This window comes from Streptomyces sp. L2 (genome assembly GCF_004124325.1).
Classification (GTDB): Bacteria; Actinomycetota; Actinomycetes; order Streptomycetales; family Streptomycetaceae; genus Streptomyces.
The window spans coordinates 5,358,497-5,473,839 of the sequence record NZ_QBDT01000001.1; the positions used below are offsets into that span (position 1 = coordinate 5,358,497).

95 protein-coding genes, 2 tRNA genes and 3 pseudogenes (2 of these 100 running past the window's edge) are annotated in these 115,343 nt (G+C 71.2%); 71 read left to right on the top strand and 29 right to left on the bottom strand.

Annotated elements, in window-relative coordinates; all coding sequences use genetic code 11:
• On the top strand, positions 1–479 hold the 3' portion of the coding sequence (gene clpX, locus DBP14_RS23940) for an ATP-dependent Clp protease ATP-binding subunit ClpX (protein ID WP_129309186.1). Its footprint begins 808 nt before the window's first position; 479 of the gene's 1,287 nt are visible here — the last part of the coding sequence; the start codon falls outside the window, past its left edge; it ends in the stop codon at positions 477–479.
• A 424-nt stretch (positions 480–903) separates the two neighbouring features.
• Here clpX and DBP14_RS23945 read toward each other — a convergent pair whose 3' ends face one another.
• Both DBP14_RS23945 and DBP14_RS23950 read right to left on the bottom strand, forming a co-directional pair.
• Positions 904–1,734, bottom strand: a complete 831-nt coding sequence (locus DBP14_RS23945) for a hypothetical protein (protein ID WP_129309187.1) — start codon at positions 1,732–1,734, stop codon at positions 904–906.
• Between the two features lie 231 nt (positions 1,735–1,965).
• Complete coding sequence (locus DBP14_RS23950) at positions 1,966–2,907, bottom strand: hypothetical protein (protein ID WP_129309188.1); 942 nt, start codon at positions 2,905–2,907, stop codon at positions 1,966–1,968.
• Positions 2,908–3,696: 789 nt separating this feature from the next.
• Between DBP14_RS23950 and DBP14_RS36195 the strand changes: the two genes are divergently transcribed.
• The 13 genes from DBP14_RS36195 (at position 3,697) to DBP14_RS36200 (ending at position 21,611) form a co-directional block, all read left to right on the top strand.
• A complete protein-coding gene (locus DBP14_RS36195; protein ID WP_164992394.1) occupies positions 3,697–5,031 on the top strand; it encodes an RNA-guided endonuclease TnpB family protein in 1,335 nt (444 codons plus the stop codon).
• A 133-nt stretch (positions 5,032–5,164) separates the two neighbouring features.
• Positions 5,165–7,816 (top strand): valine--tRNA ligase, encoded by a 2,652-nt coding sequence (locus tag DBP14_RS23965; protein ID WP_129309190.1) that lies wholly within the window; start codon positions 5,165–5,167, stop codon positions 7,814–7,816.
• A 426-nt stretch (positions 7,817–8,242) separates the two neighbouring features.
• Entirely contained in the window at positions 8,243–9,700 is a 1,458-nt protein-coding gene (locus DBP14_RS23970) for a folylpolyglutamate synthase/dihydrofolate synthase family protein (protein WP_129312062.1), read from the top strand.
• Positions 9,701–9,707: 7 nt separating this feature from the next.
• A complete protein-coding gene (locus tag DBP14_RS23975; protein WP_129309191.1) occupies positions 9,708–10,070 on the top strand; it encodes a DUF4233 domain-containing protein in 363 nt (120 codons plus the stop codon).
• Positions 10,071–10,132: 62 nt separating this feature from the next.
• Positions 10,133–10,546 (top strand): nucleoside-diphosphate kinase, encoded by a 414-nt coding sequence (gene ndk / locus DBP14_RS23980; RefSeq protein WP_129309192.1) that lies wholly within the window; start codon positions 10,133–10,135, stop codon positions 10,544–10,546.
• Positions 10,547–10,757: 211 nt separating this feature from the next.
• Positions 10,758–11,777, top strand: coding sequence for a rod shape-determining protein (locus DBP14_RS23985; RefSeq protein ID WP_031158632.1), 1,020 nt, complete (start codon positions 10,758–10,760; stop codon positions 11,775–11,777).
• A 168-nt stretch (positions 11,778–11,945) separates the two neighbouring features.
• Positions 11,946–12,893, top strand: a complete 948-nt coding sequence (gene mreC / locus DBP14_RS23990) for a rod shape-determining protein MreC (protein WP_129309193.1) — start codon at positions 11,946–11,948, stop codon at positions 12,891–12,893.
• 13 nt (positions 12,894–12,906) lie between these two features.
• Positions 12,907–13,584 carry a rod shape-determining protein MreD gene (mreD, locus tag DBP14_RS23995; protein WP_129309194.1) on the top strand — a complete coding sequence of 226 codons (678 nt, stop codon included), beginning with the start codon at positions 12,907–12,909 and terminating at the stop codon, positions 13,582–13,584.
• Between the two features lie 196 nt (positions 13,585–13,780).
• Positions 13,781–16,039 carry a penicillin-binding protein 2 gene (gene mrdA / locus DBP14_RS24000; RefSeq protein WP_129309195.1) on the top strand — a complete coding sequence of 753 codons (2,259 nt, stop codon included), beginning with the start codon at positions 13,781–13,783 and terminating at the stop codon, positions 16,037–16,039.
• Positions 16,036–17,235, top strand: coding sequence for a rod shape-determining protein RodA (gene rodA / locus DBP14_RS24005; RefSeq protein ID WP_129309196.1), 1,200 nt, complete (start codon positions 16,036–16,038; stop codon positions 17,233–17,235). Before mrdA ends, rodA begins: the two co-directional genes overlap by 4 nt.
• Before the next feature lie 185 nt (positions 17,236–17,420).
• Complete coding sequence (locus DBP14_RS24010) at positions 17,421–18,944, top strand: CYTH and CHAD domain-containing protein (RefSeq protein ID WP_129309197.1); 1,524 nt, start codon at positions 17,421–17,423, stop codon at positions 18,942–18,944.
• Between the two features lie 91 nt (positions 18,945–19,035).
• Positions 19,036–20,994, top strand: coding sequence for a TIGR03960 family B12-binding radical SAM protein (locus DBP14_RS24015; RefSeq protein ID WP_129309198.1), 1,959 nt, complete (start codon positions 19,036–19,038; stop codon positions 20,992–20,994).
• Between the two features lie 476 nt (positions 20,995–21,470).
• Positions 21,471–21,611: a hypothetical protein gene (locus DBP14_RS36200; protein WP_241741019.1), complete on the top strand. Its 141-nt coding sequence runs from the start codon at positions 21,471–21,473 to the stop codon at positions 21,609–21,611.
• A 39-nt stretch (positions 21,612–21,650) separates the two neighbouring features.
• On the opposite strand, the gene DBP14_RS24025 is transcribed toward DBP14_RS36200, so the two are convergent.
• On the bottom strand, positions 21,651–23,213 hold the full coding sequence (locus DBP14_RS24025) for a recombinase family protein (protein ID WP_129312063.1): 1,563 nt from the start codon (positions 23,211–23,213) through the stop codon (positions 21,651–21,653).
• A 235-nt stretch (positions 23,214–23,448) separates the two neighbouring features.
• On the opposite strand from DBP14_RS24025, the gene DBP14_RS24030 reads away from it, so the two are divergent.
• The 9 genes from DBP14_RS24030 (at position 23,449) to DBP14_RS24070 (ending at position 36,709) form a co-directional block, all read left to right on the top strand.
• Entirely contained in the window at positions 23,449–25,080 is a 1,632-nt protein-coding gene (locus DBP14_RS24030) for a serine hydrolase (protein WP_129309199.1), read from the top strand.
• Between the two features lie 89 nt (positions 25,081–25,169).
• Positions 25,170–26,771, top strand: a complete 1,602-nt coding sequence (gene dacB / locus DBP14_RS24035) for a D-alanyl-D-alanine carboxypeptidase/D-alanyl-D-alanine-endopeptidase (RefSeq protein ID WP_129309200.1) — start codon at positions 25,170–25,172, stop codon at positions 26,769–26,771.
• Between the two features lie 73 nt (positions 26,772–26,844).
• Complete coding sequence (locus DBP14_RS24040) at positions 26,845–27,711, top strand: hypothetical protein (RefSeq protein WP_129309201.1); 867 nt, start codon at positions 26,845–26,847, stop codon at positions 27,709–27,711.
• Positions 27,712–27,757: 46 nt separating this feature from the next.
• On the top strand, positions 27,758–28,552 hold the full coding sequence (locus DBP14_RS24045; protein ID WP_129309202.1) for a TIGR03936 family radical SAM-associated protein: 795 nt from the start codon (positions 27,758–27,760) through the stop codon (positions 28,550–28,552).
• 262 nt (positions 28,553–28,814) lie between these two features.
• Positions 28,815–33,185, top strand: coding sequence for an Rne/Rng family ribonuclease (locus DBP14_RS24050; RefSeq protein ID WP_129309203.1), 4,371 nt, complete (start codon positions 28,815–28,817; stop codon positions 33,183–33,185).
• Between the two features lie 381 nt (positions 33,186–33,566).
• Positions 33,567–33,887 (top strand): 50S ribosomal protein L21, encoded by a 321-nt coding sequence (gene rplU, locus DBP14_RS24055; RefSeq protein ID WP_006132815.1) that lies wholly within the window; start codon positions 33,567–33,569, stop codon positions 33,885–33,887.
• A gap of 14 nt (positions 33,888–33,901) precedes the next feature.
• Entirely contained in the window at positions 33,902–34,156 is a 255-nt protein-coding gene (gene rpmA, locus DBP14_RS24060; RefSeq protein WP_023550764.1) for a 50S ribosomal protein L27, read from the top strand.
• 121 nt (positions 34,157–34,277) lie between these two features.
• On the top strand, positions 34,278–35,723 hold the full coding sequence (gene obgE, locus DBP14_RS24065) for a GTPase ObgE (RefSeq protein ID WP_129309204.1): 1,446 nt from the start codon (positions 34,278–34,280) through the stop codon (positions 35,721–35,723).
• Positions 35,724–35,893: 170 nt separating this feature from the next.
• Complete coding sequence (locus DBP14_RS24070; RefSeq protein ID WP_129309205.1) at positions 35,894–36,709, top strand: acyltransferase; 816 nt, start codon at positions 35,894–35,896, stop codon at positions 36,707–36,709.
• A 93-nt stretch (positions 36,710–36,802) separates the two neighbouring features.
• Here the strand turns inward: DBP14_RS24070 and DBP14_RS24075 are convergent, their stop codons facing one another.
• Genes DBP14_RS24075 through DBP14_RS24085 form a run of 3 tightly spaced genes read right to left on the bottom strand, consistent with a single transcriptional unit; the run spans position 36,803 to position 40,182 of the window.
• The gene (locus tag DBP14_RS24075) at positions 36,803–37,876 is read right to left on the bottom strand and encodes an NAD-dependent epimerase/dehydratase family protein (RefSeq protein WP_241741020.1); all 1,074 of its coding nucleotides are present in this window, start codon (positions 37,874–37,876) and stop codon (positions 36,803–36,805) included.
• Complete coding sequence (locus tag DBP14_RS24080) at positions 37,873–38,589, bottom strand: IspD/TarI family cytidylyltransferase (protein WP_129309206.1); 717 nt, start codon at positions 38,587–38,589, stop codon at positions 37,873–37,875. Before DBP14_RS24080 ends, DBP14_RS24075 begins: the two co-directional genes overlap by 4 nt.
• Positions 38,590–38,592: 3 nt before the next feature.
• Positions 38,593–40,182 carry a CDP-glycerol glycerophosphotransferase family protein gene (locus tag DBP14_RS24085; RefSeq protein WP_241741021.1) on the bottom strand — a complete coding sequence of 530 codons (1,590 nt, stop codon included), beginning with the start codon at positions 40,180–40,182 and terminating at the stop codon, positions 38,593–38,595.
• Positions 40,183–41,014: 832 nt separating this feature from the next.
• Between DBP14_RS24085 and proB the strand changes: the two genes are divergently transcribed.
• The 5 genes from proB to DBP14_RS24110 all read left to right on the top strand — a co-directional run bounded on the left by proB (position 41,015) and on the right by DBP14_RS24110 (position 46,120).
• On the top strand, positions 41,015–42,196 hold the full coding sequence (proB, locus tag DBP14_RS24090; protein ID WP_129312065.1) for a glutamate 5-kinase: 1,182 nt from the start codon (positions 41,015–41,017) through the stop codon (positions 42,194–42,196).
• A gap of 200 nt (positions 42,197–42,396) precedes the next feature.
• Positions 42,397–42,822 carry a hypothetical protein gene (locus tag DBP14_RS24095; protein ID WP_129309208.1) on the top strand — a complete coding sequence of 142 codons (426 nt, stop codon included), beginning with the start codon at positions 42,397–42,399 and terminating at the stop codon, positions 42,820–42,822.
• A gap of 158 nt (positions 42,823–42,980) precedes the next feature.
• Complete coding sequence (locus DBP14_RS24100) at positions 42,981–44,267, top strand: glutamate-5-semialdehyde dehydrogenase (protein WP_129309209.1); 1,287 nt, start codon at positions 42,981–42,983, stop codon at positions 44,265–44,267.
• A 123-nt stretch (positions 44,268–44,390) separates the two neighbouring features.
• Positions 44,391–44,960, top strand: a complete 570-nt coding sequence (locus tag DBP14_RS24105) for a hypothetical protein (RefSeq protein WP_129309210.1) — start codon at positions 44,391–44,393, stop codon at positions 44,958–44,960.
• Between the two features lie 89 nt (positions 44,961–45,049).
• On the top strand, positions 45,050–46,120 hold the full coding sequence (locus DBP14_RS24110) for a hypothetical protein (protein ID WP_129309211.1): 1,071 nt from the start codon (positions 45,050–45,052) through the stop codon (positions 46,118–46,120).
• 102 nt (positions 46,121–46,222) lie between these two features.
• On the opposite strand, the gene DBP14_RS24115 is transcribed toward DBP14_RS24110, so the two are convergent.
• On the bottom strand, positions 46,223–47,329 hold the full coding sequence (locus DBP14_RS24115; RefSeq protein ID WP_129309212.1) for a M48 family metallopeptidase: 1,107 nt from the start codon (positions 47,327–47,329) through the stop codon (positions 46,223–46,225).
• 104 nt (positions 47,330–47,433) lie between these two features.
• On the opposite strand from DBP14_RS24115, the gene DBP14_RS24120 reads away from it, so the two are divergent.
• The 10 genes from DBP14_RS24120 (at position 47,434) to DBP14_RS24160 (ending at position 53,110) form a co-directional block, all read left to right on the top strand.
• On the top strand, positions 47,434–47,598 hold the full coding sequence (locus DBP14_RS24120) for a hypothetical protein (protein WP_129309213.1): 165 nt from the start codon (positions 47,434–47,436) through the stop codon (positions 47,596–47,598).
• A gap of 226 nt (positions 47,599–47,824) precedes the next feature.
• The gene (locus DBP14_RS36205) at positions 47,825–47,989 is read left to right on the top strand and encodes a hypothetical protein (protein WP_164992395.1); all 165 of its coding nucleotides are present in this window, start codon (positions 47,825–47,827) and stop codon (positions 47,987–47,989) included.
• Positions 47,990–48,045: 56 nt separating this feature from the next.
• Positions 48,046–48,837 carry a nicotinate-nucleotide adenylyltransferase gene (gene nadD, locus DBP14_RS24125; protein ID WP_206739336.1) on the top strand — a complete coding sequence of 264 codons (792 nt, stop codon included), beginning with the start codon at positions 48,046–48,048 and terminating at the stop codon, positions 48,835–48,837.
• A 16-nt stretch (positions 48,838–48,853) separates the two neighbouring features.
• Positions 48,854–50,599, top strand: coding sequence for an LCP family protein (locus DBP14_RS24130; RefSeq protein ID WP_129309214.1), 1,746 nt, complete (start codon positions 48,854–48,856; stop codon positions 50,597–50,599).
• 154 nt (positions 50,600–50,753) lie between these two features.
• On the top strand, positions 50,754–51,200 hold the full coding sequence (gene rsfS / locus DBP14_RS24135) for a ribosome silencing factor (RefSeq protein WP_129309215.1): 447 nt from the start codon (positions 50,754–50,756) through the stop codon (positions 51,198–51,200).
• Positions 51,197–51,865: a histidine phosphatase family protein gene (locus DBP14_RS24140; protein ID WP_129309216.1), complete on the top strand. Its 669-nt coding sequence runs from the start codon at positions 51,197–51,199 to the stop codon at positions 51,863–51,865. Before rsfS ends, DBP14_RS24140 begins: the two co-directional genes overlap by 4 nt.
• Positions 51,866–52,021: 156 nt before the next feature.
• Positions 52,022–52,094 (top strand) — tRNA-Ala (locus tag DBP14_RS24145).
• 361 nt (positions 52,095–52,455) lie between these two features.
• Positions 52,456–52,629 (top strand): hypothetical protein, encoded by a 174-nt coding sequence (locus tag DBP14_RS36210; RefSeq protein WP_164992396.1) that lies wholly within the window; start codon positions 52,456–52,458, stop codon positions 52,627–52,629.
• A 3-nt stretch (positions 52,630–52,632) separates the two neighbouring features.
• Positions 52,633–52,866 (top strand): hypothetical protein, encoded by a 234-nt coding sequence (locus tag DBP14_RS24155; RefSeq protein ID WP_003976229.1) that lies wholly within the window; start codon positions 52,633–52,635, stop codon positions 52,864–52,866.
• Positions 52,867–53,037: 171 nt separating this feature from the next.
• Positions 53,038–53,110: transfer RNA gene (locus DBP14_RS24160), tRNA-Ala, on the top strand.
• Positions 53,111–53,249: 139 nt separating this feature from the next.
• Here the strand turns inward: DBP14_RS24160 and DBP14_RS24165 are convergent.
• Both DBP14_RS24165 and DBP14_RS24170 read right to left on the bottom strand, forming a co-directional pair.
• Positions 53,250–54,860, bottom strand: coding sequence for an NADH-quinone oxidoreductase subunit NuoF family protein (locus DBP14_RS24165; protein WP_129309217.1), 1,611 nt, complete (start codon positions 54,858–54,860; stop codon positions 53,250–53,252).
• Positions 54,857–56,149 carry a cytochrome b/b6 domain-containing protein gene (locus DBP14_RS24170; protein ID WP_241741022.1) on the bottom strand — a complete coding sequence of 431 codons (1,293 nt, stop codon included), beginning with the start codon at positions 56,147–56,149 and terminating at the stop codon, positions 54,857–54,859. The genes DBP14_RS24165 and DBP14_RS24170 overlap by 4 nt, the downstream gene beginning before the upstream one ends.
• A gap of 404 nt (positions 56,150–56,553) precedes the next feature.
• On the opposite strand from DBP14_RS24170, the gene leuS reads away from it, so the two are divergent.
• The 8 genes from leuS to holA all read left to right on the top strand — a co-directional run bounded on the left by leuS (position 56,554) and on the right by holA (position 67,980).
• A complete protein-coding gene (gene leuS / locus DBP14_RS24175; protein WP_129309219.1) occupies positions 56,554–59,436 on the top strand; it encodes a leucine--tRNA ligase in 2,883 nt (960 codons plus the stop codon).
• 119 nt (positions 59,437–59,555) lie between these two features.
• Positions 59,556–60,320, top strand: a complete 765-nt coding sequence (locus DBP14_RS24180) for a hypothetical protein (RefSeq protein WP_129309220.1) — start codon at positions 59,556–59,558, stop codon at positions 60,318–60,320.
• Positions 60,321–60,410: 90 nt separating this feature from the next.
• Entirely contained in the window at positions 60,411–61,256 is an 846-nt protein-coding gene (locus DBP14_RS24185) for a DegV family protein (protein WP_129309221.1), read from the top strand.
• A gap of 130 nt (positions 61,257–61,386) precedes the next feature.
• A complete protein-coding gene (locus tag DBP14_RS24190) occupies positions 61,387–62,472 on the top strand; it encodes a ComEA family DNA-binding protein (protein WP_129309222.1) in 1,086 nt (361 codons plus the stop codon).
• Positions 62,473–63,314: 842 nt separating this feature from the next.
• Positions 63,315–65,837 (top strand): ComEC/Rec2 family competence protein, encoded by a 2,523-nt coding sequence (locus tag DBP14_RS24200; RefSeq protein WP_129312067.1) that lies wholly within the window; start codon positions 63,315–63,317, stop codon positions 65,835–65,837.
• A 27-nt stretch (positions 65,838–65,864) separates the two neighbouring features.
• Positions 65,865–66,683, top strand: coding sequence for an arylamine N-acetyltransferase (locus tag DBP14_RS24205; RefSeq protein ID WP_129309223.1), 819 nt, complete (start codon positions 65,865–65,867; stop codon positions 66,681–66,683).
• A 10-nt stretch (positions 66,684–66,693) separates the two neighbouring features.
• The gene (locus DBP14_RS24210) at positions 66,694–66,939 is read left to right on the top strand and encodes a hypothetical protein (protein ID WP_129309224.1); all 246 of its coding nucleotides are present in this window, start codon (positions 66,694–66,696) and stop codon (positions 66,937–66,939) included.
• A gap of 51 nt (positions 66,940–66,990) precedes the next feature.
• Positions 66,991–67,980 (top strand): DNA polymerase III subunit delta, encoded by a 990-nt coding sequence (gene holA / locus DBP14_RS24215; RefSeq protein WP_206739337.1) that lies wholly within the window; start codon positions 66,991–66,993, stop codon positions 67,978–67,980.
• 374 nt (positions 67,981–68,354) lie between these two features.
• Here the strand turns inward: holA and rpsT are convergent, their stop codons facing one another.
• Complete coding sequence (gene rpsT, locus DBP14_RS24220) at positions 68,355–68,621, bottom strand: 30S ribosomal protein S20 (RefSeq protein WP_129309226.1); 267 nt, start codon at positions 68,619–68,621, stop codon at positions 68,355–68,357.
• Between the two features lie 235 nt (positions 68,622–68,856).
• Between rpsT and lepA the strand changes: the two genes are divergently transcribed.
• The 4 genes from lepA to hemW all read left to right on the top strand — a co-directional run bounded on the left by lepA (position 68,857) and on the right by hemW (position 76,340).
• Positions 68,857–70,731 carry a translation elongation factor 4 gene (lepA, locus tag DBP14_RS24225; RefSeq protein ID WP_129309227.1) on the top strand — a complete coding sequence of 625 codons (1,875 nt, stop codon included), beginning with the start codon at positions 68,857–68,859 and terminating at the stop codon, positions 70,729–70,731.
• A gap of 306 nt (positions 70,732–71,037) precedes the next feature.
• Positions 71,038–72,912 carry an AMP-dependent synthetase/ligase gene (locus DBP14_RS24230; protein WP_164992398.1) on the top strand — a complete coding sequence of 625 codons (1,875 nt, stop codon included), beginning with the start codon at positions 71,038–71,040 and terminating at the stop codon, positions 72,910–72,912.
• Positions 72,913–73,140: 228 nt separating this feature from the next.
• Entirely contained in the window at positions 73,141–74,952 is a 1,812-nt protein-coding gene (locus tag DBP14_RS24235) for a SpoIIE family protein phosphatase (protein WP_206739468.1), read from the top strand.
• A gap of 155 nt (positions 74,953–75,107) precedes the next feature.
• Positions 75,108–76,340, top strand: a complete 1,233-nt coding sequence (hemW, locus tag DBP14_RS24240; protein WP_129309229.1) for a radical SAM family heme chaperone HemW — start codon at positions 75,108–75,110, stop codon at positions 76,338–76,340.
• A gap of 24 nt (positions 76,341–76,364) precedes the next feature.
• Here hemW and DBP14_RS24245 read toward each other — a convergent pair whose 3' ends face one another.
• Together DBP14_RS24245 and DBP14_RS24250 are read right to left on the bottom strand one after the other, a co-directional pair.
• Positions 76,365–77,174 carry a DUF3097 domain-containing protein gene (locus DBP14_RS24245; RefSeq protein WP_129309230.1) on the bottom strand — a complete coding sequence of 270 codons (810 nt, stop codon included), beginning with the start codon at positions 77,172–77,174 and terminating at the stop codon, positions 76,365–76,367.
• A 67-nt stretch (positions 77,175–77,241) separates the two neighbouring features.
• Positions 77,242–77,964, bottom strand: a complete 723-nt coding sequence (locus DBP14_RS24250) for an MBL fold metallo-hydrolase (RefSeq protein ID WP_129309231.1) — start codon at positions 77,962–77,964, stop codon at positions 77,242–77,244.
• Positions 77,965–78,125: 161 nt separating this feature from the next.
• Between DBP14_RS24250 and hrcA the strand changes: the two genes are divergently transcribed.
• The 5 genes from hrcA (at position 78,126) to DBP14_RS24275 (ending at position 82,660) form a co-directional block, all read left to right on the top strand.
• The gene (gene hrcA / locus DBP14_RS24255; protein ID WP_129309232.1) at positions 78,126–79,142 is read left to right on the top strand and encodes a heat-inducible transcriptional repressor HrcA; all 1,017 of its coding nucleotides are present in this window, start codon (positions 78,126–78,128) and stop codon (positions 79,140–79,142) included.
• Positions 79,143–80,279 (top strand): molecular chaperone DnaJ, encoded by a 1,137-nt coding sequence (dnaJ, locus tag DBP14_RS24260; protein ID WP_129309233.1) that lies wholly within the window; start codon positions 79,143–79,145, stop codon positions 80,277–80,279.
• A gap of 147 nt (positions 80,280–80,426) precedes the next feature.
• Positions 80,427–81,497, top strand: coding sequence for a nitronate monooxygenase (locus tag DBP14_RS24265; RefSeq protein WP_129309234.1), 1,071 nt, complete (start codon positions 80,427–80,429; stop codon positions 81,495–81,497).
• Positions 81,494–82,237, top strand: a complete 744-nt coding sequence (locus DBP14_RS24270) for a 16S rRNA (uracil(1498)-N(3))-methyltransferase (RefSeq protein ID WP_129309235.1) — start codon at positions 81,494–81,496, stop codon at positions 82,235–82,237. The genes DBP14_RS24265 and DBP14_RS24270 overlap by 4 nt, the downstream gene beginning before the upstream one ends.
• A gap of 30 nt (positions 82,238–82,267) precedes the next feature.
• Positions 82,268–82,660: a VOC family protein gene (locus tag DBP14_RS24275; RefSeq protein ID WP_129309236.1), complete on the top strand. Its 393-nt coding sequence runs from the start codon at positions 82,268–82,270 to the stop codon at positions 82,658–82,660.
• Here DBP14_RS24275 and DBP14_RS24280 read toward each other — a convergent pair.
• A complete protein-coding gene (locus tag DBP14_RS24280) occupies positions 82,602–82,979 on the bottom strand; it encodes a hypothetical protein (RefSeq protein ID WP_129309237.1) in 378 nt (125 codons plus the stop codon). The two genes, DBP14_RS24275 and DBP14_RS24280, sit on opposite strands and share 59 nt — an antisense overlap.
• Before the next feature lie 137 nt (positions 82,980–83,116).
• Between DBP14_RS24280 and DBP14_RS24285 the strand changes: the two genes are divergently transcribed.
• The 5 genes from DBP14_RS24285 (at position 83,117) to DBP14_RS24305 (ending at position 89,294) form a co-directional block, all read left to right on the top strand.
• Positions 83,117–83,629: a hypothetical protein gene (locus DBP14_RS24285; RefSeq protein WP_164992399.1), complete on the top strand. Its 513-nt coding sequence runs from the start codon at positions 83,117–83,119 to the stop codon at positions 83,627–83,629.
• Positions 83,630–83,675: 46 nt separating this feature from the next.
• Entirely contained in the window at positions 83,676–86,885 is a 3,210-nt protein-coding gene (locus DBP14_RS24290; RefSeq protein WP_206739338.1) for a S41 family peptidase, read from the top strand.
• 118 nt (positions 86,886–87,003) lie between these two features.
• Positions 87,004–87,357 (top strand): histidine triad nucleotide-binding protein, encoded by a 354-nt coding sequence (locus DBP14_RS24295; protein ID WP_129309240.1) that lies wholly within the window; start codon positions 87,004–87,006, stop codon positions 87,355–87,357.
• 6 nt (positions 87,358–87,363) lie between these two features.
• A complete protein-coding gene (locus DBP14_RS24300) occupies positions 87,364–88,269 on the top strand; it encodes a ribonuclease Z (protein WP_129309241.1) in 906 nt (301 codons plus the stop codon).
• Between the two features lie 20 nt (positions 88,270–88,289).
• Positions 88,290–89,294 (top strand): adenosine deaminase, encoded by a 1,005-nt coding sequence (locus DBP14_RS24305; RefSeq protein WP_164992400.1) that lies wholly within the window; start codon positions 88,290–88,292, stop codon positions 89,292–89,294.
• Here the strand turns inward: DBP14_RS24305 and DBP14_RS24310 are convergent.
• Complete coding sequence (locus DBP14_RS24310; RefSeq protein WP_129309243.1) at positions 89,246–90,523, bottom strand: MFS transporter; 1,278 nt, start codon at positions 90,521–90,523, stop codon at positions 89,246–89,248. The genes DBP14_RS24305 and DBP14_RS24310 overlap by 49 nt on opposite strands.
• 370 nt (positions 90,524–90,893) lie before the next feature.
• Between DBP14_RS24310 and DBP14_RS24315 the strand changes: the two genes are divergently transcribed.
• From DBP14_RS24315 to DBP14_RS24325, 3 genes are all read left to right on the top strand, one after another.
• Entirely contained in the window at positions 90,894–91,790 is an 897-nt protein-coding gene (locus tag DBP14_RS24315) for a 5-dehydro-4-deoxyglucarate dehydratase (RefSeq protein WP_241741280.1), read from the top strand.
• A complete protein-coding gene (locus DBP14_RS24320) occupies positions 91,787–93,079 on the top strand; it encodes a glucarate dehydratase family protein (protein WP_129309245.1) in 1,293 nt (430 codons plus the stop codon). Before DBP14_RS24315 ends, DBP14_RS24320 begins: the two co-directional genes overlap by 4 nt.
• 66 nt (positions 93,080–93,145) lie before the next feature.
• Positions 93,146–94,291 (top strand): PfkB family carbohydrate kinase, encoded by a 1,146-nt coding sequence (locus tag DBP14_RS24325; protein WP_129309246.1) that lies wholly within the window; start codon positions 93,146–93,148, stop codon positions 94,289–94,291.
• Between the two features lie 111 nt (positions 94,292–94,402).
• Here DBP14_RS24325 and DBP14_RS24330 read toward each other — a convergent pair whose 3' ends face one another.
• The gene (locus DBP14_RS24330) at positions 94,403–94,756 is read right to left on the bottom strand and encodes a cytidine deaminase (protein ID WP_129309247.1); all 354 of its coding nucleotides are present in this window, start codon (positions 94,754–94,756) and stop codon (positions 94,403–94,405) included.
• A gap of 28 nt (positions 94,757–94,784) precedes the next feature.
• Positions 94,785–95,660: a helix-turn-helix transcriptional regulator gene (locus tag DBP14_RS24335; RefSeq protein WP_277752730.1), complete on the bottom strand. Its 876-nt coding sequence runs from the start codon at positions 95,658–95,660 to the stop codon at positions 94,785–94,787.
• 90 nt (positions 95,661–95,750) lie between these two features.
• Here DBP14_RS24335 and DBP14_RS24340 point away from each other — a divergent pair, with 90 nt between their 5' ends.
• A complete protein-coding gene (locus DBP14_RS24340; protein ID WP_129309248.1) occupies positions 95,751–97,208 on the top strand; it encodes an MFS transporter in 1,458 nt (485 codons plus the stop codon).
• Between the two features lie 18 nt (positions 97,209–97,226).
• Here DBP14_RS24340 and DBP14_RS24345 read toward each other — a convergent pair whose 3' ends face one another.
• The 6 genes and pseudogenes from DBP14_RS24345 to DBP14_RS24365 all read right to left on the bottom strand — a co-directional run.
• The gene (locus tag DBP14_RS24345; protein ID WP_129309249.1) at positions 97,227–98,246 is read right to left on the bottom strand and encodes a S66 peptidase family protein; all 1,020 of its coding nucleotides are present in this window, start codon (positions 98,244–98,246) and stop codon (positions 97,227–97,229) included.
• Between the two features lie 106 nt (positions 98,247–98,352).
• Positions 98,353–98,712, bottom strand: a complete 360-nt coding sequence (locus DBP14_RS24350) for an MmcQ/YjbR family DNA-binding protein (RefSeq protein WP_129309250.1) — start codon at positions 98,710–98,712, stop codon at positions 98,353–98,355.
• Positions 98,709–100,016: a hemolysin family protein gene (locus DBP14_RS24355; RefSeq protein WP_129309251.1), complete on the bottom strand. Its 1,308-nt coding sequence runs from the start codon at positions 100,014–100,016 to the stop codon at positions 98,709–98,711. The genes DBP14_RS24350 and DBP14_RS24355 overlap by 4 nt, the downstream gene beginning before the upstream one ends.
• A 9-nt stretch (positions 100,017–100,025) precedes the next feature.
• The gene (gene ybeY / locus DBP14_RS24360) at positions 100,026–100,523 is read right to left on the bottom strand and encodes an rRNA maturation RNase YbeY (protein WP_129309252.1); all 498 of its coding nucleotides are present in this window, start codon (positions 100,521–100,523) and stop codon (positions 100,026–100,028) included.
• A gap of 12 nt (positions 100,524–100,535) precedes the next feature.
• On the bottom strand, positions 100,536–101,153 hold the full coding sequence (locus tag DBP14_RS37470) for a PhoH family protein (RefSeq protein WP_347239684.1): 618 nt from the start codon (positions 101,151–101,153) through the stop codon (positions 100,536–100,538).
• A pseudogene (locus DBP14_RS24365) lies at positions 101,148–102,686 on the bottom strand (PhoH family protein); the annotation flags it as partial. The pseudogene DBP14_RS24365 and the gene DBP14_RS37470, both read right to left, overlap by 6 nt.
• A gap of 454 nt (positions 102,687–103,140) precedes the next feature.
• Here DBP14_RS24365 and DBP14_RS24370 point away from each other — a divergent pair.
• The 3 genes from DBP14_RS24370 to DBP14_RS24380 all read left to right on the top strand — a co-directional run bounded on the left by DBP14_RS24370 (position 103,141) and on the right by DBP14_RS24380 (position 106,274).
• Positions 103,141–103,617, top strand: coding sequence for a hypothetical protein (locus DBP14_RS24370; RefSeq protein WP_129309254.1), 477 nt, complete (start codon positions 103,141–103,143; stop codon positions 103,615–103,617).
• Between the two features lie 190 nt (positions 103,618–103,807).
• Entirely contained in the window at positions 103,808–105,136 is a 1,329-nt protein-coding gene (locus DBP14_RS24375; protein ID WP_129309255.1) for a beta-xylosidase, read from the top strand.
• A 112-nt stretch (positions 105,137–105,248) separates the two neighbouring features.
• Entirely contained in the window at positions 105,249–106,274 is a 1,026-nt protein-coding gene (locus DBP14_RS24380) for a DUF916 domain-containing protein (RefSeq protein WP_129309256.1), read from the top strand.
• Here DBP14_RS24380 and DBP14_RS24385 read toward each other — a convergent pair.
• Entirely contained in the window at positions 106,168–106,506 is a 339-nt protein-coding gene (locus DBP14_RS24385) for a P-II family nitrogen regulator (RefSeq protein ID WP_129309257.1), read from the bottom strand. The genes DBP14_RS24380 and DBP14_RS24385 overlap by 107 nt on opposite strands.
• Positions 106,503–107,816 (bottom strand): ammonium transporter, encoded by a 1,314-nt coding sequence (locus tag DBP14_RS24390; RefSeq protein ID WP_129309258.1) that lies wholly within the window; start codon positions 107,814–107,816, stop codon positions 106,503–106,505. Before DBP14_RS24390 ends, DBP14_RS24385 begins: the two co-directional genes overlap by 4 nt.
• Before the next feature lie 352 nt (positions 107,817–108,168).
• Here DBP14_RS24390 and era point away from each other — a divergent pair, with 352 nt between their 5' ends.
• Entirely contained in the window at positions 108,169–109,122 is a 954-nt protein-coding gene (gene era / locus DBP14_RS24400; protein WP_129309259.1) for a GTPase Era, read from the top strand.
• A gap of 40 nt (positions 109,123–109,162) precedes the next feature.
• Here the strand turns inward: era and DBP14_RS24405 are convergent.
• Positions 109,163–109,758 (bottom strand): annotated as a pseudogene (locus tag DBP14_RS24405) (transcriptional regulator); the annotation flags it as partial.
• Positions 109,759–109,763: 5 nt separating this feature from the next.
• On the opposite strand from DBP14_RS24405, the pseudogene DBP14_RS24410 reads away from it, so the two are divergent.
• Positions 109,764–109,988: pseudogene (locus DBP14_RS24410) on the top strand (NAD(P)-dependent oxidoreductase); the annotation flags it as partial.
• A 9-nt stretch (positions 109,989–109,997) separates the two neighbouring features.
• Here the strand turns inward: DBP14_RS24410 and DBP14_RS24415 are convergent.
• A complete protein-coding gene (locus DBP14_RS24415) occupies positions 109,998–111,251 on the bottom strand; it encodes an MFS transporter (protein ID WP_129309260.1) in 1,254 nt (417 codons plus the stop codon).
• Positions 111,248–112,564, bottom strand: a complete 1,317-nt coding sequence (locus tag DBP14_RS24420; protein WP_129309261.1) for a GH1 family beta-glucosidase — start codon at positions 112,562–112,564, stop codon at positions 111,248–111,250. The genes DBP14_RS24415 and DBP14_RS24420 overlap by 4 nt, the downstream gene beginning before the upstream one ends.
• A gap of 86 nt (positions 112,565–112,650) precedes the next feature.
• Between DBP14_RS24420 and DBP14_RS24425 the strand changes: the two genes are divergently transcribed.
• Positions 112,651–113,196, top strand: a complete 546-nt coding sequence (locus tag DBP14_RS24425) for a GNAT family protein (RefSeq protein WP_129309262.1) — start codon at positions 112,651–112,653, stop codon at positions 113,194–113,196.
• Positions 113,197–113,298: 102 nt separating this feature from the next.
• Here DBP14_RS24425 and DBP14_RS36995 read toward each other — a convergent pair whose 3' ends face one another.
• Both DBP14_RS36995 and DBP14_RS24435 read right to left on the bottom strand, forming a co-directional pair.
• Positions 113,299–113,565, bottom strand: a complete 267-nt coding sequence (locus tag DBP14_RS36995) for a protealysin inhibitor emfourin (protein ID WP_129309263.1) — start codon at positions 113,563–113,565, stop codon at positions 113,299–113,301.
• 20 nt (positions 113,566–113,585) lie between these two features.
• On the bottom strand, positions 113,586–114,656 hold the full coding sequence (locus tag DBP14_RS24435; RefSeq protein WP_129312070.1) for a M4 family metallopeptidase: 1,071 nt from the start codon (positions 114,654–114,656) through the stop codon (positions 113,586–113,588).
• A 360-nt stretch (positions 114,657–115,016) separates the two neighbouring features.
• Here DBP14_RS24435 and leuA point away from each other — a divergent pair, with 360 nt between their 5' ends.
• Positions 115,017–115,343: the beginning of a 2-isopropylmalate synthase gene (gene leuA / locus DBP14_RS24445; RefSeq protein WP_129309264.1), read on the top strand. 1,395 nt of this gene lie beyond the right edge of the window; only the first 327 of its 1,722 coding nucleotides appear in the window; its start codon is at positions 115,017–115,019; its stop codon lies off the right edge, out of view.

The window sequence follows — 115,343 nt, forward strand, 5'->3', positions numbered from 1 at the left end:
TCGGCTTCGGCGCGACGATCCTGTCCAAGCGCGAGCGGGAGGACAAGGACGTCTTCGAGGACGTCATGCCGGAGGACCTGGTCAAGTTCGGCATGATCCCCGAGTTCATCGGCCGCCTCCCGGTGATCACCTCGGTCCACAACCTCGACCGCGAAGCGCTCCTCCAGATCCTCGTCGAGCCCCGCAACGCCCTGGTCAAGCAGTACCAGCGCCTCTTCGAACTCGACGGCGTGGAACTGGACTTCGAACGCGAGGCCCTCGAAGCCATCGCCGACCAGGCCATCCTCCGCCAGACCGGCGCCCGCGGCCTGCGCGCCATCATGGAAGAGGTCCTGATGTCGGTCATGTACGAGGTCCCGTCCCGCAAGGACGTCGCCCGAGTCGTCATCACAGCCGACGTCGTCCACTCCAACGTCAACCCCACCCTGATCCCCCGCGACGCCCGGGGGCGGGGGACTGGGGAGCAGAAGACGGCGTAGACAGGGCATGGGAGCGTCCGGATATTCGACTCGCCTGCGGGTGACTGCCCGATGCTTGTCGCTGTACCTCTCCTGCTTGGTAGCGAAAGGAATCCCAGGGGGCGTCGATCCTAAAAGGCCCCGCAATGACGGGATGCTGACCCTTGGGGCGGGCTTGTAAAGGGCCGCCGTTCATGGCAAAGGCTCGGCCGGGAAAACCTAGCCGAGCCTTTGCTTGTATCAGTCGCTGCCAGCGTGCCCTCATATGTTGCGACAACTACTGGAAACTGCCTGTATCGGGAACATGCAGATGATCTGAGAAGACGCGGGCCACTGAGCTGCTGCCGTACAACGGGGCCGGGCAGCTACAGAATGAGCGTTCGTGACCAGGAGAGCAGCAGTGAGCGCCGACCATAACGTGGCCTACTCTGCTGGTGACCCATTCTTACCTACCCCAAGTGACGATGTCGCTGCCGTCACCGTGGCCGTAGATGTGGATCCAGGGATAGCGGTGAAGGGATCCGATGTCGAGGTGAGTCGGGTCGTACTTGAAGTCGCCCCTGCGCCAGGTCTGCAGGCCGCCGTGCTTGTTCTTGTGATATGTGTAGAATTCTGGTCCCTTGGAACCGCTGCGGTCCAGGCCCTCCCAGGACCAACCGAGCAGGCCGGCCCAGTCGTACACCTTGTGGTGCATGGTGGGTGACCCGTCGTGGCTGACGATACTGCTGCCTCGCGTGCAGAAGTGTTCTGACTCCTGGAAGTACGCATACCGTCTACCGTCAGCCGCGCGGAGGCTGTACGTGGCGCCGGGGTTCCAGCAGTAGGTTTTGCTGGCAGCGGCGGGGATGACGGCGGTCCTGGTCTCCGGGGCGGCCGGCTTGCTGTAGGCGGAGTCGACGATGGTGGTCGTCGTGGTCTGAGTGACAGACGTGGCGGAGGGAGTGACGGCCATCTTGGTGACAGTCTCGCTGACGGGATATCCGGCCCAGTAGCCGGATGTCAGCAGGTCGTTGATCTTCTTGGCCGACTCTCCATTATTACGGGCGGCGGCGAGGAAAGTCTTGGTCTCGTCGTAGGTGCGTGCCTCCTGGGGAGTGACAGGCGTGGGCTGGCCGGCGCGGAGCTGCCTCTCATAGGCCTGCTGGCGGGTCTCGTGCTGATGAATCCCCCGCTTGTTGTTCTGCTGATCGGCGCTGGCTGATGCTCCTGTGGTCAGCCCTACGACGGCGAAGGTGGCCAGTGATATCCCAGCCAGAGTGCGTATAGACGTACGCATGTTGAAGGTTCTCCCGTGGTCAGTGGGTGTGGCGTGCCAGGGATGAACCTAAGCCTGCTCCCGGTGCTTGCCCAGGGACTTGAGCAAGATCAGAGGCACGGAGCTGTGCGGCTGAGCCCCCGTCAAGCGGCGGGCCTGCTAGGAGGCTTGAGGCAAATCTACCGAAGGCGCTGAACGGAACGAGAAGTGGCCGCCCAGCGAAGGGCCGGGCGGCCACTCGCAGAACGCAGGCTACGCCGTGACACGCACGTCGTTGCGGAGCTTGGCGGCCAGGGCGGCGGCGTCGTCGAGCGAAGCGGCCTTGCCAACGGCGACGGACGCGACGTCGTACGAGATCACATACACGAGCGTGCTGTGGTCGCCCCAGATGCAGAACGGCATCTTTGTGGTCTTGCCGGATGATGTGGACTCCACGTACTGGCACTTCATGATGCCGTTTGAGAAGCCTGGCGGCTTGACCTCCTGCGGGCTTCCCACCAGCTTGCCATCGGAGGGGGAGTCCTTCGCGGAGCTCTCCTTCGACTTGGCGAACATTGCGTCGACAGCCTTTTCCGGGTCGTCGATCGTGCCGTACACACCGGCGAACATAAGGTTCTTCGCCGTAAGGCCTGATCCCGACGTGTAGGCGGCGCTGACGTCCTTGGGGCTCTTGACCCCCCAGGACTCCGCGTCCTTGACGTCGTCCTCGGTCATTGTGTCGGTCTCGCCGTTACCGCTCTTCTTATACTCTCCGCTGAGAACGGTCGCCTTCGCCACCAGTTTGTGCGCGCCGTCGTCCGTGATACCCCCGCTGGTGCTGCCACTCCTGCCCATCGCGAAGGCCACGCCCACACCGATCGCCACCACGACGGCCACGGCACCGATGATCAGGCCCGTCTTCTTACCACCGCCGCCGCTCGACATGGGCGGCTGCGAGGACACATAGGGTTGCTGACCGTATGGGCCTTGACCGTAAGGCTGCTGCTGTCCGTACGGGTTGGGCTGCTGCGGGACGCCCTGCGAGGCCTGGCCAGGGTAGCCGTATCCGGACTGAGGCGACGGGGCCTGCTGAGGGTAGCCATAGCCGGGCTGTGGGGTCTGCGGCGGCTGCTGGCCGTAGGGGCCGGGCTGGCCGTACGGTCCGGGTTGCTGGGGCTGCTGCCCGCCGTACGGGCCCGGCTGGTTGTAGCTCATTACTGGGTTCCCCTCCAGTTGCTCATGTGTTCCGAACATCTTGACGGAAGGGGAGCGAGGGCGGGGCGTCCGGGGGGGGGGATTGATGCCTAGTTATTGACAGGCTGTTCCAGATGTCAGACAAGCCGACTTGGCCCGGTTGGTTACTGCGAGTTGACGGACGCTGCATAGTACTGATTTGCCCAGATATATCCTCTGATGCCGTGTGACTGTCGTATCGCACGACTAGATGCTCCTCTAAGTCGTCTGGCCAGGTTTGCGACGGACACATGGACCGGGTATGTCACGGTGACCTGGACAAGATCGGGGCCCCCAATGAACTCTTCGATCTCCAGGTGGAGTTCTTGCGCGACTGAGCACATAGCACCCTCGGCGAGATCATGCATGTCGGATGTAAGGATCGGCTGGTGGAGCCTCGTCGTGAACGCCATGAAAGTGCGGAGGTTGTGCGACTGGGGAGGCGGACCTCCCTGCGGCGTGCCGAGGTCCGAGCGGCGCTTCCCTGCGGTTCCCTTCGAGGGGTGGGCCGCTCTCCAGGTGTCCAACTGTACTGGCGTCCACATGGGAGTCCGGCCGACGTGGACGGGCTCCGGAAACCCGTTTCCCTTCCTCGAGTTGAGGACGTACACGGCTTCCCGCGATATGCCGAGCCTCGCTGCGGCCTCTGCGGGTGTGAGTCGATCGTCTGTCATGGATTTCACGGTACGACAGACAAGTTCAACCTGTCTGTCGTACCGTGGGTGCGTCGGAGACCAAAAGTGAGGCCAGTTGGGCGGGTTGCGGGTGCGGATGACGGGGAAGAAGGTCGGGCGTCCAGGTGGGCAGGTCAAGGCTCCGGCTAATGCCGGTCGCAAGTACCGTCTGCATCCCACGCCACAACAGGCCGAGAAGCTCGGTAACTGGGGGCATACCTGTCGCGCCGTATGGAACGTTGCTCTGGAACAACGGCTCTACGTCTACGAGCAGCGGCGCAAGACCCTGCGCGCTGATGAACAGTGCCGCTACCTGACTCAGGCTCGTCACGACCTCGGCTGGATTGCTGCCCTTCCCTCCCAGGTACCCCAACAGGTACTCAGGCATCTGGACCAGGCGTATCAGAACTTCTGGAACCCGGAGCATCCAGCAGCATTTCCTCGCTTCAAGAAGCGCACGTCGCGCTTGGCGATCCCCTTCCCCGGACAGGCTGTCCGCGTGACCAAGCTGAACCGTAAATGGGCTTCTGTGCGCGTCCCGAAGCTTGGAGAGGTCAAGTTCCGGCTCACCCGCCCCCTTGGCGGTCGTATCAAGAACGCGGTGATCCGAAGGGATGCGACTGGACGTTGGTACATCAGTTTCGGCGTCCATAGTGGAACGGTCGCAATGCTGCCGAACAAGCAGCCGGCTGTGGGCGTTGATTTCGGTGTGAAGCAGGCGGCGTTTCTCTCGGATGAAACAGAGCCTCGGCTCATGGCGGAGTCGCTGACCAAAGGCGAGCAGCGGAGGCTAGTGGGGCTGGAACGGCGCAGAGAAAGGCAGATCCGGGAAGCCAAGAGGCACCGAAGGGGCAAGTACAGCAACCGACTGCGACGCACGCTCCGTGCCATCGCGGAGCTGAAGGCGCGGCAAGCCCGCCGCCGACTGGACTTCACGCACAAGCTCACCACGGACCTGGCCAAGAGCCACGGCTTGGTCGCCATTGAGGATCTTCGTGTGAAGCAGATGACGCGCAGCGCCAGGGGCACGCAGTGCGAGCCCGGCGCACAGGTCTCTCAGAAGGCCGGCCTGAACCGGGCGATTCTCGACAATTCTCCAGGTGAGCGGCGACGACAGCTTGCCTATAAGTGCCCGGCCTACGGATCCGAACTGGTTCTAGTGCCACCGGCCAGGACGTCGCAGACCTGCGGTGCCTGCAATCTCTGGAACCCCGCATCGCGGATCAACCGGGATACTTTCGTCTGCACAGGATGCGGGCACACGGATGACGCGGACCACAACGCCTCCGTCGTCATCCTCACTCGGGCCTGCCCCGATCGGATGGGCAAGACTTCTGCCGCAGGGCACTGCGGTGCACAGCACGCATCGACAGGCCGAGCCCGGCCTGCCATGCCCCGTACGGGTATACGGGGCGCACGCGTGAACCCCTGAACCCCTCGTCCGCTGTGGCTCGGCCATGCTCGGATATCGAGGGCTACAAGGAATCCCTGCAGGTCACTGCCGGGAGGATGCCAAAGAACAAACGCGTTTCGGGACCCTTCCATGACACCTCTAAACTGACCCCGTGACCGAGAACGCATCGCAGCAGCCACCCGCGCCCGACACCGAACTGCCGACCCAGTACGCGCCGGCCGACGTAGAGGGGCCGCTGTACGAGCGCTGGGTAGAGCGGGGCTACTTCGCCGCCGATGCCAAGAGTGACAAGCCGGCGTACACCATCGTCATCCCGCCGCCCAACGTCACCGGCTCGCTCCACCTGGGCCACGCCTTCCAGCACACCCTCATGGACGCCCTCACCCGCCGCAAGCGCATGCAGGGTTACGAGGCGCTGTGGCTGCCGGGCATGGACCACGCCGGCATCGCCACCCAGAACAAGGTCGAGCAGCAGCTCGCCGAGGAGGGCAAGTCCCGCCACGACCTGGGCCGCGAGGAGTTCGTCGAGCGCGTCTGGCGGTGGAAGGAGGAGTACGGCGGCAAGATCCTCGGCCAGATGCGGCGCCTCGGCGACGGCGTCGACTGGGACCGCGAGCGGTTCACCATGGACGAGGGCCTGTCCAAGGCCGTCCTCACCATCTTCAAGAAGCTCTACGACGACGAGCTGATCTACCGCGCCGAGCGCATCATCAACTGGTGCCCCCGCTGCCTGACGGCCATCTCGGACATCGAGGTGGAGTACCAGGAGGACGCGGGCGAACTGGTCTCCATCCGGTACGGCGAGGGCGAGGACTCCCTGGTCGTCGCCACCACTCGCGCCGAGACGATGCTCGGTGACACGGCCGTCGCGGTCCACCCCGAGGACGAGCGCTACCGGCACCTCGTCGGCAGGCGCATCAAGCTGCCGCTGACCGACCGGACCATCCCGGTCGTCGCCGACGAGCACGTCGACCCCGAGTTCGGCACGGGCGCCGTCAAGGTCACCCCGGCTCACGACCCGAACGACTTCGCCATCGGCCAGCGCCACGACCTGCCCGCCCTCACGATCATGGACGAGCACGGCGTCATCACGGTCCACGGCCCCTTCCTCGGCCTGGACCGCTTCGAGGCCCGCTCGGCCGTCGTCGGCGCGCTCAAGGAACAGGGCCGCATCGTCGCCGAGAAGCGCCCGTACATGCACTCCGTGGGGCACTGCTCCCGCTGCAAGACCACGGTCGAGCCGCGCCTGTCGATGCAGTGGTGGGTCAAGGTCGGCCCGCTCGCCCAGGCCGCCGGCGACGCCGTTCGCGACGGCCGGGTGCAGATCCACCCCGCGGACCTGTCGAAGCGCTACTTCGACTGGGTCGACAACATGCACGACTGGTGCATCTCGCGCCAGCTGTGGTGGGGCCACCGCATCCCGATCTGGTACGGCCCCGACGGCGAGGTCGTCTGCGTCGGCCCCGACGACGAGCCGCCGACCGGAGAGGGCTGGACCCAGGACTCCGACGTCCTCGACACCTGGTTCTCCTCCGGCCTGTGGCCGTTCTCCACGCTCGGCTGGCCCGAGCAGACCGAGGACCTGCGGAAGTTCTACCCGACCGACGTCCTGCTCACCGGCCACGACATCATCTTCTTCTGGGTCGCCCGAATGATGATGTTCGGCCTGTACGCGATGGACGGCAAGGTGCCCTTCCACACCATCGCGCTCACCGGCCTGGTCCGGGACGAGTTCGGCAAGAAGATGTCGAAGTCCAACCCGAACGCCGTCGACCCCCTGACCTGGATGGACCGCTACGGCTCCGACGCCGTCCGCTTCACCCTGGCCCGCGGCGCCAACCCCGGCACGGACGTGCCGATCGGCGAGGACTGGGTCCAGGCGTCCCGCAACTTCGCCAACAAGATCTGGAACGCGACGCGTTTCGCGCTGATGAACGGCGCGACGGTCGAGGGCCCGCTGCCCGCCCCGGAGCAGATGTCGGCCACCGACCGGTGGATCCTCTCCCGGCTCAACAAGACGGTCGCCGAAGTCGACGGGTTCTACGAGGACTTCCAGTTCGCCAAACTGTCCGACGCCCTCTACCACTTCGCGTGGGACGAGGTCTTCGACTGGTACGTCGAACTGTCGAAGACTGTGTTCCAGGCGGGCGGCGAGCCGGCGAAGGTCTCGCAGCGCGTCCTCGGCGAGGTCCTGGACGTGACGCTCAAGCTGCTGCACCCGGTCGTCCCGTTCGTGACCGACACCCTGTGGACCACCCTCACCGGCGGCGAGTCCGTCGTCGTCGCCGAGTGGCCGAAGGCTGTGTCCGTTCCTGGTGCTGACGCACCGGGCGGCTTCCGGGACGCGGCGGCCGAGCAGGAGATCTCCACGCTCCAGTCCGTCATCACCGAGGTCCGCCGGTTCCGCGCCGACCAGGGGCTGCAGCCGGGGCAGCGGGTGCCGGCCCGCCTGAAGCTGGACGGTACGGCGCTGTCGCCGCACGAGGCGGCCATCCGCCAGCTGCTGCGCCTCCAGCCGGAGGGTGACTCCTTCACGGCGACGGCGACCCTGCCGGTCTCCGGTGCCGAGGTCGCGCTGGACCTGTCCGGCACGATCGACGTGGCCGCCGAGCGCAAGCGGCTCGCGAAGGACCTGGCTGCCGCCGAGAAGGAGAAGGCCCAGGCCACGGGCAAGCTGGGCAACGAGGCGTTCCTGGCGAAGGCCCCGGAGAACGTGGTGGACAAGATCCGCACGCGCCTGGCCAAGGCCGAGGAGGACATCGCCCGCATCACCGCCCAGCTGGCCAAGCTGCCGCCGGCGTAGCGGCACGCCCCACAGGCCCCCGGAGCCCTCAAGGCCCCGGGGGCCTACGCGCACCCGGGCGCCGGACCAGGCGCCCCCGCTCAAAAGTCTCCCCCGCGCCCACCCGTGCCGCCCCAAGCGGCACGCATGCCCGCGGCTACGAAGGAACCGCGTCAACGCAGGGCGCCGTACCAGCCGACGGGACTGCACCCACTAAGGGGCGCGGGGCTGTGTCGATATGCGGCTCCGCCGCGTGGGCGCGACCAGCCACCACGCACCCGCACTCACCCACCACCCAAGGCACCCCCACCCAAAGGCACCCCCACCTTTGTCACCGCACGTCCGTAGACTGGCCCCGTGAGTGACACCCCCGGTACCGACCAGCCCGGCCCCTTCGACGGCCCCGACGGAGTCGACCGCCCCGACGGAGTCGACCCTTTCGACGAGATCGTCGAGGCGGAGACCACCCGCGACCCCGACCTCGCCGTCATCGAGGCCGGCAGCCGCACCCTCCGTACCCAGGGCGGCGCGCCGCAGGCCGATGTGCCGGCCCGCCCCGAGGACCCCGAGGTCGACAGGGCGCTGCGCGAGGTCGAGGCGGAGCTGGCCGGCCGCTGGGGCGAGACCAAGCTGGAGCCCTCCGTCAGCCGCATCGCCGCGCTGATGGACGTACTGGGCGAGCCGCAGCGGTCGTACCCCTCGATCCACATCACCGGGACGAACGGCAAGACCTCCACCGCCCGCATGATCGAGGCCCTGCTCGGCGCCTTCGAGCTGCGCACCGGCCGGTACACCAGCCCGCACGTGCAGTCGATCACCGAGCGGATCAGCCTGGACGGCGCGCCGGTCTCCGCCGAGCGGTTCGTCGAGACGTACCAGGACATCAGGCCGTACGTCGAGATGGTCGACGCGCAGCAGGAGTACCGGCTGTCGTTCTTCGAGGTGCTGACCGGCATGGCGTACGCCGCGTTCGCGGACGCGCCCGTCGACGTGGCCGTCGTCGAGGTCGGCATGGGCGGCTCCTGGGACGCGACGAACGTCATCGACGGTGACGTAGCCGTCATCACGCCCATCGGCCTGGACCACACCGACCGGCTCGGCGGGACCACCGGGGAGATCGCCGGCGAGAAGTCCGGCATCATCAAGCAGGACGCCACGGTGATCATGGCGCAGCAGCCGGTGGACGCGGCGCAGGTGCTGCTGAAGAAGGCCGTCGAGGTGGACGCCACGGTCGCCCGGGAGGGGCTGGAGTTCGGGGTGGTGGCCCGGCAGGTCGCCGTCGGCGGGCAGATGCTCACCCTGCGCGGCCTGGGCGGCGAGTACCACGAGGTGTACCTCCCGCTGCACGGCGCCCACCAGGCGCACAACGCGGCCGTCGCCCTCGCCGCCGTGGAGGCGTTCTTCGGGGTGGGCGCGCAGCGCGCCGAGCCGCTCGCCGTCGACACGGTCCGCAAGGCGTTCGCGTCCGTGTCCTCGCCGGGTCGCCTGGAGGTCGTACGGCGCTCCCCGACCGTCGTGCTGGACGCCGCGCACAACCCGGCCGGCGCCGAGGCGGCGGCCGAGGCCGTACGGGAGGCGTTCGACTTCAGCCGGCTGATCGGGGTGGTCGGCGCGAGCGGCGACAAGAACGTGCGGGGGCTGCTGGAGGCCTTCGAACCGCTCTTCACGGAGGTCGTCGTCACCCAGAACTCCAGCCACCGCGCCATGGACGCGGACGAGCTGGCCGCGATCGCCGTCGAGGTGTTCGGCGAGGAGCGGGTCCAGGTCGAGCCGCGGCTGCCCGACGCCCTGGAGGCCGCGATCACGCTGGCCGAGGAGGAGGGCGAGTTCACCGGTGGCGGCGTGCTGGTCACCGGCTCCGTCATCACGGTCGGCGAGGCCCGGCTGCTGCTCGGAAAGGGCTGAGAACGACATGCGTACGCTCTGCGCGTCGACCCTGATCGGCGAGTTCTTCATCATCGGGTTCGCCGGCCTCGTCGCCATGAAGGACCCCGACCTGTCCACGTCGACGGTGTGGCTGGTCAGCGGCATCGCGATGGTGCTGTGCGTGCTGCTGTGCGGCATGGTGACCCGGCCGGGCGGCGTCGCCCTCGGCTGGGCGCTGCAGCTCGCCCTGATCGCGTCCGGCGTCTTCGTCCCGACGATGTATTTCATGGGCGTGGTCTTCGCGGCGCTGTGGTGGGCATCGGTGCACTTCGGGAGGAAGGTGGACGAGGCGAAGGCGAGATTCGCGGCGGCCGCGGAATCCTCCTCCGCTTCCGCTGACGCTGCGTGACAATCGGGGCCCGTGACCTTGTAACCTCGTCCCACCGCACGTCAGTCGTAAGGAGTCACCCCGTGAGCCAGCGCACCCTCGTCCTCCTCAAGCCCGACGCCGTCCGTCGCGGCCTGACCGGCGAGATCATCAGCCGCATCGAGCGCAAGGCCGGCTGGCAGATCACCGCGCTGGAACTGCGCACCCTGGACCAGGACACGCTGGAGCAGCACTACGGTGAGCACAAGGGCAAGCCGTTCTACGAGCCGCTCGTGGAGTTCATGGCCTCCGGCCCGGTCGTGGCCATGATCGTCGAGGGTGAGCGGGTCGTCGAGGGGCTGCGCGCCCTGGCCGGCCCCACCGACCCGATCGCCGCCGCGCCCGGCTCCATCCGGGGCGACTACGGCGTCATCGTCCGCGAGAACCTGATCCACGCCTCCGACTCCGAGGAGTCCGCCGAGCGCGAGGTCAAGATCTTCTTCCCGGGTCGCGCGTAACAGCGACGATCGAGGGAACGAGCGCCCCCGAACGCCCGTCTCCACAAGCGCGGGGACACATCATCTGCTGACAATGGCGGAGACCCTCCCGCAGTGTTCGTGAAAGCGCGTCTACCATGGAAGCCTTCACGTCACAGCACCCACTTCGCCGTACCTGAAACGCCCTCAAAAGCTACCGGGGAAGGCCAGACGAATCCTGATGGGGAACTCAATGTCGTTCATCGGCCGTGACATGGCTGTCGACCTCGGGACCGCCAACACGCTGGTGTACGTCAGGGGTCGCGGGATCGTACTCAACGAACCGTCCGTCGTCGCGATCAACACCAACACCGGTGGCATCCTCGCGGTCGGTGCCGAAGCGAAGAAGATGATCGGCCGCACGCCGGGCAACATCGTCGCCGTGCGTCCGCTGAAGGACGGCGTGATCGCCGACTTCGAGATCACCGAGCGGATGCTCCGCTACTTCATCCTGAAGATCCACAAGCGGCGGTATCTCGCCCGGCCGCGGGTCGTCGTCTGCGTGCCCTCGGGCATCACGGGCGTCGAGCGCCGCGCCGTCATCGAGGCGTCCTCCCAGGCAGGCGCCCGCCAGGTGCACATCATCGAGGAGCCCATGGCCGCCGCCATCGGCTCCGGCCTGCCGGTCCACGAGGCCACGGGCAACATGGTGGTGGACATCGGCGGCGGCACCACGGAGGTCGCCGTCATCTCGCTCGGCGGCATCGTCACCGCCCAGTCCATCCGCGTGGCGGGCGACGAGCTGGACAACGCGATCATCCAGTACATCAAGAAGGAGTACAGCCTCCTGCTGGGTGAGCGCACGGCCGAACAGATCAAGATCACGATCGGTTCGGCGTACGACCTCGACGCCGACGAACACACCGAAGTCCGTGGCCGGGACCTGGTCTCCGGTCTGCCGAAGACCGTGGTCATCTCGGCCGCCGAGGTCCGCAAGGCGATCGAGGAGCCGGTCAACGCGATCGTCGACGCGGTCAAGACGACCCTCGACAAGTGCCCGCCGGAGCTGTCGGGCGACATCATGGACCGGGGCATCGTGCTGACCGGCGGCGGCGCCCTGCTGCGCGGCCTCGACGAGCGGCTGCGCCGGGAGACCGGTATGCCGATCCACATCGCCGAGGACCCGCTGGACAGCGTGGCGCTCGGCTCCGGCAAATGCGTCGAGGAGTTCGAGGCGCTCCAGCAGGTCCTGGACGCCCAGCCGCGCAGATGACGTAACTCTTCGATTCCGCCGTACGAGATGATCTCCACTCGTGCGGCGGATCGTTGATATAGAGGCATAAGCTCCCACAAATGGGCCCCTTGGGTTTGCGTTTCTTCGTTCGCGCACCGCGAGGGGGTCCGAGGAATTCCTACTTGAGGAAGGGCACGGCCGCCGCACGTGAGGGACACGAAAGAGAGCCGGCTGCTCCTGGTCCTGCTGATCGCCATCGCGTTCGCACTGATCACGGTGGACATCAGAGGGGGCCGGAACTCCCCGGTCGACGGTGCCCGGCAGGCCGCGGCCGCCGTGTTCGGCCCCGTGGAGAACGGGATGTCCTCGGTGGTCGACCCCGTCGGCAACGCCGTCTCCGCCATCCGTGACTCCGGCAGCCGCCACGACCGGCTCGCCGCGCTGGAGAAGGAGAACGCGGCCCTCAAGGCCAAACTCGGCAGCGACGACCGCAACCGCAGCCGTCTGAAGCAGCTCGACAAGATGCTGAAGATCGCCGGCGAGGGCCAGTACGGCATCAAGGGCGCCCAGGTCATCGCCATCGGCGCGGCCCAGGGCTTCTCCTGGACCATCACCATCGACGCCGGCGCGAACGACGGCATCAAACGGGACATGACCGTGCTCAACGGCGACGGTCTGGTCGGCCGCGTCACCACCGTCGGCCCGGACAGCGCGACCGTCCTGCTCGCCAACGACCCCGACTTCACCGTCGGCACCCGCATGGAGGGCAGCGACGAACTCGGCTTCGCCTCCGGCCAGGGCGATCGCCCGCTGCGCGTGGAACTGCTCAACGGCAAGGCCGAGGTGAAGAAGGGCGACCGGCTCGTCACCTTCGGCTCCGAGGCCGACCGGCCCTTCGTGCCCGGCGTCCCCGTCGGCGTCGTCTCCCGCGTCGACCCGTCCGGCGGCGGCCTGACCCGCACCGTCTACGTCACGCCGTACGTCGGCTTCACCAAGCTCGACATCGTCGGCGTCGTCGTCCAGGCCCCCAAGAAGGACCCGCGGGACGAGGTCCTGCCGGCCAAACCGAAACCCACGCCCCGGCCGACGGTGACCGTCACGGTCACCCCTTCGGCGAACGCCTCCGACGGCCAGCAGCAGCAAGAGCAGCAGTAGGAGCTGACTTCCCATGCGTGTCAACCGGATCCTGCTCTCCACCGCGCTCGTCGTCGTCGCGCTGGTGATCCAGGTGAGCGCCCTCGCCCGGCTCCACCTGCCGGGCGCCGTCCCCGACCTGCTGCTCCTCACCGTCCTCGGCCTGGCCATGGTCTACGGCCACGTCGGCGGCGCCCTCGTCGGCTTCGGCGCCGGCCTCCTCGCCGACCTCGCCCCGCCCGCCGACCACGCCGCCGGCAGGTACGCGCTCGTGCTGTGCGTCATCGGCTACGCGGCCGGCCTGATCAGACCGGAGAACGGCCGCCTGAAGTCCGCGACCGGCCCCATGGCCGTCGTGGTCGCCGCCGCGGTCGGCTCCACCCTGCTGTACGCCGGTGTCGGCGCCCTCGTCGGCGACACCGCCGCCCGCCATGTCGGCCTGACCGGGCTGCTGTTCTCCGCCGCCCTCTACGACCTGCTGCTCGCGCCCTTCGTGGTGCCGGGCGTCATGTGGCTGGCCCGGCGCTCCGACAACGACCCGCTCACCGAGACCGCGTCCACCGGCAAGTCCGGCGACATCTCCTCCGGCTGGCTCTCGTCCGGCACCGGCCTGCGCATCGGCAGCCAGCGCGGCGGCCTCGGCGCCCTCAAGGCCAAGGCCCGTACCCGTTCCGCGCGGGTGGGCCGCATCAAGGGGGTCAAGCGGCTGTGAGCACGGTCGAGTCCGACGCCGCGATCCCCGAATCGGCCGTGCCGAGTTCACTCGAACGGGTAAGCCGGGGCGGAACGAGCGTTCACAGGCTGATCGTTCATCATGCGTACGCACATCAGTGGGCACATCCGCAGGCACACCCGCACCGCACGCACACACCCACACGCCCGCAGCCTGAGAGGGGGAGGCAGCCGCAGTGACGAACATTCCCGAGACCGGCCGGACCCCACGGGTCCAGACCCGGCTCGTCGTCATCCAGATCCTCGTCCTCTCCCTGCTCGGCACCCTCGGCGGCCGCCTGTGGTACCTGCAGATCCGGGAGGGCGCCCAGTACCAGAAGGAGGCCTCCGGCAACCACGTCCAGCAGGTCGTCCAGCCCGCGGTGCGCGGCTCCATCCTGGACGCCCGCGGCGTGCCCCTCGCCGACAACGAGACCAGACTGGTCGTCTCCGCCTCCCGCACCGACCTGCTCAAGCAGAAGGACGACGGCAAGGCCGTCCTGACCAAGCTGGCCGGCGTCCTCGGCATGGACCCGCAGGAGGTCATGCAGAAGGTCCGGCTGTGCGACGCCAAGACCCCCCAGCCCTGCTGGAACGGCTCGCCCTACCAGCCGATCCCGGTCACCGACGAGGCCACCCCCAAGCAGGCCCTGCAGATCCGCGAGCGCTCCGAGGACTTCCCCGGCATCACCGCCGAGCCCGAGGCCGTGCGCCGCTACCCCGGCCCCGGCAAGTCCAACACCGCCCAGGTCCTCGGCTACGTCTCCCCGGTCACCGACGAGGAGCTGAAGAAGTCCGAGGACACCGACTCGCCGTACCTGCGCTCCGACATGGTCGGCCGCAACGGCCTGGAGCGGCAGTACGACAAGGCCCTGCGCGGCAAGGCCGGCGTCACCCGCTACGAGGTGGACAACCTCGGCCGGGTCATCGGCAAGGCCAAGTCGGACACCCCGGTCCCTGGTTCCAACCTGGTCACCAGCATCGACTCCCGCGTGCAGCGCGTCGCCGAGTACGAACTGGACAAGGCGATGAAGGCCGCCCGCACCCAGTACGACAGCATCACCGGCGAGAACTACAAGGCGGACTCCGGCGCCGTCGTCGTGATGGAGGCCAAGACCGGCCGGATCGTCGCCATGGCCTCCGCCCCCACCTACGACCCGAACGTGTGGGTGGGCGGCATCTCCGCCAAGGACTACAAGAAGCTCACCGGCAAGGACTCCGACTACCCGCTCCTCAACAGGGCCATACAGGGTCAGGCCGCACCCGGCTCCACCTTCAAGGTGGTGTCCACGGCCGCCGCCGTCCAGGCCGGCTACCCCTGGGACGGCGGATATCCGTGCACCAGCTCGTACTCGGTGGGCAGCCAGGTCTTCAAGAACTTCGAGGGCGAGAGCTTCGGCCCGATCTCCCTGGGCCGCGCCCTGGAGGTCTCCTGCGACACCGTCTTCTACGGCCTCGCCGACAAGGAGTGGAAGCGGGACGGCGGCATCAACCCCAAGAAGGGCGAGCCGAAGGACTGGTTCTTCAAGACCGCCCACGAGTTCGGCCTCGGCGCCAAGACCGGCGTCGACCTGCCCAACGAGGTCACCGGCCGCATCCCCGACCGCAAGTGGAAGCAGGACTACTGGGAGGCCAACAAGGACGCCTGGTGCAAGTACGGCAAGAAGGACGGCACCTACGTCGAGAAGATCGCCTGGGAGAACTGCCGCGAAGGCAACAAGATGCGTGAGGGCGACGAGATCAACTACTCCATCGGCCAGGGCGACACCCTGCTCACGCCGATCCAGGAGGCCGTGATGTACGGCGCCGTCGCCAACGGCGGCACCATGTACCAGCCGACCATCGGCAAGGCGATCATCAGCCCCGACGGCAAGACCGTCACCCCGATCAAGCCCACGAAGAGCGGCAGGCTGCCCGTCAGCCAGGCCACCCTCAAGGGCATGAACGAGGCCTTCGCCGGCGTCATCACCCGCGGTACCGCCGCCTGGAAGTTCGGCGGCTGGCCCCAGGACAAGATCCCGCTGCACGCCAAGACCGGTACCGCCGAGGTCTACGGCAAGCAGACCACCTCCTGGCTCGCCACGTACTCCAAGGACTACACGGTGATCATGACGATCGCCCAGGCCGGTACGGGTTCCGGAGCCTCCGGTGAGGCCGTCCGCAACATCTACAGCGCGCTCTACGGCGTCCAGGCCGACGGCTCCATCGACAACAAGGCCGCCCTCCTGCCCCACCCGCAGCAGGGCCTGCCGAAGGTCCGCACCGACGGCACCATCGCCTCGCCCAAGGTCAAGGGCGACCCCGCGAAGGACGTCGAGAACGCCCAGAAGAACAACGCCACCAATAGCCAGGACCAGCAGCCGGCCACCTCGCCGTCGCCCACCAGTACCAGCAACACCCGCAGGCGACCACGCAGAAGGCCGCGCCGGAGGGGAAGCCGGAGGACGCAGCCATGACCGGCACCAACAGCTTCTCCGTCTCCGGGTACGGCCCCGAGCGGGCCGGCTGGACCCGGGTCTTCGCCCGCGACTCGCTGACCCGCCGCCTCGACTGGCCCATGCTGCTCGCGGCGCTGGCGCTGTCCCTGCTGGGCTCCCTCCTGGTCTACTCGGCGACCCGCAACCGCACCGAGATCAACCAGGGCGACCAGTACTACTTCCTGATCCGGCACCTGATGAACACCGGCATCGGCCTCGCCCTGATGGTCGGCACCGTCTGGATCGGCCACCGCGCCCTGCGCAACGCCGTGCCGATCCTCTACGGCTTGTCCGTCTTCGGCATCCTGCTGGTGCTCACCCCGCTCGGCTCCACCGTCAACGGCGCCCACTCCTGGATCGTCCTCGGCGGCGGATTCTCGCTCCAGCCCTCCGAGTTCGTGAAGATCACGATCATCCTGGGCATGGCGATGCTGCTCGCCACCCGCGTCGACGCCGGCGACAAGAAGTTCCCCGACCACCGCACCGTGCTGCAGTCCCTCGGACTCGCCGCCGTACCGATCCTGATCGTGCTGCTCATGCCCGACCTCGGCTCGGTCATGGTCATGGTGATCATCATCCTGGGCGTGCTGCTCGCCTCCGGCGCCTCCAACCGCTGGGTCTTCGGCCTCATCGGCGCCGGAGCGCTCGGCGCCATCGCCGTCTGGCAGCTGCACATCCTCGACGAGTACCAGATCAACCGCTTCGCGGCCTTCGCCAACCCCGACCTCGACCCGGCCGGCGTCGGCTACAACACCAACCAGGCCCGCATCGCCATCGGCTCCGGCGGCCTCACCGGAGCCGGCCTCTTCCACGGCTCGCAGACCACCGGCCAGTTCGTCCCCGAACAGCAGACCGACTTCGTCTTCACGGTCGCGGGAGAGGAACTCGGCTTCCTCGGTGCCGGCCTGATAATCCTCCTCCTCGGCATCGTCCTCTGGCGCGCCTGCCGCATCGCCCGCGACTCGACCGAGCTGTACGGCACGATCGTCGCCGCCGGCATCGTCGCCTGGTTCGCCTTCCAGGCCTTCGAGAACGTCGGCATGACCCTCGGCATCATGCCGGTCACCGGCCTCCCCCTACCCTTCGTCTCCTACGGAGGCTCCTCGATGTTCGCGGTATGGGTAGCGGTCGGCCTGTTGCAGTCGATCAAGGTCCAGAGACCCATGTCGGCGTAAGTCTCTTGCGGTGGCGGGGCTGGCGTACGGGTGCCTTTGGAGCGGACGTCACCGGAGGCGCCCCCAAAGGGGCGCGGGGAACTGCGCGACCAGCCCCCACCGGCCCGCAGGCGACCCACGCGCCATAGGGCGAACCTCACGCCGGCAGGCTGGATGCCAACGACCAGCAGAACTATGGTCGATTCATGGCGGAAGCCCACCGTGAGATCGAGCGCAAATACGAGTCCAGCGACAGCGGCCTCCCCGACCTGACCGGCACCGCCGGCATCGCGGCCGTGCTCGACAAGGGCCTGGTCGAGCTGGACGCCACCTACTACGACACCCCCGACCAGAGACTGACCGCCGCGTCCCTCACCCTGCGCCGCCGCACCGGAGGCGCGGACGCCGGCTGGCACCTGAAGTTCCCGGTCGCCCCCGGCGTCCGGGACGAGATCCAGGCGCCCCTCTCCGACACCGTCCCCGACGGCATCGCCGCCCTGGTCCGCTCCCGGGTCCGGGGCGCCGAGCTGATCCCGGTCGTCCGGCTCCGCTCGGCCCGCGACGTGCGCCACCTCGTCGACGCCGACGGCACCCTCCTCGCGGAGGCCAGTGTCGACACGGTGACGGCGGACCGGCTCACCGCAGCGGGCGGCACGGCCCAGTGGACCGAGATCGAGGTCGAACTCGCCGACGGCGGTGACCCGGCCTTCCTCGACCAGGTGGAGAAGCGGCTGCGCAAGGCGGGCGTACGCCCTTCCGCCTCGGCGTCGAAGCTGGCCCGCGCCCTGACGGAGACCAGCGAAGACCGCCGTACCACCGGCCGCCGCAAGGCACCGAAAGACAAGGCGTCCAAGCCCCCGGCCACGGCGGGCGACCACGTCCTGCGCTACCTCCGCGCCCAGCGCGACGCACTCGTCGCGCTGGATCCCGCCGTCCGCCGGGACGTACCCGACTCCGTGCACCGGATGCGGGTCGCCACCCGCCGGGCACGCGGCACCCTGCGCACCTTCCGCGCGGTCCTCGACCGCACCGCCACCGCCCAGGTCGCCGTCGAGCTGAAGTGGCTGGCCGGCGAGCTGGGCGTCGACCGGGACCAGGAAGTGCTGGCCGAACGCCTGACGTCCGCCCTCGACGCGCTGCCGCCCCACCTGGTCCACGGCCCCGTCCAGGACCGCCTCGGCACCTGGGCCCGCGCCCGGCACCACAGCACCCACGGGCACGTCACCGCCGTACTCGACTCCCGCCGCTACCTGACCCTCCTCGACACCCTGGACGCCCTCCTCACCGACCCGCCCCTGCGCCGGGCCGCCGCGAAGAAACCGGAGAAGGTGCTGGACAAGGCCGTACGCGAGGACGTGGCGAAGCTCGCCGGACTGGTCGAACGGGCCATCGCCCGGCCGCCCGGCGAGGAACGCGACCTCGCCCTGCACGAGGCTCGCAAGAAGGCCAAGCGCACCCGGTACGCGGCCGAGGCGGCCGCCCCCGCCCTCGGTGATCCGGCGGACGCCCTCGCCCGCGCCGCCAAGGCCTTGACCACCCTCCTCGGTGACCACCAGGACGGCGTCATGGCCCGCCGTACCCTGCGCGAGCTGGCCGCGGTGGCGCACGCGGCGGGGGAGAGCACGTTCACGTACGGGGTGCTGTACGGCGGACAGGAGGCCCGGGCCGCGGCGGCCGAGGCGGATCTGCCCGCGGCCTGGGAACGGATCCGCTCGGGGGCGTACGGCTGACGGCTGACCGTGGCAGCAGACCGTGCGGGGGAGGGCCGCCGTCCGGGTTACGCTAGATGGTCACCCCTGTCAGCTCACGAAGGTCCGCGAGATGCCTGCCGAAGCCGCCGAGGCTGTTGAGTCTGTGTTTCCGCAGCTTGAAGCGCTGCTCCCGCATGTGCAGAAGCCCATCCAGTACGTCGGCGGAGAACTGAACTCCACGGTCAAGGAGTGGGACTCCTGTGACGTGCGCTGGGCACTGATGTACCCGGACGCCTACGAGGTCGGCTTGCCCAACCAGGGCGTGCAGATCCTCTACGAGGTGCTCAACGAACAGGACGGCGTCCTCGCCGAGCGCACCTACAGCGTGTGGCCCGACCTGGAGGCGCTGATGCGGGAGCACGGCGTCCCGCAGTTCACCGTCGACAGCCACCGCCGGGTGAAGGCCTTCGACGTGTTCGGCCTGTCCTTCTCCACCGAGCTGGGCTACACCAACATGCTCACCGCCCTGGACCTGGCCGGCATCCCGCTGGAGTCCAGGGACCGCACGCTGGACGACCCGATCGTCCTGGCCGGCGGCCACGCGGCGTTCAACCCCGAGCCGATCGCCGACTTCATCGACGCGGCGGTCATCGGCGACGGCGAGCAGGCCGTCCTCGACATGACGCGGATCATCCGCGAGTGGAAGGCCGAGGGGCGCCCCGGCGGCCGCGAGGAGGTCCTGTTCCGCCTCGCGAAGACCGGCGGGGTCTACATCCCCGCCTTCTACGACGTCGAGTACCTCCCCGACGGCCGCATCGGCCGCGTGGTCCCCAACAAGAGCGGCGTCCCCTGGCGGGTCTCCAAGCACACCGTCATGGACCTGGACGAGTGGCCGTACCCCAAGCAGCCGCTGGTCCCGCTCGCCGAGACGGTCCACGAGCGCATGTCGGTGGAGATCTTCCGCGGCTGCACGCGCGGCTGCCGCTTCTGCCAGGCCGGCATGATCACGCGCCCGGTGCGCGAGCGCTCCATCACGGGCATCGGCGAGATGGTCGACAAGGGCCTGAAGGCGACCGGCTTCGAGGAGGTCGGCCTCCTCTCCCTGTCCTCCGCCGACCACACCGAGATCGGCGACATCGCCAAGGGCCTGGCCGACCGCTACGAGGACGACAAGATCGGCCTCTCGCTGCCCTCCACCCGCGTCGACGCGTTCAACATCGACCTGGCCAACGAGCTGACCCGCAACGGCCGCCGCTCCGGCCTGACCTTCGCCCCCGAGGGCGGCTCCGAGCGCATCCGCAAGGTCATCAACAAGATGGTCTCGGAGGACGACCTCATCCGCACCGTCGCCACCGCCTACGGCAACGGCTGGCGGCAGGTGAAGCTGTACTTCATGTGCGGCCTGCCGACCGAGACCGACGACGACGTCCTGCAGATCGCCGACATGGCCACCCGGGTCATCGCCAAGGGCCGCGAGGTCTCCGGCTCCAACGACATCCGCTGCACGGTCTCCATCGGCGGCTTCGTGCCCAAGCCCCACACCCCCTTCCAGTGGGCGCCCCAGCTCTCCGCCGCCGAGACCGACGAGCGCCTCGCCAAGCTCCGCGACAAGATCCGCGGCGACAAGAAGTACGGCCGCTCGATCGGCTTCCGCTACCACGACGGCAAGCCCGGCATCGTCGAGGGCCTCCTCTCCCGCGGCGACCGCCGCCTCGGCGCCGTCATCCGCGCCGTCTACGACGACGGCGGCCGCTTCGACGGCTGGCGCGAGCACTTCTCCTACGACCGCTGGATGGCCTGCGCCGACAAGGCCCTCGCCCCCTCCGGCGTCGACGTCGACTGGTACACCACCCGCGAGCGCACCTACGAGGAAGTCCTCCCCTGGGACCACCTCGACTCCGGCCTCGACAAGGACTGGCTCTGGGAGGACTGGCAGGACGCCCTCGACGAAACAGAGGTCGACGACTGCCGCTGGACCCCGTGCTTCGACTGCGGGGTGTGTCCTCAACTGTCCACCTCCATCCAGATCGGCCCGACCGGCAAGAAGCTGCTCCCGCTGACCGTCAAGAAGTCGACTCCGACCAGCTGAAACAAGCGCCGGTGCCGAGCCGACGAGGAAGTGAGCGGTAGCCGCGCTCACGAGGACGAGCCGTCTTGGTGGTCCCTGGTCCATCCATCCAGGGACCAAAGCGTGCACGTCGGACGTCAGCCGCACTGAGCTACTTTTCGGTCAACTAACCAAGACCCAGCACGCATCCTCCCCCGTCCCGTCACTATGAAGGACATGGCGACTTCGGGGGCAAGAGCAAGGAGCAGTCGGCTCGGTGGCTTGAGACAGTGGTGGGGCGTGATCGTCGCCGCGCTGTTGATCGCTGCGTGGATCAACAAGGCGGCAGGGCCGCCGATCGTGGCTGCGCTGTCTGCTCTGGTCCTCATTTGGTGTTCTTCCAAGCACCCGTGACGTGCGGGGCACCTGTCAGGGGCAGGGAGGACGGCTGCCGGAACAACGCGACCGGCCTCCTCCTGGGCTGTCATATCCGCCAACACCGCTGGCAGAAGCTCAAGATGCTCATCCTTCGACGTCAAGTGCGCGAGTTCTGCTCCGGGCTGTTCTCGGACGGTAAGGCCACCCTCGTCACGCTGGCCGCGGTCGGTAGCTTCCTGTCCGGAATCGTGGCCTTCATCCCCGGAGTCGCGATCAGCTGATCCTTCTGACGTCCCAGGTGGCCTTTTTACGTGCCGGAATCAGACGGTTCGCGCGAAATCGTCCTCTCGGATCACTAGGCGTTCGCGTACGTCCTTCGGGATCAGTAGTCGGAGGTAAACCTCAGGGGCCCGGATTTTCGGCACCTTCGCGCGGGTGACCTCACAGCGGATTCCGACCCGGTGCAGGTCCGCGGACATGGCCTCCATGCCGCCTTCCTGCCAGTGCTCACGGAACGTCTTGCCGCCGTCGATGTTGACCCATCGGTCCTTCGTGGTCTCCGGGTCGATCGCTCCGAGTTCCGTGATGAACCTGTCGAGTGTTGCCTCCGCCTGCTCCTTTGTGAACTGTGTCCTCGTATACCGGCCCCCGGGTTCCAGCTCCTTCATATGCGAAGCGACGGACTCCTGCAGGCGCTTGATCTCCCTTCGTGCCTCCGTACCCTCCGCGTACTGGCGAACCTCGACGGGGAAGTCACCGAGAACCTTGAGCACGTCTTCCACCAGGCGCTGGTAGACCCGCTCGGGGTTGGGTGCTCCGAGGCCGCCGCTCTTGCAGTTGCGGCACCGCAGGTACTGGTAAGTCCCGTGCGTGTTGTTCGTGATCTGAACCGTCATGTTCGTCTTGCAGTCGGCGCACAGGAGGACCCCGAGGAACTGTGTCGCTCCACCGACACGGCGCGGAGGCTGGTTCTTCTTGCGTTTGTCGAGAGCGGCGCCGAGGGTCTGAAACTCCTCTTCGGTGAAGACAGGGGGAGCGATTCTGATCGGGCTGCCATCCCTGCCGAGTACTGGCTTCGAACGTCGCTGTCCCCCGTTCCTGTCCTGCTCCACGCGGTAGCCGAGGAGTGCGGGGTTGCGGAGGCGGCGGAGTAGCGTCGCCACGGTGAGCCCTTGGCTCATGAGGCCCGACCGCTTAAGGCAGCGCACCATGAACCGGGCCGAGCGTCCCCGCAGCGCCATCCGCCGAGCCCAGTGCAGGGCCTTGTGCGCCTCGGGATCGACGGCGAGAACGACCTTCCCCGTGTCGTCCTCGTCCGTGACGTAGCCGTACGTCGGCTTCCCGACGAGCCAGTTTTCCTGAGACCTCGCGTAGTCCCACAGGCTTGTGACGCGCGTGGAGGTGTTGGCCGCTTCGATCTCGGCGACGCCACCGATGATCGTGACCATGAACTTTCCGGCCGGCGTCGTGAGGTCAAGGCTGTCGTTCTTCGACACCAGGTTCTTTCCGCGCTTCCGGCTCCACTCGATCATCATCGAGAGATCGGACAGGCGACGTACGAAGCGATCGAGCTGCCAGAACAGGATCTCGTCGAACTCGGGGGAGCGGTTGTTCAACCAGTCGCCGAGTTCCTTGCGTTTCCATGGCGGAACCTTCGTCGCCGACACATTGAGATCCGAAGCGACACCAATGACTCGGCACCCCCGTTCTCTGGCGAGGACGCGGAGATCGAGCTCCTGACGTGCAGGGGACGTCGTCTCGTCCGTCAAAACCGATAACCGGATCGACAGGAGTGCCCGAGGAGCATCCTCGGGAAGCAGGGCCTCAGCCCGCTTCAGCTCCTCCAACAGCGCGAGGTCGGCTGCGGTCCAGTGGGCTTCCACGGTGCTGGCCGCGCGGTCTGCCGCAATTTTCCGCTGTGCTCGTTTCCTCATAGCGATCACGCTAGGCCCAATTTTCATTGTTTTTCCATGTATTCCAGAAGGACACCACTATCCAGGCATGCGGCCGCTCCTCACCCGCTTGGCGAAGTCCGGGTGCCGGGGTTCGGCGGGGTGGTGAGGATGGAGCGAAGGCCGGGCGTGGCCCTGTGGGCTCTGGAGCGCGAGGTGTTGGATCATGGCGGGTCGGAGTCGCGGGAGAAGGCTGGGCCGGCGGGGGCGGATGGGCGTCGCCGGGGTGTACCTCGGGGTGCTCGGGCTCGCCGTGCCGGGGTGCGCCGGGATGGATGCGGCCGCCGACAGTCCGTCGCCCACCGCCTCGCTCGCGGCCACGCCACCGAGGCAGCCGCCGCCCCAGCTGACCGAGGCCCAGGTGAACACGGCTGTCGGCAAGCTCGACGGGCTGGTGGAGAACGCCATGCGGGACACCGGGGTGCCCGGTGTCGCCGTGGGTGTCGTGTACCGGGACAAGGTCGTGTACCACAAGGGCTTCGGCGTCCGTGAGCTGGGCAAGAGCGCCAAGGTCGACTCGGGGACGGTGTTCCAGCTGGCGTCGCTGTCCAAGCCGCTGGCGTCGACTGTGGTGTCCGGGGCCGTGGGGCAGAAGGTCATCGGATGGGACGAGCGGATCGCCTCGCACGATTCGGGGTTCGCGCTCAAGGACTCGTACGTGACCGGCAATGTGACGGTCGCCGACCTGTTCTCGCACCGCAGTGGACTGCCCGACCACGCCGGTGACCTGCTCCAGGACCTGGGGTACTCGCGCGACGACATCCTCCACCGGCTGCGGCTGGAACCGCTCACCCCGTTCCGGGCCAGCTACGCCTACACCAACTACGGCCTCACCGAGGCGGGGGAGACGGTGGCCGGCGCGGCGAAGACAAGCTGGCCGAAGCTGGCGGACAAGACGCTGTTCGAGCCGCTGGGCATGGACCACTCCAGCTACGAGCGCGCCGACTACGACAAGGCCGGCGACAAGGCGTCCGCCCACGTCGAGGTCGACGGCCACTGGAAGCGCTCCACCACGGAGAACGCCGACAGCCAGGCACCCGCGGGCGGCGCCAGTTCGAGCGTCGACGACCTCGACAAGTGGATGCGCCTCCAGCTGGACGACGGGAAGTTCGACGGGAAGCAGGTGATCGACGCGGCCGCCCTGAACGAGACCCGCGTCCCGCACTCGATCGCCTCGCCCCCGCTCGCGTCGGCCGGGGAGCCCGGCTTCTACGGGCTCGGCTGGAACGTCCGCTACGACGAACTGGGCCGGCTGCGCCTCAGCCATTCCGGTGCCTTCGAGCTGGGCGCCGCGACCTCGGTGACGCTGCTGCCCGGCGAACGGCTCGGCATCGTCGTGCTGACGAACGGACAGCCCATCGGCGTGCCCGAGGCGGTGTCCGCCGCGTTCCTCGACATCGCCCAGAACGGCAGGCAGACCGTCGACTGGCTGCCGTTCTACCGGAAGGTGGTGCAGGCCGCCGCGTACACGGGCATCTCCCCGACGAACTACGCCAAGCCGCCCAAGAACGCCACACCCGCCAAGGCCGACGACGTCTACACGGGCACCTACGCCAACGACTACTACGGCCCGCTCACCGTCACGAGTGACGACAAGGGCCACTTCAGCATGACGCTGGGCCCGGACAAGATGTCGTTCCCCCTGACGCACTACACGGGCGACACGTTCAGCTACCAGACCCGGGGCGAGAACGCCGTCGGCCTCTCCGGCGTCACCTTCCACACCCGCTCCGGCAAGGCCACGAGCGTCACCATCGAGCACCTCGACGCCAACAAACTGGGCACCTTCACCCGCTGAGGTCGCTGAGGTTCTCCGCGCGGCCCCGCCGCCACCCGGACGGGTCGCCCGGAGTGCCGGCTCCCCGGGCCGCTGTCAGGCTCGGCTGTATGGCGATACCTAGAAGGGGCCGGGCGCGGCTCGTGTACGGAGTGGTGGGGCTGTGCGCGGTGCTGCTGGCGGCGGCGACCAGCGGGTGCAGTGTGGGGGCCGCCGACGCGGCCGGGAATCCCGTCGATCCGCGGATCCAGAAGATCATGGACAAGCCGGAGTACCGGCACGGGCAGTTCGGGATCCTGGTGGTCGACCAGGACAGCGGGCGTACCGTCACCTCGCTGAACCCCGAGCGGCTGTTCACGCCCGGCTCGACGACCAAGCTGTTCACGCTGTCGACCGCCTGGGACACGTTCGGCAGCGACCACCGCACCACCACGCCGGTGTACGCGCAGGGGAAGGTCGACTCCGGGGCGCTCGACGGGAACCTGGTGCTGGTCGGCTCGGGCGACCTGACGATGGGCGGCCGGACCAAGCCGGACGGCACGCTCGACTACCGGCCCGTCGACCACACCTACGCCAACGCCGTGCCCGGCCATGCCACGCTGACCCCGGAGAACCCGCTGGCCGGCCTGGACAGCCTGGCCAAGCAGGTGCGGGACGCCGGGATCACTCACGTCAAGGGGGACGTCGTCGTCGACGACCGGCTGTTCCGGCCGGACCCCGAACTCACCACGGACCCGACGCCGGTCATCATCAACGACAACGTCATCGACATCCTCAGCACCCCCACCACCCCCGGCCAGAAGGCCAAGTTCACCTGGCGCCCGCAGACCGCGCGGAACTCGGTGTCGTACGACGTGAAGACCGTCGCGAAGGGCAAGCCCACCAATATCACCGCCACCATGGGGGACGACGGCGTCATCAAGGTGACCGGGACGTTGGCCGCCGACGCCGACCCGTGGCTGGCCATCGCGCAGGTCCCGGACCCGGCGGCGTTCGCCCGCACCGCGTTCATCGAGGCCCTGGACCGGGCGGGCGTCACCGTGGACGCCGACGCGACCGGCCCCGATCCGGCGCCCCCGGCCCGCAAGCCGAGCGGCGACCCCGTCGCCAAGCTGGTCTCCGCGCCCTTCTCGCAGGAGGCCACGCTGATCCTGAAGGTCAGCCACAACCTGGGCGCGGACCTGATGGTGTGCATGCTCGCCGTCCAGCGCGGCAGCACGAACTGCGAGGACGGCTTCGCCTCCATCCACGCCTTCGACGACAAGGTCGGCGTCGACCCGGCCCAGGCGTCCCAAGGAGACGGGCAGGGCGGGGTCGACGCCGACCTGTTCACCCCCAGCGCCTTCATCCCGTTGCTGAAGTACTGGACGACCCGGCCGGAGGCCAAGGAGTTCCGGGAGGCGCTGCCCGTGCTCGGCAGCAGCGGTGACCTGGCGCTGTTCGGTACGGACAGCCCGTCCAAGGGCAAGGTGTTCGCCAAGACCGGCACCCGCGCGACCGGCGACGCCCTCACCGGTCAGGCGTTGGTCAACGCCCGTGCGATGGCCGGGTACCTGGACGTCGGCGGCGGCCATTACCAGCTGTTCGCCGTGATGTTCAACGACGCCCTCGTGGACTCGGAGGACGCGGTGCTGTCCATCGCCTCCGACGTGGCGCAGATTTCCGCGCTCCTCCAGCAGGACGGAGCGAAGTCGGAGTCCAGCAGCCCCTGAGCGTTTCCGTGCCGTGGCCATATGGTGACCGGTCGCGGGATCCGGTCGTACCGTCCGCCGCGTCTCTCTCGGCATGGAACTCCAGAAGTCGCCGTCCCCGCCGCAGCCGCAGGCTCCCGAGGGGTGTCTCGTCGTCGCCCTGCGGATCCCGCTGCGCGTCCTGACGTTCCTGGTGGTCCTGCCGGTGCGGCTCGCGTGGGACGCGCTCGGCGTCGTACTGGAGTTCCTGTGGCGGTATCTGGTCGCCCCCGTCGGACGGGTGACCGGCTGGGTGCTGTACGGGCTGTACCGGTATCTGCTCGCCCCGCTGGGCCGCGCCCTCGTCTGGATGTACGTCCACGTGCTCACTCCCGTGGGCCACGCCCTGAGGTGGCTGCTCGCACCGGTCGGGCGCGCCCTGGTGTGGCTCGGCGGCCTGCTCGCCTGCGGCCTCCGCGCGATCCTGCGCGGCATCGGCGCAGCCCTCTACTGGACCGGCCGCATCCTGCTCGTGCTGCCCGCGCTCGCCCTGTGGCGATGGGTCCTGAAGCCCGTGTGGCGCGTCGTCGCCGTCGTCGCCCGCGAGATCGGCGCGGCGCTCGGGCACGCCTGGCGGGTCGCCGGCCGGGTCGCGCGGGCCGTCGGCCGGGTCATCGGGACCCTCTTCCGGTGGATCTTCGTGGAGCCCGCGCGCTGGGCGTACCGGACGGTCCTCACGCCTGTCGGCCATGTCGTACGGGACCTCGTGCTGCGCCCCGTCGCCGGTGCCGCGCGCGTGGCGGGACGGGCCACGAGGCAGGTGCTGGCCGCCGTCCGCGAGAGCGCCCGGCAGGCCCGCGCCGACCTCGGCCGGATGCTGTTCGGCACCCCCCGGAAGCCGGAACCGGTCGGCCGGCGGGAACCCTCGGGCCCGGAGACACGTACTCTTGAGAGGAGTACGACCCCTCTCACGAAGGACTAGGACACTGGGCAAGCGACAGCCCGAAGGCCCGCCGCCCGCACCCGCGGTGCAGCGCATCCGACTGCGCTACACCAAGCGCGGCCGCCTGAGGTTCACCAGCCACCGAGACTTCCAGCGCGCCTTCGAGCGTGCGCTGCGCCGCGCCGAGGTGCCCATGGCCTACTCGGCGGGGTTCACCCCGCACCCGAAGGTGTCGTACGCCAATGCCGCACCCACCGGCACGGGCAGTGAGGCGGAGTTTCTGGAGATCGCGCTCACCGCACCGCGCGACCCCGAGACCCTGCGCGCCCTCCTCGACGAGTCGCTGCCCCCCGGGCTCGACGTCGTCGACGCGGTCGAGGCCCGCACCTCGGGCCTCGCCGACCGGCTCACCGCCTCCGTCTGGGAGCTCCGGCTGGACGGCGTCGACCCCATCGACGCCGCGCGCGCGGTCGAGGCCTTCACCAAGGCCGAGACCGTCGAGGTGCAGCGGATGACCAAGAACGGCGTCCGCACGTTCGACGCCCGCCCCGCCGTGGTGGGCCTGGAGAGCCTGCCCGGTGCGGAAACGCACAGTTCGCGGGCTGATAGGCCGACGGACCAGCCCTGTGCGATACTGCGGCTGGTTGTTCGGCACGTGACGCCTGCCGTACGACCCGACGACGTCCTGTCCGGTCTCCGCGCCGTGGCCGACCTGGCGCCGCCGGTCCCCGCAGCGGTGACCAGGCTGGCGCAGGGGCTGCTCGATGAAGAGACCGGCACGGTGACCGACCCGCTCGCGCCCGACCGCGAGGCAGCCCCGGCCCCCATGGCCGCACCGGCTGCCGCCGCGACGGCGCCGACGCCGGAAGGTTCCGCGTAGGGACGGACGTCGTAGCGCAGCCCTCGTACTCGGGAGCCACCTGGGTCGGGCAGCGCACCGACCAGAAGACTTTCGCCAGGCCGTGCACAACAAGGCGTACGGAACCGGCGAGACAGGACACAGAGAGCTCCCGTGCGGCGCCCGCGCCCCGGACGGCGGCCATCGCGCATCGCGCGGGCCGCGGACGTCAACGGCGTTCGGTCCACGCGACCGACGCCGGACCAGGCGCGGCGCCCGGGAGCCTGACGGGAGAAACGCCCGCATGCTCGAGCCGACCGAACCCGCAGAGGGTTCCGAACTCAACACCCCGAGCGACACCCTGCCGCCGCGCAGGCGTCGCCGTGCCGCCTCCCGGCCGGCGGGTCCGCCCGCCGGGGTGGAGGCCACGCCGGCCATACCGGCCGCCGAGGGCGACTACATCGCCGAGACTGGCGAGGAGGCGGAGGAGACCGCGGCCGTGGCGGCCCAGGCCGCCGAGCCGCAGACCGGTGTTCCGGCCGAGGAGCCGGCACCGGCCGCTCGTACCCGCCGCCGGGCCACGCGCCGTGCGTCCGCCCCGGCGGGAGCGCCTTCGGCCGCCGCCGAGACCGCCGAGACGGTCGTACCGGCCGCCGCCGAGGCCCAGCCCGAGGCAGTCGCGGAGGAGCCGGCGCCCGCCGCCCGTACCCGCCGTCGCGCCACCCGGCGCGCCTCCGCCCCTGCCGGGGCGCCAGAGACGGCCGAGACGGTGGCCGCCGGTGCCGCTGACGACGCCCAGACGGAGAAGGCCGCCCAGGCCGGAAGCGCCGAGAGCGTGACCGAGGCCGAACCCGCCGCGCGTCCGCGCCGCCGGGCCACGCGCCGCGCGTCCGCGCCCGCCGGCGCACCGCAGACCACCGAGGTATCTGAGGCCGGCACCGAGGCCGAGGCTCCCGCCGTGGAGACCGCCGCCGTGGAGGCCGCGCCCGCCGTCGAGGCGGAGACCGCGCCCGCCGGTCGCACCCGTCGCCGGGCCACCCGCCGCGCGTCCGCGCCCGCCGGGGCGCCCGCGGCCACCGAGGCCGCCGAGACAGTCGTACCGGAGGCCGCCGCGCAGCCCGCGCAGTCCGAGGAGGCCGGTGAGGCCGAGGCGGCTACCGCCGCGCCCACCGCTGCCGCCACCGACGAGGAGGCGCCGCGCCGGACGCGTCGTCGTGCCACGCGCCGGGTCTCCGCGCCCGCCGCCGATGTCGCCGAGCCGGCCGAGGACGCCGCCGGGACCGCCGAGGAGGCCGAGATCACCGAGCCCACCGAGCCCACGCGGGCCGCGCAGCGCGCCGGATCTGCCCCCGCCGAGCCTGCCGCCGCCGAGGCGGAGCAGGCCCCCGAGGAGGGTGCGGCCCCGCGTCGCCGGCGTCGGGCCGTGCGGCAGGCCGCGACCGGGTTCGCCGAGCCCGCGCAGACCTCCGCCGCCAAGCGCGGCGGGAGCGCCGAGGCGGGCGAGGACGAGTCGTCGCGCCGGCCGGCCCGGCCCGCCGTGGCCGTGTTCCAGCCGCCGGTGTTCACCGAGCCCAGGTTCCAGACCCCGGAGCGGGCCGCCGCGGAGGCCGCCGCCGAGGCCGCCGACGTGGAGGAGCCCCGGGAGCAGGCGGAACAGACGGAGCAGGCCGAGGAGCGGGCCGAGTCCGGTTCGCGCCGCCGCCGTCGCCGTAAGGGCGCCGACCGGGCCGAGGAGACCCAGGCCGCGGAGGCCGTCGCCGAGGAGGAGCCGCAGGACTCCGCCGGCGCGGAGGACGCCGAGGACGCCGAAGAGGCGCAGGACGGCGAGGACGGCGAGGGCGCCGAGGGCTACGAGGAGTCCGGTTCGCGCCGCCGTCGCCGCCGGGGCGGCCGTCGCCGCCGGCGTGGTGAGGCCGCCGACGACGAGGGCGTCGAGGGCGAGGACGCGGCCGCCGAGCAGGCCGCGCAGGACGCCGAGGACACCGCCGAGCAGGAGGAAGAGGACGCCGAGGACGCGCGCGGCGAGGAGTTCGGCGGGTCCAGCGCCGGGAGCCGTCGCCGCCGGCGCCGTCGCCGCCGTGCCGGGGACGGCACGGGCGAGGGCGAGGCGTCCGCCGACGACCCGGAGCGTACGGTCGTCAAGGTCCGCGAACCCCGCAAGGCCACCGAGCCGTCCGACGAGGTGCAGTCCATCAAGGGCTCGACCCGTCTGGAGGCGAAGAAGCAGCGCCGCCGCGAGGGCCGCGAGCAGGGCCGCCGGCGGGTGCCGATCATCACCGAGGCCGAGTTCCTGGCCCGGCGCGAGGCCGTCGAGCGCGTCATGGTCGTCCGTCAGCACGGCGACCGCACGCAGATCGGCGTCCTGGAGGACAACGTCCTCGTCGAGCACTACGTCAACAAGGAGCAGTCGACGTCGTACGTCGGCAACGTCTACCTGGGCAAGGTGCAGAACGTCCTGCCGTCGATGGAGGCCGCCTTCATCGACATCGGCAAGGGCCGCAACGCCGTCCTGTACGCCGGTGAGGTCAACTTCGAGGCGCTCGGCATGGCCAACGGGCCGCGCCGCATCGAGTCCGCCCTGAAGTCGGGCCAGTCCGTGCTCGTGCAGGTCACGAAGGACCCGATCGGTCACAAGGGTGCCCGTCTGACCAGCCAGGTCTCGCTGCCGGGCCGTTACCTCGTGTACGTCCCCGAGGGCTCGATGACAGGCATCAGCCGCAAGCTGCCCGACACCGAGCGGGCCCGGCTGAAGACCATCCTCAAGAAGGTCGTCCCCGAGGACGCGGGCGTCATCGTGCGCACCGCCGCCGAGGGCGCGAGCGAGGAGGAGCTGCGCCGGGACGTCGAGCGGCTGCAGGCGCAGTGGGAGGACATCCAGAAGAAGGCCAAGAACGGCGGCAGCTCAAGTGCGCCTTCGCTGCTGTACGGCGAGCCGGACATGACCGTCCGGGTCGTGCGGGACATCTTCAACGAGGACTTCTCCAAGGTCGTCGTCAGCGGTGACGAGGCCTGGGAGACGATCCACGGCTACGTCGCGCACGTCGCGCCCGACCTGGCCGACCGGCTGTCGAAGTGGACCTCCGAGGTCGACGTCTTCGCCACGTACCGGATCGACGAGCAGCTCGCCAAGGCCCTGGACCGCAAGGTCTGGCTGCCCAGCGGCGGCTCTCTGGTGATCGACCGGACCGAGGCGATGGTCGTCGTCGACGTCAACACCGGCAAGTTCACCGGTCAGGGCGGCAACCTGGAGGAGACGGTCACCAGGAACAACCTGGAGGCGGCCGAGGAGATCGTGCGCCAGCTGCGGCTGCGCGACCTCGGCGGCATCATCGTGATCGACTTCATCGACATGGTCCTGGAGTCCAACCGCGACCTGGTGCTGCGCCGCCTGCTGGAGTGCCTGGGCCGCGACCGTACGAAGCACCAGGTGGCCGAGGTGACCTCGCTGGGCCTGGTGCAGATGACCCGCAAGCGGGTCGGCCAGGGCCTGCTGGAGTCGTTCTCCGAGACCTGCGTGCACTGCAACGGCCGGGGCGTCATCGTCCACATGGAGCAGCCGACCGCCGCCGGTGGCGGTGGTGGCGGCAAGCGCAAGAAGCGCGGCGGCCGGGGCGGCGACGGGGCGGACCAGCACGAGCACGTGCACGAGACCGCTGCCGTGGCCGTGGAGACCGGTGAGGCCGTGGAGCCGGCGACCGAGACCGCGGTCGAGGTCGCGGCCGAGCTGGCCGAGCCCGTCGCGCTGCCCGCGCCGGAGTTCGAGCCGGACGAGGAGCTGTACAGCAGCGTCGCCGAGGCGGAGGCGGCGGCCACCCGTGGCCGTGGCCGGCGCCGGGCGAGCCGTCGTGCGTCGGCCCCCGCGGGCGCGCCGAAGGCCGCCGAACCGGTGACGGCGGAGCAGGCCGACTCCCCGAAGGCCGACTCCGCGAAGGCGAAGGGGAAGGCGAGGGCTCGCAAGGGCGCCGCCGTCGAGGCCGAGGCCCCGAAGACGGAGTCCGCTCTGGCCGCCGCCGCTCCGACCGCACAGGACGTCACCGCCGAGGCGGCGGCGGGCCCGGTGCGACCGGAGCCGGCCGCCGAGGCGCTGGCCGGGCCCGTGGCCGCCGAGGACCAGGTGGTTCCGGAGACGCAGGCCGCCGACGAGGCCGCCCCCAAGGGCCGTACGCGGCGTCGTGCGACCCGGAAGGTGTCGGCGCCCGCCGGTTCCCCCGCCGGGGCCGAGGCGGCCGTGGTGACGGTCGCCGAGACCGCTCCCGCGGCCGAGGTGCCGGTGGAGCAGCCGGAGGCCCCCGCGGCACCGGCCGCCGCCGCGGAGGCGCCCGCCGAGAGCGCCGCCCCGGCCCGCCCGCGCCGTCGCGCGGTCCGCAAGGCCACCGCGCCGACCGCGTCCGAGGAGGCGGCCGTCGTGGTCGTCCCGTCGGCCGCGCCGGAGCAGGACGGCCAGGCCGACGAGGCCGGCCAGGCGGAGCAGGAGGCCGCGCCGGCCAAGAAGACCGCCCGCAAGGCGGCCAAGAAGGCCACGGCGAAGAAGGCGGCCACCAAGAAGACCGCGGCCAAGAAGACGGCCGCCAAGAAGACGACGGCCAAGAAGGCGGCCAAGACCGCCAAGACGGCCGCCGCGAAGTCGGCGGCGAAGAAGACCACCACGGTCTCCGCGCCCGCCGACGAGGCCTGAGACGCGGGGCGTGCGGCCGGTCCGGCGTGACCGGCCGCACGCCCGGTTCTCACCAATGAGGTCGTGTGCCGGGTGACCGGCCGCGCGCCCGGCTCTCAGCCGTGAGGCGCCCGGCCCTCACCTGTGAGGCGCCCCGCCCTCACCCCTGAGGCCGTGTTCCGGGTGACCGGGCGCACAGCCGCGGGGCCCGGTTTGACCCCCTCGGCCGTGCCCCGTAACCTTGACCGTCGGCGTGTCGAGTGGCACGCCACATCCCCGTAAACCTCCTTCCTTCCGGGCGCTGCGCCTTCGCGGCGGTGCGGGCCGGAAGAGGTCGTCCATGTCGTTTCTGGGCGGCTGGCCTGCGGGGGTGCCGTTTCTTCGAGCGAAAGAGAGATCCGCGTGTACGCCATCGTGCGCAGCGGTGGTCGCCAGCACAAGGTTGCTGTCGGCGACATCGTTGAGGTTGACAAGATTTCCACCGCCAAGGTGGGCGACACGGTCGAGCTCTCGACCTTGCTCGTCGTCGACGGCGACTCCGTGACCAGCGACCCGTGGGTGCTGGCCGGCATCAAGGTCCAGGCCGAGGTCGTGGACCACCACAAGGGCCAGAAGATCGACATTCTGCGCTACAAGAACAAGACCGGCTACCGCCGTCGTCAGGGCCACCGCCAGCAGTACACGGCGATCAAGGTCACTGAGATCCCCGCGGCTGCGAAGTAAGGGACTGAGGAGACATGGCACACAAGAAGGGCGCATCGTCCACCCGGAACGGTCGCGACTCCAACGCCCAGCGGCTCGGCGTGAAGCGCTTCGGCGGTCAGGTCGTCAACGCGGGTGAGATCCTGGTCCGCCAGCGCGGCACCCACTTCCACCCCGGCGCGGGCGTCGGCCGTGGCGGGGACGACACGCTGTTCGCCCTGCAGGCCGGTGCGGTGGAGTTCGGTACCCACCGTGGCCGCAAGGTCGTGAACATCGTTCCGGTCGCCTGAAACAGGGCGTAGACCGAGCGTTTCGTTTCGCGAGGCGGACCTCACTTCCCGGTCGGGAAGCGGGTCCGCCTTTCGCGTGTTGATACAGGCAAGATCCTTATCTCTCTGGAGGCACCCCACCATGACCACCTTCGTGGACCGCGTCGAGCTGCATGTCGCCGCGGGTAACGGAGGCCACGGCTGTGCCTCCGTTCACCGGGAGAAGTTCAAGCCGCTCGGCGGCCCGGACGGCGGCAACGGCGGCCGTGGCGGCGATGTGATCCTGACCGTCGACCAGTCGGTCACCACACTCCTTGACTACCACCACTCCCCGCACCGCAAGGCCACCAACGGCAAGCCGGGCGAGGGCGGCAACCGTTCCGGCAAGGACGGCCAGGACCTGGTGCTGGCGGTGCCGGACGGCACGGTCGTGCTGGACAAGGCGGGCAACGTGCTCGCCGACCTGGTCGGGCACGGCACGTCGTACGTCGCCGCGCAGGGCGGCCGGGGCGGCCTCGGCAACGCGGCGCTGGCCAGCGCCCGCCGCAAGGCGCCCGGCTTCGCGCTGCTCGGCGTGCCGGGGGACCTGCACGACATCGTGCTGGAACTGAAGACCGTCGCCGACGTGGCCCTGGTGGGCTACCCGAGCGCCGGCAAGTCCTCGCTGATCTCCGTCCTCAGCGCGGCCAAGCCGAAGATCGCCGACTACCCGTTCACCACCCTGGTGCCCAACCTCGGTGTGGTGACGGCCGGTTCGACCGTCTACACCATCGCCGACGTGCCCGGCCTGATCCCGGGCGCCAGTCAGGGCAAGGGGCTGGGCCTGGAGTTCCTGCGGCACGTGGAGCGGTGCAGCGTGCTCGTGCACGTGCTGGACACGGCGACCCTGGAGTCCGACCGCGACCCGGTCTCCGACCTCGACATCATCGAGGATGAGCTGCGGCAGTACGGCGGCCTGGACAACCGGCCCCGGATCGTCGTCCTGAACAAGGTCGACGTCCCCGACGGCAAGGACCTCGCCGAGATGGTCCGGCCCGACCTGGAGGCGCGCGGCTACCGCGTGTTCGAGGTGTCGGCGGTCGCGCACATCGGGCTGAAGGAGCTGTCGTACGGGCTCGGTGAGCTGGTCGCGAAGGCGCGCGCCGCGAAGCCGAAGGAGGAGGCGACCCGCATCGTCATCCGGCCGAAGGCCGTGGACGACAGCGGCTTCACCGTGCGGCGCGAGGAGGTCGGCGGCGAGCCGCTGTTCCGGGTGCGCGGCGAGAAGCCGGAACGCTGGGTGCGGCAGACCGACTTCAACAACGACGAGGCCGTCGGCTACCTCGCCGACCGCCTGAACCGCCTCGGTGTGGAGGAGCAGTTGATGAAGGCGGGCGCCCGCTCGGGCGACGGCGTCGCCATCGGCCCCGAGGAGAACGCGGTCGTCTTCGACTGGGAGCCGACCGTCATGGCCGGCGCCGAAATGCTCGGCCGCCGCGGCGAGGACCACCGCTTCGAGGAGCCCCGGCCCGCGGCGCAGCGCCGCCGCGACCGTCAGGCCGAACGCGACGAGACCGAGCGCGAGTACGACGACTTCGAGCCGTTCTAGCCCGCTTTCTTCACCGAGGGAATCACCACCGCGGCAGCCGTGCCGGCCTCATTGATCGCCAATTCTCACCAAGAGAGTCATCTGATAGCTTAAAAGCGATCCCAAGGCCGGAACGGAGGTGCGAGGGGCTGGTCCGACCTGACCCGGTCTAGGGCGTTCCCTCGGATGCGATGCTGCAACTGCACAAGCTCGAGCGCTACAAGGACGATCAGGGAAATGAGATCGTCTACGACGGAGAAATCCGCGAGGACAAGATCGATATCCGGTTCAAGGGGTCGAACAATACCCTTGTGATCAGCCCCGAGGCGGATATACGGGATCTCCTCATCACCTTCACGGGAAACGACGGGAAGATCGAGATCGGCCCGACCACGAAGAAGCGCGCGGGTCTCCGCTTCGAATTGCGCTGCGGGCACGAGTCGCGGATCTGGATCGGTGAGAACGTCGGCTGCGCCGGCCGCACCTTCATCTCCGCCGTCGAGGGCGTGTCGGTGACGATCGGCGACGACGTCATGTTCGCCAAGAACATCGAGGTGCGCGGCGACGACACCCACCCGATCTTCGACGTGCGCACCGAGAAGCGCATGAACCCGTCCCAGTCGATCGTCGTGGGCGAGCACGTCTGGATCGCGAAGCACGCGGTCGTGATGGGCGGCGTCACCATCGGCAACGGTTCGGTGATCGGCTTCCGTTCCATCGTGACCTCGAACATCCCGAACAACGTCGTCGCGGTCGGGGCGCCGGCCCGCGTGGTGCGCAAGAACATAGCCTGGGAGCGCCCCGAGGTCGTGCCGCGCCGCCCCAACGAGCAGTACCCGCGCAAGGGTGAGAAGTCCCCGAAGTACTGGAACCTCACCGACGAGTCGGCCGTCCCGGCGAAGCCGGTGGTAGTACGGCAGCAGTCCGGCACGGGCGCGCGGCGCCTGGCCCGGCGCCTCCCGGCCCCGGTGAAGCGAGCGGTGCGGAAGCTGATGCCCTCCCGCTGAACCCCACACGGCCCCACAGCAGTTCACCCCGGTACGGATTCCTCCGTACCGGGGTGAACTGCTGTCAGACGCTTGCCGTGCGCCGCGGGCGCGTCACCGCGCCCCGGCGGCCGACTCCAGGTGGGTCACCATGCGGTGCAGCCCCGCGGGCAGGTCGACCACCGGGCTCCAGCCGAGGGCCGCCAGCTTCGCGCTGTCCAGGCCCTGCTTCTTGGTGAGGCTGTAGGAGCGTTCGTCGGACTCGTTGCTGAACCGCAGGCGCAGCCCGCGCTCCGGGTGCACTTCGGTGAACAGCTCGGCCAGGCGCCGGATGGAGACCAGTCCGGCCGGGTCCGCGACGTTGTACGCCACCTGGTCACCGCGGAGCAGCGCGTAGAACATGCCCGCGATGGCGTCGGCCACGTACGTGTACGTCCGCACGCCGGAACCGTCGCTGTTGAGCACGATGTCCTTGCCGTTCACCACGTTCGCGGCGAAGTCGGCCTGCACGCGGCCGTCGTCGAGCGCCATGCCCGGGCCGTAGATGTGACCGAACCTGACGGCACGGCAGGTGATGCCGTACTGGGCCTGGTAGGTGACGCAGATCGTCTCCGCGGCCCGCTTGCCCTCGGCGTAGCACGCCCGCGGGTTGAGGATGTCGAAGCCGCCGTAGCTCTGCTCGTCGATCAGCTCGGTCTCCAGGGCCTGGGCGCCGTAGACCTCCGCCGAGGACATCAGGACGAAGCCGCGGCTGCCCTTCTCCACGCACAGGTCGAGCAGGTTGAACGTGCCCAGCAGGTTCGCCTTGATCGTGCTGACCGGCTGGCTGCCGTGCAGGGCGGGCCGTGCGGCGCTCGCCCCGTGGATCACGTAGTCGACCGGGCCGTCCAGTTCGAGCGGCGCCGACACGTCCTGGACGACGAGGTGGAAGTCCGGGCGGTCGAGGATGTCCGCGAGCAGCCGCCGGGCCTTCTCCCCGTTGCGCACCAGACCGTGCACGGTGATGCCCAGCCCGTGCCTGTCGTTCAGCGCCAGCAGGGTGTAGACGGCGTACGACGGCAGCATGCCGCTGGCGCCGGTGACCAGCACGGAGCAGCCGGCCAGCTCACTCCACGGCAGGTCGCGGTCGAGGATCTCGTCGAGGTCGCGCGCGATGACGGCGCTGGAGACGGTGGTCACTGAACTCACATGCCTACGATCTGCTGGTTCTCGATGATCTCGAAGAACGTCCGGCAGAGGTAGAAGTCCTCGGCCGTGGTGATCTTTATGTTCGAGCGGGGGCCGACCACCCGGTACAGCTTGTGGCCGTACCGGTGCATCAGGGAGCAGGAGTCGATCGAGTCGTGCTCGCCCTCGGAGACCGCGCGGTCGTACAGCGAGAGGATCTGGCCGAGGCGGAAGCTCTGCGGGGCCTGCGCGGCGTAGATGTGGTCGCGCGGGATCACGTCGTCGACGTGCTCGGCCGCGCTGGAGACCACGGTCTCGTTGAACTTCGTGCAGGTGATGGCCGAGCCGTGCTCGTGCACGGTCTCGATGTTGGCGCTGATCAGCTTCCCGTCGATCAGCGGCCGCACGCCGTCGTGGATCAGCACGACGCTGTCCTCGGGGCACTCGGCGGCGACGGCCTTGAGCGCGTTGTGCCGCGACTCCTGGCCGGTCTTGCCGCCGTCGACGATCCACCGGACCTTCTCGATCTCGTACCGCGTGAGCAGCTTCGTCATGTGCTCGCGGTACTCGGGGAGGATCGCGATGGCGATCGCGTCGATGTCCGGGTGGGCCTCGAAGTGCTCAAGGGTGTGGATGATGATCGGCTTGCCGTGGATCTCGAGGAACTGCTTGGGCAGGGCCCGGGAGTTCATCCGCGACCCGATGCCGCCGGCGAAAAGCAATGCGATGTTCATGGTTCATGCCTCCGACTGGTCACTGAGCGGTTCGTCGCCCGGCGCCGTATCGTCCGGGGCGAGATCGAGCCACTGGTGATCTCCGCCCGTCTGCCTGTCACTGGGATCGCCGAGGATCAGCCAGTCGATCACCCGGTCCGCCGAGTTGGTGTCGACGAAGTCGAAGTTCTCCTCGCGGAACTGGGCCACCTTCGAGGTGTCGAAGTCCTCGTCCTGCAGGGCCTTGAGCAGTGCGTCGAACGTCACGCAGATCTTGCCGGGCGCGACCGAGTCGTAGTCGCGGTGGAATCCACGGATGACCGAGTAGCTGTCCTTGTCGTACGCGTAGAACAGGATCGGCCGGTCGAGCAGCGTGTACTCGTAGATGATGGACGAGTAGTCCGTGACGAGTACGTCGGTGACCTGCAGCAGGTCGTTGGTGTCCGGGAACGACGCGAAGTCCAGCAGCCGGTCGGAGTATTCCGCGGGTATCGGCACGGAACCCGGTATGAAGTGGTGCATGCGGAACAGGACGACGTACTTGTCCCCGCAGACCTCGTGCAGTTTCGCGAAGTCGATGCGGTCGTAGTCGTAATGCGCGTCGGAAATTCCCTTGCCGCGGAAGGTCGGCGCGAACAGGACTATCTTCTTGCCCTTGAGCTTCGGGTTGGCGGTGAAGAAGTCCTCGACGACCTTACGCGAACGCTCCTTGTCGAGGAACGTGTCTATTCGGGGCAGGCCGGTCGGTACGACCGCCGACTCCTCGATACCGAAAGCCTCGGCGTACACCGGCACCAAATGCTCGGAACCGGTGATCACGTAGGTGTACTTGCGGTGGGCGTTGGTCAGCTTCGGCGAACCGTAGCGCCCGAACCGGCTGTAGCCGACGGACTTGAAACCGCTTCCGGCGTGCCACAGCTGGATGATCTTCGTCTCCGGGGAGATGCCCAGCTGCGCGATGAGCCCGAAGTAGTCGTCCATCAGCACGACGTCCGACGTCGCGAGCAGGTAGATGAGACGCAGCGTCGTCCACTTGTTGGCCGTGGACGGGATCCGGAACGAGTGGTTGAACGTCCACTCCTTGTCGAGACCCCGCTCGATCATCCGGTCGTGGACGCGCGCCAGGTTGCCGCCGAGGCCGGTACGCATCTCGGAGGCGAACAGGATCCTGTTGCCGCGCGGCGGGTTGAGACGGCGCGAGAGCGAGTAGACGCGGTTGGCGAGCTTGCGGCGCCGGGCCCGCGGCAGCACCTTCAGTCCGATGCGCTTGCCGAGCGGCTTCTTCGGGCCCTTGTTCGGACCCTTCTTCTTCTTGGCCGGTCCGGCACTGCGGAACAACTGGTACGTCCGCATGAGGAACTCGGGGTTCTCGTCGTCGTCCGAGATTCCGAAGGCGATCACGTACGCGGTGCGGTTGCGATCGTAGAGGAAGGTGCGGGAGTCCACGTCCAGGCGGTCAATGGCCGTGAGGTCGAAGTCCGCGGCGGGCAGCCGCTCCTCGCCGGCGACCGGGACGACACGCCACGTGCCGTTGGGCACCTGACGGCGGTCCTGGAAGTTGGTGACGTTGATCTCCAACCGGTGCTGTTCGGCATCGATTTGCCGAGAATTCACCGGAAACTCGCGCTCACCGTCGACAATCAGGAAACGGAGAGTACTAGGATCTCCGGTGAAGTCCGAGACGACCGCGGTGAGAGAAAGGTGTACGCGCTCCCAGGAAATCGTCGCTATAGAGCAACGTGCCATCGTTGTCCTTCCGTCCGTGATACCGCCGCGCAACTGTGAGGGCCTGCGCGACGGCTACGGGGCCTGCCTGCGCGAGGTGGGGGGGCGACCGTGGGAGCATAGCGTACTGGCCCAGGGCAGCCCTAAGTCGTGACGGGGGCCACTGGTTCCCCCCTTGGCGGCTCAAAGGGCCGCGTTCCACAGGGTAATGCCCGCATACGTCGACGAGCGCCACGCCGCCGGGATAAACCGTTTTCACCAGGACACGGGCAAAGAGGGTTACCCGGCCCCGTCCCTATCGTCACCGGACTATCACGCTGCGCAATGAGTGGCCGCCGGCCTGGCCTTCCGCCGCGGCCTCTCCGGCCGTGCGCCGCACACATCTCGTTCACCGTGCGCACATTCCGTCAAGACCGGCCGCCCCGCGCACCGGAGACCGCCCGCCGCCGTGGCGCACGTCACGTGAGCGACGACACTCGACGGCACTCGACGCCTCGTCAGTCCCGTCCGGCGGCCTCCCCGTGAGCCGGGTCCGGGTGGCGGGGAGACTGCCGGACCCTGAGCCGGGTCCGGGTGGCGGCGCGAGCCGTCCGTGTACTGGACGAATGCACGCCGGCCGCCCTCCCTCACGTAGATTCGGCACGTGGACATGGGCGTGCAGTCGAACCGACACGAAGACCACGAAGACACGGGCAGCGAGGCGGCAGGGCCACGGCAGGCCGTGCGCGAGGCCCGCAGGGTCGTCGTCAAGGTGGGCTCCTCGTCCCTGACCACCGCCGCGGGCGGGCTCGACGCCGACCGCGTCGACGCCCTCGTGGACGCGCTGGCCAAGGTGCGAAACATGGAGGTGGCCCGCAGGGCCTCCGTTGAGGGTGGTGGTGGGCGACGGGTGGGCGGGGGAGAGAAGGAGATCGTGCTGGTCTCCTCCGGCGCCATCGCCGCGGGACTCGCCCCCCTCGGGCTGCGCCGCCGCCCCAAGGACCTCGCCCGGCAGCAGGCCGCCGCCAGCGTCGGCCAGGGCCTGCTCGTCGCCCGCTACACCGCCTCCTTCGCCCGGTACGGCGTCCGCGTCGGACAGGTGCTGCTCACCTCCGACGACATGAGCCGCCGCGCCCACCACCGCAACGCCTCCCGGACGCTGGACAAACTGCTCGCCATGGGCGCCCTCCCCGTCGTCAACGAGAACGACACCGTGGCCACCGACGAGATCCGCTTCGGCGACAACGACCGCCTCGCCGCCCTCGTCGCCCACCTCGTCCACGCCGACCTGCTGGTCCTCCTCTCCGACGTCGACGGCGTCTACGACGGCGACCCGAGCAGGCCCGGCACCTCCCGGATAGCGGAGGTGAGGGGGCCGGAGGACCTCGCCGGCGTCGAGATCGGCAGCGCCGGCAAGGCCGGCGTCGGCACCGGAGGCATGGTCACCAAGGTCGAGGCCGCCCGCATCGCGGCCGCCGCTGGCATCCCCGTGGTGCTCACCAGCGCCGTGCACGCGGCCGACGCCCTGGCCGGCGGCGACACCGGCACCTACTTCCACCCCGCCGGCAAACGCTCCGCCGACCGGCTGCTCTGGCTCCAGCACGCCTCCACCCCGCGGGGCGCGCTGACGCTGGACGACGGCGCCGTCCGCGCGGTCGTCGACCGACGCACCTCGCTGCTGCCCGCCGGAATCGCCGCCGTGGAGGGCGAGTTCAGCGCCGGAGACCCCGTCGAACTGCGGGACACCGCCGGGCGCGCCGTGGCCCGCGGGCTCGTCAACTTCGACGCCAAGGAGATCCCCCAGCTGATCGGGCGTTCGACCCGTGAGCTGGCCCGCGAACTGGGCCCCGCCTACGAGCGCGAGGTCGTCCACCGGGACGACCTGGTGATCCTGCACGGAGCGCGGGGCCGAGACCGCACGTGAACACGTGCGCGAACCCGCCCGCGCCGGAGCGGAACCGCCCGTAAACCGGGGAGGGACGACCGCCTCCGCCGGGGGACGTTCCGTAAAACCCCCACACTGAGCCCTGCGGCCTGCTCAACTTTGACTCAGGGGCGCGTGCGCCCCGGGAACGTGTTGAAGGGACAGGTTCCGTCAAGGGTTCTCGCGTGAAGGAGGCCGTCGTGAGACGAGTGCGCCCGGGGGCGGCGTCCCGCGGTGCTCTGACGAGCGTCGCGGCCGGGGACACCTACGAGGAGCCCAGGGACCTGCCCCGCCTGTGGCACGTCACCCTCAGCGTCTCCGGGGACAAGGTGCCCCTGCCGGATCTGCGGCGCGCCCTGGAGCAGCTCGCCCACGACCACCCCTTCCTGCTGACCAGCAGATACGCCGGCGACCACGCGGAGATCCGGTACTGGGAGGAGGCCCGCGACCTGCACGACGCCGCCGCCGTGGCGCTGCGGCTGTGGGGCGAGCACCGGCAGAGCGCGGGGCTGCCGGCGTGGGAGATCGTCGGCCTGGAGGTCATCGACCGGGAGACCTACCACCAGCGCATCGCCGAGGGCTACGGCCCGGCCCCGGCGACACCGGTGGGGGTCCACCCGTTCTGACGGCCCGCACCCTGGCCGTCCCGGTTCGGGGCGCCCTGAGCGGGCCGCAGGCGCTCCGGTCTGCCGGGTGCCAGTGCCCCGCGTGTGCGGTGTTTCGTCACGTCTCGCGGTGTGGGACGACAGCTGAACGGCTCCGCACGGCGCACTACGCTTCCCTCATGACCACGCTCTCGCCGTACGACTCCCTCTCCCCGGTCACCCAGGCCGCCTACCGGGCCAAGGCCGCCGCGGCCGACCTCGCGCCGCTCCCGCGCGCCGAGAAGGACGACGCGCTGCTCGCGATCGCCGACGCCCTGGAGGTCCGCACCAGCGAGATCGTCGAGGCCAACGCCCTGGACGTGGCCAAGGCGCGCGAGAACGGCACCAGCGAGTCCATCGTCGACCGGCTCACCCTCACCCCCGAGCGGGTCCGCGCCATCGCCTCCGACGTCCGCGACGTCGCGAAGCTGCCCGACCCCGTCGGCGAGGTCGTCCGCGGCTCCACCCTCCCCAACGGCATCGACCTGCGTCAGGTCCGCGTCCCGCTCGGCGTCGTCGGCATCATCTACGAGGCCCGCCCGAACGTCACCGCCGATGCCGCCGCCCTCTGCCTGAAGTCCGGCAACGCCGTCCTGCTGCGCGGCTCCGCCTCCGCCTACGCCTCCAACACCGCCCTCGTCCGGGTGATCCGCGACGCCGTCGGCGGCGCCGGGCTGCCCGCCGACGCCGTCCAGCTGGTGCCCGGCGAGAGCCGCGACTCGGTGCGCGAGCTGATGCGGGCCCGCGGACTCGTCGACGTCCTCATCCCGCGCGGCGGCGCCTCCCTCATCCAGACCGTGGTCAGCGAGTCCACCGTCCCGGTGATCGAGACCGGCACCGGCAACTGCCACGTCTACGTCGACGCCGACGCCGACATCGACATGGCCGTCGACATCCTGATCAACTCCAAGGCCCAGCGGCCCAGCGTCTGCAACGCCGCCGAGACCCTGCTGGTCCACCAGGACATCGCCGCCGAGTTCCTGCCGCGCGCCCTCGACGCCCTCGCCGACGCCGGGGTGACCGTGCACGCCGACCCGCGCGTGCTGGCCCACGCCAAGGACTCCAGGGCCACCGTGGTCGAGGCGACCGCGGAGGACTGGGAGACCGAGTACCTCTCCTACGACATCGCCGCCGCCGTCGTGGACTCGCTGGACAGGGCCGTCGAGCACATCCGGCTGTGGACCTCGGGCCACACCGAGGCGATCGTCACGACCTCGCAGCAGGCCGCCCGCCGCTTCACCCAGCTGGTCGACTCCACCACCGTCGCCGTGAACGCCTCCACCCGCTTCACCGACGGCGGCCAGTTCGGCTTCGGCGCCGAGATCGGCATCTCCACCCAGAAGCTGCACGCCCGCGGCCCCATGGGCCTGCCCGAGCTGACCAGCACGAAGTACATCGTCACCGGCGACGGACACGTACGCCGCTGAGCCGGGCCCGGCGCCCGGCCGCGCCGCCGGACCCCGTGCGGTCCGGCCGCGGAGACGTCTCGGCAGGCGGATGAATTTCCATACCGTCTGCCCAAATTGACCCCCCAGGTCTACTCTGGACCCGTGCCGGAGGACGTGGGGGGCACGCCGTTCCCTGACGGCTGGGAGCCCGACGACGACCACGACCGCGGAGTGTCGGACGAAGAGTTCGCCTCCGTGGTCTTCGACGAGGCCTTCGTACGCGCGGCCGTGATCCACGAGCCGACCGCGGTCGAGCGCCTCCTGGCGGCCGCCCAGGCCAGAGCCGAGGCCTCCGAGGCGGAGGCCCGCCGCGCCCGGACCCGGGCCGACCGCTACGACGAGGCGTACAGCCCCGACGGCGCGGGTTTCGGCCATGACCGCGACGACGACGAGCCGGACGACACCTACCTCCTGTCGGGCCACCGCGGCTTCGGCCCCTACGGCAGACAGGTCCGCTGGCACCGGCCCGTCGCCTGGGTCCTCGCGCTCGTCATGGGCATCGGCATGGTCGCGCTGGCCTTCGCCGCCGTCTACCGGGGCGCCTCCTCCGCGGACACCCGGGACCGGGAGCCGGCCCCCGCGTCCACCGGCCTGGAGCAGAGCGCGGCGGCTCCGTCGGCCTCCGCCGACTCCTCCCAGCCGGCCGTCCCGGCCAGCCCGCGCTCCCCTTGAGCGCGCTTGCGCGGATTTGCTGAGGACCTGTCAGAAGTTGTGGTGGAACAGGGCGTTTACCCTGGGCCCACGCGACCTACCCTGAAAGTATGGGCGGGCCTGGAGACCCACCGGAGGGGACACCCGAGGGCGGCCCCGGAGGTGCCGAGGACGAGTACCGATCCGTCGTGTTCGACGAGTCGTTCGTCCGCGCTGCCCGCCTCCAGGAATCCTCCGCACAGGAGCGTGTGAGCGACCACGCCCCCGCCGTACGCCGCCGCCCGCCCCTGCACCGGGGGCTGTCCCGGCAGGCACTGGTCCTGCTCCTGCTGATCGCGGTCGCCTTCGCCACCGCCGTCGTCATGGGCATCCGCCACCCGACCGGCATCCCGCAGGCCCGGCGGCCCGTGCAGCCCCTGCGGATGACCGTCGTCCCGCTCGCACCCCTCGGCACGGTGCCCGGCGCCGCCGATGTCGCGTCCCTGTACCGGCACAGCCCCGCCGCCGGCTTCGAGCCGGGCGCCGACGGGATCCCCTTCCCGGCCGTCCGGGCCACCGCGCACTTCTCCGACAGCCAGGTCACGGCCGCGCTGACCATCGCCCGGACCTACATCGTGCGCTCCTCCGCGAACCCCGACGTGGTCACCGGTCACCAGGTCCGCGGCGTCCGGGCCCTCCTCGACGGCGACCAGCTCGACCAGTTCGACCAGAGCTTCGACCATCCGGCGGCGGACGGCCGGCACAGCCCGACCGGCTGGGTGGTCCGCCTCGACCCCTCCCGGGTGGAACTGGCCGACACCGGCATCCGCGACCAGGGCACCCTGCAGGCCGTCGAGACGGACGCGGCCACCCTGGAGGTCACCGCCGACACCGTCGTCGTCTACGCCCTCCGCCCGGCCGGCGCCGGCGCCAGGGCCCAGGTGTCCCTGTTCACCGTCCGCCGCGCGCTGACGTTCCGCTTCGACCGCGACGACCTGCGCGTCGGCCAGACCCAGCTGACCGTCTCCGACGTGGAGGCCGGCCCCCTCTCGTGCGCCGACGACGCCACCGGCTACTTCCGCCCCCTCCTGGCCGGGACCACCGCACGTCCCGGCGCCCCCGCCGGCACCGACCCCTTCGCCCCGGCCGGCACCCCGTCCCTCTGCGGCACCCTGGCAACGACGGCGGAGCCTAAGGTGTGACGGGGGCGGCGGGCAGGGGAGGGCCGGTCCCCGGGCCGGGCCCCCAGGCGCGGCAGTCGCCGAAACCGCGGCGGGAGCCGGCCTCCGCGGACGGCGGCGCCTCTAGTTCTCGTCCCGCGGCGGGGTGTCCCCCGGTGTGTCCCGCGGGTCGCCCTTCGACGGCGGCGGGCTCGCGAAACCGTTGAAGCCCCGGCGGACCCGGCCGCCGAGATCGCCGGCGCCGCCCGCGAGGTCCGTGACCAGCTTCATCAGCGGGTCCTTGGACGTCTTCACGTCGCTCGCATAGCTCGCCGCCGACTCCCGGAACGAGTCGCTGACCTTGGTGTCCTTGTCCTCGGTGCGCCGCGGATAGTGGCCGTCCATGATCCGCTGGTAGTCCCGCGACTCGGCCCACTTCTTCAGCTCGGCCGCCCGGATCGTCGCGAAGGGGTGCGAGCGAGGCAGCACGTTCAGGATCTTCAGCACGGAGTCGCGCAGATCGCCCCCCGCCTCGTACTCCTCGGCCTGCTCCAGGAACGCGTCCACGTTCATCTCGTGCAGGTGGTTGCCGCCCGCGATCTTCATCAGGCCCCGCATCGAGGCCCGTACGTCCTGGCCCACCAGCAGCCCCGCCCGGTCCGCCGACAGCTCCGACTTGCGGAACCACTCCCGCAGCGCCGTCACGATCGCCATGATCGCCAGGTTGCCGAGCGGGATCCAGGCGACCTTCAGCGCCAGCGTCGTCAGGAACAGCAGGATCGTGCGGTACACCGAGTGACCGGACAGCGCGTGACCCACCTCGTGGCCGACGACCGCCCGCATCTCCTCCTCGTCGAGCAGCTCGACGAGCCCGGTGGTGACCACGATGATCGGCTCGTCCAGCCCGATGCACATCGCGTTCGGCTGCGGGTCCTGGTTGACGTACATCGGCGGGACCTTCTCCAGGTCCAGGATGTAACAGGCGTCCAGCAGCATGTCGTGCAGATGCGCGAACTGCCGCTCCGAGACGCGCACCGAGTCGGACAGGAACAGCAGCCTGAGGCTCCGCTCCGGCAACAGCCCGCTCAGCGCCTTGAAAACGGTGTCGAAGCCGCTGAGCTTGCGCAGCGCCACCAGCGCCGACCGGTCGGCCGGGTGCTCGTACGCACGCGAGGAGATCTCCGGGAAGCGCCTGCGCTGCCTGCTGGGCACGCGCTCGCGTCCCGTCTGCTCGTGGCTGTCGTCGGACATGTCTTCCCCCATGTGCGTGTGAGTTGCTCACTGTGCCCCCGAGGCGGGGCCCAGCCTAGGCGGAGATACGGTGGACGGGCAGTACAGCCGAAGGAGTCCACGTCATGGAGCACCACCCCGCAGCCACCTGGCTGACCGAGGCCGCCACGAGCGCCGTCCAGCAGCACGGGACGGGGAACCTGCTCCGGGTCGTCCTGGTCGTGATGATCCTGGGCTGCGCGCTGACCGCCTGGTTCCTGCTGCGCGGCTACAAGCAGAAGGACGACTGACCAAGGCCGAAAGTTCCCGCGGAAGAGCCCCGGGAAGAGCCCCGGGAAGAGCCCCGGGAAGAGCCCCGGGGAGATCCCCGAAAAGATCCCTGAGGAGACCCCCGCGACCGGTCGCCCGGCCCCCCGTCCGTCCCCAACGGCGGAGTCGGCGTGAGCGCCGCCAGGGCGCCCGCATACGATGAGCCGACATCTTTATCCCGCCCACACGCGATAGGTCCTGCCGAAGATGAGCTTCCACAGCACCGCTGCCCAGTTGGTCACCCTCGCCGCCGAGGGCGGAGAGCACGGCGGCCACCACGAAAGCCTCAACCCGGCCGTCACCGGCGGCAGCGCCCTCGCCGTCCTCCTGCTCTTGCTGTGGATCACCACCCGCTTCAACCGCGACCGCTGACCCGGGAGCCCGGCCCCGGCCGGGCAGCGCGGACCGGGCCGGTAGGGTCTGCACGCATGGGAGAGCAGGACATGCCTACCGGTCCGGCGAACGAGACGGCCGCACGCGCCGCCGGTGACGCGCTGAGCACCCCCGGCCACGCCGCCGGGAACGACGGCTCGGCCGCCACGGCGACGGACACGGCCGCCGAGGCGACGGACACGGCCGTCGGCACCGTGCGCACCCCGGCGTTCCGGCCGGGTCACGGCCCCGCCCGCACGGGCAAGCGCCGTCTCGGCGTCATGGGCGGAACGTTCGACCCGATCCACCACGGGCACCTGGTCGCGGCCAGCGAGGTCGCCGCCCAGTTCCAGCTGGACGAGGTCGTGTTCGTCCCCACCGGCCAGCCGTGGCAGAAGTCCCACCGCGACGTCTCCCCGGCCGAGGACCGCTACCTGATGACGGTCATCGCGACCGCCGAGAACCCGCAGTTCTCCGTCAGCCGCATCGACCTCGACCGCGGCGGCCCCACCTACACCGTGGACACGCTGCGTGACCTACGCGCGCTCAACCCCGACACCGACCTGTACTTCATCACCGGCGCCGACGCCCTCGCCCAGCTCCTGACCTGGCGCGACACCGAGGAGCTGTTCTCCCTCGCGCACTTCATCGGCGTCACCCGCCCCGGTCACCACCTGACCAACCCGGGCCTGCCGGAGGGCGGCGTCTCCCTCGTCGAGGTCCCCGCGCTGGCCATCTCCTCCACAGACTGCCGTGCGAGAGTCGCCAAGGGCGAACCCATCTGGTACATGGTGCCGGACGGAGTCGTGCGCTATATCGACAAGCGCGAGCTGTACCGCGGCGAGTGAGCCGAGAGGGGCACCGGTGAACGACCGATACGACGCGGGAGACGCAGGGTACGGCGCCGGCCCGTACGAGATCGTCGGCTACGACGAGTACGGGCAGCCGGTGTACCGGCAGGTCCCGGCACAGCAGCCTCCGCAGCAGCCCTACGACCCGTACCCCCAGCAGGGCTACGGCTACGACCCGTACGCCGCCGGCCGGCCGCAGCAGACGCCCTCCTCCGACCCCTACGCCACCGGTCAGCAGCCGTCCTACGACTCCTACGGCGCCCCCGCGGCACATGACCCCTACGGCGCCGGCACCGCACCGGGCGGCCAGGGCCCCGCCGCCCCGTACGACCCCTACGGGCAGGCGTCGAACAGCGGGCAGCAGCGCCGGGCCGCCGAGCAGACCGCCTACATCCCGCAGCAGTCCGGCCCCGTCGAGGAGCCGGAGGCACCGGCCGCCCGGCCCGGGCGGCCGGCGGAACAGGCGTCCGCCGCCGAACCGGAGTACCGCACCGAGCAGTTCGCCTTCGTCGAGGAGCCCGCCGACGACTCCGAGGACGTCATCGACTGGCTGAAGTTCACCGAGAACCGCACCGAGCGCCGCGAGGAGGCCCGCCGCCGCGCCCGGGGCCGGATCATCGCCCTCCTCGTCGTCCTCGCGCTCGTGGCCGTCGGCGGCGTCGGCTACCTCTGGTACGCCGGGAAGCTGCCCGGCCTGTCCTCCTCCGGCTCCAAGGCGGACACGGCCACGCCCGTGGGCGCCCAGAAGCGCGACGTGATCGTCGTCCACCTGCACGTCACCGGCACGAGCCGCACCTCGACCGCGCTGCTGGTCGACAACACCACCACCAAGCAGGGCAGCACGGTCCTGCTGCCCAACTCCCTCGCCCTCACCGGCGACGACGGCACCACCACGACCCTGGCGAAGTCCGTGGGCGGCGACGGCGCGTCCGGCACCCGCGACCAGCTCGACACCGTCCTCGGCACCAGCATCCAGGGCACCTGGCGCCTCGACACCCCCTACCTGCAGAACCTGGTCGAGCTGGTCGGCAACATCGACATCGACACCAACGCCGACGTGCCCGACCCGGACTCCAAGAAGAAGGGCTCGGCCCCGCTCGTCCACAAGGGCCAGGACCAGACCCTCAGCGGGAAGATGGCCGTCGCCTACGCCACCTACCGCGCCCCCGGCGAGGCGCAGAACGCCCAGCTGGAGCGGTTCGGGCAGGTCATGCAGGGCGTGCTGCGCAAGATGTCCACCGACCCGGCGGGGGCCACGACCACCGTGCAGACCCTCGCGCAGATCCTCGACCCGCCCCTCACCGACGAGGACCTCGGCGCCTTCCTGGCCAAGCTCGCCGACCTCGCCAAGGGCGGCGACTACAAGACGGCCCTCCTGCCCGTGCAGGCCGACGGCACCCTCAGCCCGCACACCAGCGACAGCGTGGTCAAGGACATCCTCGGCGGCACCGCCAAGAGCCCCGACGCCGGCTCCGCGGTCCGGGTCTCCGTGCAGAACGCCACCGGCGTCAAGGACGACACCGAGAAGGCCCGCGTGGTGCTCCTCAACGGCGGCTTCACCTTCCTGGAGGGCGGCTCGGCCGGCGGCACCCGGGCCACCTCGAAGGTCGTCTATCAGGACGCCGCCGACAAGGAGAACGCCACCGAGGTCGCCAAGACCCTCGGCCTGTCCACCGGTTCCGTGACCAAGGGCACCGTCTCCTCCGGCGCCGACGTCTCCGTCGTCCTGGGCGGCGACTACAAGCCCTCCTCCTCCTGACGGCGGCCGGGCAGCCCCGCGTGATCCGGTCATCACGTGGGGTGCGCCCGGCGGTCCGTGAGACCCTTGAGGTCTGGTGACCGCCGACGGGCCGTGCCCCGCGCGGCCGACCCCCGCCCCCAGCCGACCCCTGCCACCGACCGAAAGCTACGTAGTGACCGCCACCGACCGTTCCCTCGAGCTCATCAACACCGCCGCCCAGGCGGCGGCCGACAAGCTCGCCCACGACGTCATCGCCTACGACGTCAGCGACGTCCTGTCGATCACGGACGCGTTCCTGCTCGCCTCCGCGCCGAACGACCGCCAGGTCAAGGCGATCGTCGACGAGATCGAGGAGCGCCTGCAGAAGGAACTCGGCGCCAAGCCGGTGCGCCGCGAGGGCGACCGCGAGGCCCGCTGGGTCCTGCTCGACTACGTCGACATCGTCGTCCACGTCCAGCACAGCGAGGAGCGCGTGTTCTACGCGCTGGAGCGGCTGTGGAAGGACTGCCCCGAGCTCGAGCTGCCCGCCGACGCCAAGGCCACCCGCGGCAAGGCCGAGGAGCACGCCAGGCTGCAGACCGACGAGGCCGGCGAGGAGCCCGGCGGTGACTGGCGATGAGCGCCACCGGTGAGGTGAGCGACCGCAAGAGCCGGGGCCGCCGCGTCATCCTGTGGCGGCACGGCCAGACCTCCTGGAACCTGGAGCGCCGCTTCCAGGGCTCCACGGACGTCGCGCTGACCGAGACCGGTGTCGGCCAGGCCCGCCGCGCGGCCCGGCTGCTCGCCTCCCTCAAGCCCGACGCGATCATCTCCTCGGACCTGCGGCGGGCCGCGCACACCGCCACCGAGCTCGCCACCCTCACCGGCCTCGACGTCACCCGCGAGGAGGGCCTGCGCGAGACCTACGCGGGCGTCTGGCAGGGGCTGACGCACGAGGAGATCATCGCCCGCCACGGCGAGGAGTACGCCGCCTGGAAGCGCGGCGAGGCCGTCCGCCGGGGCGGCGGCGAACTGGAGACCGAGGTCGCCGACCGGGCCGCTCCCGTCGTGCTCCGGCACGCCGAGAAGCTGCCCGAGGACGGCACCCTCGTGGTGGTCAGCCACGGCGGCACCATCCGCACCACCATCGGCCGGCTGCTCGGCCTGGAGGCACCGCACTGGGAGAGCCTCGGCGGCCTCTCCAACTGCTGCTGGTCCGTGCTCGGCGAGGGCGCCCGCGGCTGGCGCCTCCTGGAGCACAACGCGGGCACCCTCCCGGAGCCCGTACTCGGCGACGACGACTGACGACGACTGACGACGACTGACGACGACCGGGGACGACCGGGGACGCCGGGCCCCCGGACCCCGGATTTCACTTTCTGGCAGGTCGCAGGCTAAAGTTCTTCTTGTTCGCCCCGCCGAGCGGGGCGAAACACCATGCGGCTCCGCCGCGTGGGGCCAGGGGCTATAGCTCAGTTGGTAGAGCGCCTGCATGGCATGCAGGAGGTCAGGAGTTCAATTCTCCTTAGCTCCACAGATCGGCACTCGGTCGAGTTGCCAAAGATCGGTGATGAGAATCCCGTCCCCCAGGGGGCGGGATTCTCTGCTTTCCCCCTGCCGGCGACCGTCACCCGGCTCGGCCGGCTGATCGCTTCGGTCGGCTGATCGATCGGGCGGCCTTCGGCACACTGTTCCTCAGCCGGCTTGAGTCACTCGGGGCCCCGCGGGCGTATACCTCTGCGGAGGCGCTGTCGGTGAGCGTGTGGGTGCCGGCGCGGACGGCCGCGGTGGGGGCTGTGTCCGGACTGGTACTGAGGCGTCGCTGACCGTATCGGCCCGGCCGTGGCAGAATCAAACGGCCGGAAGGGGGCGCGTCCCGACGGGAGGGAGTAGCGATGCCTGCGAGCATCCATGAGGAGGCCGACCACCTCCTCGGTGCGGCGTGGATACGGGACACGATCACCCGGCTCAGCTGCCCTTCCTGCGGTTCCGCGCACGTCGCCCAAGTCCTCGGCGACAACGGCGGGATCTCCTACGTGTGCACGGCCTGCGGCCACAGCTGGAGCTGATCGATGGGTGCACACAGGCGAAAGTGCGACTGGTGCGGGAGCGGTACGCCGATCGTCCGTGACATGGAGCCGGTCAATCCCGACTACCAGTACTGGTGCGAGGAATGCGCTCGGGCGCTGATCATAAAAGGCGACCCGATCGAGACGTACCGCGAGCTGGAGGGCGAGCCGATCTACGGCCGCCTGCTTGAGGAACACTGCACCCTCAAGAGGTTCTACTCCTTCGTCACGGCCTGACCCGGCCCCGGCGACCGGACCTCGGCAACGATGTCCGTAGGGGGCGGCCCTGGCGGCGAACCGGGACATCTCTCCCCGTATCCGCCCAGACCGGAAACCGATTTGGTACTGCACCCCGGTGACCGTGTAATGTTGGCGTCGCCGCCGGGGAAACCGGGCGGAGCGAAGCAAGGGGCTATAGCTCAGTTGGTAGAGCGCCTGCATGGCATGCAGGAGGTCAGGAGTTCAATTCTCCTTAGCTCCACAGAAGTCGAAGGCGGACCGTCCGAACGGATGGTCCGCCTTCGGCGTTTGCGCAGGCGTCGTACGAGGGCGTGTGAGGCCGTCGCCGTACACACGCGTGGGGGCCGCCCGAGACCCGGGCGGCCCCCACGCGTGTGTGGTCAGCGGCCGAGGGCGCGGCGCCCGCGGCCCTGGGAGAGCACCGGCAGGTTCCGGGACGGCGCCTGCCCGCGCGTGTCCTCCTCGATGCGCAGGGCCAGCGCGGGACAGCGGCGCACCGCGCGCAGCGCCTTCGCCTCCGCGTAGCGCGGTACATTGGCCTGGGCGACGGTCGGGAACCCGTCGGCGCCCAGCTCGAAGACCTCGGGCAGGATGTCGGCGCACAGCCCGTGGCCCCGGCACAGCGTCCAGTCGACGTAGATCTTCTGGCGGCTGGAGCCGGTCTCCTCCGCCTCCGCGCCGCCGGGGATGCCCGTCGGGGCCCTGCCCCCCTCGAAGAGCGGCAGAACGCCCTCCACGGGCCGTCCGCAGCCGTTCCCGAGGACATGGGCGGCCAGGTCGTCGGTGAACGCCTTGACGGTCGACTCCAGGAACATCGCGGAGCCGTCCGGGTGTGAACACGCCCCGCGCCGCTTCACGTTCTTCGCGACCTGCTTCAGCGCCTCCAGGGCGGCCGGGCCGCCGCCGTTCAGGATGTCCTCCATCCCGCGCGCGGCGGCGGGCAGTCCGAGGTAGCAGGGGCCGCACTGGCCCGCGCTCTCCTCGGCCAGCCACTGCGCCACCCGCAGCGACTCGCCCAGCGGACAGGTCTCCTGGCTGATCGGCAGGATGGCGCCCGCTCCGAGGGAACCGCCCACCGCGTCCAGCGAGTTGCGGGAGACGATCGCCTCGTTGACGGTCGCCGCGTCGATCCACTTGCCGTGGTAGCCGCCGGTGAGCACGCCCTGCGGCACCGGCGGGGCGCCGGCCAGCTGCAGCACGTAGCGCAGGGGGACACCCGTGGGGACCTCGATCACCATCGGGCGGGCGACCGCCCCGGACACCGTGAGCATGACGGTGCCCGGTTCGTCGTACAGACCGGTGTTGCCGTAGCGCTCCGGGCCGATGCGGGCGGCGATGGCCAGCTGTGCGAACGTCTCGGCGTTCGACAGGAGGGTGGGCGCGCCGCCGACGCCGTTGCGGGAGGCGCTGACCTTGCGGCCGGGCGGGATCGCCGGGCCGCCGTCGATCGAGCGGACCAGCGAGGAGGCGGCGCCGGTGACCATGCGCACCGGGTTGCGCTGCACCCACGCGCGGAGCGCCGATCTACGGGTGTTGCTCAGCCCGCGTTCGGCGAGCGCGGCCTCCATGGAGCGCTGGGTGGACTCCCGGGTGACCCCCACCACGAGCGTGCGGGCACCCAGGGCCTCGGCGCACAGCAGCGCCCCGTCCAGGATGAGGTGCGGGGCACGGTTGATGAGCACCGTGTCCTTGCGGCAGGCCGGTTCGTCCTCGCTGCCGTTGACGACGACGACGGGCCGCACCCCGCGCTTGATCGCGGACTCCGCGACCGAGCGGAGCTTCTTGTGGAACGGGAAGCCGGCGCCGCCGCGGCCCTTGAGGTTGATGCCCTCGGCGAGTTGGGCCAGCTGCTCGCCCCCCAGCGGGTCCAGCGGCCCGTGCACCTTCAGGTGCATGGGCAGGTCGAGCCGTTCCACGAGGTCGAACCCGGAGGTGAGCTGCGGCAGGCCGACCACGCGCACCTCTGGGACATCGGGCAGGGCCTCGTTCACCTGTAGCCTCCGGACGGCGTGTTCCAAGGTTCGCCCGAACCCGGAGCCTCGTAGGGGGCGCCGGGGGATGGTTCGGTGGCGGGACCGCTGTTGTACGTGTCACCCGAGTTGTACGTCCCGTAGAGGGTGTTCGTCTCACCTGTGTCGTACACATCACGTCCGCCGGGCCCGCCCGCGCCGGCAGTGCCGTAGGCCGGGATCGTGTAGCCCGTGTCCTGGAGCGGGTCGTACGCCGACGGCGGGGCCTCGCCGACCGGCGGCGGGGACGGGACCGGCCAGCTGCCCGAGGTGCTGGAGGGGCCGTCCACGCGCGGGACGGCCTGGGTGGCGGCCTGCGGGTCCGCCGGGAGGTCCATGCGGGCGGTCCGGCCAGCCGCGTACGGCTGCTGCCCCCGGCCCGGCGTGGACACGGCCCGGTAGGCGGCCGCGAAGCCGGACGCGGGCTCCGCGGCGGGGGTCGCGGGGGACTGGTAGAGCGGCATGCGGGAGGTCGCGGGGGCGGCGGGCGCCCGCTGCGGCTCCTGGCGGCTCCTGGAGCCCCCCAGGGAGGATTCCGCCACGCGCGCGCGTCCGGCGTCCAGATCGTCGAACTCCGGCCGCTCGGGGCCGCCCAGCAGGGCCATGAGCCGGTCGGCGACCTTGCGCTTGACCGGGCGGGGAGCGGAGCGCAGGGCGAGGCCGGCCATCACGCCCAGCAGCGACAGGCCGTAGAGGATCACGAAGACCGGCTTGGCGGTGCGGCCGGCGTACAGGCCGTGCACCAGGGCCGCGCACCAGGCCGGGTAGGCGAGCATGTGCATGGCCCGCCAGCGCGCCGCGACGGGCGCCGGTGCGGCGAAGTTGCTGCGCAGGGCGCCGGTGACACCCACGAAGATCATCAGCAGGCCGGCGAGCGAACCCAGCCCGATCAGGCCGCCGATGCCGGTGAAGCCGAGAGAGAACGGGACGATCGCGCCGATCACGCGCGTGTGGTCGAGGGCGATCTTCGTGGTGATGTGCAGCAGCAGGAACGCGATCGAGGCGACCGCGGTCGTCCGGTGCACCGCCTGGCCGATGATCCGCTGGCGGATGTCGAGGAGGATCCGGTCCTGCGCGACCAGACCCCAGATCACCGAGCAGCTGAGCGAGACGAGGGACAGCACGCCGGCGCCGAAGTTCAGGAACTCACGGAACTGGCTGCCTCCGACCAGCACGATTACGGGTATCAGCAACAGGACGACAGCGGTCGCCACCCCATAGGCCGACCGGCCCGGTTTGGGTAGCGAACTGTTACTACGACGAGGGTTCATGGGGGCAACTCCGAGCAGTTTCGGGAAAGCGGTCCCGCTGCCGAACTCTAAGGGGCGCCATACTGATCAGTACGGGGTTTGAGTTATTGCACTGTTATCAACGGACAATGTGATCGGGGCGATGTCCCCTTAGCGGCTGTTACGCGAAGTAATCACTGACCTTGGTTCAGTCCATGTTCTGGATCGATGGCATGTCCACATGCCATACGGAAGCGCGTCGCGGCTTGCTCAAGGGCTGCGGTACCCTAACGCCATGCGTGCCGTACGCCTTCTGCTTAGCGGGCCGCGCTGATCAGTACCGACCACCGGACGAGCCTGTGGTCGGCATCGGCGCGGCGACCCCTCCTGTGCGAGGGGCTTTTTCGTTTCCGCAGGCAGAGACGATCGATGGAGCTTTGAGGATCATGAGCGAGACGAACCCCGCTGCTGCCGCCGCCACGTCGGCGGAGGTCGCGCCGCACCGCTACACGGCGGCCATGGCGGCCGAGATTGAGGCACGCTGGCAGGACTTCTGGGACGCCGACGGCACCTACGCGGCGCCGAACCCCAAGGGCGACCTGGAGGGCGACCCGGAGGTGGCCGCCCGGCCCAGGAAGTTCATCATGGACATGTTCCCGTACCCCTCCGGTGCGGGCCTGCACGTCGGCCACCCCCTGGGCTACATCGCCACCGACGTCTTCGCGCGCTTCCAGCGCATGACCGGCCACAACGTCCTGCACACCCTGGGCTTCGACGCCTTCGGCCTGCCCGCCGAGCAGTACGCCGTGCAGACCGGCACGCACCCGCGCGTGTCCACCGAGGCCAACATCGAGAACATGAAGGCCCAGCTGCGCCGGCTGGGCCTGGGCCACGACAAGCGCCGGTCGTTCGCCACGATCGACCCGGACTACTACAAGTGGACCCAGTGGATCTTCCTGCAGATCTTCAACTCCTGGTACGACGACGAGGCGGACAAAGCCCGCCCGATCTCCGAGCTGATCGCCCGGTTCGAGTCCGGTGAGCGCGCGATCCCGGGCACCACGCGCGCGTGGGGCGAGCTGAGCGCCGCCGAGCGCGCCGACGTCCTGGGCGAGTACCGCCTGGCCTACGCCTCCGACGCACCGGTCAACTGGTGCCCCGGCCTGGGCACCGTGCTGGCCAACGAGGAGGTCACAGCCGACGGCCGCTCCGAGCGCGGCAACTACCCGGTCTTCAAGGCCAAGCTGCGCCAGTGGAACATGCGCATCACCGCCTACGCCGACCGGCTGCTGGACGACCTGGCGGAGCTGGACTGGCCCGAGGCCATCAAGCTGCAGCAGCGCAACTGGATCGGCCGCAGCGAGGGCGCCCGCGTCGACTTCCCCATCGACGGCGAGCGCATCACCGTCTTCACCACCCGCCCGGACACCCTGTTCGGCGCGACCTACATGGTGCTGGCCCCCGAGCACCCGCTGGTCGAGAAGTTCACCCCGGCCGCCTGGCCCGAGGGCACCCACGACGTCTGGACCGGCGGCCACGCCACCCCGTCCGACGCCGTCGCCGCCTACCGCGCGCAGGCCGCCGCCAAGTCCGACGTGGAGCGGCAGGCCGAGGCCAAGGACAAGACCGGCGTCTTCATCGGCGCGTACGCGACCAACCCGATCAACGGCGAGCAGGTCCCCGTCTTCATCGCCGACTACGTCCTGATGGGCTACGGCACCGGCGCGATCATGGCCGTCCCCGCGGGCGACCAGCGCGACTTCGAGTTCGCGCGCGCCTTCGAACTGCCCATCACGTGCATCGTGGAGCCGACCGACGGCCGCGGCACCGACACGTCGACGTGGGAGAACGCCTTCGCCTCCTACGACGCGAAGATCATCAACTCCGCCAACGACGACATCTCCCTGGACGGCCTGGGCGTCGCCGAGGCCAAGGCCCGCGTCACCGAGTGGCTGCGGCGCCGGGGCATCGGCGAGGGCACCGTCAACTTCCGGCTGCGCGACTGGCTGTTCAGCCGCCAGCGCTACTGGGGCGAGCCCTTCCCGATCGTCTACGACGAGGACGGCACCGCCCACGCCCTGCCCGAGTCGATGCTGCCGCTGGAGCTGCCCGAGGTCGAGGACTACAGCCCCCGCACCTTCGACCCGGACGACGCCGACACCCAGCCCGAGACGCCGCTGTCGCGCAACGAGGAGTGGGTCAACGTCACCCTGGACCTGGGCGACGGACCGAAGAAGTACCGCCGCGAGACCAACACCATGCCCAACTGGGCGGGTTCCTGCTGGTACGAGTTCCGCTACCTGGACCCGCACAACGAGCACCGGCTGGTCGACCCCGAGATCGAGCGGTACTGGATGGGCCCGCGCGCGGGGCAGCCGCACGGCGGCGTCGACCTGTACGTCGGCGGCGCCGAGCACGCCGTGCTGCACCTGCTGTACGCGCGCTTCTGGTCCAAGGTCCTGTACGACCTGGGCCACGTCTCCTCCGCCGAGCCGTTCCACAAGCTGTTCAACCAGGGCATGATCCAGGCCTACGTCTACCGGGACAGCCGTGGCATCGCGGTGCCGGCCGCCGAGGTGGAGGAGCGCGACGGCGCCTACTACTACCAGGGCGAGCAGGTCTCCCGGCTGCTGGGCAAGATGGGCAAGTCCCTGAAGAACGCCGTCACCCCGGACGAGATCTGCGCGGAGTACGGCGCGGACACCCTGCGCCTGTACGAGATGGCGATGGGCCCGCTGGACGTCTCCCGGCCGTGGGACACGCGCGCGGTGGTGGGCCAGTTCCGGCTGCTGCAGCGGCTGTGGCGCAACATCGTCGACGAGGACACCGGCGAGGTGACCGTCGTCGACACCGAGCCCGACGAGGACACGCTGCGCGCCCTGCACAAGGCGATCGACGGGGTCCGGGGCGACCTGGAGGGTCTGCGCTTCAACACCGCCATCGCCAAGGTCACCGAGCTGAACAACCACCTGACCAAGGCGGGCACGGCGGTACCGCGCACGATCGCCGAGCCGCTGGTGCTGATGGCCGCCCCGCTGGCCCCGCACATCGCCGAGGAGCTGTGGCGCAAGCTGGGCCACACCGGATCGGTGGTCCACGAGGACTTCCCGGTAGCCGACCCGGCTTACGTCGTCGACGAGACCGTCACCTGCGTCGTGCAGATCAAGGGCAAGGTCAAGGCCCGCCTGGAGGTGCCGCCGGGCATCTCCGAGGACGAACTGGAGAAGGTGGCCCTGGCCGACGAGAAGGTCGTGGCAGCGCTGGACGGAGCGGGCATCCGCAAGGTGATCGTGCGGGCGCCGAAGCTGGTGAACATCGTCCCGGCGTAACGGCTCGGGGTAGTCCCCTACGGGCAGGTTCGGGGTCTTTCCGGAACTCCGGGCCTGCCCGCAGCGTTTACGGTGGAGAGCGAAGCGGCGCATGCCGCACGGGCCCGAGGAGGAGCGTCGTGGAAACAGTGCTCACCGTGATCGCCGTGTTCCTCCTGCTCTTCTTCGGCCTCGGTGTGTACGCCCTGGTCAAGGCGATCGGTGCTGCCAAACGCGGCATGGACCGCACGGTCGCGCAGGCCCGCCGCACGGTCGAGGACCACACGCTGCGCGCCAAGTCCCTCGGCCGGCCGGGCCCGGCCGGTGAGATCGCCCAGCTACGGCTCGCCCTGCGCACCTCGATGCGGGCCACCCAGGACGCGCTGGCCGCGGGCGTCGCCGGGGACGAGTCGCTGAAGGAGTCCCTCGGACTCTTCGAGCGGCTCAGCGCCCACGGCCACGAGCTGGACCACGAGCTCAAGCGGCTGGAGTCCGACCCCGACCGGGCCACGCTCGCCGCCCGGCTGCCGGAGCTGCGCGCCCGCACCGAGCGCATCACCACCTCGGCAGACTCCCTGCGCTGGGCCGCCCACGACCGGGGCCGCCGCTTCGCCGACGACGACCTGGACGCCCTCAGCGCCCAGATCGACGTCGAGGCAGGGGCCCTGCGGCACTGGACCAGCGCCGAACCGGCCGACGGGCCGGCAGCGCCCCCGTGGCCCGGCGCCCCGGCGCCCGGAACCGCCTCAGGGCCGGCCGCTCCCACCTCCCCTCCACGGCAGACCCGGCAGGAGGCGTCCGAGCAGCGCGCCGCCCAGCGGCCCGCCGCACCCTCGATCGCGCCGTCGTCCCGGCCCACGCCCTACCCCTGGCAGAAGAACCCCCGCCCCGAGAGCACCACATGACCGGGCCGCCGCCGATGAGGTCGGTCCGGTCGGTCCGGTCGGCAGGGGCCGGGCTGCCGCCCCGGCACCACGGCAGGTAACCTCCAGCTCATGTCCCGCCATGTCGCGATCGTCACCGATTCAACGGCCTACCTGCCGCCGCGGACGATGGAGCGTCACGGCATCACCGCGGTGCCCCTGACCGTGGTCCTCGGCGACCAGGCACTCGAAGAGGGCACCGAGATCTCGACCCGCTCCCTGGCCCAGGCACTGCAGAAGCGGCGCCCCGTCACCACCTCCCGGCCCAGCCCCCAGACGTTCGCCGAGACCTACCGCAGGGTCGCCGACGCCGGCGCGACCGGCATCGTCTCGCTCCACCTCTCCGCCGAGCTGTCCGGCACGTACGACGCGGCGGTCCTGGCCGCACGCGAGGCACCCGTCCCGGTCCGCGTGGTGGACACCGGCATGATCGCGATGGCCCTCGGCTTCTGCGCGCTCGCCGCGGCCGAGGCGGCGGAGAGCGGCGGCACCGTGGACGAGGCCGTCACCGCCGCCGAGAAGCGGGCCGCGGGGACCTCCGCGTACTTCTACGTCGACACCCTCGACTATCTGCGTCGTGGCGGCCGCATCGGTGCCGCGCAGGCCCTGCTCGGCTCCGCGCTCGCCGTCAAACCGCTGCTGCAACTCGACGGCGGCCGCATCGAACCCCTCGAAAAGGTCCGCACCGCGTCCAAGGCCATCGCCCGCCTGGAGGAGATCGCCGCCGACCGGGCCGGCGGCGCCGAGGTCGACATCGCCGTCCACCACCTGGCCGCCCCCGACCGCGCCGCGGCACTCGCCGACCGGCTCCGGGTACGGGTTCCGGGGCTGACCGACCTTCATGTGAGCGAGGTCGGGGCGGTCATCGGTGCCCACACCGGGCCGGGGCTGCTGGGCGTGGTCGTCTCGCCCCGATGAGGTGAGATTCCTCGTCCCCTGCTGTCGGTCCATCACTCGCGAGGGTGATGAGGTTTTCCACAACCGGCCAGTTTTCCCCGGGAATTGACCAAGATCATCGCGAATTGGCGAAGTGCCTCATCCTCGGGGCATGGCACTTCGATCACGTTCCCGCACAGCCGTCCCGACCAGCGGCCCCGGCCGAGGTCCCGCCTCCGACGGCCGCATCCGGCACCGCGGCGCCGCCGCCGGACGCCGCCGCGCACGCCACCGCCAGCCCGCCCCGGCCGACGAACTGCGGCGCCGCGCCCAACTCCTCTTCGGCGAGCGGGCCGAGGCGGGCCGGGAATCGGGGAGCGGCCCACCGGCCGCCGATGAGCCGGCGCGCACGGAAGAGACGGACACGGTCACGGACCTCGACCCCGGCCCGCTCCCCGAACCGGCAACGGCCCAGCCGTCACGAGGCCGGCCGGCGTCCGCCGAGGCGGTGCCGCCGGTGCCGTCGGTGCCTGAGCGGCCGGAGACCGCCCTCCTCGGCCGGGGTGCGCGGGCCGGGCTGGCACTGCGCGAGCGGTTGCCGGTGTGGATGCAGGCCCGCTGCGGGGTGGAGCGCCGGGGTGTGGTCGCGCTCGCCGTGGTGCTGGTGGCCGCCGCGCTGTTCGCCGTGCAGCACTTCTGGGCGGGGCGGACCCAGACGGTGAGCGCGCCTCAAGTCGTACGGGCGGAGGTGCCGTTCAAGAGGAAGGGCGGTGCGGGCACGACGTCCATGGCGGTGGCGAGTCCGTCCGGGACACCGGGCAGGGAGATCGTCGTGGACGTCACGGGCAAGGTGCGGCATCCCGGCATCCGGCGGTTGCCGGCGGGCTCCCGCGTCGCCGACGCGCTGCGCGCGGCGGGTGGCCTGCGGCCGGGCGCACGGACGGAGAACCTCAACCAGGCCCGCTTCCTGGTGGACGGCGAACAGGTCGCCGTCGGCACCCCGGCAGCGGCCCCCGGCGGCACCGGACCGGCGGGCGCGGTGTCGGGTTCCGACCCCGGACCGACGGCCCCGGTGTCCCTCAACACGGCGACCGCGGCCCAGCTCGACACCCTGCCCGGCGTCGGTCCCGTCCTGGCCCAGCACATCATCGACTACCGCACCCGGCACGGCGGCTTCCGCTCCGTGAACGAACTGCGCCAGGTCGACGGCATCGGCGCCCGCCGCTACACCGACCTGCGAAGCCTGGTAACCCCATGACCGACGAACCGCCCCCGGCCCCTGCGGCAGCCGACAGGCCCGGCCGCCATCCGGTGTCCAACGGTCCTGCGGCAGCTGGCCGGCCCGGCGGTCGTCCGGTGTCCAACGGTCCTGCGGCAGCTGGCTGGCCCGGCGGTCGTCCGGTGTCCAACGGTCTTGCGGCAGCTGGCTGGCCCGGCGGCCGTCCGGTGTCCAACGGTCTTGCGGCAGCTGGCTGGCCCGGCGGCCGTCCGGTGTCCAACGGTCTTGCGGCAGCTGGCTGGCCCGGCGGCCGTCCGGTGCCCAACGGTCTTGCGGCAGCTGGCTGGCCCGGCGGCCGTCCGGTGTCCAACACCCCAGCGGCAGCTGGCCGCCGTCCGATGCTCACCGCCCTTGCGGCAGGTAGGTGGCCTGGCCGTCGACCGACGTCCACTGCCCCTGCGGCAGGCGGCCGGCCCGGCCCTCGACCGACGTCCACTGTCCCGCCACGGCGCAGGGCCGACCGTGCCCCGGAGCGAGGCGTCTCCTCACGGCGTGCGCTGACCCCTGCCCCGCCGGCACGCCCCTCTCGTCGTAGGTCGGGGCACTCCGGTTCCGCGTCCGCTGGGCCGGTGCCTCTCACCTCCGTGCTCCGTCGATCGGCGCGCAGAGCCGCTACTACCCCTCGGGAGCCCTCCCCGGCTCCGGGCCGGACCGTGCCCTCCAGCCCGTGGGGGTGTGCGACCGTAGGTCGCACGGCCACAGCGTCCTCGTCCGGGAACGTGGAAGCCGGGCGAGGAACGGCCCCCGTCGGCGCGCCGGTTCGTGGTGGCGCGGTGGGCGAGGGGGGCGCCTGCCCGCCGGCCGCCTCCGCGCGCAGCGCGGTGCATGCGGCTTCCGGTCACCGGCGGGGGGACGCTCATCCCCGGCAGGAGGGGCCGGTGGATCTGCGGCTGGTGCCGGCCGCGCTCGCGGTGTGGGGGACGGCGGCTCTCGTCCTGGTCCTGCCGCCCGGCTGGGCGATCGGGATCACCGGGGTCTGCCTGGTCGCCGGTGTGGTGCTGTTGTCGGCCGGGCGGCCGGGGCGGGTCCGGGCGCGGCTCGGGCGGGCGCGGGCTCCGGTGGCGGCCGTCCTGCTGTGTGTCGCCGCGGCCGCCGCCTCCGCCGGGTTGCACGGGGCGGACGTGCGGCGCGGGCCGGTGCCGGAGCTGGCGCGCCGGTTCGCGACCGTGACCGCCGAGGTAGAGCTGAGCGGCGATCCCTGGCTGAGCAGACCGCGCGTACGCGGCGATCACGCGGCACCGGTGGCGGTGCTGGTCCGCGGGGAGGTACGGGAGGTCGAGCAGCGCGACGGGACGGCGGTGCGCACCCGCAGTCCGGTGCTGGTCGTGGTCGACGCCGAAGTGCCGGCGCCACCTGGAGCCGGGGCTCGGGAAGCGCCGGAACCGGGCGCGCGCGGTGGGCGGTCCGGCTGGCTCGGGCTGCTGCCGTCCACCCGGCTCCGGGTGACCGGACGGCTGGCTCCCGCCCTGGCCGCTGGTGACCGGACCGCCGCGGTGCTGCGCGTGCGGAAGCGCCCGGCGCCGGAGATCGTCGCCGGGCCGAGCGGACCCCAGCGGCTGGCGGGGCGGCTCCGGGCCGGACTGCGGGAAGCGACCGCGGGACTTCCGGCGGACGCGCGGGCACTGCTTCCCGGACTGGTCGTCGGGGACACCTCACGGATCACGCCGGACCTGGACGACGCCTTCAAGGAGACGGACCTGGCGCACACCCTCGCCGTCTCCGGCAGCAACCTCACGATCCTGCTCGCCCTGCTCATCGGGCCGCCCGGCCTGGCCCAGCGGGCCGAGCGCCGCGGCCTCGCCCCGCGCCTCGGACTCTCCCTGCGGGCGACCGCCCTGCTCGCCGCGGTGCTGACCCTGGGCTTCGTCCTCGTGTGCCGGCCCGATCCCAGCGTGCTGCGCGCCGCGGCCTGCGGCGCCGTCGCCCTGCTCGCCCTCGCCACCGGGCGCCGCAGATCCCTGATCCCGGCGCTGGCCGCCGCCGTCCTGCTGCTGGTGCTGTACGACCCGTGGCTGGCCCGCGGCTACGGCTTCCTGCTCTCCGTGCTGGCCACCGGCGCACTGCTCGTGGTGGCGCCCGGGTGGAGCGAGGCGCTGCGGCGACGACGGGTTCCCGCGCGGCTCGCCGAGGCGCTGGGTGCCGCTGCCGCCGCGCAGGCGTGCTGTGCGCCGGTCGTGGCGGTGCTGTCGGCTCGGGTGAGCCTGGTCGCGGTGCCCTGCAACCTGCTGGCCGAGATCGCGGTGGCCCCGGCCACGGTGCTCGGGTTCGCGGCGCTCGCGGTGGCCCCGGCGGCCATGCCCGTGGCCAAGGCGCTGGCCTGGTGCGCGGGTTGGCCCGCCGCCTGGATCGCGAAGGTCGCCCGCACCGGGGCCGCGCTGCCCGGCGCCGGAGTGGACTGGCCGGGCAGCTGGGCGGGGGCGCTGCTGCTCGTGGCGGTCACCGCGGTGGCCGCCCTGGCCGGACGGTGGCTGCTGCGGCACCCGTGGTGGTGCGCGGCCCTCGGGGTGCTGCTCCTGCTGGTCGTGGTCCGGCCGGTCCCCCTGACCCGGGTCGTCACGGGGTGGCCGCCGCCCGGCTGGCGGTTCGCGATGTGCGACGTCGGACAGGGCGACGCGACCGTGCTGGCCGCGGGCCAGGGTGCCGGGGTGGTCGTGGACGCCGGACCCGATCCGGAACTCGTCGACCGCTGTCTGCGGGAACTGGGAGTCACCCGCATTCCGCTCCTCGTCCTCACCCACTTCCACGCCGACCACGTCGCCGGCCTGACCGGTGTGCTGCGGGGCCGCACGGTCGCCGCGATCGAGACCACCGGATTCGAGGAGCCGGCGCAGGAGGCCGAGTTCGTCGGAAAGGAGGCCGCCGCACGGCACATCCCGGTCAGCAGGGCCGTAGCGGGGGAGGAACAGCGCACCGGACCGCTCAGCTGGCAGGTGCTGTGGCCGCCGGCCGCACCGGCAGCCGAGCCGGACGGACCGAACGACGCCAGCGTCGCGCTCCTCGTCCGGACGGGAGGACTGCGGCTCCTGCTGCTGGGAGATCTCGAACCCCCCGCCCAGCAGGCCCTGCTGCACTCGCCGGTCGCCGCCGAACTGGGCGCGGTGGACGTGCTGAAGGTCGCCCATCACGGCTCGGCGTACCAGGACCCGGACCTGATACGGCTGGTGTCGCCCCGGGTGGCGTTGATCTCGGTGGGAACCGGCAACCCGTACGGCCACCCGGCACCGGCGACCGTCGCCGCGCTGCGGGCCGACGGCGCGATGGTGCTGCGCACGGACCGGGACGGGGCCATCGCGGTCAGCGGGAGAGGGGGAGCGGGCGGGGAACTGCGGGTGACCAGAGACTGAGGGACCCGGTGCGCCCAGACTGGGAGGATGAACCCGAGCCAGACCGATGCCTACCTTCGCCGTATCGGCGCCGCCCGCCCCGGACGGGCCACCGCCGACGCCCTGCGCGAACTGCACCTGTGCCATCTGCGGACGGTCCCCTTCGAGAACCTGTCGATCCACCTCGGGGAGGAGATCGTGCTGGAGGAGAAGCGGCTGCTGGACAAGGTGGTCGAGGCCCGGCGGGGCGGCTTCTGCTACGAACTGAACGGCGCGTTCGGCGCGCTGCTCGCCTCGCTCGGCTACGAGGTCGTACCGCTCGCGGGCCGCGTCCACGGGGACGAGGGCCGGCTCGGTATCCCCTACGACCACATGGCGCTGCGGGTGCGGTCGGTGGACGGCGCCGAGTGGCTGGCCGACGTGGGGTTCGGGGCACACAGCCACTACCCGCTGGCCTTCGCCGACCGCGCGGAACAGGCCGACCCCGGGGGAGTGTTCCGGCTGGCCGAGGCGGGGCCGGACGCGGACGGGGTGGTGGACCGGGACCTGGACGTCGTACGGGACGGCAGGCCCCAGTACCGGCTGGAGACAAGGCCCCGGGCGCTGGCGGACTTCACGGCCGGAGCCTGGTGGCACAGCACCTCGCCGCGCTCGCACTTCACGCGGTCGCTGGTCTGCTCACGGATCACCGGGGACGGAGGACGCGTCACGCTCAGCGGGCGCACCCTGACCACGACCGCCGCCGACGGCACGAAGGAGGCGCGCGAGCTGGAGGCCGACGAGGAGGTGCTCGCCGTGTACCGGGAGCGGTTCGGGATCGGGCTGACCACGGTGCCCGTGGTCCGGGAGGGCGGCCGGCACGGCTGAGAATGGGAACGTGAGCGATGTGAGACATGTGCTGGTGCTGCCCGACCGGGATGCCGCCGAGGAGGTGGCCGGGGTGCTCGGGGAGCGGTTCCGGGTGGACGAGGAGCCGCGGCTCGTCCGGGACGCGCTGGCCGGTGAGGACGACGCCGAGGACGCGCAGTGGCTCGTGCTGCTGCGCGACGAGGAGGGGCGGCTGGACCCCGGTGAGCTGGACGCGTTCGTGGGGGAGTGGGAGGGGTGGCGGGAGGAGCCGTGACACCCATGACACCCCGCTGTGCTGTCAGTGGGGCGTGCCATGCTTGTCGCGATGGCCAGGAACACTGCGAATGACGACCCTCTCGCCCCGGTGACACTCGCCGTGGGCCAGGAGGACCTGCTGCTCGACCGTGCCGTGCGGGAGGTGGTGGCCGCCGCGAGGGCCGCCGACGCCGACACGGACGTACGGGACCTGACCCCGGACCAGTTGCAGCCCGGCACGCTCGCCGAGCTGACGAGCCCGTCGCTGTTCGCGGAGCGCAAGGTCGTGGTCGTACGCAACGCGCAGGACCTGTCCGCCGACACGGTCAAGGACGTGAAGGCGTACCTCGGGGCGCCCGCCGAGGAGATCACGCTCGTGCTGCTGCACGCCGGCGGGGCCAAGGGCAAGGGGCTGCTGGACGCCGCGCGCAAGGCGGGGGCACGGGAGGTGGCCTGCCCCAAGATGACCAAGCCGGCGGACCGGCTGGCGTTCGTGCGGCAGGAGTTCCGGGGGTTCGGCAGGTCCGCGACGCCCGAGGCCTGCCAGGCGCTGGTCGACGCGATCGGCAGTGATCTGCGGGAGCTGGCCTCGGCGGTGGCGCAGCTGGTCGCCGATGTCGAGGGCACCGTCGACGAGGCCGTCGTGGGGCGGTACTACACGGGGCGGGCCGAGGCGTCGAGCTTCACCGTCGCCGACCGGGCGGTGGAGGGGCGTACGGCGGAGGCGCTGGAGGCGCTCAGATGGTCGCTGGCGACCGGGGTGGCGCCGGTGCTGATCACCAGCGCGCTGGCGCAGGGGGTCCGGGCGATCGGGAAGCTGGCGTCCGCGCGTGGGGGGCGGCCGGCGGATCTCGCGCGGGAGCTGGGGATGCCGCCGTGGAAGATCGATCGGGTGCGGCAGCAGATGCGGGGGTGGACGCCGGACGGGGTGTCCGTGGCGTTGCGGGCGGTCGCCGAGGCGGATGCGGGGGTTAAGGGCGGGGGCGATGATCCTGAGTACGCGTTGGAGAAGGCGGTCGTGGTGATCGCCCGGGCCGCCCGGTCCCGGGGGCGCGGGTAGGCCCACCGGGGCTTCGCCCCAGACCCCGCCAGGGGCTCCACCCCTGGACCCCGCCCCGCCCACCCACCACCCGACCCTGTGGGGCAAGAGCTGAACGAACGGCTCCGCCGGCCCGGTGGGCTGGAAACCGGCCGGAGGGCCGCGCCGCTCGGGGGTCAAGAGCTGAACGAAGAGCCGCGCCGGCCCGGTGGGCGGGGAGTGGCCGAAGGCCCCGTCGCTCCCCTGGGGAGGGGAGCGACGGGGCCTTCGGTTACAGATGGTGGCCTCGCACCCGCGTGGCGAACGCAGGCCGCGTGCGAGGTCGGGGTGCCGGACGGGAGCGGATGAGAGAGGGCCCGCTCTGGGTCCTTCCGGCGGTCAGATCAGAAAGGTGTTCAGCCCTTGAGGGTCGCGACCTTGGACGCCAGCGCCGACTTCTTGTTGGCGGCCTGGTTCTTGTGGATGACGCCCTTCGAGACGGCCTTGTCGAGCTGACGCGCGGCAGCGCGCTGGTACTCGGTGGCCTTCTCGACGTCACCCGCGGCAGCGGCCTCACGGGCCTTGCGGATCGCGGTCTTCAGAGAGGACTTGACGGCCTTGTTGCGCAGCCGGGCCTTCTCGTTGGTCTTGTTCCGCTTGATCTGGGACTTGATGTTCGCCACGAAGGAGCCTTTTCAGGTTCGAGTGCGGGGCCAGTGAAGGTCCCGCACCGGTGATCCAAAATTTCTCTGACGTGCCTCGCGCTGAGAGGGCATGAGGCACAGCCCCCCACAGTACCAGCGGCCCTCCGGACGGCCCAAAACGGTCCCCGGTCCCTGCGCGTGGGACCATGGAGGCTACGTATCGATCCGACCCGAGACCGTTACCCGGCGGATACCTCAAGAATCAGGACCCTGCGTGCCCGCGACCCCTAACCATGTGCCCGAGCCGAGCCGTACCGACCCGGCTCTGATCCGCAATTTCTGCATCATCGCGCACATCGACCACGGCAAGTCCACGCTCGCCGACCGGATGCTCCAGCTGACCGGTGTGGTCGAGCAGCGGCAGATGCGTGCTCAGTACCTCGACCGGATGGACATCGAGCGCGAGCGCGGCATCACGATCAAGTCCCAGGCGGTGCGTCTGCCCTGGGCCCCGACCGAGGGCCCCGACCAGGGCGCGACCCACATCCTCAACATGATCGACACCCCGGGGCACGTCGACTTCACCTACGAGGTCTCGCGGTCGCTGGCCGCCTGCGAGGGCACCATCCTCCTCGTCGACGCCGCCCAGGGCATCGAGGCGCAGACCCTCGCCAACCTCTACCTGGCGATGGAGAACGACCTCACGATCATCCCCGTACTGAACAAGATCGACCTTCCGGCGGCCCAGCCCGAGAAGTTCGCCGAGGAGCTGGCGAACCTGGTCGGCTGCGACCCCGCCGACGTGCTCAAGGTCTCCGCGAAGACCGGTCTCGGCGTGGACGCGCTGCTGAACCGGGTCGTGCAGGAGATCCCGGCCCCGGTCGGTGTCGCCGACGCGCCTGCCCGCGCCATGATCTTCGACTCCGTCTACGACTCCTACCGGGGCGTCGTGACGTACGTCCGTGTCATCGACGGCCAGCTCAACAAGCGCGAGCGCATCAAGATGATGTCCACCGGCGCGACCCACGAGCTGCTGGAGATCGGCACGAACTCGCCGGAGATGCTGCCGGCCGACGGCCTGGGCGTCGGCGAGGTGGGCTATCTGATCACCGGTGTGAAGGACGTCCGCCAGTCCAAGGTCGGTGACACCGTCACCAGCCAGAACAAGGGCGCCACGGAGGCGCTCGGCGGGTACAAGGACCCCAAGCCCATGGTGTTCTCCGGGCTGTACCCGCTGGACGGGTCCGACTACCCGGAGCTGCGCGAGGCGCTGGACAAGCTCCAGCTCAACGACGCCGCGCTGGTCTACGAGCCGGAGACCTCCGCCGCCCTCGGCTTCGGTTTCCGCGTCGGCTTCCTCGGCCTGCTGCACCTGGACGTGATCCGGGAGCGGCTGGAGCGCGAGTTCGGCCTGGACCTGATCGCCACCGCCCCCAACGTGGTCTACCGCGTGGTCATGGAGGACGGCAGCGAGCACACGGTCACCAACCCGAGCGAGTTCCCCGAAGGCAAGATCAACGACGTCTACGAGCCGGTCGTGCGGGCCACCATCCTCGCGCCGACCGAGTTCATCGGCTCGATCATGGAGCTGTGCCAGACCCGGCGCGGCACCCTGCTCGGCATGGACTACCTCTCGGAGGACCGGGTCGAGATCCGCTACACCCTGCCGCTGGCGGAGATCGTCTTCGACTTCTTCGACCAGCTGAAGTCCAAGACCCGCGGCTACGCGTCCCTGGACTACGAGCCCACCGGCGAGCAGACCAGCTCCCTGGTGAAGGTCGACATCCTGCTGCACGGCGACAAGGTGGACGCCTTCTCGGCGATCACGCACAAGGACGCGGCGTACGCCTACGGCGTCCGGCTCGTCGCCAAGCTGCGCGAGCTGATCCCGAGGCAGGCCTTCGAGGTGCCCATCCAGGCCGCCATCGGCTCCCGGGTGATCGCCCGCGAGACCATCCGCGCCATCCGCAAGGACGTCCTCGCCAAGTGCTACGGCGGTGACATCTCCCGCAAGAGGAAGCTGCTGGAGAAGCAGAAGGAAGGCAAGAAGCGGATGAAGATGGTGGGTTCCGTGGAGGTTCCGCAGGAGGCCTTCATCGCCGTCCTCTCCAGCGATGACAGCGCGGGGTCGGGCAAGACCAAGAAGTAACCGACGGTAAGAGGGGTCGGTGCCCGCAAACCGGGTGCAAACCGTGCGCAAGAGGGGCTCGCCGTGTGAAAGCGCGGCGGGCCCCTGCGCGCGCGTAGCGTCGCTCTGAGTGGAAAGTGACAGGCCGAAGCCCCTTACGCAGCGGCCGGTCGCCCCTTACCCTGATGCCTGCTCGATAGTTACTCGCGAGTTAAACAACGACGAGTCGAACAACGAACCCCAGCCCCACCCCGTGAGTCAGCCCCACCCGTGAGTCAACCCCGCCGCACTGAGCCAGCCGCACTGTCGCGGGCCCCGGAGGATGTCGTGAGCGACACACAGACCCTGATCGAGAACCGTCCGCCGTCCGTCGCGGCCCTCTTCCTGGAGCGCGTGGCGGCCACACCGGACGCCGAGGCCTACCGCCATCCGGTGCCTCCGGCTTCCGGCGAGGGCCCCGACGACTGGAAGTCGCTGAACTGGGCTCAGGCCGCCGCACGGGTGTTCGCGATCGCGGCCGGACTCATCGAACTGGGCGTCCAGCCCGAGCAGCGCGTCGCGCTCGCCTCCTCGACGCGCGTGGAGTGGATCCTCGCCGACCTCGGCATCATGTGCGCGGGCGGCGCCACCACCACCGTCTACCCGCAGACCAACGCCGACGAGTCCGCGTTCATCCTCTCCGACTCCGAGAGCCGGGTGCTGATCGCCGAGGACGCCGCCCAGCTCGCCAAGGCCGTCGAGAAGCGCGCCGAGCTGCCCGGGCTGACCAAGGTCGTCGTCATCGACGCGGCCGGAGTCGAGCCGGGCGACTGGGTGATCACCCTCGCCGAACTGGAGGAGCGCGGCACCGCCTACCTCCAGACGCACCCCGAGCTGATCAAGGAGCGGGTCGGCGCGATCACCGGCGACCAGCTCGCCACCCTGATCTACACCTCCGGCACCACCGGCCGGCCCAAGGGTGTGCGCCTGCCGCACGACAACTGGTCGTACATGGCGAAGGCGATCGCCGCGACCGGCCTGGTCACCATGGACGACGTGCAGTACCTGTGGCTGCCGCTCGCCCACGTCTTCGGCAAGGTGCTCACCTCGGGGCAGATCGAGGTCGGCCACGTCACCGCTGTCGACGGCCGCGTGGACAAGATCATCGAGAACCTGCCGGTCGTCCGGCCCACTTACATGGCGGCCGTCCCGCGCATCTTCGAGAAGGTCTACAACGGCGTCGCGGCCAAGGCCCGCGAGGGCGGCCCGGCCAAGTACAAGATCTTCCAGTGGGCCGCCGAGGTCGCCCGCGAGTACGCCAAGGTCACCCAGGACAACTTCCGGCGCACCGGCGTCCACTCCGCGCCCTTCGGCCTGGCCGCCAAGCACAAGGTCGCCGACACCCTCGTCTACGGCAAGCTCCGCGAGGCCTTCGGCGGCCGGCTGCGCGCCTGCGTCTCGGGCGCCTCCGCGCTCGCCCCGGACATCGGCTACTTCTTCGCCGGCGCCGGCATCCACATCCTGGAGGGCTACGGCCTCACGGAGACCTCCGCCGCCTCCTTCGTCAACCCCGGCGAGGCCTACCGCACCGGCACGGTCGGCAAGCCGCTGCCCGGCACGGAGGTGCGGATCGCGGACGACGGCGAGATCCTGCTGCGCGGCCCCGGCGTCATGCAGGGCTACCACCAGCTGCCCGAGAAGACGACCGAGGTGCTGGAGTCCGACGGCTGGTTCCACACCGGCGACATCGGCGAGCTGTCCAACGACGGCTACCTGCGCATCACCGACCGCAAGAAGGACCTCATCAAGACCTCCGGCGGCAAGTACGTCGCCCCGGCCGAGGTCGAGGGGCAGTTCAAGGCGGTGTGCCCCTACGTCTCCAACATCCTCGTGCACGGCGCCGACCGTAACTACTGCACCGCCCTCATCGCCCTCGACGAGATCGCGATCCTGCAGTGGGCCAAGGAGAACGGGCTGGACGGCGCGTCCTACGCCGAGGTGGTTGCTGCGCCGCAGACTGTGGAGATGGTCGACGGGTATGTCAGGCAGCTCAACGAGGGGCTGCAGCGCTGGCAGACCATCAAGAAGTTCCGGCTGCTGCCGCGGGATCTGGATGTGGAGCACGGGGAGATCACGCCGTCGCTGAAGCTGAAGAGGCCTGTGGTGGAGCGGGAGTACCGGCATCTGATCGATGAGATGTACGCGGGGGCGCGGGAGGCGTAAGGGGGCTGGGGGTACGTGGGGAGCCGCGGGTCCGTTGTGGTTGATCGCGCCCCCGCGGCGGAGCCGCATATTGAAAGCGGCCCCGCGCCCCTGGGTGGGTTGCGGCCGAGCGAGTTCCAAAGGTGACCGGTTCTGGCGCTGTCGTAGCACAGATTTCGGGCTTCGGTGTCCGGTTTCGTGACTCAGTGCTCATGTGTGGGGCCTGTCTGTCACGCTGGCCGCATGGACATGGCTGCCATACCGGTGCAGCGGGAGAGCGGTGCCCCCGGGCGTGAGGTGCGGGGGCACGCCGGGCTGCCTGGGAGTCCTCTCGCGCCGGGGGCCGCCCGGACGCTGGTGCGGGCCGCTCTCGCCGACGCGCCCGGGGTGTCCGGGCGGCTCGTGGACGATGCCATGGCCGTCGTCAGTGAGCTGGTCACCAATGCCGTCGTGCACGCCGGGACCGATGTGGAGGTGGACTGGCGGCTGGAGGGGAGCGGCGTGTTCGTCGTCGAGGTGCGCGACCACCATCCGGCGCGGGCCCCGCGTGACGCCGCCGGCGGCGAGGTGTCGTACGAGACGGCCGAGTACGGGCGGGGGCTGCGGCTGGTCGGCTCCCTCGCGGAGTCCTGGGGGGTCACCTACCGCACCGGTGCCAAGACGGTGTGGGCCAGGATCACCGGCGAGGGCGGCGTGCCCCCCGACGGGCCCGCGCTGGACGTCGCCGAGATCCTCGCCCCGCGCCCGCAGGGCCCCGGACGCGACCGGGACTGGCTCGGCCGGGGCGCGCTGTCCTTCCTCGCCGAGGCCTCCGACCTACTCGCCGGCCAGCTCGACGAGAACCTCGTCGCCGCCCTCACCGGCCAGCTGCTCGTGCCCCGGCTCGCCGACTGGTGCGCGATCTGGCTGGAGGACGAGGCGACCGCACGCGGCGGCGACGGCACCGGACCCGCCCGCGTCTGGCACGCCAGCGAGAACCTCATCGAGGAACTGCACCGGGCCCTGGAGAAGGAGCCGCCCCAGCACGGCGACGGGCTGCTCCGCTCGGGCCCTGAGCCGTACGCCTGGCCCGGCGACGCGCTCGGCCCGCAGCACGCCGACGGCACGGCGCTGGCGTACCGGCTGATCGCCGGCGGCCGTCCGCTGGGCACGCTGGTCATCGGCCGCTGCGGGCTGTCCCGCTTCCCCGACGAGGTCACCGGGCTCGTCGAGGACCTCGGCCGCCGGGTGGCCCTCGCCATCGGCGCGGCCCGCCAGTACGCCCGGCAGGCCACCATCAGCGCCGTCCTGCAGCGCGGCCTGCTGCCCGGCGCGGTCGCGGAGATCCCCGGGCTGCGCAGCGCGCTCGTGTACGAGCCGTGCGACAAGGGCGGCCCCAGCGGCGACTTCTACGACCTGTTCCCGGCGGGCGACGGCCGCTGGTGCTTCGCCGTCGGTGACGTGCAGGGGAAGGGACCGGAGGCCGCCGTCGTCATCGGGCTCGCCCGGCCCTGGCTGCGGCTGCTGGCCCGCGAGGGATACCGGGTCGCCGACGTGCTGGACCGGCTCAACCAGCTCCTCCTCGACGACGCGACCGAGGCGGCCGACGCCGCCGCCCGCGCGCTGGTCACGGCCGGCGGGCGGCCGCTGATCGCCGGGGACGGGCCGCAGACACGGTTCCTGTCCCTGCTGTACGGGGAGCTGACGCCGTACGAGGGCGGTGTGCGCTGCACGCTGGCCTCGGCGGGGCATCCGCTGCCGCTCGTCCTCAGCCCGGACGGGTCCGTCCGTACGGCGGCGCGCCCCCAGACGCTGCTCGGTGTCGTCGAGGACGAGTCGTATACGAGTGAGACCGTCGAACTGCGGTCCGGTGACAGTCTGCTGTGCGTCACCGACGGGGTGACCGAGCGGCGCTCGGGCTCTCGGCAGTTCGACGACGGTGATGGACTGGCGCGGGCGCTGGGCGGCTGCGCCGGGCTCAGTGCGGAGAGGATCGCTGAGCGGATTCGGCGCCTGGTGCATGATTTTGGCGGGGGGCTGCCTGAGGATGATCTTGCTTTGCTGGTGCTGCAGGCGGAGTGACGCCTCGGGCGCCGGTGTGGTGTGTCGGCTGCGGGGCGGTGGGGGTTCTCGCGCAGTTCCCCGCGTCCCTTTCGGGGCGCTGCTGTCGAAGGCGTTGCCTTCGCGCCCGAAGGCTGTGGGACTTCATGTCCCGTCCTTGTTGGACAATGGGCGGTATGCCTTCCGCACTTCCCGATGGTGAGCCTGTTCCCGGTGATGGGGCGCTGCCGGACTCCGCGCTCGCCGGGGTCGCCGGGCGGCCCCTCGGGTTCTATCTGCATGTGCCGTACTGCGCGACCAGGTGCGGCTACTGCGACTTCAACACCTACACGGCGACCGAGCTGCGCGGCACGGGCGGGGTGCTGGCGTCCCGGGACAACTACGCGGACACGCTGATCGAGGAGGTCCGCCTCGCCCGCAAGGTGCTCGGCGACGACCCGCGCGCGGTGCGTACGGTGTTCGTCGGGGGCGGTACGCCGACCCTGCTGGCGGCCGGGGACCTCGTACGGATGCTGGGGGCGATCCGCGACGAGTTCGGGCTGGCGCCGGACGCCGAGGTCACCACGGAGGCCAACCCCGAGTCCGTCGACCCGGCGTACCTCGCCACCCTCCGCGAGGGCGGCTTCAACCGGATCTCCTTCGGGATGCAGAGCGCCAGGCAGCACGTGCTGCGCGTGCTCGACCGCACCCACACCCCGGGCCGCCCCGAGGCCTGCGTCGCCGAGGCCCGCGCGGCCGGGTTCGAGCACGTCAACCTGGATCTGATCTACGGCACCCCGGGGGAGAGCGACGACGACTGGCGCGCCTCCCTGGAGGCGGCCCTCGGCGCGGCCCCGGACCACATCAGCGCCTACGCCCTCATCGTCGAGGAGGGCACCCAGCTCGCCCGCCGCATCCGCCGGGGCGAGGTCCCGATGACCGACGACGACGTGCACGCCGACCGGTACCTGATCGCCGAGGAGACCCTCGCGGCGGCCGGCTTCGACTGGTACGAGGTGTCCAACTGGGCCACCTCCGAGGCGGGCCGCTGCCTGCACAACGAGCTGTACTGGCGCGGCGCCGACTGGTGGGGCGCCGGACCGGGCGCGCACAGTCACGTCGGCGGCGTGCGCTGGTGGAACGTGAAGCACCCGGGGGCGTACGCGGCGGCCCTCGCCTCCGGGCGTTCCCCGGGCGCCGGACGCGAACTGCTCTCGGCGGAGGACCGGCGCGTGGAGCGCATCCTGCTGGAGCTGCGGCTCAGGGAGGGCGCCCCGCTGTCCCTGCTGCGCGAGCAGGGTCTCGCGGCCTCCAGGCGGGCCCTCGCGGACGGACTGCTCCAGCAGGGGCCGTACGACGACGGCCGTGCCGTGCTGACCCTGCGCGGGCGGCTGCTGGCGGACGCGGTGGTGCGGGACCTCGTGGACTGACGGAGCCGGCCCGCAGGGGGAGACTCAGGGCACGGTCACGAAGTCGATGAGGCGCTCCACCGACCCCAGCAGCTCCGGTTCCAGGTCCCGGTAGGAGCCCACGCGGGCCAGGATCGCCTGCCAGACCGCGCCGGTGTTGTCCGACGGCCAGCCCAGCGCCCGGCACACGCCCGTCTTCCAGTCCTGGCCGTGCGGGACGCGCGGCCAGCCGGGGATGTCCAGGGACGACGGCTTCACCGCCTCCCAGATGTCGATGTACGGGTGGCCCACGACCAGCGCGTGCTCGCTCGTCACCGACTCGGCGATCCGCCACTCCTTCGTGCCCGGCAGCAGATGGTCCACGAGTACGCCGAGGCGGGCGTCAGGGCCGGGAGCGAACTCGGCGACGATCGAGGGCAGGTCGTCCACGCCCTCCAGGTACTCCACGACCACGCCCTCGATGCGCAGGTCGTCGCCCCACACCTTCTCGACCAGCTCGGCGTCGTGCCGGCCCTCCACGTAGATGCGGCCGGCGCGGGCCACCCGGGCGCGGGCACCGGGTACGGCGACCGAACCGGACGCCGTACGGGTGGGACGCACCGGAGCGGAGGAGGACGACGGGCGTACGAGCGTCACCACGCGCCCCTCCAGCAGGAAGCCGCGCGGCTCCAGCGGGAACACCCGGTGCTTGCCGAAGCGGTCCTCCAGGGTCACCGTGGCCGCCTCGCAGCGGACCACCGCCCCGCAGAAGCCGGAGCCGGGCTCCTCCACCACCAGACCGGGCTCCGCCGGAACCTCCGGGACGGGCTTCGGTTTCTTCCAGGGGGGAGTGAGGTCGGAGGAGTACTGGCGCATTCGGATGACGATAGGAGAAGCGGCGCGCCCGCACGCACGACACGCCGAAGCCGGGCGGCGGCGCGGCTCAGCTCACGCCGAAACGCGCCGCCAGCGCGTCCCGTTGACGTCGCACGAAGGCCGCGTCCACCACCGCTCCGTGACCGGGGACGTACAGCGCGTCCGGGCCGCCCAGCGCCAGCAGCCGGTCCAGGGCGTCGGGCCAGCGGGACGGTACGGCGTCCGGGCCGGCCTGCGGCTCGCCCGACTCCTCGACCAGATCGCCGCAGAACACCACCTCCGGGTCGCCCGGCACCAGCACCGCGAGGTCGTGCGCCGTGTGGCCGGGTCCGACGTTGGCCAGCAGCGCCTGCCGGCCCTCGCCGAGATCGAGGGTCCACTCGCCGGACACCAGGTGGCGGGGCGTGGCGAGGGCGGTCACCGCCGCGTCGGCGTCCTCGGCCGGCAGGCCCTCCCGGACCGCGTCCGCGCGCAGCTCCCCGCGCCCGGCGGCGAACACCGCGTCCGTGCCGACCGCCGCGTACACCTCCGCTCCCGCGAACGAGGCCGCGCCGAAGACGTGGTCGAAATGGGGATGCGTCAGCGCGAGATGAGTCACACGGCCGCCGGCCAGCACCTCGGCCTGGGCGCGGATCCGCGTGCCCTCCGCGAGGCTCGACCCGGCGTCCACGAGGAGCGCCGCGCCCGCCCCGACGACCAGCCCCGCCGTGCAGTCCCAGCCCGGCAGCCGGCACCGCCCGACCCCCGCGCCCAGCCGTTCCCACCCCAGCCCTTCCCAAGTCAAGGTCATACCGCGACGCTAACTCCACGACCCCCGGAGCAGCACCGACCTTGCCCGGGGACCACCCCACGGCCGTACACTGGGCCGGGGAATGCTGGCACTCGCATGCGCAGAGTGCCAGGCGGAAGACCTGAAGGGCCGCGGGGACGACATGCTGGAGGTGTGCGCGGGTGCTGAGTGAACGCAGGCTGCAGGTGCTGCGCGCCATCGTCCAGGACTATGTCGGAACCGAGGAACCGGTGGGGTCCAAGGCGCTCACCGAGCGGCACAGCCTCGGCGTGTCCCCGGCGACCGTCCGCAACGACATGGCGGTCCTGGAGGACGAGGGGTACATCGCGCAGCCGCACACCAGCGCCGGGCGGATCCCCACGGACAAGGGCTACCGGCTGTTCGTTGACAAGCTCGCGGGCGTCAAGCCGATGACCGGGCCCGAGCGCCGGGCCATCCAGAACTTCCTGGAGGGCGCCGTCGACCTCGACGACGTCGTCGCCCGCACGGTGCGGCTGCTCGCGCAGCTGACCCGGCAGGTCGCCGTCGTGCAGTACCCGTCGCTGACCCGGTCCACGGTGCGGCACGTGGAACTGCTCGCGCTCGCGCCCGCGCGCGTGATGCTTGTGCTGATCACAGACACCGGTCGGGTCGAGCAGCGGATGATCGACTGCCCGGCTCCGTTCGGCGAGGCGTCTCTCGCGGACCTCAGGGCGCGGCTCAACAGCCGGGTCGCCGGCCGCCGGTTCACCGATGTGCCCCGGCTGGTCGAAGACCTGCCGGAGGGCTTCGAGGCGGAGGACCGCGGCACGGTCTCGACGGTGCTCTCCACGCTGCTGGAGGCGCTCGTCGAGGAGAGCGAGGAGCGGCTGATGATCGGCGGCACCGCCAACCTCACCCGCTTCGGGCACGACTTCCCCCTCACGATCCGGCCCGTCCTGGAGGCCCTGGAGGAGCAGGTCGTGCTCCTCAAGCTCCTCGGCGAGGCGAAGGATCCGGGCATGACCGTGCGCATCGGTCACGAGAACGCCCATGAAGGACTCAACTCAACTTCAGTGGTGTCGGTCGGCTACGGTTCGGGCGGCGAGGCAGTAGCCAAGCTCGGCGTGGTCGGACCGACCCGCATGGATTACCCGGGAACGATGGGAGCGGTAAGAGCGGTGGCACGGTACGTCGGACAGATCCTGGCGGAGTCGTAAGTGGCCACGGACTACTACGCCGTTCTCGGCGTGCGCCGCGACGCGTCGCAGGATGAGATCAAGAAGGCGTTCCGTCGGCTCGCGCGCGAGCTGCACCCGGACGTCAACCCGGACCCGAAGACCCAGGAGCGGTTCAAGGAGATCAACGCCGCCTACGAGGTGCTGTCGGACCCGCAGAAGAAGCAGGTCTACGACCTCGGCGGCGACCCCCTCTCCCAGTCGGGCGGGGCGGGCGCGGGCGGCTTCGGAGCAGGCGGCTTCGGCAACTTCTCCGACATCATGGACGCGTTCTTCGGTACTGCGTCGCAGCGCGGCCCGCGCTCGCGCACCCGGCGCGGCCAGGACGCGATGATCCGCATCGAGGTCGAACTGGACGAGGCGGCCTTCGGGACGACCAAGGACATCCAGGTCGACACCGCGGTCGTCTGCAACACCTGCAACGGCGAGGGCGCGGCCCCCGGCACGTCGGCCCAGACGTGTGACATGTGCCGCGGCCGCGGCGAGGTCTCCCAGGTCACCCGGTCCTTCCTCGGCCAGGTCATGACCTCCCGGCCCTGCCCCCAGTGCCAGGGCTTCGGCACGGTCGTGCCGACCCCGTGCCCGGAGTGCGCCGGTGACGGCCGGGTCCGCTCGCGGCGGACGCTGACCGTGAAGATCCCGGCCGGTGTCGACAACGGCACCCGGATCCAGCTCGCCGGCGAGGGCGAGGTCGGTCCGGGCGGTGGTCCGGCCGGCGACCTGTACGTGGAGATCCACGAGCTGCCGCACAGCACCTTCCAGCGGCGCGGCGACGACCTGCACTGCACGGTCACCATCCCGATGACCGCGGCGGCCCTCGGCACGAAGGTGCCGCTGGAGACGCTGGACGGCCTGGAGGAGGTCGACATCCGGCCCGGCACCCAGTCCGGCCAGTCGATCCCGCTGCACGGCCGGGGCGTCACGCACCTGCGCGGCGGCGGCCGCGGCGACCTCATCGTGCACGTCGAGGTGACCACGCCGACCAAGCTGGACCCCGAGCAGGAGCGCGTGCTGCGCGAACTGGCCAAGCTGCGGGGCGAGGAGCGTCCGCAGGGGCAGTTCCAGCCGGGCCAGCAGGGGCTGTTCTCCCGGCTGAAGGACGCCTTCAACGGCCGCTGAGACCCGGCCCGGAGCAGTGCCGTGAACCGGCCGGGGGCGGCGTCGCGAAGGCGTCCGTCCCGGCCCGCATGAGGCCCTGCCTGAGGCGCATGTGCCAGGGGAAAGGCCCGATTCGGACTTGTTCGGAGGACGTGACAACATGCGGTCATGTCCTCCGCACTGACCGATCTCTTCCCCCAGCCGATCGTGCAGGCCCCCATGGCGGGCGGCGTCTCCGTCCCGCTGCTCGCCGCCGCCGTCTGCGAGGCCGGCGGCCTCGGGTTCCTCGCCGCCGGCTACAAGACCGCCGACGGCATGTACCAGGAGATCAAGCAGCTGCGGAGCCTCACCGCCCACCCCTTCGGTGTGAACGTGTTCATGCCCCAGCCCGAGCACGGCGAGTCCGGCGCGGTCGAGGTCTACGCCCACCAACTCGCCGGAGAAGCCGCCTGGTACGAGACCGAGCTGGGCGACCCCGAAAGCGGCCGGGACGACGGCTACGACGCCAAGCTCGCCGTCCTCCTCGACAACCCGGTCCCGGTGGTCTCCTTCCACTTCGGCGTGCCCGAGCGGGAGGTCCTCGACGCGCTGCGCAGGGCCGGCACCTACACGCTGGTCACCGCCACCACCGCCGAGGAGGCCCGCGCGGTGGAGCGGGCCGGCGCCGACGCGGTCATCGCCCAGGGCGCGGAGGCCGGCGGCCACCAGGGCACCCACCGCGACCTCGCGGAGAACGGCGGCGGCACCGGGCTGCTCTCGCTGATCGCCCAGGTCCGCGAGGCTGTCAGCCTCCCCGTCGTCGCCGCCGGCGGCATCATGCGGGGCAGCCAGATCGCCGCCGCCCTCGCCGCCGGCGCGAGCGCGGCCCAGCTGGGCACGGCCTTCCTCGCCACCCCCGAGTCCGGGGCCCACGCCCTGCACAAACAGGCCCTCACCAACCCCCTGTTCACCCGCACCGAGCCGACCCGCGCCTTCTCCGGCCGGCCCGCCCGCGCCCTGGTCAACCGCTTCCTGCGCGAGCACGGCCCGTACGCCCCGGCCGCCTACCCGGAGGTCCACCACCTGACCGCGCCGCTGCGCAAGGCCGCGGCGAAGGCCCAGGACGCGCAGGGCATGGCGCTGTGGGCCGGGCAGGGGCACCGGATGGCCCGTGAGCTGCCCGCGGGCCGGCTGGTGGAGACGCTGGCCGCCGAACTCGCCGACGCGCGGACAGCGTTGTCGCGGGGCGGTGCCCGATGACCGCGCCGGTGTTCCTCGTCGACTCCCTGGACGGCGTCGGCCCCGGCTCGGTCGTCGACGTGACCGGCCCCGAGGGGCGGCACGCGGTCTCCGTACGGCGGCTGCAGCCCGGCGAGGAGGTCGTGGTCACCGACGGCCGGGGCAGGGGAGCGGCCGGGGTCGTGCTCAGCGTGTCCGGCAAGGACCATCTGGTCGTCCAGCCGCACACGTTCCCGGTGGAGGCCGAGCCCAGCCCGCGGATCACCGTCGTGCAGGCGCTGCCCAAGGGCGACCGGGGCGAGCTGGCCGTGGAGACGATGACCGAGGTGGGCGTCGACGCGATCGTGCCCTGGCAGGCGGCCCGCTGCATCACCCAGTGGAAGGGCGAGCGCGGCCAGAAGGCCCTCGGCAAGTGGCGGGCCACCGCCCGCGAGGCCGGCAAGCAGTCCCGGCGGCTGCGCTTCCCGGAGGTCGCGGACGCCGCCACCGGCAAACAGGTTGCCTCACTTCTCGCCGAAGCCGACTTCGCCGCCGTGCTCCACGAGAGCGGCGAGGAGCGCCTGGCCACCGCCGAACTCCCCGGCCGGGGAAACATCGTGCTGGTCGTCGGCCCCGAAGGCGGCGTCTCACCCGAGGAGCTGGCCCTGTTCGCCGAGGCGGGGGCCCGGCCCTACGTCCTGGGTCCTACTGTGTTGCGTACATCGACCGCCGGCACCGCCGCCGCGGCCCTGCTCCTGGGCCGCACCGGCCGCTGGTCCTGACAGCACCACACCACATCAGGGGGAAGCACCGTGGAACTCGCGCAAGTACGGCTCCTCGTCACCGACTTCGCCGCCTGCTACCGCTTCTACGCCGACGTCCTCGGCCTCAAGCCGCAGTCCGGCGCGACCGAGGGGCCGTACGAGAAGTTCAGCCCGCACGTCGGCTCCGCCGGCATCGCGCTGCAGGACCGCGCGATGATGGCCCAGGTCCTCGGCGAACTCGGCGAGACCGCCACCGGCCACCGCTCCCTGGTCGTCCTGCGCGTCGACGACCTCGACGCCTACACGACCGAGATCGTCTCCCGGGGCGCCACCCTGGTGCACGGCCCCGCCCCCATGACCGACCGCATGCGCGTCGCCCACCTCAAGGACCCGGAGGGCAACCTGGTGGAACTCCAGGAGTGGCTTCTGCTGCGCACCTGACGGCGACAGCGCACAGCAGCTCCGGATCGTCCACCTCACCGCCCGCCGGCCACCTGCTCCCCAACTCCTCGACGAAGGCCCGTACGACCGCCGGTTCGTGGAGATTGACCGCGTGCCCGTGGTCGTCGGCGACGAGCCCGAAGTGCCCGCCCCAGCCGCCGTCGAGGCTGGGCAGCGCGATCCGCACCGGGACACCGTCCCGGAACAGCGACAGCACCTCGGAGCAGGCAGGGCCGTCCACCCGGTGCCGGTGCCGGACGGTCCACCGGTAGACGGTCCCGTCCACCACCAGCCGCCTCAGTCTGGGTCTCGTGCTCACCGACTCACCCTAGAACAGGGCATGTTGCCCGTACGGGTGAGTGGCCGCTTGTGGTCTGTCGCTCGGGGGTCGGGGGTGGGACGCTGCTGTTCATGGGGGTATGGGGACGGTATCGGTGGTGGCCGCGCGGGGCGCGGGTGGTGGCTGTCGCGGGAGTCGTGCTGGTCGGGACGGGAGTTGTCGCCGCGTGTGATCCGGGTGGGCTGAGCTCCACCACGGCCGCGTACACCACCGACAAGACCGCGACCGACGAACTCAAGCGGCAGCACGTCAATGTCGCCTGGCTGACCTGCACGGGCCGGTACCAGGGCGGGCAGAAGGCGTACACGCCGGGGAAGACGCCCGCACCCACCCAGCGCACCGTGATCTCCGTCGACTGCCAGGGCCGCACCAAGGACGGACGGAAGATCACCGTCACCGGCAAGGTCACCAAGGCCGTCGACGGCGCCTGCGTGCGCGGCGACCTGACCGCCAAGGTCGCCGGCCGGCAGGTCTTCCACGTCAGCGGCCTCGGAGACTGCGGCGCCACCCCCGCCCCGACGCACCGCCAGCCCGGCACGCACGGGCCGGCCCCGGCCGTCACGGTCACCGTCACCCGCACCATCTGGTGCAAGGGCGACCCCACCTGCTGGCCGGTACAAGGCAAGTGATCGAAAACCGGTGCGCGGCGCACGGCCCGCCGCATAAGGTGACCGGGTGACTCAGGGCACTGCCACGGGACCCCTCGGCTACCTCCGACACCCGCACCCGCACGGCGACTTGGTGGCCTTCGTCGCCGAGGACGACGTCTGGCTCGCCCCCCTCGACGGCGGCCGCGCCTGGCGGGTCAGCGCCGACAACATGCCCGTCACCGTGCCCCGGATCTCACCCGACGGCACCCACCTCGCCTGGACCTCCACCCGCGACGGCGCCCCCGAGGTGGTCCTCGCGCCGGTGGACGGCGGCCCGGCCACCCGGCTCACCCACTGGGGCAACGGGCGCACCGAGACCCGCGGCTGGACCCCCGACGGCCAGGTCCTCGCGGTCAGCGCGCAGGGCCGCCCCAGCAACCGCCACACCTGGGCGCACGCCGTCCCGCTCGACGGCGGCCCGGCGGCCAACCTGCCGTACGGCCCCGTCGGCGACGTCGCGTTCGGCCCCGCCACCGTCCTGCTGTCCGCGCCGATGGGCCGCGAGGCCGCCCACTGGAAGCGCTACCGGGGCGGCACCGCCGGCAAACTGTGGATCGACCGCGCCGGCGACGGCGACTTCACCCGCCTGCACGAGGACCTGGCCGGCAACATCGAATGCCCCGTGTGGGCCGGCGACCGGCTCGCCTTCCTTTCCGACCACGAAGGCACCGGTGCCCTCTACTCCTCCCTCGCCGACGGCTCCGACCTGCGCCGCCACACCCCCCTCGACGGCTTCTACGCCCGCCACGCCGCCGGCGACGGCACCCGGATCGCCTACACCAGCGGCGGCCGGCTGTGGCTCCTCGACGACCTGGACGGCGCCGAACCCCGCCCCCTGGACATCAGGCTCGGCGGACCCCGCACCGACCTGCGGTCCTACCCGCTGACCGCGGCCCGCTGGCTCGGCGAGGCGTCCCCCGACCACACCGCGCGCGGCAGCGCCGTCTGCGTGCGCGGCGGCGTCCACTGGGTCACCCACCGCTCCGGGCCCGCCCGCGCCCTCGCCGCCACCCCCGGCGTCCGCGCCCGCCTGCCCCGCACCTTCCGCGCGGACGGCGAGGAATGGGCCGTCTGGGTCACCGACGCCGAGGGCGACGACGCCCTCGAATTCGCCCCCGCCACCGGCCTGACCCCCGGCGCCACCCCCCGCCGCCTCGCCGCCGGCCGGCTCGGCCGCGTCCTGGAACTCGCCATGTCCCCCGACGGCAGCCGCGCCGCCGTCGCCGCACACGACGGCCGGCTGCTCCTCGTCGAACGGGAGACCGGCGAGGTCCGCGAGGTCGACCACTGCGACGACGGCGAGGTCTCCGGACTGGCCTTCTCACCCGACTCCGGCTGGCTCGCCTGGTCCCACCCCGGGCCCCGCCCCCTCGCCCAGCTCCGGATCGCCCACACCACCGACCTGACCGTCACCGACGCGACCCCGCTCCGCTTCCACGACCACGCGCCCGCGTTCACCCTCGACGGCAAACACCTCGCCTTCCTCTCCGACCGCGCCTTCGACCCCGTCTACGACGAACACGTCTTCGACCTCGCCTTCGTCGCCGGCACCCGCCCGCACCTGATCACCCTCGCCGCCACCACGCCCTCACCGTTCGGCCCGCAGCGCCACGGCCGCCCCGTCGAGGCCCCGGACAAGGACGAGACCCCCGACAGCGAGGGCACCCCCGCCACCCGCGTCGACCTCGAAGGCCTCGCCGACCGGATCCTCCCCTTCCCCGTCGAGGCCGGCCGCTACTCCGGGCTGCGCGCGGCCAAGGACGGCGTCCTCTGGCTGCGCCACCCCGTGCACGGTGTCCTCGGCGCCTCCCGGGCCCACCCCGACGACCCCGACCCGCACACCGAGCTGGAGCGCTACGACCTCACCCAGCGGCGCCTGGAACACCTCGCCTCCGACGCCGGCCACTACGAGGTCAGCGGCGACGGCAAACGCGTCCTGCTGTGGACCGACGGCCGCCTCCGCGTCGTCCCCAGCGACCGGCGCGCCGGATCCGACGACGACGGCGACACCAGCCTCACCGTCGACCTCGCCCGCATCCGGCAGACCGTCGACCCGGCCGCCGAGTGGCGCCAGATGTACGACGAGACCGGCCGCCTCGCCCGCGACCACTTCTGGCGGCCCGACCTCGGCGGCATCGACTGGGACGCGGTCCTCGACCGCTACCGCCCGCTGCTGGACCGCGTCGCCACCCACACCGACCTCCTCGACGTGCTGTGGGAGGTGCACGGCGAACTCGGCACCTCCCACGCGTACGTCATCCCCGGCGGCCCGGGCGGCCACGGCCCCCGGCACGGCCTGCTCGGCGCCGACATCTCCCGCCACGCCGACGGCGGCTGGCGCGTCGACCGCATCCTGCCCGCCGAGACCTCCGACCCCGACGCCCGCTCCCCGCTCGCCGCACCCGGCGTCGCCGTACGCCCCGGCGACGCGATCGTCGCCGTCGCCGGACACCTCGTCGACCCGGTGACCGGCCCCGGCCCGCTCCTCGCCGGCACCGCCGGACAGCCCGTCGAACTGACGATCTCCCCGGCCGGCGGCGGCGAGCTCCGCCACACGGTCGTCGTCCCCGTGGCCGACGAGGAACCGCTGCGCTACCACGCCTGGATCGCCGGCCTGCGCGCCCGCGTCCACGAGGCGTCCGGCGGCCGGCTCGGCTACCTCCACGTCCCCGACATGCAGGCCCCCGGCTGGGCTCAGATCCACCGCGACCTGCGCGTCGAGGTCGCCCGCGAAGGACTCGTCGTCGACGTCCGGGAGAACCGCGGCGGCCACACCTCCCAACTCGTCGTGGAGAAACTGGCCCGCCGCATCATCGGCTGGGACCTGCCCCGCGGCATGCGTCCCACCAGCTACCCGATGGACGCACCGCGCGGCCCCGTCGTCGCCGTCGCCAACGAGTTCTCCGGCTCCGACGGCGACATCGTCAACGCCGCGATCCGCGCCCTCGGCATCGGCCCCGTCGTCGGCACCCGCACCTGGGGCGGAGTCATCGGCATCGACAGCCGCTACCACCTCATCGACGGCACCCTGGTCACCCAGCCCAAGTACGCGATGTGGCTGGAGGGCTTCGGCTGGGACGTGGAGAACCACGGCGTGGACCCGGACGTGGAGGTCGTCCAGAGACCCCAGGACTGGGCAGCGGGCAGGGACACCCAACTGGAAGCAGCAATCCAGCTGGCCCTGGAGACATTGGAGACACGGCCCCCGAAAACTCCTCCAACCCTCCCCACCTAAAGGGGCGCGGGGCTGTATCGATATGCGGCTCTGCCGCGTGGGCGCGACCAGCCCCCACCGGCCCGCAGCCAACCGACTACCATGCCCCTTATCGATCACCTGGACAGAGGAGTGCCGCATGACAGGCGAGGCAGAGAACGACTGCCTGTTCTGCAAAATCGTCGCGGGCCAGATCCCCGCGACCATCGTCCGAGAGACGGAAACCACCCTCGCCTTCCGGGACATAAACCCCCAGGCCCCCACCCACGTCCTGGTGATCCCCAAGGCCCACTACAAGAACGCGGCCGAGCTCGCCGCAGGCGCCCCGCAGCTCGCCGCCGACGTCCTCGCCGCCACCCAGGCCGTCGCCGACGACGAGAAGCTGGACAGCTACCGCACCGTCTTCAACACCGGCGCCGGCGCCGGACAGACCGTGTGGCACGCCCACGCGCACGTCCTCGGCGGCCGTGGCCTGGAATGGCCTCCCGGGTAACGAGCCGTGTCCGTCCGCGAATTGGTGGTCCTGGGCACCGCCAGCCAGGTGCCCACCCGGCACCGCAACCACAACGGCTACCTGCTCCGCTGGGACGGCGAGGGCATCCTCTTCGACCCCGGCGAGGGCACCCAGCGGCAGATGCTGCGCGCCGGGGTCGCCGCCCATGACCTGAACCGGATCTGCGTCACGCACTTCCACGGCGACCACTCCCTCGGCCTCGCCGGAGTGATCCAGCGGATCAACCTCGACCAGGTGCCGCACGAGGTCACCGCGCACTACCCGCGCTCCGGGCAGCGCTTCTTCGACCGGCTGCGGTACGCGACGGCCTACCGGGAGACGGTCCGCCTCACCGAGGCACCGGCCGACCGCGACGGCGTCCTCGCGGCGACACCGTCGTACACGCTCGAAGCCCGCAAGCTGTCCCACCCCGTCGAGTCCTACGGCTACCGGCTCACCGAACCCGACGGCCGCCGCATGCTGCCCGAGCGGCTCGCCGCGCACGGCGTCAAGGGACCCGACGTCGGCCGTATCCAGCGGGAGGGACGGCTCGGGGACGTCACGCTGGAGCAGGTCAGCGAGGTGCGGCGCGGGCAGCGGTTCGCGTTCGTCATGGACACCCGGCTGTGCGAGGGCGTGCACGCGCTCGCAGAGGACTGCGACCTCCTCGTCATCGAGTCCACCTTCCTCGACGAGGACGCGGGACTCGCCGCCGACCACGGCCACCTGACGGCCGGACAGGCCGCCGGCGTGGCCCGGGACGCGGGCGTACGGCACCTCGTGCTCACCCACTTCAGCCAGCGCTACGCCGACCCCGTGGAGTTCGAGCGGCAGGCGCGCGCCGCCGGCTTCGAGGGGGAGCTGACCGTGGCCCGCGACCTCGACCGCGTACCCGTACCGAAGCGCAGGTGACACGGCCGTACGATGCTTTGATGCCTCTCCCGAAAGCCGAACTGCACCTCCACATCGAAGGCACCCTGGAGCCCGAGCTGGCCTTCGAGCTGGCCGCGCGCAACGGCGTCGACCTGCCGTACGGGGACACCGACGACCTGCGCAAGGCGTACCAGTTCGAGGATCTGCAGTCCTTCCTGAACCTCTACTACGAGCTGATGGCCGTCCTGCGCACCGAGCAGGACTTCGCGGACCTCGCCGACGGCTATCTCACCCGGGCCGCCGCTCAGGGCGTGCGGCACGCGGAGATCTTCTTCGACCCGCAGGCGCACCTCGCCCGGGGCATCTCCATGGCCACCGTCGTGGAGGGGCTGTGGCGGGCGCTGGGCCGCAGCGAGGAGAACCACGGCGTCTCCACCCGCCTCATCCTCTGCTTCCTGCGCGACGAGTCCGCCGAGGCGGCCCTGCGCACCCTGGCCGCCGCCGAGCCCTACCTGGACCGGATCACCGGGGTCGGACTGGACTCGGCCGAGGTCGGGCACCCGCCGGTGAAGTTCCGCGAGGTGTACGAGCGTGCCGCCGAACTCGGGCTGCGGCGCGTGGCGCACGCCGGTGAGGAGGGCCCGCCGGAGTACATCACCGAGGCGCTGGACGTGCTCGGCGTGGAGCGCGTCGACCACGGGCTGCGCTGCGTGGAGGACCCGGCGCTGGTCGAGCGGCTGGTCCGGGAGCGGATCCCGCTGACCCTGTGCCCGCTGTCCAACGTCCGGCTGCGGGCCGTGGACAGCCTGGCCGCCCACCCGCTGCCGGCCATGCTCGACGCCGGACTGCTCTGCACGGTCAACTCCGACGACCCGGCCTACTTCGGCGGCTACGCGGGCGACAACTTCGCCGCCGTCCGCGACACGCTGGGCCTGACCGAGGAGCGGCTGCGCGAGCTGGCCCGCAACTCCTTCCTCGCCTCCTTCCTGGAGGACGACGAGGAGCGGCGGGCGCGCTACCTCGCCGAGGTGGAGGCGTACGAGTTCGCGGAGCCGGCCTCGTAGGCGCCCGGCCCGGCGGTGCCGTAGGCCTGCGGCCGGGGCACGGGGTTCTCCACCGGGATCTCGACCACCGGGATCTCGGCGACGGGGATTTCGGCCACCGGCAGCGTCCGCCGGCCCGTGCGCAGGGCGACCGCGGTCATCGGCACCGCCAGCGCGAGCAGTCCGGCCGCCAGGACGGCGCCCATCCCGGCGAAGCCCGCCCGCGCGGCCAGCACGCTGCCGGTGAGCGGTCCGGCCGCCGTACCCAGCGAGGACGCCGAGCCGACCAGCACCGCCCAGCGGCCGCGCGGGTCCAGGGCGGAGGCGAGCCCGATGACGTACGACAGCACGACCGGGTAGAGCAGGTTCCAGGCGATCTCGCCGCCGGCGAAGGCCCGCAGGCCGGTCGCCGACGCGCTGAGCGCGATACAGCCCGCGATCAGGGCCGTACCGCCGCCGATGGGCACCGCCAGGCCCAGCCGGGGCCCGAGCGCGCCCGCGGCCACCACCCCGAGCAGTCCGGCACCCAGCGCGACGGCGAACACCACGCCGACCGTGACCTCGCTGAGGTGCGCCTGCGCGAGACCGATACGGCCGCTCACCCCCCACAGGGAGTTCTGCGCCAGCGACCAGCAGGTCATCGCGGTGGCCAGCAGCAGCCCGGCCCGCCGGTGGGGGAGCCGGCCCCGCTCGGCGAGCGTACGGACGGGCGCCGTACGGCCGTCGAGGCGGCCGGTGAACGGCCACACGGCGACCGCGGTGAGGGCGAGCGCGGCGAGGGGCAGGGCGTGGCCGGGGCCGAGGTGGGGGATCGTCAGATAGAGCGCCCCGGCGAGGGCGGAGACGCCGAGCAGGCCCAGGGTCGTGACCCGGTGGGGGTCCCGCTGAGCGGCGATACCGCCGGCGGCGACCGCCGTGACCGTGCCGGAGCCGAAGCCGCCGGCGACCGCGCCCGCGACGACGGCCGGCACCGCGCCGGAGAGGGCGGCGCCGCCGTAGCCGAGCACGGCGAGGAGGAGACCGAGGCGGGCGAGCCGGCGGGCGCCGATCCGCTCCACGCGGGAGGCCAGCAGGAAGCCCGCCGCCGCCGAACCCAGCAGCAGCGCACTGCCGACGGCGCCCGCCTGGGTGGCGGTCAGCGGCAGACCCCGGTCCAGTCTGCCGATGGTGGTCGGCAGCAGGTACGGCGCGAGGTAACCGGCCGTGAAGAGGGCGACGAGGGGCCACGGAGTGGCGCGAGAGGCGGGCACGGGCGTTCCTGGGCAGGCTGAAGGGGGGGCGTCACGGCGGACGCGGCAGGAGGTGAGGTGCGACGGCCGTCGACGGACAGGCGGCGCGCGAGCAAGTTGTACCAAGCACGGAGTCCCGCGAAGAAGTCCGCCAGGAGTGATCTGGACCACTTTTTGTTTGGCGGTGGGGAGGCGGGGTATTCAGGCGCCTCATTTCGCGATCACGTTGACGTGGCGGGTTCGCGTACCTAATCTCTGTTCCCATACATAGACAAGTCTCATACATGGACAAGCGTCATCAGGGGAGATGGTCAGGGTGAGCGGCGACTCCAGCCCGCGCGACAGTGGCGACCGCGGTCCGCGCGAGGTGGCGCGGCGGTTGCGCGAGGGCATGGCGCGGGGCGTGCTGTCCTTCCCGCTGACGGCGTTCCACGACGACGGCTCCCTCGACGCCGACGGGTTCAGGTCCCACGTGGCCGACCGGCTCGCGGCCGGTCCCGGCGCCCTCTTCCCGGCCTGCGGCACCGGCGAGTTCTTCTCGCTGGACGAGGACGAGTACCGGCGGGTCGTCACGGTCGCCGTCGAGGAGACGGCCGGCCGGGTGCCCGTCGTGGCCGGGACCGGGTACGGCTGGGCGCAGGCCGCCCGGTTCGCCCGCATCGCCGAGGAGGCCGGCGCCGACGCCCTCCTGGTCATGCCGCACTACCTCGTCGCCGCCCCGCAGGACGGACTCGCCGCCCAACTGGAGCAGCTCGCCGCCCGCACCCGGCTGCCGATCGTCGCCTACCAGCGCGGACAGGTCGCCTACACCCCGGCCACCCTGCGGCGCATCGCGCGCGTGGAGAACGTCATCGGGCTCAAGGACGGCCACAGCGACCTCGACCGGCTCCAGCGGCTCACCCTCGCCGCGCCCGAGGACTTCCTGTTCTTCAACGGCGCCTCCACCGCCGAGATGCAGGCCCGCGCCTACGCCACCGTCGGCGTCCCCGCCTACTCCTCCGCCGTGCACGCCTTCGCCCCCGAGATCGCCGGCGCCTTCTTCACCGCCCTGCGGGACGCCGACCACGGCACCACCGACAAGCTCCTGCGCGACTTCTACATCCCCTTCGTCGAACTCCGCGACCGGGTACCGGGCTACGCCGTGTCCCTGGTCAAGGCGGCGGCCCGGCTGCGCGGGCAGCGCGTCGGACCCGTGCGTGCCCCGCTCACGGACCCCTCGCCCGCCGACCTCGCGGAGTTGCGCACCCTCCTCGCCGCCGGCCTCGACCTCGTGGGAGCCGCCCTGTGAACCTCACCGTCACGGACGTGCGGCTGACGCCGATCCTGGTCGCCGACCCGCCGCTGCTCAACGCCCAGGGCGTGCACCAGCCCTACACGCCCCGGCTGATCGTGGAGGTCGAGACCGCCGACGGCGTCACCGGGCTCGGCGAGACCTACGGCGACACGAAGTACCTGGAACTGGCGCGCCCCCTCGCCGAACGGCTCACCGGCCGCCCGGTCACGGATGTGAACGCCCTCTTCGGTGCCGGACTCGCCGGCGTCGCCGTCGACGCGACCCGGGTCGCCGCCGAGGTCGACGCCGGCGGGCTGCGGGGCGCGCAGACCGCCGACAAGCTGCGCCTGTCGGTGCTCTCCGCCTTCGAGGTGGCCTGTCTGGACGCCCAGGGCAAGGCGTTCGGCGTGCCCGTGCACGCCCTGCTCGGCGGCAAGGTCCGCGACTCGGTCGAGTACAGCGCCTACCTGTTCTACAAATGGGCCGCCCATCCGGCGGGCGTGACCGCCGAACCCGACGACTGGGGCGCCGCGCTCGACCCCGCCGGAGTCGTCGCGCAGGCACGGGCGTTCACCGAGCGGTACGGATTCCGGTCCTTCAAGCTCAAGGGCGGCGTGTTCCCGCCCGACGAGGAGATCGCCGCCGTCCGCGCCCTCGCCGAGGCCTTCCCCGGACACCCCCTCCGGCTCGACCCCAACGGGGCCTGGTCGGTCGAGACCTCGCTGAAGGTGGCGGAGGAACTCGGCGACGTCCTCGAATACCTGGAGGACCCCACCCTCGGCACCCCGGCCATGGCCGAAGTGGCGGCGAGGACGGACCTCCCGCTCGCCACCAACATGTGCGTGACCGCCTTCGGTGAGATCCGGGAGGCGTTCACCCGCGACGCCGTGCAGGTGGTGCTCAGCGACCACCACTACTGGGGCGGCCTGCGCACCACCCGTCACCTCGCCGCGCTGTGCGACGCCTTCGGCGTCGGGGTGTCCATGCACTCCAACACCCACCTCGGGATCAGCCTCGCCGCCATGACCCACGTGGCGGCCACCGTCCCCAACCTGCACCACGCCTGCGACTCCCACTACCCCTGGCAGTCCGAGGACGTCCTCACCGAGCGCCTCGCCTTCACCGACGGCCGCGTCACCGTCTCCGACGCACCCGGCCTCGGCGTCGCACTCGACCGGGAGAAGCTGGACCGGCTGCACCGCCGCTGGGCCGAGGACGACGGCGCCCTGCGCGACCGGGACGACGCGGCGGCGATGCGGGCGGCCGAGCCGGAATGGCGGACACCGGTGATGCCGCGCTGGTAGACGGCCTTGTCAGGGGCGCGATCTGGTGCACACTGGCCAGATCCGCACCATGCCAGGGAGCGCACCGTGACCACGCCGTCCCGTCCGTCCACCGGAGAGGAACCCGAGCACCTCACGCAGGCGGCGCGCGGCCGGACCGGGGTCGACCCGCTCGCCGCCCGCCGCACACCCGGCGACCCGCCCTGGGACGTCTACCTCACGGGCACCGTCTTCCTCGACATCATCTTCACCGGCCTGGACTCGGCGCCCGTCCGCGGCACCGAGTCCTGGGCCCGGGGCATGGGCTCCAGCCCCGGCGGGGTCGCCAACATGGCCGCCGCGCTCGCCCGGCTCGGCCTGCGCACCTCCCTCGCGGCGGCCTTCGGTGACGACCACTACGGCGAGTACTGCTGGGACGCCCTCGAACAGGGCGAGGGCATCGACCTCTCCGCCTCCCGCACGGTCCCCGGCTGGCACTCCCCGGTCACCGTCTCCATGGCCTACGAGGGCGAGCGGACGATGGTCTCCCACGGCCACGAACCGCCCCCGGAGGAACCCGCGCCGGACTGCCCGCCCCGCGCCGTCGCCGCCGTCGCCTCCCTCACCCCGGGCCGCGGCGCGCCCTGGGTCGCCCAGGCCGCCCGCCGGGGCACCCGCATCTTCGCCGACGTCGGCTGGGACGACACCGGTGCCTGGGACCTGGCCGGCCTCACCGACCTGCGGCACTGCGAGGCGTTCCTGCCCAACGCCGAGGAGGCGATGCGCTACACCCGCTCCGACTGCCCCCGCGCCGCCGCCCGCGCCCTGACCCGGCACGTCCCGGTGGCCGTCGTCACCCTGGGCGCCGACGGCGCGTACGCGGTGGACCGGCGCACCGGGGAGGACGCCGAAGTGCCCGCCATCGCCGTGGAGGCCCTGGACCCGACCGGCGCCGGCGACGTCTTCGTGGCCGGCTTCGTCACCGGCAGCCTCGCCGGCTGGCCCCTCGCCGACCGGCTGGCCTTCGCCGGCCTCACCGCCGCCCTGTCCGTCCAGGAGTTCGGCGGCTCCCTCTCCGCCCCCGGGTGGGCCGAGATCGGCGCCTGGTGGCGCGAGGTCCAGTCCGTCGACGCCCAGGACCCGGCCGCCCTGGACCGGTACGCGTTCCTCGAACACCTGATGCCCGAGGAACCGGTCCGCCCCTGGCCCCTGCGCCGCGCGGTCCCGACGATCGGCTTCCGGCACGCGCCCTGAACCGTGCTGTCGCTGACGGCATCCTGCCGAGCCTTGCTTCTGGGCCGACGAGTTGCGCAGCCGTCCCAGTGCCTTCGGTCTGCCGAGTCAGGGATTTGGTGGGCGGGATTCTCAGCCGGCGCTGACCGTCACCCGGACCGTGCCGTCGGGCCCGGCCAGCAGCACCGGCGTCGCGGCGCCTCCCAGGTCCGCCACGGCGGCCCGGTCCTCGGCGGCGACCTCCGCCGCCTCGCTGACCACCGCGGCCGCCTCCAGCGACTTCGCGCCCGACGCCACCGCCATGGCGACGGCCGTACGCAGCGCGCTCAGCTCCAGCGAGGCGAGCGAGACCGACCCCGCGACATACGTCCGCCCGGTCTCGTCCCGTACGGCCGCCCCCTCGGGCACACCGTTGCGGGCCCGCGCGGAACGGGCCAGGGTGACGATCTTGCGGTCCTCGGGGTCAAGCGCGCTGCTCTCGGTCATGGACAGAGCATACGAAGCCCGGACGCCCTCACCCAGCCACGGGGTACATCGTGCCGCGCCTGCCCTCCGGAGAGGCGAGCCACTCCAGCTTCGCGGCGGTGTTCGCCTCCTCCAGCGGCGTGTGCAGCACGATCGACAGGTCGGGCCGCGCCGGCACCTTCATCGCCGTGGACTCCACGACCAGCAGCCCGACCACCGGATGGTCCAGCTCCTTGCGCACCTGCCCCTGGTCCTCGATGTCCCGCTCGGCCCACAGCGCCACGAACTCGGGGCTCGCTGCGCTCAGCTCGTCCAGCACCGCCTGGTAGCCGTCGTCCTCCGGGCGCGCCGCCGTGGCCGCCCGGAACTGCGCGACGACCGTGCGCGCGTTCCGCTCCCAGCTCTTGCTCCGCGACCGGTACAGCGGGTCGGTGAAGAAGTCGACGAGGCAGTTCTGCGTGATGCCGGGCCGCATGCCGAGCACCAGCGCGGCCGCGTCGTTGTACATCACGCAGTTGTAGTACGCGTCCATGATGTGCGCCGGGTACGGCATCCAGGTGTCGATCAGGCGCCGCAGCCCCTCGCTCATGTCCCGCTTCCCGGGCGCCACTTCGGGCGCGGGCGGGTTGAGGCCGGCCAGCACGTACAGATGCCGGCGCTCGGCGTCGCTGAGCCGCAGCACGCGGGCCACCGAGTCCAGGACCTGCGGGGAGACGGAGATGTCCCGCCCCTGCTCCAGCCACTGGTACCAGGAGGCGCCTACCCCGGCGAGCACGGCGACCTCCTCACGCCGCAGGCCGGGCGTGCGGCGCCGGGCCCCGCCGCTCGGCAGCCCCGCCTCCTCCGGGCTCACCCGGGCCCGCCGGCTCATCAGGAACTCCCTCAGCTCCCGCAGCCGGCGGCTCTTCAGCTCGTCCTGAGCCACGTGACCGCTCCCCCCGTCGTGTCTGGTGGTGCCACCACCACCATAAGTTCCGACTCCCCACCATTGTTCCGGGCGCCGGATGCTCTTGCCATGGCGATCGACACCTCCACCCGGCCCACCACCGTCCCCGACGTCCAACCGCTCGACGACCCCAGGCTGTCGACGCGTGACAAGCTCGTCCTCTTCGTCCTGTGCGCGGCCCAGTTCATGGTCGCGCTGGACTTCTCCGTCCTGAACGTGGCCCTGCCCGACCTCGGTTCGGACCTCGGCATGAGCCGGTCCGCGCTGCAGTGGGCGGTCACCGCGTTCGCACTGCCCTCCGGCGGCTTCCTGCTGCTGTTCGGCCGGATCGGCGACCTGTACGGCCGCCGCAGGCTGTTCCTGGCCGGACTCGCCCTGTTCGGCGCCGCCTCGCTGCTGTCCACGCTGGCCTGGGACCCGGCGTCCTTCCTCACCGGCCGCGCGCTGCAGGGTCTGGGCGCGGCGGCGATCGTGCCGACCGGCATGTCCCTGCTGACCACCACCTTCCCGGAGGGCCCGGCCCGCGACCGCGCCCTCGGCATCTCGGGCACCCTGCTGTCGCTGGGCTTCACCGTCGGCATGGTCGCGGGCGGCGTCCTGACCGACGCGCTCGGCTGGCGCTCCACGATGGCGCTGCTGTCGCTGTTCGCGCTGATCGTGCTGCCGCTGGCCCCCGGTCTGCTGCCCGAGTCCCTCCCCCATAGCCTTAAGGGCATGGGAGGTGCCCCCATCCCGGAGCGCCCCCGCCTGGACGTGCCCGGAGCCGTCGCCGTCACCGGCGGCCTGCTCGCCCTGATCTACGCCCTGTCCACCGCCGCCGACCACGGCTTCGGCCGCGCCGACGTCATCACCACGCTGCTCGCCGGCCTCGCCCTGCTCGCCGTGTTCACCGTCGTCGAGTCCCGCTCGGCCGCTCCCCTGGTCTCGCTGCCGATGCTGCGCCGCCGCACGGTCGCGTGGGGCAACCTGGGCGGTCTGGTCACCTTCTCGATGATGTCGACGGTCGTCTTCGTCCTGACCCTGTACCTCCAGGAGACCCTGCGCCTGTCCGCCTTCGAGACCGGCCTGGTCTTCGGCGTCCAGGGTGTGCTGTCGGCCGTCGCCGGCACCCTCGCGCCGAAGGTCATCGGCCGCTTCGGCGCCCGCCGCACCCTGGTCGGCTCGCTGACCGGCCAGGGCGCGCTGATCGCGAGCCTGCTCCTGCTGAACGCCCACACCTGGTCGGTGTGGGTCGCCGTGGCCGGGGTGTCCCTGGCGAGCATGTGCCACCTGGGCGCGATCATCTCGTACGGCCTCACCGTCACCTCGGGTGTCCCGGACGAGGAGCAGGGCCTGGCCACCGGCCTGGTCACCTCCACGCAGCAGGTCGGCATCACCGTCGGCATCCCGCTGCTGGGCGTGCTGGCGACGACCTCCGACGACCTGCTGGCCGGCGTCCACACCGTCCTCGCCCTGGACGCGGCGATCGTCCTCGCCGCCGCCGTCCTGGTCGGCCTGGGCCTGCGCCGGAACGGGAGCCGGTCCTGAACAGCCCCCGGCCCTCGCTCAGTCCAGGGTCTGAACGATCTCGCTCCGCGCGGCCGTGTGCACCACACGGCCGCGCGCGCCGTTGACGAGCGGCAGGTACGGCGCCGGGTGCCCGCACTCGACATCGGCGACGATCGGCACACCGAGCGGGCCGAGCGCGTCCAGCACGGCCTCGTGCTGAGTGAGGGTCCGACTGTCCGGGGCGTGGGTCCGGCCGACGAGGACGGCGGCCGCGCGGTCGAAGAACCCGGCGAGGCGCATGCCGTGCAGGTTCCGGCAGATGGTGAACGCGTTGTCCTCGCAGGCCTCCACGTACACCAGCAGGTCGTCGTCCCCCGCGAAGCCGGCGGTGTCCAGGTACCGCGTCCCCGCGAAGTTGGCGAGCGTCTCGATGCAGCCGCCGATCAGCCGCCCCTCCACGTCCACGTCGCCGGTGCCGTCCAGCCGGGTCCAGGCCCCCTCCGCGTCCAGGGTGAGGTCGCGGACCTCCGGGTTCTTCGCCCAGTCGTCCCACCCCCCGGAGCGGTACCGGCCGGGCGGGGTCTGGCCGAACGGCTCGCCCTGCGGGGCGGCCACGATGTCCAGCCAGGACAGCAGCCCCTTGGGCGTCCGGTAGGGCGTGTCCATGAGGTTGTTGCCGTGCACCGTCGCCACGCCGGTCAGCAGCGTCAGGGGGGTGATGAGCGTCGACATGTCGGAGTAGCCGACGACCCAGGTCGGCTCGGCCGCCCCGATCCGCTCGAAGTCCAGCAGCGGTATCAGGTCGATCGCGGTCTCCCCGCCCCACGGAGGCACCACGGCCCGGATGGAGGGGTCGGTCAGCATCTCGGTGAACTCGGCGGCCCGTTCGGCGGCCGGGGCGCTGAGGTGCGTCGAGCCGTCCATGCACCGGCCGACGGCGACCTCGTAGCCGCGCTCCTCCAGGACGCGGACCGCCACGTCGAGCCGCCCGCGCAACTCCTCGGCGACCCCGCTGGAAGGCGAGGTCACACCGACACGGTCACCGGGGCGCAGAGGGCGCGGATATCGCACAGTCATGCGGCGGATTCTGGTGGGGGCCGGGAGGGGGCGGCAAACGGATTACGGCCGGTCAAGGCGCGTCACGGCTGGTCCGGGCAGGCGTCAAGGCCGGTCGAGGCACGCGTCAAGGCCGGTCCAGGCGCAGCCGCTCGGCCCTCGGCAGGCCCGCGACGACGAGGTCGTACGAGTCCTCGACCAGCTCCTTCACCAGCCGGTCCGGGAGGCCGCCGTCGACGGTCACGGTGTTCCAGTGCCGCTTGTTCATGTGGTACCCGGGGACGATCAGCCCCTCGTGCTCGGTGCGCAGCCGCATCGCGTCCTCGGGGTCGCACTTGAGGTTGACCGTCAGCGGGCGGGCGTCCAGCACCGACAGGGCGAACATCTTGCCCAGCACCTTGAAGACGGAGGCCTCCGGGCTGAACGGGAAGTCCTCCTCGGCCGCGTTGAACGACAGGCAGAGGGCGCGCAGTTGCTGAGGGGTCACTCGGCTCTCTCCTCCCCGGCCGGCCCGGTCGCGGGGGCCACCGGCTCCACCAGCACGGTCACGATCTTGTTCCGGCGGCCGGCCGCGGCCTCCGCCGTCAGCTTCAGTCTGCGCTCGTCGGGCAGTTCGACCTGGGCGGACGCGCCCGCGATGGGCACCCGTCCGAGTGCCTTGGCGAGGAGCCCGCCGACGGTCTCGACGTCCTCGTCGTCGTACTCCTCCAGCCCGTACAGCTCGCCGAGGTCGGTGATGTCCAGGCGGGCGGTGACCCGGAAGCGGTCGTCGCCGAGGTCCTCCACGGGCGGCAGCTCACGGTCGTACTCGTCGGTGATCTCGCCGACGATCTCCTCCAGGATGTCCTCGATGGTGACGATCCCGGCCGTGCCGCCGTACTCGTCGATGACGACGGCGACGTGCGTGCGGTCCTTCTGCATCTCGCGCAGCAGGTCGCCCGCGTTCTTGGTGTCGGGGACGAACGCGGCGGGCCGCATGGCCGTGGACACCAGGTCGTTCTCGGCGTCCCGGCTGATGTGCGTCTTCCTGACCAGGTCCTTGAGGTAGACGATGCCGACGATGTCGTCCTCGCTCTCGCCGGCGACCGGTATCCGGGAGAAGCCGGAGCGCAGCGCGAGGGTGAGGGCCTGCCGGATGGTCTTGTACCGCTCGATGACGACGAGGTCCGTGCGCGGCACCATCACCTCGCGCACCAGTGTGTCGCCCAGCTCGAACACGGAGTGCACCATGCGGCGCTCCTCGTCCTCGATCAGCGACTCCTGCTCGGCGAGGTCCACCAGGGCCCGCAGCTCGGCCTCGGAGGCGAACGGGCCGCGCCGGAAGCCCTTGCCGGGGGTGAGGGCGTTGCCGATGAGGATCAGCAGCGACGGGATGGGGCCCATGACCCTGGCGAGCGGCAGCAGCACGTACGCGGCCGCCGTCGCCGTGTTCAGCGGGTGCTGGCGGCCGATGGTGCGCGGGGAGACGCCGACGGCGACGTACGACACGAGGACCATGACGCCGATGGCGATCAGCAGGGCCTGGACGGTCGAGTCCCACTCCTCCAGGCAGGCGTAGGTGACCATGGCGGCGGCCGCCATCTCGCAGGTGACGCGGACCAGCAGGGCCAGGTTGAGGTAGCGGGTGGGGTCGGCGGCGATCTGGGCCAGCTTGGCGCCGCCGCGCCGGCCGGACTTCACGGCCTCCTCGGCGCGGAAGGCGGAGACCCGCGCGAGGCCGGCCTCCGCGCACGCGGCGAGCCAGGCGACCACGATCAGCGCGATCGCACCCATGACGATCTGCGGAGACATGCGGCCCGCTTACGAGACGGTCGGCGCCGGGGACGGCCCGGTCAGCCCGTGCTCGGCGCGCCAGCCGTCGACGATGGCGGCCTGGAGGCCGAACATCTCGGCCTTCTCGTCCGACTCCTCGTGGTCGTAGCCGAGGAGGTGCAGCACTCCGTGGACGGTGAGCAGTTGCAGCTCCTCGTCCATGGAGTGCTGGGTCGGCGCGTCCTCGCCCTGCTTCTTGGCGACCTCCGGGCAGAGCACGATGTCCCCGAGGAGGCCCTGCGGGGGCTCGTCGTCGTCCTTCGTGGGCGGGCGCAGCTCGTCCATCGGGAAGGACATGACGTCCGTGGGGCCGGGCAGGTCCATCCACTGGATGTGGAGCTGCTCCATGGCGTCGGCGTCCACGACGATCACCGAGAGCTCGGAGAGCGGGTGGATGCGCATCCGCGTGAGCGCGTAGCGGGCGATGTCGAGGATCGCCTGCTCGTCGACCTCGGTTCCGGACTCGTTGTTGACGTCGATCGACATGGTCGTGCTGGTCTACTTCCCCTTGTGCCCGTGCCCGGCGGCTCTGCCTCGGCCGCCCTTGGCGGCGCCGCCGTTCTCGGTGACGTGTCTGCTGTCGTACTTCTCGTACGCGTCGACGATACGGCCGACCAGCTTGTGCCGTACGACATCGTGGGACGTGAGCCGGGAGAAGTGGACGTCGTCGAGGCCCTCCAGGATGTCCTGCACCTGCCGCAGCCCGGACTTGGTGCCGCCGGGCAGGTCGACCTGGGTGACGTCACCCGTGATCACGATCTTGGAGTCGAAGCCGAGGCGGGTGAGGAACATCTTCATCTGCTCGGGGCTCGTGTTCTGAGCCTCGTCCAGGATGATGAAGGCGTCGTTGAGCGTGTTGTGCGTCAGCAGGTGGCCCTGGGTCACGTAGAGCGAGTCCTCGGCCGCCACCTGGATACAGACGGTCTCCTCCCTGCCCGCGGGCTCGATGCTGTCGATGAACCGCATGGGGCGTCCGCCGCCTCCGGCCGCGTGGTACTTGTCGCGCTTGCGAGCCAGGCGGAAGGGCTCGATGCCTTCGGGGAGGCGGATGTCGATGATGTGGGCGTCGCGGCGGTGGGCAGCGATCGCGGTGCTTGGGTTGCGCCCCTCGGCCATGCGACGTCGGGCGTAGGCCACTCCGCCCAGTGACTGTACTAGGGCGATCACATCGTCATGCAGGAGAATGGATGTTGTCGTGTACTGGATTCGGCACGTCCGGTCCTTCTGGGTGACCGGCCCGCCATCGGAGTCGAGGAGGCCTTGCAGAACGGCCAGGCGCACCTCAGCGGAGTTGTACAGGTAGTCATCCGGAACGAACTTGGTGTGCGATCGAGAGCCGATCAGATCCAGCTCACGCATGACTCGCGTGACCGGATTGGCCAGCGTCACCATGTCGCCCGGAGACTTGATCCTGTTGAGAACGTAGTCCGGCCCGCCTCGATGGCGCGCGACGACGCCCGGGATCGCGGTCTCCAATGCCACCACGAGTTCGGGATCCTCGGTGGCGAAGGAGGGAGTGGTCGATCCGGTGATGCAGCCGTCGCCCAGCAGCAGACCGAGCGCATACGGATCCATAGGGACCGCTCGCTCCGGGAAGCACGCCGGTGCCGTCAGCATGGGCAACTCGTAACGGCGATAGTGTGCCGCCCGCAGGTTGCCGATCATCTCCTGGGTCTCCAGGACCCGCCACGGCTTGTCGCGGCGCTTGTCGTCGCGCGTCCTGACCGTCCATAGGTGCTCGCCGCAGCAGAGGGTCCAGGAGCCGTCCTGAGCGGTGACACGGTAGACGTCTTTCTCGCCCTGCGGGTAGACGCCCAGGACCGGGGTCGGCTCACCATTCGAACCGATGACGAGATCACCGACCTGAAGATCGCCGATGGGGCGCCAGCCGTCCGGCGTCAGGACCTTCGTGAAGATCGGTTGCGCTCTCCCTCGCATATACGCCAGCGGCGCCACCTCGATGGTCCCCGCCGCCATCAGCCGGGGAATCGAGTCAGGGTCCAGCATGTCGTGCAGCGCGTCGTACAGCGGCCGCAGATACGGGTCGATCTTCTCGTAGAGCGTTCCGGGCAGGAATCCGAGGCGCTCTCCGGCCTCCACTGCCGGACGGGTCAGGATGATGCGGTTGACTTGCTTGGACTGCAGGGCCTGCACTGCCTTCGCCATGGCGAGGTACGTCTTGCCGGTGCCTGCGGGGCCGATACCGAAGACGATGGTGTGCTTGTCGATCGCGTCGACGTACCGCTTCTGGTTCAGTGTCTTGGGGCGGATCGTACGGCCGCGCGAGGACAGGATGTTCTGGGTGAGTACCTCGGCCGGGGTCTCTTCCGGGCCTTCGCCGTTCTCGCTCGCCCTCAGCATGGCGATCGAGCGTTCCACTGCGTCCTCCGTCATCGGCTGACCGGTGCGGAGCACCAGCATCATCTCGTCGAACACGCGCTGAATGAGTGCCACGTCGTGGGCGTCTCCGACGGCGCTGATCTCATTGCCCCGGACGTGGATGTCGGCTGCCGGGAAGGCCTTCTCGATCACGCGCAGGAGTGAGTCTCCGGACCCCAGAACGGTCACCATCGGGTGTTGAGCGGGGACGCTGATCTGTGCTTTTGCCTGCCCCTGGGCGGGGTTGTCGGCTGCGGGTGTCTGAGTCATGGGCCGGCGCAGGGCCTGCGGTTCCTCCTCGTCACGGCCGCGTAGCTGAGGGCGGCCTCGCACTGTCAAGAGTACGACGGGGGGATGGGGAGGCCGTAAGGCTTTTCGAAGGAGCCAGGGGCGGGGTGTGGACTCGCTTGCGTGCGGTGCCGAAGGAGTGGACGCAGCGGTTACGCAATGGGGTCGTCCGCTCGGCACAACGTAATGATGTGCACGCCATCTGCCCTGCCTGTGCGCGGCCGACTGCGCACCGACCGAACGAAAGGTCGGCTGGAATTCAACCTTGTGGGGGTCCGGGGCGTACGGGTCAATGAAGGCGTACCGTCCGACGACCCGTCAGATCCGCACCGCCGTGCCGCGTGTCCGCACCCACCCGCACGGCCTGCCGTTCGTCGGAGCGTGTTCCCGTCCATCCCCACATGGCATTCCCACAAGTGAAGGGAAGCGGATCCCCATGAGAGGCAAGCGAACAGTCACAGGTGCGGCCGTGGCGGCCGGGGCCCTCGCGGTCGCCGGGCTCGCCTTCGCACCCACCGCGGCCGCCGTCACCCCACAGACGGCGACCATCACGGCGAGCTGCGGCATCTTCGGCGGCGGCTCGGCCACCCTCACCGCCACCCAGAGCGGCACCTCGGCGACCATGACCCTCACGTCCAGTGCCATCAGCGCGCCCGTCGCGGTGGCGCAGGACTCGATCAGTTCCACCCTCACCCTGGTGAAGGCGGGCGGCGGCACCACCGCCTTCAGTGGGACGAAGAACCCGGCCATGGCCACCGGCGACCCGGTCAGCGTCGGACCCCTCAGCGGCACCGTCGCCTCCGGGGACAGCCTGGAGGCCTACGGCGGCTCGCTGAAGATGGTGATCTTCGGGGTCACGGTCACCTGTACGGCCACCGCCCCGCAGTCGCCCGGTCCGTTCGTGTTCGACTGAGCGAGACCAGAGCGCGGGACAGGTGAGTGATCTGTTCCGGTTCCTGCCGGAACTCCCCTGGATGCCGCAGAAACTGATACTCCGTCAGTTTTCTGCGGCATCTCCATTGACTTCTCACGCCCGCTCCACATCAATGCCCCCTGTCGGCGCAGACGAGCCGCTGCGCCAGCAACCCTCAGGAGGGGGCCCCATGGGTTCGACACCCCGAAGATCCCGACGGTGGCGCTGGGCGTCACTGTTCGGGGCGACCGCGCTCGCGGTCACCGCGGGCGGCGCGCTGGCCTGCCCGGCCGGCGCCGCCGCCACGAACGTGGACTTCGCCACGCACTGCATCCCGCCCGCCATCGCGGGCCTGCCGCCGATCGACGGCACCACCACCGCGAACGTGGCGGTGGACAACACCAGTCCGAAGGTCGGCGACACGGTGACCGTGACGTACACCGTGGTCACGGCCGCCGCTAGCAACCCCACCGACCTGGCGCTGCCGGCCGACATCATGACGCCGACCGGCAAGGTCACCCTCGGTGGCGCGCAGACCGGGGACGTGACCGTCGCCGGTCCCAAGAAGAACCCGCCGGTGCCGGGGAAGGCGGCCTTCCCGTCGTTCTCCATGACCGGCACGTTCACCGTGACCAAGGCCGGCCAGATCACCCTCGCGCCGGGCGACTACAACATCCACACCAGCTACATCATGGAGCTGGACACCCCGTGCACCGTCACCAACCCGCCCGCCCCGGCGTCCGAGACGATCACGGCGACCGACGGCACCCCGGCCAACACCCGGGCGATCTCCCTGAGTTCGGCCTCCGGTGACCCGGGCGCCAGTGTCACCGTGAGCGGCAGCGCCTTCACGCCGGGCGCGAGCGTCACGCTGGCCGGGCGGGCCGGGGACACACAGACCGCGGACACCGCGACCGTGACCGCGAACGACCAGGGCTCCTTCAGCGGTTCCCTCACCGTCAACGACAAGACGACGACCGGGATCGTGGCGTACGAGGGCGCCTCCTGGAACGCGGACACCGGCGCGGGCCCCGCGGCCTACGTCGTCAACGACGACACGCCCGTGCCGCCCGGCAGCCAGAAGCTGACCACCACCGTCAAGGCGGGCACCCTGTCGATGACCCAGGCCGGGGACGCCGTGGCCCTCTCGGCCGTCGACTTCGGCAAGGGCGGGGCCTCGACCGGCTCCCTGCAGACGGTGACCGTCAAGGACTTCCGCGGCGGCCCCGCGGGCTGGTCCCTGACCGGCAAGGTCACCGACTTCACCGGTCCCGGCGCCAAGATCGACGCGAGCAGGCTGAGCTGGACGCCGGCCTGCGCCACCAAGGCGGGCAGCCCCAGCACCTGCAACGCCGGTTCGGCGGGCGCCGTGGGCCTGACGGGAGCGACCCTGGCGTCGACCCCGGACGGCACGGTCACCGGCGGTGAGTTCACCGTCGACGCCGGACTCTCCCTGGACGTACCGGCGTTCACGCCTCCGGGCTCGTACTCCGGCGTCCTGACCCTCACCCTCACCTGACCCACCGGCCGGGCGCCCCGCCGTACGGCAGAAGCAACGCCGCCGTACCGCACCCGCGGGGTCCGCACCCGCCCGACCGCCTACCACCCGAGCCCACGGGGGGTCCGCACCCATGCGCAAGCCGTACGTCCTCCTCCTGAGCCTGCTCGGCCTGTTCCTCGCCGGCACCGCCGCCCCCACATCCGCCCACGCCGCCGACAACGGCAGCTGGTCCGTCTACCCGGTGGCCTCCAAGATCGCCGCGCGCCCCTACTTCTACCTCTCCGCCGACCCCGGGCAGACCGTCACCGACAAGGTGGCCGTCGCCAACAAGACGGGCCGGCCGCTCACCTTCCGGCTGTACGCCGCCGACGCCTACAACACCGCCCGCGACGGCGGCTTCGCCGTGCGCACGGTGAAGGAGACGATGCACGGGGTGGGCGCCTGGGCCCGGACCGCGAAGACCCGGATCACCGTGCCCGCGCACAAGACCGTCACCGTGCCGTTCACACTGCGCGTCCCCGAGGGCGCCGAACCCGGCGACCACCCCGGCGCGATCGTCGCCCTGGACGAACACGTCGACCCCGGCAGCGGCAGGGTCGCGCTCGGCGTGCAGCGGGCCGTCGGCGCCCGCGTCTACCTCCGGGTCGGCGGCCCCACACTCCCCGCGCTGTCCGTCGAGCACGTGCACATCGGCCACCACCAGCCGCTCGTCCCGGGCCTCGGCGACAGCACGGCGACGATCACCTACACCCTGCGCAACACCGGGAACGTCACCCTGCACCCGAAGGTGGACCTCAGGGCGCGCGGACTGTTCGGGCGCACGCTGCTCGACCGCGACCTCACCCGGGTCCCCTCCGAGCTGCTGCCGGGCCAGCACGTCACGCTCACCGAGTCCTGGCACGGCGCGCCCCAGCTGAACCGGGCCGCCGTCACGCTCACCGCGAGCGCGCCGGGCACCCGCCAGTCGGCGAGCGCGTCCTTCCTGGCACTGCCCTGGCTGGTGGTGGCCCTGGTGTTCGCCGCCGGAGTGGTGACGGGCGTCCTGCTGGTCAGAGCGCGTCGGGGCCGCGCTCGCCGGTCCGCACCCGTACGACGGTCTCGACGGGCAGCGCCCACACCTTCCCGTCCCCGATCTTCCCCGTCTGCGCGGCCCTGACGATCGCGTCGATCACGTCGTCGGCGACCAGGTCGTCGACGACCACCTCGATGCGGACCTTCGGCACCAGGTCGACCCGGTACTCGGCCCCGCGGTACACCTCGGTGTGGCCGCGCTGCCTGCCGTAGCCGCTGGCCTCGGTCACGGTCATGCCGTGCACGCCCAGCTCCTGCAGGGCGGTCTTGACCTCGTCGAGGCGGTACGGCTTGACGATCGCGGTGATGAGCTTCATGCCTGGGACTTGACCTTCTGCGCGGAGGAGACGACGGGGGACGCGCCGACCGGGGCGCCGTGCCCCAGGACCCCGTGATCGTAGGCCGTCTCGGCGTGCACCGTAAGGTCCAGTCCGGTGTACTCGTGCTCCTCGCTCGCCCGGAAGCCCAGCGTCCTGTCGAGCAGCTTGCCGAGGCCGTACGTCACCGCGAACGCGTACGCGGCCACGGCGAGGATCCCCACCAGCTGCCGGCCGAGCGGGGCGAGCCCGCCGCCGTAGAACAGGCCCTCCACGCGGCCGGTCATCGCCTTCTCGGCGAACAGGCCGATCAGCAGGGTGCCGATGATCCCGCCGACCAGGTGGACGCCGACGACGTCCAGGGAGTCGTCGTAGTTCAGCCTGAACTTCCAGCTCACCGCGTAACTGCAGACCACACCGGCGGCCAGGCCCACGACGAGCGCGCCGAGCAGCGAGACCGTGCCGCACGACGGGGTGATCGCGACCAGGCCGGCCACCGCGCCGGACGCCGCGCCCAGGGTCGTCGGGTGGCCGTCGCGCCGCTGCTCCACGAACAGCCAGCCGAGCAGACCGGTGCAGCCGGCCGCGAGCGTGTTGAGGAAGGCCGCCGCGGCGAGGCCGTTGGCGCCGAGCGCGGAGCCCGCGTTGAACCCGAACCAGCCGAACCAGAGCAGACCCGCGCCGAGGACCACCATGGGCAGGTTGTGCGGGCGCATGGCGTCCTTCTTGAAGCCCAGGCGCGGCCCGAGCACCAGGCACAGCGCGAGCCCGGACGCGCCCGACGCGATCTCCACCGGCATGCCGCCCGCGAAGTCCAGCGCCCCCAGTTTCGCGCCGATCCAGCCCCCCGGGCCCCACACCCAGTGGGCGATCGGAACGTATACGAGCAGCGTCCACACCGGCACGAACAGCAGCCACGCCGAGAACCTGGTGCGGTCGGCGACGGCGCCGCTGATCAGGGCGGCCGTGACGATGGCGAAGGTCAGCTGGAAGGTGGCGAAGAGCAGGGTCGGCACCGAGCCGTGGACGCTGCCCGGCCCGAGGTGCGCCATGCCCGCCTCGCCGAGGCCGCCGATCAGTCCGCCGCCGATGTCGTCACCGAACGCCAGGGAGTAGCCGCCGGCCAGCCAGACCACCGTGACCAGGGCGATCGACACGAAACTCATCATCAGCATGTTGAGGACGCTCTTCGTGCGGACCATGCCGCCGTAGAACAGGGCCAGGCCCGGCGTCATCAGCAGGACGAGGGCGGTCGAGGCGAGCAGCCAGGCGGTGTCGCCGGTGTCGAGGTGAGCGGCGGCGAGGGTCACGGGCGTCTCCAGCGGTGTGGGGGCCAGGGCGGGTTGCGAAAGTCCCGTCTGCCGCGCGACGCCATGCACGCACTCTCGCCGCACCGGGCCCTGACCCAAGTACATCCAGTACGAGGATCAGGGCCCGGCACGCCGAGAGCACGCACCTGACGCCGCGCGGCCCGCCCTCCGGGCGAACGACGGGACTTTCGCAACACGCCCTAGTCGGAAGCGTCACCGGCGTGCGTTTCCGGTCGCGTACGGGTGTGTTTCCGTGACGTTTCGTTGCGTGCGGGTTTCGTCAAGCTCACACCAAGAGCCGGTGGGGACCGCCGGTGCGGCGCGGCCCGGTGGATCAGGGAGAATGGGCGCCATGAGCGTGCGTACCCAGTCATCCGAGCAGCCGGCCGAGGCCGCCCACCGCGCCGGCTTCGCCTGCTTCGTGGGCCGCCCCAACGCGGGCAAGTCCACCCTCACGAACGCTCTGGTCGGGCAGAAGGTGGCGATCACCGCCAACCAGCCGCAGACGACCCGGCACACCGTACGGGGCATCGTGCACCGCCCCGACGCCCAGCTGATCCTGGTCGACACCCCCGGCCTGCACAAGCCGCGCACCCTGCTCGGCGAGCGCCTCAACGACGTCGTCCGCACCACGTGGGCCGAGGTCGACGTGATCGGCTTCTGCCTGCCGGCGAACGAGAAGATCGGCCCCGGCGACCGCTTCATCGCCAAGGAACTGGCCGGGATCAGGAAGACCCCGAAGATCGCCGTCGTCACCAAGACCGACCTGGTGGACTCCAAGACCCTCGCCGAGCAGCTGATCGCGATCGACGCCCTGGGCAAGGAGCTGGGCTTCGAGTGGGCGGAGATCGTGCCGGTGTCGGCGGTCGGCGACAAGCAGGTGAGTCTGCTGGCCGACCTGATCGTCCCGCTGCTGCCGGAGGGCCCGGCCCTCTACCCCGAGGGCGACCTCACGGACGAGCCCGAGCAGGTCATGATCGCGGAACTCATCCGGGAGGCGGCGCTGGAAGGTGTCCGCGATGAGCTGCCGCACTCCATCGCGGTGGTCGTGGAGGAGATGCTGCCGCGCGAGGACCGGCCCGCCGACCGGCCGCTCCTCGACATCCACGCCAACCTCTACATCGAGCGCCCCAGCCAGAAGGGGATCATCATCGGGCCCAAGGGCAAGCGGCTGAAGGACGTCGGCATTAAGTCCCGCAAGCAGATCGAGGCGCTGCTGGGGACGCCGGTCTTCCTCGATCTGCATGTGAAGGTCGCGAAGGACTGGCAGCGGGATCCGAAGCAGTTGCGGCGACTGGGGTTCTGAGTCTCCCACCCGCCCGACTCGCTTGGTCGAGCGGTGGCCGTCACGGGGCTCCGCCCCGGACCCCTGGGTTTCCGCCGCCCGTCCGGCTCGGGTGGCCGGGCATGTTCTGGAGGCCCACCACTCTCAGGAGCTGGAGTTTGTCGTGGGACTCCGTGCCGGGGCGGGCCGTGTGGATGATGAGGTGGTGCGGTGGCCGTTGCCGAGGAGGGCCTCGCAGTCGAGCTCCAGGAGGCCGACCACGGGGTGCTGGAAGCGTTTGGTGCCGGGACGGCGCAGCGACACCTCGTGCTCGTCCCAGAGGCGGGCGAACTCCGCGCTGGCCGACCGTAGTTCGGCGGCCAGGGCGGCCGGCTCCGGGTCGTCGGGGTGGGCCGCCGCCACCGCCCGGAGGCTCGCCACGTGATCCCGGGCGTGCCCCGGGAGGCCCTCCGGCGGGAAGAGCGCGCGGGCCGTCGGGTCGAGGAAGAAGCGCCGGGTCAGGTTCCGCTCCCGGGCCGGGCGGGCGGACGCGTCGCCGACGAGCGCCTTCGCCAGCGCGTTCTGCGCCAGCACCTCCCCGCAGTCCGTGACCACCTGCGCCGCCGCGTCGTGGAGCCGGTCCAGGACCAGCATCAGCCCCGGCCGGACGTGGGACGACGGGTCTGTACGCTCCCCGCGCCGACGGCCGCGCCTACAACATCGCCGACGACGTCCCCGTCACCGCCCTGGAACTCCACCAGTTGCTCGGCGCCCCGCTCCCGGACTCCGAGGAGACCGATCCCGATCCCTGGCACGGGCTCCTGTCCACCGACCGTATCCGCCGTGAACTGGGCTACCGGCCGTACTACCCGACCGTGTGGGCCGCCCGCGACGCCGGAGCGCTCTGACGCACCGGCTCACCGCACCCCGTGGATCCGGTTCACCAGCACCGCTCCCGCCAGCCCGATCACCGCGGCCACCAGGTACAGGGTGCGGTAGCCGCCCAGGTCGTTCACCAGGGGCGCGGCGAGGGCGGGGGCCGCGACCTGGGGGAGGGCGTTGGCCACGTTGATCACGCCCAGGTCCTTGCCCCGGTCCGCGGCCTTCGGCAGGACGTCCGTCATCAGCGCGAAGTCGACGGAGGTGAACACGCCGAAGCCGAGGCCGAGAACGGCCGCGGCGACGATCGCGCCGGGCCAGGTCTGCCACGCGGACAGGGCCGCCGTCGCCACCGCCATCAGCACCCCGGACCACACCACGAACGGCTTGCGCCGCCCCACCCGGTCCGACCACACCCCGCCCACCACGACGGTCGCCACCAGCGTCAGGCTGTTGACGGCTGTCAGCACCAGCACGCCCCGGCCGGGGTCGTCGTAGCGGACGCGGTCGCGCAGGTAGTAGAGGAGGTACAGCAGGACCAGGGAGTTGCTCAGGTTGATCAGGAAGCGGGTCAGCCACGCCCAGCCCAGGTCCGGGTGGCGGCGCGGACTCAGCCAGAATCCGGCCACGAAGGCCCGCCAGGACCAGGGCGGCCGGTCCTCCGGCGCGAGCCGCAGGTCGTCGTAGCGCAGCACGTACGGCAGCACGCCGAGCACCGTGAAGACCGCGCAGGCCACGTACCCGGCCGTGATCCCGCCGGCCGCCGTCGCCAGGCCCGTGCCGCCGACCACGCCGAGGATCTGCGCCGCCCCCAGCCAGCCGCCCACCGCGCCCCGTTGGAGCCGGGGCACCTGGTCGGGGACGGCCGCCGTGACGGCCGCGAACGCCGCGTTCAGGGTGAGCTGCGCCAGGCACCAGCCGGCCGCCATCGACCACGGCCCGCCCGCGCCCGCGAGCAGCAGCAGCGACAGCGCGCCCCCCGCCGTCCCGGCCACGATCCACGGCGTACGGCGGCCACGGCGGGCCGTGGTCCGGTCCGACAGAGCGCCGAACACCGGGTTGGCGACCAGCGAGACGACCGCTCCGGCACCGGTCACCCAGGCCAGCAGGGACTCCTTCGACATCCCGGCACCGGGCGCGAAGTCCTTCGCCTGGGAGGCGAGCAGGATCTGCAGCGGCCCGAACCAGCCCACCCAGATCGCCCCGTTGGCCAGCGACAGCGCCGCCGTCCAGCCCCGGCCGACCGGCAGCACCGGCTCGGCCGGCGCGCCCGGGGCCCGGACGGTGGTCATCCCCGCGCCGCCCGCAGCACGTCCCGGAACCAGTGGTAGGAGGCCTTCGGGGTGCGCGTGAGCGTCTCGTAGTCGACGTGGACCAGGCCGAAGCGGCGCGCGTAGCCCTCCGCCCACTCGAAGTTGTCCATCAGGGACCACACGAAATAGCCGCGCACGTCCACACCGGCCTCCGACGCGGCGTGCAGCGCCCGGATGTGGGCGTCCAGATAGGCGATCCGCTCCTGGTCGTCGACGCCCTCGTAGGAGCAGCCGTTCTCGGTGATGACGACCGGGGGCAGCCGGTCGCCGTAGCGCTCCCGGAAGCCGGTGAGCAGCTCGGTCAGCGCCTCCGGTACGACGGGCCAGCCGAAGTCCGTCACCGGGCGCCCCTCGATCTCCCGCACCGAGAAGGGGAGTTCGGCGGGCAGCGGCAGCCCGCCGTACTCGGTGTCGGTGCCCTGGGGTGCGCCCACCAGGCTCGGGGCGTAGTAGTTGACGCCGTACCAGTCGACGGGCTCGGCGATGACCTTCAGGTCGGCCGCCACGTCTCCCGGCATCAGTTCGCCCAGCCCGTCGGGGTACTCGCCCAGGATGACCGGCTCGGCGAACAGGCGGTTGAGCAGGGTGTCGTAGAACCCGGCGGCCGCCACGTCCTCGTCCTTCTCCGACGCGGCCCAGGCGGGGCCGTGGGAGTTGGCGATGCCGATGTCGCGGGCGCCGGCCGCGCGCAGGGCCCGTACCGCGAGCCCGTGGGCGAGGAGCTGGTGGTGGGCGACCGGCAGCGCGTCGAACAGCAGCCGCCTGCCGGGAGCGTGCGCGCCGAGGGCGTGCCCCAGCAGGGTGTGCTCGGCGGGCTCGTTGAGGGTGATCCACTTGCCCACCCGGTCGCCGAGCCGCTCGGCCACCACCGACACGTACGCGGCGAACCGCTCCGCCGTGTCCCGTTCCAGCCAGTCCAGCGAGGCGGGCAGGTCCCAGTGGAACAGGGTCGGCACGGGCGCCACCCCGGCCGCGCACAGCTCGTCCACCAGCCGGTCGTAGAAGTCCAGCCCGCCGGGGGAGTTCACCCGCGGCCAGGAGACCGAGAAACGGTACGCGTCCACGCCGAGAGCGGCCAGCAGGGCCACGTCCTCGCGGTAGCGGTGGTAGTGGTCGCAGGCCACGTCCGCCGTGGAACCGTCCTTCACCCGCCCCGGCTCGCCGGTGAACACGTCCCACACGGACGGCTCCCGCTCGTCCACCGCCCCCTCGATCTGATGCGCCGACGTCGACACACCCCACACGAAACCGTCCGGAAACCGCGGTATCGGCTTGCCCGCATCAGTCGCCATGCGCGGATCATCCTTACCCCGGGTAACGGAAGTCAACGCCCTGGAAGGCAATTAGCCTTCCAGGGCGTTTTCCTTATGATCACCGAATGATCGAAGGAAAGCTCGTACGACTCCGCGCCCTGCGCGCCGAGGACCTGGAAGCCCACCTGCGCTGGCGCAACGACCCCGAGGTGGTGCACTGGGCCACCGGCGGCCACCCGAACTTCGGGCCCATCAGCCGGGAGGCGCTGGAACGCTTCCACGAGGCCCAGCTGCGCCAGGACCCGCGCGAGACGGCGACGTTCACCGTCGAGAAACGCGACGGCGGCCGCGTGATCGGCATGGCCGACTACCGGGACCTCGACACCTTCGCGGGCCGCGCCACCGCCGGCATCACCATCGGCGAACGCGACCACTGGAACGGCGGCTACGGCACCGAGGCCCTCAGCCTCCTCCTGGACCACCTCTTCGGCCCCTGCCGCCTCCACCGCGTCGACCTCGACACCTGGAGCGGCAACGACCGCGCCATCCGCGCCTTCACCAACCTCGGCTTCACCGAGGAGGGCCGCCGCCGCAAGGCGATACGCGTGGGCACGGAATGGCACGACGAGGTGATGTTCGGAATGCTGCGAGAGGAGTGGATGAGTTCTTGAGAGCGCGAGTGGACCGCGCCCCAAAGGGGCGCGGGGAACTGCGCGACAAGCCACGATGGGCCCGCACCCAGCAGACCGCCCGCACGCCCCCTCAGCGAAGCATCACGCCCCCTCTTTCAAGAGGCGAGACACCAACTCCCGTTGGTCCGGCGTCAAATGGGGATCCGCCGCATACACCGTCCGTTCATCGACCGTGATCTCATAGTGGAACCCATCGGGTACACCCCGTTCAGGCTCACCCCGGCCGGAGGCCACCGCCCGCCCGGCCAGGGCCTCCCACTCCTCCGCGTCGCCCCGCCCGGCGGTCTCCACCTCGGCCCGCCGCTCGATCCCGGCGAACCCCCCACTGCGTCGTACTCGAATCCGCATGGGCCTTGTCTAGTACGGATCTACAGCGTCCGCACCCCGACCTGCTCCCACCCCTTCTGGACGGCCTGCAGTTCGTCGCCCGCGCCGTACCGCTCCCGCGCCGCCTTCACGGTCAGCGTGGCGAAGTCGGCGAACAGGGCGTCCTGGTGCAGCTCGCCGCCGGTCAGCACGTCGTACCAGATCTGCCCGGCCTTCTCCCAGGCGTTGCCGCCGATCGCCGTCGCCACCAGGTAGAATGCGTGGTTCGGGATGCCGGAGTTGATGTGCACGCCGCCGTTGTCCTGCCCGGTGCGGACGTAGTCCTCCATGGTGGCGGGCTGCGGGTCCTTGCCGAGGACGTCGTCGTCGTACGCCGTGCCCGGCGCCTTCATCGAGCGCAGGGCCTTGCCGGTGACGCGCGGGGCGAGGAGTCCCGCGCCGATCAGCCAGTCGGCCTCGGCCGCGGTCTGCCCGAGGGAGTACTGCTTGATCAGGGAGCCGAAGACGTCGGAGACGGACTCGTTGAGAGCGCCGGACTGCCCGTAGTAGTCCAGGTTGGCGGTGTGCTGGGTGACGCCGTGGGTCAGTTCGTGCCCGATGACGTCGACCGGGATGGTGAAGTCCAGGAAGATCTCGTTGTCGCCGTCGCCGAACACCATCTGTTCGCCGTTCCAGAAGGCGTTGTCGTAGTTCTCGCCGAAGTGCACGCTGGCGTCCAGCGGCAGTCCGTTGCCGTCGATGGAGTGGCGGCCGTAGACCTTCAGGTAGAGGTCGAAGGTGGCGCCGAGGCCCGCGTAGGCGCGGTTGACGGTGGCGTCCGCGCCGGGTTCGGAGCCCTCCTCGCGGACCTGGGTGCCGGGCAGGTCCTGCTGGTGCCGCGCGTCGTAGATGGTGCGGTGCGGCCGGTCCGCGGCGGCCCCGGCGGGCGCGGCGACGGCGGGCGCGCCGATCACGGTGGTCAGCCGCCGCTTGGTGCGCTGGTAGGCGTCGTGCTCCAGGGACCGGCGGGCCGGTCCGGACAGCGCGGAGTCCCCGTGCCGGGCGAGCTTGTCGAGGACGTGCGGCGGCACGATCGTGCAGAAGACGGGCTCAAGGCCCCCGTTGGTGGTCATGCCCGCACCATTGCACTGCGTGACGCGACTGTCACTACTCGCAACCATGATTGGTGAAATACAGGGACATTCGTGGTCGCGCACCGTCACTGAGTGGTATGCCACCGTGAGCGGCACGTGGCGTACCGCACTTTTCGTCCCATTTGCCCGCGCCATTCCGCATACTGATACAGGACCGCCGCACCCGGTACGACTCGGCTACGCTGCGGAGCATCATGCGTTTCGGGCTGCTTCTCCTTAGCTGCCGCGGCGAGGGCCTGTAGACACGGCCGACTCCCTCCCCGCGGTGCTCTGGCGTTGCGTCGTCGGCCGGCCACCCGGATCTCCGGACCACCGGACACCCTGAGGAGCCCACGCATCATGGCGAACCGCCAGCAGCCCACCTCCATGCCGATCCACAAGTACGGTCGCTACGACCAGGTCGACATCCCGAACCGCACCTGGCCGGAGCAGCGCGTCACCACCGCCCCCCGCTGGCTCTCCACCGACCTGCGCGACGGCAACCAGGCCCTGATCGACCCGATGTCGCCCGAGCGCAAGCGCCGGATGTTCGACCAGCTGGTCAAGATGGGCTACAAGGAGATCGAGGTCGGCTTCCCCGCCTCCGGCCAGACCGACTTCGAGTTCGTGCGCTCCATCATCGAGGAAGAGGGCGCGATCCCCGAGGACGTGACGATCTCCGTCCTG

What these genes read in the sequence shown, in the direction of transcription:
- DBP14_RS23945 (WP_129309187.1), bottom strand. Translation starts at nt 1,734, where the DNA reads ATGCGTACGTCTATACGCACTCTGGCTGGGATATCACTGGCCACCTTC.
- DBP14_RS23950 (WP_129309188.1), bottom strand. Translation starts at nt 2,907, where the DNA reads ATGAGCTACAACCAGCCGGGCCCGTACGGCGGGCAGCAGCCCCAGCAA.
- DBP14_RS36195 (WP_164992394.1), top strand. Translation starts at nt 3,697, where the DNA reads ATGACGGGGAAGAAGGTCGGGCGTCCAGGTGGGCAGGTCAAGGCTCCG.
- DBP14_RS23975 (WP_129309191.1), top strand. Translation starts at nt 9,708, where the DNA reads ATGCGTACGCTCTGCGCGTCGACCCTGATCGGCGAGTTCTTCATCATC.
- DBP14_RS23985 (WP_031158632.1), top strand. Translation starts at nt 10,758, where the DNA reads ATGTCGTTCATCGGCCGTGACATGGCTGTCGACCTCGGGACCGCCAAC.
- mreD (WP_129309194.1), top strand. Translation starts at nt 12,907, where the DNA reads ATGCGTGTCAACCGGATCCTGCTCTCCACCGCGCTCGTCGTCGTCGCG.
- rodA (WP_129309196.1), top strand. Translation starts at nt 16,036, where the DNA reads ATGACCGGCACCAACAGCTTCTCCGTCTCCGGGTACGGCCCCGAGCGG.
- DBP14_RS24010 (WP_129309197.1), top strand. Translation starts at nt 17,421, where the DNA reads ATGGCGGAAGCCCACCGTGAGATCGAGCGCAAATACGAGTCCAGCGAC.
- DBP14_RS24015 (WP_129309198.1), top strand. Translation starts at nt 19,036, where the DNA reads ATGCCTGCCGAAGCCGCCGAGGCTGTTGAGTCTGTGTTTCCGCAGCTT.
- DBP14_RS36200 (WP_241741019.1), top strand. Translation starts at nt 21,471, where the DNA reads ATGCTCATCCTTCGACGTCAAGTGCGCGAGTTCTGCTCCGGGCTGTTC.
- DBP14_RS24030 (WP_129309199.1), top strand. Translation starts at nt 23,449, where the DNA reads ATGGCGGGTCGGAGTCGCGGGAGAAGGCTGGGCCGGCGGGGGCGGATG.
- dacB (WP_129309200.1), top strand. Translation starts at nt 25,170, where the DNA reads ATGGCGATACCTAGAAGGGGCCGGGCGCGGCTCGTGTACGGAGTGGTG.
- DBP14_RS24040 (WP_129309201.1), top strand. Translation starts at nt 26,845, where the DNA reads ATGGAACTCCAGAAGTCGCCGTCCCCGCCGCAGCCGCAGGCTCCCGAG.
- DBP14_RS24050 (WP_129309203.1), top strand. Translation starts at nt 28,815, where the DNA reads ATGCTCGAGCCGACCGAACCCGCAGAGGGTTCCGAACTCAACACCCCG.
- rpmA (WP_023550764.1), top strand. Translation starts at nt 33,902, where the DNA reads ATGGCACACAAGAAGGGCGCATCGTCCACCCGGAACGGTCGCGACTCC.
- obgE (WP_129309204.1), top strand. Translation starts at nt 34,278, where the DNA reads ATGACCACCTTCGTGGACCGCGTCGAGCTGCATGTCGCCGCGGGTAAC.
- DBP14_RS24070 (WP_129309205.1), top strand. Translation starts at nt 35,894, where the DNA reads ATGCTGCAACTGCACAAGCTCGAGCGCTACAAGGACGATCAGGGAAAT.
- DBP14_RS24080 (WP_129309206.1), bottom strand. Translation starts at nt 38,589, where the DNA reads ATGAACATCGCATTGCTTTTCGCCGGCGGCATCGGGTCGCGGATGAAC.
- DBP14_RS24100 (WP_129309209.1), top strand. Translation starts at nt 42,981, where the DNA reads ATGACCACGCTCTCGCCGTACGACTCCCTCTCCCCGGTCACCCAGGCC.
- DBP14_RS24110 (WP_129309211.1), top strand. Translation starts at nt 45,050, where the DNA reads ATGGGCGGGCCTGGAGACCCACCGGAGGGGACACCCGAGGGCGGCCCC.
- DBP14_RS24115 (WP_129309212.1), bottom strand. Translation starts at nt 47,329, where the DNA reads ATGTCCGACGACAGCCACGAGCAGACGGGACGCGAGCGCGTGCCCAGC.
- DBP14_RS24120 (WP_129309213.1), top strand. Translation starts at nt 47,434, where the DNA reads ATGGAGCACCACCCCGCAGCCACCTGGCTGACCGAGGCCGCCACGAGC.
- DBP14_RS36205 (WP_164992395.1), top strand. Translation starts at nt 47,825, where the DNA reads ATGAGCTTCCACAGCACCGCTGCCCAGTTGGTCACCCTCGCCGCCGAG.
- nadD (WP_206739336.1), top strand. Translation starts at nt 48,046, where the DNA reads ATGGGAGAGCAGGACATGCCTACCGGTCCGGCGAACGAGACGGCCGCA.
- DBP14_RS24140 (WP_129309216.1), top strand. Translation starts at nt 51,197, where the DNA reads ATGAGCGCCACCGGTGAGGTGAGCGACCGCAAGAGCCGGGGCCGCCGC.
- DBP14_RS36210 (WP_164992396.1), top strand. Translation starts at nt 52,456, where the DNA reads ATGCCTGCGAGCATCCATGAGGAGGCCGACCACCTCCTCGGTGCGGCG.
- DBP14_RS24155 (WP_003976229.1), top strand. Translation starts at nt 52,633, where the DNA reads ATGGGTGCACACAGGCGAAAGTGCGACTGGTGCGGGAGCGGTACGCCG.
- DBP14_RS24170 (WP_241741022.1), bottom strand. Translation starts at nt 56,149, where the DNA reads ATGAACCCTCGTCGTAGTAACAGTTCGCTACCCAAACCGGGCCGGTCG.
- leuS (WP_129309219.1), top strand. Translation starts at nt 56,554, where the DNA reads ATGAGCGAGACGAACCCCGCTGCTGCCGCCGCCACGTCGGCGGAGGTC.
- DBP14_RS24185 (WP_129309221.1), top strand. Translation starts at nt 60,411, where the DNA reads ATGTCCCGCCATGTCGCGATCGTCACCGATTCAACGGCCTACCTGCCG.
- DBP14_RS24190 (WP_129309222.1), top strand. Translation starts at nt 61,387, where the DNA reads ATGGCACTTCGATCACGTTCCCGCACAGCCGTCCCGACCAGCGGCCCC.
- DBP14_RS24205 (WP_129309223.1), top strand. Translation starts at nt 65,865, where the DNA reads ATGAACCCGAGCCAGACCGATGCCTACCTTCGCCGTATCGGCGCCGCC.
- holA (WP_206739337.1), top strand. Translation starts at nt 66,991, where the DNA reads ATGGCCAGGAACACTGCGAATGACGACCCTCTCGCCCCGGTGACACTC.
- DBP14_RS24235 (WP_206739468.1), top strand. Translation starts at nt 73,141, where the DNA reads ATGGCTGCCATACCGGTGCAGCGGGAGAGCGGTGCCCCCGGGCGTGAG.
- hemW (WP_129309229.1), top strand. Translation starts at nt 75,108, where the DNA reads ATGCCTTCCGCACTTCCCGATGGTGAGCCTGTTCCCGGTGATGGGGCG.
- DBP14_RS24245 (WP_129309230.1), bottom strand. Translation starts at nt 77,174, where the DNA reads ATGCGCCAGTACTCCTCCGACCTCACTCCCCCCTGGAAGAAACCGAAG.
- DBP14_RS24250 (WP_129309231.1), bottom strand. Translation starts at nt 77,964, where the DNA reads ATGACCTTGACTTGGGAAGGGCTGGGGTGGGAACGGCTGGGCGCGGGG.
- DBP14_RS24265 (WP_129309234.1), top strand. Translation starts at nt 80,427, where the DNA reads ATGTCCTCCGCACTGACCGATCTCTTCCCCCAGCCGATCGTGCAGGCC.
- DBP14_RS24270 (WP_129309235.1), top strand. Translation starts at nt 81,494, where the DNA reads ATGACCGCGCCGGTGTTCCTCGTCGACTCCCTGGACGGCGTCGGCCCC.
- DBP14_RS24295 (WP_129309240.1), top strand. Translation starts at nt 87,004, where the DNA reads ATGACAGGCGAGGCAGAGAACGACTGCCTGTTCTGCAAAATCGTCGCG.
- DBP14_RS24305 (WP_164992400.1), top strand. Translation starts at nt 88,290, where the DNA reads ATGCCTCTCCCGAAAGCCGAACTGCACCTCCACATCGAAGGCACCCTG.
- DBP14_RS24315 (WP_241741280.1), top strand. Translation starts at nt 90,894, where the DNA reads ATGGCGCGGGGCGTGCTGTCCTTCCCGCTGACGGCGTTCCACGACGAC.
- DBP14_RS24330 (WP_129309247.1), bottom strand. Translation starts at nt 94,756, where the DNA reads ATGACCGAGAGCAGCGCGCTTGACCCCGAGGACCGCAAGATCGTCACC.
- DBP14_RS24340 (WP_129309248.1), top strand. Translation starts at nt 95,751, where the DNA reads ATGGCGATCGACACCTCCACCCGGCCCACCACCGTCCCCGACGTCCAA.
- DBP14_RS24345 (WP_129309249.1), bottom strand. Translation starts at nt 98,246, where the DNA reads ATGACTGTGCGATATCCGCGCCCTCTGCGCCCCGGTGACCGTGTCGGT.
- DBP14_RS24355 (WP_129309251.1), bottom strand. Translation starts at nt 100,016, where the DNA reads ATGTCTCCGCAGATCGTCATGGGTGCGATCGCGCTGATCGTGGTCGCC.
- ybeY (WP_129309252.1), bottom strand. Translation starts at nt 100,523, where the DNA reads ATGTCGATCGACGTCAACAACGAGTCCGGAACCGAGGTCGACGAGCAG.
- DBP14_RS37470 (WP_347239684.1), bottom strand. Translation starts at nt 101,153, where the DNA reads ATGGCCGAGGGGCGCAACCCAAGCACCGCGATCGCTGCCCACCGCCGC.
- DBP14_RS24370 (WP_129309254.1), top strand. Translation starts at nt 103,141, where the DNA reads ATGAGAGGCAAGCGAACAGTCACAGGTGCGGCCGTGGCGGCCGGGGCC.
- DBP14_RS24375 (WP_129309255.1), top strand. Translation starts at nt 103,808, where the DNA reads ATGGGTTCGACACCCCGAAGATCCCGACGGTGGCGCTGGGCGTCACTG.
- DBP14_RS24380 (WP_129309256.1), top strand. Translation starts at nt 105,249, where the DNA reads ATGCGCAAGCCGTACGTCCTCCTCCTGAGCCTGCTCGGCCTGTTCCTC.
- DBP14_RS24385 (WP_129309257.1), bottom strand. Translation starts at nt 106,506, where the DNA reads ATGAAGCTCATCACCGCGATCGTCAAGCCGTACCGCCTCGACGAGGTC.
- era (WP_129309259.1), top strand. Translation starts at nt 108,169, where the DNA reads ATGAGCGTGCGTACCCAGTCATCCGAGCAGCCGGCCGAGGCCGCCCAC.
- DBP14_RS24415 (WP_129309260.1), bottom strand. Translation starts at nt 111,251, where the DNA reads ATGACCACCGTCCGGGCCCCGGGCGCGCCGGCCGAGCCGGTGCTGCCG.
- DBP14_RS24420 (WP_129309261.1), bottom strand. Translation starts at nt 112,564, where the DNA reads ATGGCGACTGATGCGGGCAAGCCGATACCGCGGTTTCCGGACGGTTTC.
- DBP14_RS24425 (WP_129309262.1), top strand. Translation starts at nt 112,651, where the DNA reads ATGATCGAAGGAAAGCTCGTACGACTCCGCGCCCTGCGCGCCGAGGAC.
- DBP14_RS36995 (WP_129309263.1), bottom strand. Translation starts at nt 113,565, where the DNA reads ATGCGGATTCGAGTACGACGCAGTGGGGGGTTCGCCGGGATCGAGCGG.
- DBP14_RS24435 (WP_129312070.1), bottom strand. Translation starts at nt 114,656, where the DNA reads ATGACCACCAACGGGGGCCTTGAGCCCGTCTTCTGCACGATCGTGCCG.